The following is a 108,415-nucleotide window of genomic DNA, read 5'->3' on the forward strand; positions in this document are numbered from 1 at the left end:
TACAACCGGCATCGGTATTATGATCCGGTGTCGGGACGGTTCGTTAGCAAGGATCCGATTGGGTTGGCTGGTGGGATTAACGTCCACCAATATGCACCCAATCCGACCGAGTGGGTTGATCCATTAGGATTGTGGCCAGGGCAGCCCAGAAGCTCGAATGGCCGGTTTGGCTCGGGCCAGAACCCGAACAAGCCCCCACTACCGCCAAAGGGATGCGACCTTCACGGTAATGATCTGGACAGCAAGGTGCCGGCGATCGGCTACATATTGCGAGACCGGACAACAGGGGAAATCCTCAAGTATGGGGAAACCACTCGCGGCAAAGCAAGATATACGGATCAGTATCTCAATAGTGAGAACGCCCAAATGATCCCTGTGGCAGCAGGTACCAAGCGAGAGATGCACTGTTGGCAGCATAAGAAAATTCTGGAGTACAAGGCCGCGCATGGCGGCGAACGGCCACGTCTGAACAAAAATGACTATTGAGGAGCGGAAATGAAATTGTGGATATCAGGAGAAACGGAGGATGACATTGCGGAGGATTACAGAAAACGGTTTAATATAATTGAGCCGGAAGTTAACCGGATGCTGGGTGATCTGTCGTTTTCCGATGATATGGAAAGGTGGTCGTTTATCGCCATCATTCTTTCTGAAAAATTCTTGGACGCATATCCAGAGATAGTACGAAGGTCGTTGAAGCGACGGACGCTGGAATTTCGCCTGCACATTCTTCACGCTGAGTTCAAGCAGGCTAGCCCTGGAAAGCAGATGACGATGATCTTCGACGCGTTGAACCGGTCTGTTGATTTGATGCCGAAGCTCAAAGTCTCACCAGAAAGTCAGCAGAAGCTCCGGGCAGCGCTGGCGCAAGCTCGTCGTAGTTTGTTGGCAGAATGATGGCCTCCGGGAGTAACGCATGATGGACGGCATTGCTTGCGTCGGCGATATGACCGACCACGGTGGCGTGGTGCTGGAGGGATTTGCTGGCACCAATCTGAACGGCAGGCAGATCGCCGGACGTGGCCACATGGTTTCGTGTCCCAAATGCAAAGGCGTGTTTCCGATCAGTGAAGGCAATCGTGCCTACACCATTGATGGCACGCCGGTCGCGTTACATGGAATGAAAACGGCGTGCGGGGCCACTCTGATCGCCGGCAATCCACTTGCCCAGGTGCAGCGCTAGCGTTGAGGTATGTCAGCGGGGCGTTTCAAGAAATCTGCCGAAACCCACTACCGCTGGGACGAGCGCGGCAACCTTACCCATCGCATGACCAACGGCACGGGCGCGGGCTTTATCTGGGACAGCTTCAACCGACTGGTGGGCTACTACAATCCGGAGCTGCAAGTGCGCTACCGGTACGATGGCTGGGGCGGCGGCTCAGCAAGTCGTCGTCGGCCGTCTACTTCGACAACCCCCATGACGGCAAGGGCTACCGGATCAACGAGCGGGCGCGGCTGAACAAGGCACACGGCTGCGCCTTCACGCTCCATGGGTGGGATGGCGACCAGCTGGCGTGGGACGAGAACATCCGCCTGACCTACATCACCGATGCGCTGGGCAATGAGACCCGGTGCTACAACGACATCCTCGACCACACCTATCGCATCAAGTACGCAAGTAGCCGGGGCGCTTCCAGGCACAGGGAGAGGCCGGCCACTTGAAAGAGGAGGCGCCACCCACGCTATACTAGGCATGTCGCTGCAACCACAGCGACCCGGGGTGAGAGCCGGAGCAAGAGGGCCCGAGACCATCACGCAGAGGAGAACGCCCCGTGGCTAAGCACACCCGCTTCCGTATCACCGCCGAACAAACCGGCTCCGCCCTCTTCCTCACCACGCATTTCCCCTGCCAAAGCCCCTTGAGCGCTGCCGCCGAAAAGGCCGCGCAACTCCACAGCCTGCTGTTCATGCTCAGCGACTATGCCGCTTGCAGCGACACCTTTGGCGCATTGAATCCGGAGTTCCAGAGCGACGTGCTGTCGCTGGCAGCCGGGATCGCACGGGAAGCGCAGGTCATGAGCGAGCTAGCGGCGGGCCATAGGGACGAGGCAGGCTGAAGCAGGGGCCACCGGCAAGAAGACCGCAACCTGCTCCATAACCCGACCACGCGCATCTTCGCCACAGACTTGCTGGCGGCTATCGCCCAGGCGCTGCCTTAACGCGCCCAGGGCGCATCCACCTCCGTCCTCACGCCATAGCGCTCCAGCCCCTTGGCATGCAGCGCCGGAGAAATCGACCGCAGCGCGGCAATCGCCACGTGGTAGCGGTCGATCTCGAAGAAGCGGCGCAGCGCGGCGCGCGTGTCGCTGCGACCGAAGCCGTCTGTGCCAAGCGCGGTGAACGGCGCGCGCAGGTACGAGGCGATGAGCTGCGCATAGGCCCGCACGTAGTCGGTGGCGGCAATGACCGGGGTAGCGCCCGGCAGCGAGCGCTGCAAATGGCTTTGCGTTTCGCCGCCGCTGGCGAACAGGCTGGCGCGCTCGCATTCGCGGGCGTCCCTGGCGAGCTCGGAGAAGCTGGTCACGCTCCAGATCTCTGACTTGATATCCCAGTCGCTTGCCAGCAGGTCCGCGGCGGCGATGACTTCGCGCAGGATGGCGCCCGAGCCGAGCAGCCTCACGCTGGTGGCAGCGCCTTCGGGGCCGCGCGTGCCGAAAAGGTACATGCCCTTGATCACGTCGTCGTGCGCGTCCTCGCGCAGCGGCGCCTGCACGTAGTTCTCGTTGTTGACGGTCAGGTAGTAGAACTCGTCGCGCTGCGCTTCCAGCATGCTGCGCGCGCCGTGGTGGATGATGACCGCGGCTTCGCTGGCGAAGGCCGGATCGTAGGCGCGGCAGTTCGGCACCGTGGCGGCGATCAGCTGGCTGGTGCCATCCTGGTGCTGCAGGCCTTCGCCGGCAAGCGTGGTGCGCCCGGCTGTGGCGCCGATCAGGAAGCCGCGCGCGCGCTGGTCCGCCGCCGCCCAGATCAGGTCGCCGACGCGCTGGAAGCCGAACATCGAGTAATAGATATAGAACGGCAGCATGGCAACGCCGCTCACGCTGTATGACGTTGCCGCGGCCGTCCACGACGCCAGCGCGCCGGCTTCGGTGATGCCTTCTTCCAGCAGTTGCCCTTGCTGGCTTTCCTTGTAGTACAGCATCGAGCCGGCATCTTCCGGCTCGTAGAGCTGGCCTACCGGCGAGTAGATGCCGATCTGCCGGAACAGGTTGGCCATGCCGAAGGTGCGCGCCTCGTCGGCCACGATGGGCACCACGCGCGGGCCGATGTCCTTGTCCTTGATCAGGTTGGTGAACAGGCGCACCACGCCCGTGGTGGTGGAGACGGCGCGCTCGTCCGGCTCCATGGCAAAGCGGCCGTACTGCATCAGGTCGGGCATGCGCAGCGCGGGCGCGGTGCGCGCGCGGGCTGGCAGGTAGCCGCCCAGCGCTTGCCGGCGCGCATGGAGGTAGGTCATCTCCGGGCTGTCGTCGGCCGGCTTGTAGAAGCGCAGTTCCGCCACGGCATCGTCGTCCAGCGGCAGCGCAAAGCGGTCGCGGAAGGCACGCAGCGCGTCGATATCAAGCTTCTTCTGCTGGTGGGCCGTCATGCGGGACTCGCCCGCTTCGCCCATGCCGTAGCCCTTCTTGGTCTTGGCGAGGATCACGGTGGGCTTGCCCTTGTGCGCCTGCGCATCCTGGAACGCGGCGTACAGCTTGCGAAAGTCATGGCCGCCCCGGCGCAGCGCATCGATATCCGCGCTGCTCATGCTGGCGACCAGGGCCTTGAGCTCGGGGTCCGTGTTGAAGAAGTGGGCCAGGTTGTAGTCGCCATCCTTGGCCCCGAGGTTCTGGTACTCGCCGTCCACCATCGCAGCAAAGCGCCGCAGCAGCGCGTGATTGGTGTCGCGCGCAAACAGCGCATCCCACTCGGAACCCCAGACCACCTTGACGACGTGCCAGCCGGCGCCGCCAAACAGCGCCTCCAGCTCGTGGATCACCTGGCCGTTGCCGCGCACCGGGCCATCGAGCCGCTGCAGGTTGCAGTTGATGACGAAGGTGAGGTTGTCGAGCTTCTCGCGCGCCGCCAGCGAGAGCGCGGCAAGCGACTCCGGCTCGTCCATCTCGCCATCCCCGAACACGCCCCACACGCGCCGCGCAGCGGTATCGGCAATGCCGCGATGCCCGAGATACCGCAGGAAGCGGGCCTGGTAGATGGCGCTGATCGGGCCGATGCCCATGGAGCCGGTCGGGAATTGCCAGAAATCCGGCATCAGCCAGGGATGCGGATAGGAGGAGAGGCCACCGCCGCCGGTTTCCTGCCGGTAGCTCGCCAGTTGGGACTCGGACAGCCGTCCCTCCAGGAAGGCGCGTGCATAGACGCCCGGCGCGGAATGCGGCTGGAAGTAGACCAGGTCGCCCTTGTGGTCCCCATCGTCGGCGCGGAAGAAGTGATTGAAACCCACCTCGAAGATCTCGGCGGCGGAGGCATAGCTGGCAAGGTGGCCGCCTAGTTCGCCGTAGGCCTTGTTGGCGCGCACCACCATGGCCAGCGCGTTCCAGCGGATGATCGAGGTCAGCCGCTGCTCCATGGCAAGGTCGCCGGGATAGCGCGGCTGCTCGCCTACGCCGATGCTGTTCTGGTAGGCCGAGTACGGATGCGCCCGTTCGCCAAGGCCGAGATGGCTGGCATGCTCGGCAAGGCGCTCCAGCAGAAAGCGCGCACGCGGCGCGCCGCCGGTGCGAAAGACGCCGGCCAGGGCGTCGAGCCATTCGCCGGTTTCCTCAACGTCGGGGTCGTGCCCTTCGCCAGGGGCAATCTGGATGGCGTCTGTCTTTGGCAGGGCACGCATTGCGGTCTCCGTGGGCTTTGTTCTTCTCTATTGGATTGTAGGGAGGAGACCGCGGCAGAAGCTGCCGAATTGGCAGGCGAAGCCGGCCGCCGGCAGCGTAGCGTGCTGCGGCTGGGCGGCTGGCAGCGCAATGTGCTGTGGGGACGGGCACGCCGGCTGCAAGTGGTGGCAGATGGGCTTGGCGTATCGCCGGCGCGCCTATCGATTGCCCGGACGCGGCAAAAACCGGCGGGGACGATGATCATGCCGGGTGCTTCCAGCGTGGCTCAACGCAAAGCGCGCCTGATGAGGCGGGTACTCAGCACCCTCAAACTGCAATCAGTGGGGCTGACCGGACCTGATGCATCCGGTGTAGTTACCCGAAAATTACTTCGCCGTCGGCATGGCGAACTCGGCGCCCTTGCCGATGCTGTCGGGCCAGCGCTGCATGACCGACTTCTGCTTGGTGTAGAAGCGCACGCCTTCCTCGCCATACGCGTGGGTGTCGCCAAACAGGCTGCGCTTCCATCCGCCAAAGCCGTGCCAGGCCATCGGCACCGGGATAGGCACATTGATGCCGACCATGCCGACCTGGATGCGCCGCGCAAACTCACGCGCCACGCCGCCGTCGCTGGTGTAGCAGGCCACGCCGTTGCCGAACTCATGGTCGTTGACCAGTTGCACGGCCTGGGAAAAATCCTTCACGCGCACGCAGCCCAGCACCGGGCCGAAGATTTCTTCCTTGTAGATGCGCATGGCGGGGGTCACGTTGTCGAACAAGGTGCCGCCCGTGAAGAAGCCCGCTTCATGGCCGGGCACGCGGCAATCGCGTCCGTCCACCACCAGCGTGGCGCCTTCCTCCACGCCGATGCCGACGTAGCCTTCGATCCGCTCCAGGGCCTGGCGCGTGACGATGGGACCCATCTCGGCCTCGGCGTTCATGCCATTGCCGATCACCAGTGCCTTCACGCGCTCGGCCAGTAGCGGGAGGATCTTGTCCGCGACATCGCCCACCAGCACGGCGATCGAGATCGCCATGCAGCGCTCGCCGGCCGAGCCGTAGCCGGCGCCGATCAAGGCGTCCACGGCTTGTTCGATGTCCGCGTCGGGCATGACCACCAGGTGGTTCTTGGCGCCGCCGAGCGCCTGCACGCGCTTGCCGAAATGCGCCGAGCGCTCACTGATGTACTGGGCGATCGGGGTAGAGCCGACAAAGCTCACTGCCTTGACGTCAGGATGTTCGATCAGTGCGTCGACCACGACCTTGTCGCCCTGCACCACGTTGAACACGCCGGCCGGCAAGCCGGCTTCGGTCAGCAGATCCGCCATGAAAAGGCTGGCGCTGGGATCGCGCTCGCTGGGCTTGAGCACGAAGGTGTTGCCGGCCGCCAGCGCGATCGGGAACATCCAGCACGGGACCATGCAGGGGAAGTTGAACGGCGTGATGCCAACCACCACGCCCAGCGGCTGGCGCAGCGTCCAGTTGTCCATGCCGGTGCTGACCTGGTCCGTGTAGTCGCCCTTGAGCAGTTGGGGGATGCCGCAGGCAAACTCGATGATGTCGATGCCCCGGGAGACTTCGCCCTGCGCGTCGGAAAAGACCTTGCCGTGTTCCGCCGTGATCATCGCCGCGAGCGTGTCGCGATTCTGGTTCATCAGTTGCAAGAAGCGTTGCATGACCCGCGCGCGGCGGATCGGGGGCGTGTCCGCCCAGGCCGGAAAGGCCGCGGCCGCAGCGGCAATCGCGGTGCCGGCTTCGTCGACCGAGCCCAGCGCCACGGTGCGCGCGGCGGCGCCGGTGGCGGGATTGAAGACATCCTGCGCGCGTCCGCTGGCGCTGGCAACCCGGCTGCCGTTGATGTAGTGGCCGAGCTGGCCGCCTTCGGTGTATGCGATGGGAGTCTTCACGTTGCTGCCTTCAAGGAAAGAGAGGGATTAGCCAATGCGACGAGTGTAGTCACGGTCCCTTCCCCCATCAATGCCGCGCGGCTTGACTCATTGTTTAGCAAAGTAAACAATGCCGCGATGGAAGACGAAAATAAAGAACCCAACTGGGCGCACCTTTACTCGCTGGTCGTGCTGGGTGAGCTTGGCAGCTACACGGCCGCGGCCGTGCGCCTGGGCCTGAGCAAGGGGGCCATGAGCCAGCGCATCGCGGAGCTGGAGCGCAGCGCCGGGGTGCCGCTGGTGCAGCGGACTACCCGCAGCGTCCGGCTCACCGAAGCGGGCCAGCAACTCGCGGACACCACGCGCAACGCCTTCGCGGACATCGAGCGCAGCTTTGCAGGCGTGCGCGATCTTGCCGGCGAGCCGCGCGGCTTGCTGCGGGTCACGGCGCCAGTGGCGCTGGGCCGGCAGCAGATCGTCCCGCGCATCCCAGCCTTTCTGAAGGCCTATCCGGAGGTGCGGATCGAGATGGAGTTTTCCGACAAGTTCACCGCGCTGGCGCAGGAAGGCTTCGACCTGGCAATCCGGCATGCCTCGGTAGCGCCGGATACGCATATCGCCTGGACGCTATGCCGCACGAACACGGTGCTGGTGGCAACGCGCAGCTACCTGAAGCGCCATGGCTCGCCCGAATCCCCGGAGGAACTGGCCGCGCACGCCTGTCTGCATTACTTCCGGCGGGGCGAATCGCCCACCTGGAGCTTCGAGCCGCTGCGCGGAGCCGCCCCCCGGCGCAGCGTGGCCATCCACGGCAGCTTTGCCGCCAACAACAGCGAGGCCCTGCGCGAGGCGGCGCTGGGCGGTCTGGGCATCGCCCTGCTGCCGGACTTCACCGCCCAGGCGGACGTGGCCGCCGGCAGGCTGGTCAAGGTCCTGCCCAACTGGCGCCCGGCGGGGGCCTTTGGCGACCACCTGTTCGCCATCCGCCCTTACAGCCCCTACCTGCCGCGCGCCGTGCGCGTGTTTGTGGACTACCTGCGCGAGACGCTGAAGGATGGCTTCACGATGGGCTGAAGCCCTGCCTTACTGCAGGTTGCCCCAGCGCGGCACCGCCGGCTCCGCCGCCGCCCATTTCCAGCCGGTGGGCTGCCGGCAGGCGGTGGTCAGGAACCAGGCGCGCTGTTGCCTGGCGTCGTCGTCCACCGAGAACAGCGCCTCCCGGCATTCCGCCAGCGGCGTGCGGATGACGCGCACCACCCGCACCCAGCCATGCTCGTTGGCATAGGGCAAGGGGTGGCGGATTTCCCAGCGCTGCTGCGCATCGACCGGCATGGCGCCGATGGTGGCGGCGATGCTGTCCTGCTCCGCCTGCTGCCAGTTGCGCAAGACGTATTTGGCGCCGGCATCCGTGGCGGCGCTGACGCCGATGGCCACGCCGGCGGCCAGGGCCGGGTTGCCGGTGACCGCGCCGGTCGCCACGCCGGCCACCGCGCCGGTCAGGTCGCCGACCGACGAGCAGCCGGTGGCCAGGGCGGCCGCAAGCACGGGCACGATGACCCGCAACCGGTGCGGGCCGCTCATTGCAGCGCCCCCCACCGCTCGGTGGCCGGCTCCGCCGACGCCCACTTCCACGTCTGGCCGTCCCGGCAGATCGCCGCGATATAGAACGCGCTGGATTTCGCTTCGTCGTCCACCGAGAACACGATCTCCTTGCACTGCAGGGACTTGCCGCCGATCTCCCGGCTGACCGTGACCCGGCCATGCTCCGCAGGCTCGAGCGGCACGGCGTGATCGGTCCTCCAGTCCGCCACCGCATCCACCGCCAGCGGGCCGGCGGCCATGGCGATGCGGTCTTGCGCCGCCGCGTGGATTTTGCGTTGGCTGTACTGCAAGGCGGCCCTGGCGCCCGCTTGCACACCTAGGCCAATGCCGGTCGCCACCGCCGCGTTGTCGGTCAGCGCACCGGCAATGCTGGCGCTGGCAATGCCCGCACCGGCCGCCGTGCCCTCGCTCAGCAAGGAACTGCAGCCCGTGGCGGATAAGCAAAGGGCAATCGCGGCGGCAAGCGCGGCCGGGCCGCGCAGGCCGGTCCCGGGCCGCGCGCGGAGGGAATCAGGAGTCATCGTTGGGGGATGGAAAATCGGGGAAGGCTATGCCCGGCATGCCCGGCGCATTCGCAAATGCGGGCCAGCATACGCGCGCGCACTTGCGTCGCAAAGCGCAGAAATGTCAAAGATTGTAAGAACGACAGCGTGCGCTGGATGCATCCGGTGAGCGGCGCATCCACCCGGCGCGTCGCCAGCACCGAATCGTCTGCCTTTATACTGCGGCATGGCCTACGATCTCACAGACAAACTCGTCATCGGCATCTCGTCCCGGGCGTTGTTCGACCTCGAGCACGAGAACGGCATCTATCAATCCGAGGGGGTGGCGTCCTACTCCGCCTACCAGCGTCAGCATGAGGACGAACCCCTGCTGCCGGGCACGGCCTTTCCGCTGGTGCAGGCGCTGCTCGGACTCAATCACCTGATCCCGGACCGAAGGCTGGTCGAGGTCGTGGTGATCTCGCGCAATTCGCCGGACACCGGGCTGCGCGCGTTCAATGCCATCGAGACCCACCGGCTCGACATCACCCGCGCGGCATTCACCGGCGGCGAATCGATCTCGCGCTACCTGCAAGCCTTCAAGGTGGACCTGTTCCTCTCACGCGAGGCCACCGACGTGCAGGCCGCCATCGACGGCGGCGTGGCCGCGGCCCAGCTGTACGCCGCGCCCGCCGACTATCACGCCCCCGCCGGCCAGATCCGCATTGCCTTCGACGGCGATGCCGTGCTGTTCTCGCCGGAGTCCGAGCAGATCTTCAAGCAAAAAGGGCTGGAAGCCTTCGTCCGGCATGAGCAAAAACACCGCCACAAGGCCATGGCCGAAGGGCCGTTTGCCAAGCTGCTGCTCCGGCTGGCGGAGATCCAGTCGCACTTCCCGCCCGGGAAATGCCCGGTGCGCATCGCCATCGTGACGGCGCGCAACAGCCCGGCGCACACACGGGTGGTGCATACCCTGCGCGCGTGGAACGTCAGCATCGATGAAGCCTTTTTCCTCGGCGGCTTGCCTAAGGATCAAGTGCTGCAGGCGTTCGGCGCGCATATGTTCTTCGACGACCAGGAAGGGCATGTGGAACTGGCGTCGGCGGTGGTGCCGTCGGGGCGGGTGCCATACAAAGGTGGTGAGCTGGGCGGCGGCAAACGCAGGCCCGCGCGCAAGCGCGCCAGGAACGACGACACCGATGCCGCCGGCCAGGCCGGCAACGCACCCATCTGCGCCGCATGAAGACCTTCGCCCTTTACCTCATCACGGCCTGCGCGGAAATCCTGGGCTGCTATTTCCCCTACCTGTGGCTGCGCCAGGGGGCCAGCGTGTGGCTGCTGGTGCCAGGCGCGCTGTCGCTGGCGCTGTTCGCCTGGCTGCTGTCGCTGCACCCGGATGCTTCCGGGCGGGTTTATGCGGCCTATGGCGGCATTTATATTGCGGTGGCTATTCTGTGGCTCTGGCTGGTGGATGGGGTGAAGCCTAGCCACTGGGATCTGGCGGGGGTGGCGGTGGCGATTGCCGGGATGGCGATGATTGTTTTTCAGCCGCGTTGAAGCGGCGCGGAGCGTGATGGAGCGCTTGCGCTACGGCTAGCGCCCGCCCTCCCGATCCGCGCCCAGCCAGCCATTGCGCCCGCGCCGCTCAGGCCGCGACCCGCGCCGCCGCCCCGCGATACTGCGCCAGCAGCGCCACCCGCCGCGCCGCCGCCTTCTCCATATTGGCTTGCTTGACATGCCCGAAGCCGCGGATGTCGTCGGGCAAGCTCGCCAGCGCCACCGCCGTATCCAGCCGGTCCGCATTCAGCGTCGCGCCGAACTCCGCCGCCATCGCGATGTAGTCCTCGATCAGCTTGCGTTCCGCGCGTCGCTCGGCGGTCTTGCCGAACACGTCGAAGGCGGTGCCGCGCAAGCCCTTGGCGCGTGCCAGCAGACGGAAGGCGGTCAGCATGGCCGGGCCGAAGCGGCGCTTGACCAGGTGGCCATGCGAGTCCCGCTTTGCCAGCAGCGGGGGAGCCAGGTGGAAACTGAGCTGGTAGTCGCGGCCAGGTTCGCCTTCGAACTGCGCGCGCAGCTTGTCCAGGAAGGCGGGGTCGGCGTACAGGCGGGCGACTTCGTACTCGTCCTTGTAGGCCATCAGCTTGGCGAGGTTGCGCGCCACGGCTTCGGCGAGCGGCAAGCGCGGGTTGGCGCCCACGCGCTTCTCCGCAGCGCGCACGCTTTCGACTGCGGCGCGGTACCGGGCCGCGTACGCCGGGTTCTGGTAGGCCGTGAGCAGGGCTTCGCGCTGGCGGATGACGCTGTCGAGCGTCTCCGGCATGGCCACTACCTGGGCACGCGGCGTGGTCTGCAATTGCGCTGCGAGCGCAGCCTCGCCGTGATGCGCCAGATAGCGGCCCCAGTCGAAGGCCAGCAGGTTCTTCTCCACCGATACGCCGTTCAGCTCGATGGCGCGCACGAGGCTATCGCGCCGCAACGGGACCCAGCCCTTTTGCCAGGCAAAGCCCAGCAGCAGCGGGTTGGAGTAGATCGAATCGGCCAGCAGCTTCACGGCCCACGCATTGGCATCGATAAAGGCGCAGGCGTCGCCGACGCTGGCGCGCAGGTCCTGCTCGGCCGAGGCGCCCGGGAATTTCCAGTTCGGGTTCTTGATGAAGTCTGCGGTAGGCGTATTGGCACTGTTGATGGCGGCTGCCGTCACGTCGACCCGGGTCTTGGACAAGACCTCGGGCGAGGCGGAGACGATCGCGTCGCAGCCGATCACCAGCCGTGCCTCGCCGGTGGCGATGCGGGTGGCGTGCAGCGCGGCCGGGGTCGGGGCGATCTGCACATGGCTGATCACCGCGCCGCCCTTCTGCGCCAGGCCGGCCATGTCGAGCACGGTCACGCCCTTTTGCTCCAGGTGGGCAGCCATGCCAAGCAGGCCGCCGATGGTGACCACGCCGGTGCCGCCGACGCCCGTTACCAGCACGCCGTAGGGCCGCTCCAGCGTGGGGAGCGCCGGCTGCGGCAGCGCGCTGAAATCGGCGAGCGCGCCCTTGCCGCCCGCCGCGGCCGGCTTGCGCACTTGTGCGCCCTCAGCCGTGACAAAGCTCGGGCAGAAGCCGTTGACGCAGGAAAAGTCCTTGTTGCAGGAGGACTGGTTGATCTTGCGCTTGGTGCCCAGCGGCGTCTCCAGCGGCTCCACGGACAGGCAATTGGACTTGACCGAGCAATCGCCACAACCTTCGCAGACCGCGTCGTTGATGAACGCGCGCTTGGCAGGGTCGGCCATGGTGCCGCGCTTGCGGCGGCGGCGCTTTTCGGTGGCGCAGGTCTGGTCGTAGATCAGGATGGTGACGCCGGCGGTATCGCGCAGCTGGACCTGGATCTCATCGAGCTTGTCGCGGTGGTGCACGGTCACGCTGGCGGGCAGCATGCCGCCGTCGCCGTATTTCTCGGGCTCGTCGGTGACCACCACGATCTTGCTGGCGCCTTCGGCCAGCACCTGGTGAGCGATCTGCGGCACCGTCAGCACGCCGTCCACCGGCTGGCCGCCGGTCATCGCCACGGCGTCGTTGAACAGGATCTTGTAGGTGATATTGGCCTTGGCCGCGATGGACGCGCGGACCGCCAGCAGGCCCGAGTGGAAATAGGTGCCGTCGCCCAGGTTGACGAATACATGCTTCTCGCCAGTGAAATGCATCTGCCCGGTCCATGCCACGCCTTCGCCGCCCATCTGGCTGAAGGTGTCGGTATTGCGGTCCATCCACATCGCCATATAGTGGCAGCCGATGCCGGCCAGCGCGCGCGAGCCTTCGGGCACGCGGGTGGAGGTGTTATGCGGGCAGCCCGAGCAGAACCAGGGCTTGCGTTCCACCGAGATGCGCGGGCGCGCGGCTTCGCGCTCCTTGGCCTCGATCAGCGCCACGCGCGCGGCGATGCGCTCGCGCACGTCGGTGGGCAGGTCGCTCTTTTCCAGCCGGGTGGCGATGGCCTTGGCGATCAGCGCGGGCGATAGCTCGTAGTGCGCGGGCAGCAGCCAGTTGCCGCGCGGCAGCGACCATTCGCCGCCGTGGTTGCCACGCTCGTCGAACTTGCCGTAGACCTTGGGGCGCACGTCGTCGCGCCAGTTGTAGAGTTCTTCCTTGAGCGCGTATTCGAGGATCTGGCGCTTTTCTTCCACCACCAGGATCTCTTCCAGGCCGGTGGCGAACTCGCGCGCGTCGTGTGCGTCCAGGGGCCACACGCAGCCCACCTTGAACACGCGGATGCCGATACGGCGGCAGGTATCGTCGTCAAGGCCCAGGTCAGACAGCGCCTGGCGCACGTCGAGGTAGGCCTTGCCGGCGGTCATGATGCCAAAGCGCGCGTTGGGCGAATCCAGCACCACGCGGTTGAGCTTGTTGGCGCGGATATAGGCCAGCGCCGCATACCATTTATGGTCGAGCAGGCGGGCTTCCTGCGCCAGCGGCGGATCTGGCCAGCGGATATTGAGACCGCCCTCGGGCATGGCGAAGTCCTCCGGCAGCACGATCTGCACGCGATCCGGATCGACCTCCACCGAGGCGGTGGATTCCACCACGTCGGTCACGCATTTCATCGACACCCACAGGCCGGAGTAACGGCTCATGGCCCAGCCATGCAGGCCGTAGTCGAGGTATTCCTGCACATTGGACGGGTACAGCACCGGAATCCCGGAGGCCAGCAGCACGTGCTCGGACTGGTGCGCCACCGAGGACGACTTGGCGGCGTGGTCGTCGCCCGCCAGCAGCAGCACGCCGCCGTGCTTGGCGGAGCCGGCCGAGTTGGCGTGCTTGAGCACGTCGATGGAGCGGTCCACCCCCGGGCCCTTGCCGTACCACATCGAGAACACACCGTCGCGGGTCGCGTCCGGGAACAGGTTGACCTGCTGGGTGCCCCACACGGCGGTGGCGGCCAGGTCTTCGTTCACGCCGGGCTGGAACACCACGTCGCTGGCGGCCAGGTGTTTCTTGGCCTTCCACAGCGCCTGGTCCACGCCGCCCAGCGGGGAGCCGCGGTAGCCGGAGATAAAGCCCGCCGTATTCAGTCCGGCGGCAAGGTCGCGCGCCTTTTGCAGCATGGGCAGGCGCACCAGCGCCTGGGTGCCGCTAAGATACACGCGGCCTTTTTCCAGGGTGTATTTATCGTCAAGGGAAACCGACGCTAGCGCATCTTGCTGGGCTGAGGATAGGGGGGCATTCATCGATGCTGTCTCCGTGTGCTCTTGTGGGCTGTCACTGAGTGTAGGAAGGCTGGCCGATATCGTAAAATCATGAATTCAGAGAGCTGGTATCCGAAAATCGCATAGCGGAGTGGCATATGGCGAAAGAGCGGCATGGGAAGGAAGACGGCGGGCAGCGTATCGCCAAGGAAATCACCCTGCGGCAGTTCCGTTATTTCGCCGCGGCGGCGGAGACCGGCCAGTTCTCCATGGCCGCCACCGCCGAGCATGTGTCGCAATCGGCCATTACCAATGCCGTGCTGATGCTGGAGCAGCAGCTTGGCGTGCGCCTCTTTGACCGCCTGCCGCACGGCGTGGCCCTGACGGCGGAGGGCCACCGGCTGCATCAGCGCGCCCGGCAAATCCTGGACGCCGTGCAGGACACCCTGCGCGAGCCGCGCTTCCAGGCGCACAACCTGAGCGGCACGGTGCGCCTGGCGGCGTCCTACACGGTATTGGGCTACCTGCTGCCGGGCCTGCTGGCGCGGTTTCGCACCAACTACCCGGATATCGATTTCGACCTGCACGACATGGACCGTCCCGGCATCGAGCGCGCGGTGCTGGCCGGGGAGATCGAGCTTGGCATCGGGCTGCTGTCCAATATCGAGAGGCTGCAACGCTTTGCCCATCACACGCTGATCCGCTCGCGGCGCCAGCTATGGGCGTCGCCGTCGCATCCCCTGCTGGCGCTGCCCAGGCTGACGCTGAAGGACATCGCGGCGCATCCCTACATCCTGCTGACGGTGGATGAAGGCGAGCGCTCCACGCTGCGCTACTGGCGCAGCAAGCGGCTGGCGCCATCGATCGCGTTTCGCACCAGTTCGATGGAGGGGCTGCGCGGGCTGGTGGCGCACAGCTTTGGCGTGACCGTGCTGTCCGACATGGTGTACCGCCCGTGGTCGCTGGAAGGCAAGCAGATCGAGGCGCGGCCGATCGCCGAAGGCGTGCCGGACATGGAACTGGGGCTGCTGTGGCAACCGGGGCGCAAGCTGGACAAGCCAGCCGATGCGCTGCGGGAGTTCCTGATCCATGCCAGCGGCAGCTAGGCGGCAATCCCCTGTGCCAAGGCGCCACACGCTGCTCCAGATTGGTACACCTTGGCGCACCGCGGCACACTGGCGGCCGCCTGCATAGCCCCCTGCTTGCCAGGTTTTACGTGGTTTCGCCGTTCTCGCTGCGCCGTGTCCGCCAGGCACAGCTTTTGCGGATGGATGCTTGTGCGCGAACAACGCGGCACGACAGACATCACGAGACGGAGACAGACATGAACATGGCGGAAATCGCCCAGCTGGGCGTTGCGTATCCCTACAAGGAACAGTACGAAAACTATATCGGCGGCGCCTGGGTGGCCCCGGCCGATGGCCAGTACTTTGAAGCGATCTCGCCGGTCACCGGCAAGCCCTTCACGCGCGTGCCGCGCTCCAACCAGAAGGACGTGGACGCCGCGCTGGACGCCGCGCACCGCGCCAAGGGCGCCTGGGGCCGTACCTCCACCACCGAGCGCGCCAACATCCTGAACCGCATCGCCGATCGCATCGAGGCCAACCTGGTCACGCTGGCGGTGGCCGAGACCATCGACAACGGCAAGCCCATCCGCGAAACCACGGCGGCCGACCTGCCGCTGGCAGTGGACCATTTCCGCTACTTCGCCGGCTGCATCCGCGCGCAGGAAGGCGGCATTTCCGAAATCGACCACGACACCGTGGCCTATCACTTCCATGAGCCGCTGGGCGTGGTCGGCCAGATCATCCCGTGGAATTTCCCGCTCCTGATGGCCACGTGGAAGCTCGCGCCCGCGCTGGCCGCCGGCAACTGCGTGGTGCTCAAGCCCGCGGAGCAGACTCCGGCCTCGATCCTGGTGCTGATGGAAATCATCGGCGACCTGCTGCCGCCGGGTGTGCTCAATGTGATCAACGGCTTCGGGCTCGAGGCAGGCAAGCCGCTCGCCTCCAGCTCGCGCATCAGCAAGATCGCCTTTACCGGCGAGACCACCACCGGCCGGCTGATCATGCAGTACGCCTCGCAGAACCTGATCCCGGTCACGCTGGAACTAGGTGGCAAGTCGCCCAACATCTTCTTCGAGGACGTGCTGTCCGCCGACGACGCCTACTTCGACAAGGCGCTGGAAGGCTTCGCCATGTTCGCGCTGAACCAGGGCGAGGTCTGCACCTGCCCGTCGCGCGCGCTGATCCAGGAGTCGATCTACGAGCGCTTCATGGAGCGCGCGCTCAAGCGCGTGGCAGCGATCAAGCAAGGCCACCCGCTCGACAAGGCCACCATGATCGGCGCGCAGGCTTCGCAGGAGCAGCTTGAGAAGATCCTGTCGTATATCGACCTGGGCAAGCAGGAAGGCGCGCAATGCCTGATCGGCGGCGAGCGCAACGCGCTGGGTGGCGACCTTGCGAGCGGCTACTACGTCAAGCCCACGGTGTTCTCCGGCCATAACAAGATGCGCATCTTCCAGGAAGAGATCTTTGGCCCGGTGGTGTCGGTGACCACGTTCAAGGACGAGGAGGAAGCGCTGGAAATCGCCAATGACACGCTGTACGGACTAGGCGCCGGCGTATGGACGCGAGACGGCGCGCGCGCGCACCGCATGGGCCGCGGCATCCAGGCCGGCCGCGTGTGGACCAACTGCTATCACGCCTACCCGGCGCATGCGGCATTTGGCGGCTACAAGCAATCCGGCATCGGGCGCGAGAACCATCGCATGATGCTGGACCACTACCAGCAGACCAAGAACCTGCTGGTGAGCTACAGCCCGAACGCGCTCGGCTTCTTTTGATACAGCGCAAGAATGGGCGCTCGCGCCCATGACATGATCGGCATGGCGCCCGCCCCCCCGCCGGCTTACCGCCGCGCGGCGCGGGCGTCCTTGCCAACAGAATCAGGAGTCGAGATGACAGCGATGATGAAAGCCGCCGTGGTGCGCGAGTTCGGCGCCCCGCTCACGATCGATGAAGTGCCCGTGCCGCAGCCCGGGCGCGGCCAGATCCAGGTCAAGATTGAAGCTTCCGGCGTATGCCACACCGACCTGCATGCCGCCGAAGGCGACTGGCCCGTCAAGCCGACCCTGCCCTTTATTCCCGGCCACGAAGGCGTGGGCTATGTCTCGGCGGTAGGCGCGGGCGTGAGCCGCGTGAAGGAAGGCGATCGCGTCGGCGTGCCCTGGCTGTATAGCGCCTGCGGCTACTGCGAGCACTGCCTGCAAGGCTGGGAAACCCTGTGCGAGAAGCAGCAAAACACCGGTTACTCGGTCAACGGCGGCTATGGCGAATACGTGGTAGCCGATCCTAACTACGTGGGCCTGCTGCCGGACAGCGTGGGCTTTGTGGAGATCGCGCCGATCCTTTGCGCCGGCGTGACCGTCTACAAGGGCTTGAAAGTGACCGACACGCGGCCCGGCCAATGGGTCGTGATCTCCGGCATCGGCGGGCTTGGCCATGTGGCGGTGCAATATGCACGCGCCATGGGGCTGCGCGTCGCGGCGGTGGATATCGACGACAAGAAGCTCGAACTCGCCCGCAAGCTCGGCGCCGAGGTCACGGTCAATGCGCGCACCACCGATCCCGTGGCGTTCCTGCAGAAGGAAATCGGCGGCGCGCACGGCGCGCTGGTGACGGCGGTATCGCCCAAGGCATTCGGCCAGGCGATCGGCATGGTCCGGCGGGGCGGCACAGTGGCGCTCAACGGCTTGCCGCCGGGAGACTTCCCCACCCCGATCTTCGACGTGGTGCTCAAGGGCATTACCATCCGCGGCTCCATCGTCGGCACCCGCAGCGACCTGCAGGAGTCGCTCGACTTCGCCGCGCATGGGGCTGTCAAGGCGACCGTGTCCACCGCGCCGCTGGAGAAGATCAACGAGATCTTCACGCGCATGCGCGCCGGCGATATCGAAGGCCGGGTCGTGATGGACTTTGCTGCTTGACGTTTGCTATCTGAAGTTGCCATCTGAAGGCAAGGAGCCGCCCGATGCCCGCCCCCCAGTCACCTGACGCCGTGCAGCGCGTCGTCGCCACGCCTGCCGCGCTGGCACTGATCGAGCGCCTGCGCGCGCGGCACGGTGCGTTGATGTTCCACCAGTCGGGCGGCTGCTGCGACGGCAGCGCGCCGATGTGCTACCCGGACGGCGACCTGATCATTGGCGAGGCCGATGTCTGCCTCGGCGAGATCGGTGGCGCGAAGTTCTACATGACGCGTGCGCAGTTCGAGTACTGGCAGCACACGCGGCTGGTGATCGACGTGGTGCCCGGATCGGGCGGGATGTTTTCGCTGGAAGGGCCGACCGGGTTGCGGTTCCTGACGCGCTCCGAATTGTTCAGCGACGAAGAGGCGGCGCGGCTGGAGCGGGAGCCGGCGCCGTGAAGCGCCGGCATGACGTGAAACCTGCGCATTAGCCGCGCATTGGCCACGCTTTAGCCACGCTTTAATCGCCGGTAAATCGTATTGCGCGACAGGCCAAGCTCGCGCGCGGCCAGGCTGACATTGCCGCCGTGGCGCGCCAGGGCCTGGTGGATCATGGCGGCTTCCCGATCGCGCAAGCGCTCGGGGGTACCGGCGGACGTCACGGGCATCACCGGCGTTGGGGGCATGAAGGCTGGCGCGGCGCCGCTATCCTCAGCGAACACCGGCTCGCGCTCAAAATCCTCCGGCAAATGCTCCAAGCGAATCTCTTCTTCGCCTTCGGCCATGATGGCCGCCGTGCGCAGCACGTTGACCATCTGGCGCAGGTTGCCCGGCCAGGGATGGCGCTGAAAATGCGCCAGCACGTCCGCGGCAACGCGGGTTGGATGCGCGTCACCGTGCTCGCCATGCTCCGCCTGCGCGAGTTGCTGCGTCAGGATGCGCTCCACCAGCACCGGCAAGTCCGTGCGCTCGCGCAGCGCCGGCAGCGTCACCGATAGCGCATTGATGCGGTAGTACAGATCCTCGCGGAAGGTGCCTGCCGCGATCATGGCGCGCAGGTCGCGGTGGGTGGCGCAGATGATGCGCAAATCCACGGGAATCGCGTGGGCGCCGCCCAGCGGGGTCACCGCGCGCTCCTGCAGCACCCGCATCAGCCGCACCTGCTGCGCCAGCGGCATGTCGCCAATCTCGTCAAGGAACAAGGTGCCGCCGTGCGCCTGCACCAGCTTGCCCGGGCTGCCGCGCCGCCGCGCGCCGGTGAAGGCCCCATCCTCGTAACCGAACAGCTCCGCCTCGATCAGGGACTCCGGGATCGACGCGCAATTCACGGCCACGAATGGCGCGGCGCCGCGTGGCGAATCGCGATGGATGGCGCGCGCCAGCCACTCCTTGCCGGTACCGGTGCGGCCCAGCACCAGGATGGGAATATCGCGTCCGCGCACCTTGTCGACCCGCTGCAGCACGGCGGCCATGCGGGCGTCCCCGGTATCGAGAGCGGCCAGCGCCGAGGTGGTTGCCGATTTGGGTGCACGCGCGGCCTGCGCGCGGCGCGGCGGCGCGAGCAGCGACATCCGCGCGAACACCAGCACACGGCTTGGCAGGGTCAGCGTCAGCAACTGGCCCGACGCATCGACGCCCTGCTTGAGCGCGGTGCCCAGCGGCATGCCGAACAAGGCGGCAAAACTCTGGTGGTTCAGCGTATCGGGCGACATGCCGAGCTGGAATAGCCCGCTGCGATTGGCCGCCAGGAAGGTCCCATCGGCCGAGAACGCCGCCATGCCTTCGAACAGCGTGCCGACGAACTCCGGCCGCGCGTGAAAGCGCACCAGCGCGGCATCGGTGAAATGCGTGGCGAACAGATGGTTCTCGATCATCTGCGCCGACATGCGCACCAGCGCCATGGTGTGCTTGTGGAAGCCGCGATGATCGCCGCTGACGTCGAGCGCCCCCAGCACCTGGCCAAACGGCCCGGAGATCGGCACGCAAGAACAAGTCAGCGTGCGGTTGGCACGCAGGAAATGCTCGTCGGCGTGGACCACCGCGGGCTGGGCCTCGGCCAGCGCCGTGCCGATGGCGTTGGTGCCCTTGCTCGACTCCGCCCACGAGACACCCGGCGCCAAGGCCACGCGCCTGGCCCGGTCGGCAAAATCGCCGTCGCCCAGGCTGTGCAGGATCACGCCGCCGCTGTCGGTCAGCAGCACCATGCTCTCGGTATTGGCGATCTGCGCGTGCAGGGTTTCCATGACCGGCAGCGCGTGCTTGTACAGCATCTGGTTGGTGTCGACCAGTTCGTGCAGCGCGCGCGTGCCCAGCGTTTGATAGTCCGCCGCATGGGTGGCTTCGAGGCCGAAACTGGTGGAGCGCGCGTGCGCGCGGGCAATCAGGATGCGGCGCTCCGGATCGGCGTCCGGCGTTGCGGCGCGGCTGGCAAGCGTGCTGCTCATGGCGGCAGGTCTCCTGTTCTGGATCCCGGCGTGGCCGGGTCAGGCCGTCTTTCGTGCCGGCCCGTCTGGCGGCATGGCGACCTTGCCGCCAAACCTTATCACATGCCGGCCGCGCAACGCGCACGCCCCACCCGGAAGTCGGGTGTAAAGTACATGTTTGCCGCACGCGCGCTGCGCGCCCGGCCTCTGCCGTTTCACTCCCTCGGAAGGCGCACGATGAGCATTGTGATAGATCGCTTCGATCATATCGTCCTGAATGTGAAGGACGTGGAGACCAGCGCGGCGTGGTACGAGAGCGTGCTGGGCATGCAGCGCGAGGACTTCGAATCGCGCACCGGCAAGCGGGTCTCGGTGCGCTTTGGCCAGCAGAAGATCAACCTGCGCCCGATCGATACGGACACCGTGGCGTGGTTCACCGGCGTTCACCCGACCACCGGCAGCGACGATCTCTGCTTTATCACCCACAACACGCTGGAGAGCGTGATCGCGCACTGGATTGCGCACCATGTGCCGATCGAGGCAGGACCGGCGGCGCGCACCGGCGCGCTCGGCCCGATGACCTCGGTCTATTGCCGGGACCCGGACGGGAACCTGATCGAAGTGGCGGCCTATCCAGCACACTGAGTGAGCGCCGCAAGCGGCGCCCACCGGAATCAACGCTTGCCGTCGAGCAGGTCGTTCAGCACGTCGTCAAATGCTGCTTGCGCATCTTCCAGCGCCTGCAGCGACGCATCGAAGGTCTGCAGCGCCATCTTTGACGGCTTGCCGCTGCCCTGCGGCGCAAACTGCCCCTGCAGCGCGGTAAAGGCCACCTGCACCTGGCGGGTGGCGTTGACGACACGCTCCATCGCCTGGGCTTCTTCCGCGCGGTTATCTAGGTCGTTTTGCTGGTCTTTCTGGTCGTTTTGTTCGGTCATGCCCTTGGCTCCGTGCGCGGCCGCACCGGCCGCCATTGATGTGAGGCGTATCGTACAAGAATCGGACAAGAACTTGCGCACGGGTTGCCCGGTCGAATGCCGTGCCCCCCCGTAAAATGATCCGGGGGACGCCGGGAAACACCGGGAAACGCCAGGAAACGCCCCCACGCATTGCGCTGTAAAGCCAGGCAGAACAAACCCTCCGAACCCATGCCACCCCATTCACGCAAGGCCCTCGCCGCCGTCCTGCTGACCGCAGGCGGCTTCACCTGCTACTGGACCTACCTCACGCTGAACCAGGACAGGCTGCTGTTCGACGCTCGCCGCCGCCCGCCGCGGGACCTGCCCGAGGGCATTTCCGCTTACTCGCACGAAGTGCCGGGCGGTTTCCTGCGCGGCTATGTCTACGGCGCCCAAGGCGTCCAGGACGCGGAAACCGGGGAAACCGTGCGGAACGCACAAACCGCGCGCGACCTGCTGTTCTACCTGCCAGGGCGCGGCGAGGATGTATTGGACACCATGCAATACCTGGCCTGGCTGCCGCCGGGCGTGGGCTTTGCCACCATGGACTACCGGGGTCTGGGCCACTCGGACGGCCACCCCTCCGAGGCAGCCGCCGTGGCGGACGCCAGCCAGTTCCTGCTGCACCTGCGCCGCAGGTTCCCCGGCACGCGCGTGCATGTGGTCGGCCGCAGCCTTGGCACCGGCGTAGCCATCCAGCTGGCGGACCTGCAGGATTTCGAGAGCCTGCAGCTGATCACGCCTTACGACTCCTTGCTGGAGATCGTGCGCAAGCGCTTCCCGCTGGTGCCGCTGCGGCAACTGATGCGCCATCACTTCGACTCGATCTCCCACTGCAAGAAGGTGGTGCAGAGCACCAAGGTGCTGCTGGCCGAGGTCGACGAGGTAGTGCCCCACGAATGCTCGGAGCGCCTGATCGCGGCCTGGCCCGGCCAGGTAGCGCGGCAGATGATGCCGGGCACCAACCATTTCACCATCATCGAGCAGCCCGAGACCTGGCACACGCTGGCGGAGTTCGCACAGCAGGTGGGCCGGCCCGGCGCCCGGCCGGTTACGCCGGAAGTGCCCCGGGCCGATGGCGTGGAGCCGGCAGCGGCGCAAGGCCCGGATGGCATGCCCGGTTTCCCCATCTTCGCCCCAAGGTAGAATGCGCGCATGAAAAGAGTCGTTGTAAAGGCAGCAAGCGTCACTCTGGCGCTGGCTGCAGCCTCCACCCTGTTAGTTGGGTTCGCCGCCGTGGTGAGCCTTCGTCAACTCCCCGCCGTCGATGCGCTGCGGGACTACCGCCCCGACCTGCCGCTGCGGATCTTTACCAGCGACAACGTGCTGATTGGCGAGTTCGGCAACGAGCACCGCGAATTCGTCCCGCTGGAGCGCATGCCCAAGCAGATGTCCAACGCGCTGCTGGCGGCGGAAGACGATCAGTTCTACCAGCACGCCGGCGTGGATGTCCCCGGGATCTTCCGCGCCGCGCTCGCCAATATCGGCGAGGGCTACGCCCAGGGCGCCTCCACCATCACCATGCAGGTGGCGCGCAACTTCTACCTGTCGCGCGAGAAAACGCTCTCGCGCAAATGGTATGAAATCCTGCTGGCCTGGAAGATCGATCGCTCCCTGCCGAAAGACCGCATCCTCGAGCTGTACATGAACCAGGTCTACCTGGGCGAGCATGCCTATGGCTTTGGCAGCGCGGCGCAGGCGTACTTCGGCAAGCCGCTGGATGCGCTGTCGCTGGCGGAAACCGCGATGCTGGCCGGCCTGCCCAAGGCGCCGTCGACCATGAATCCCGTGGTCAATTTCCCGCGCGCCAAGCTGCGCCAGCAATATGTGCTGGGGCGCATGCAAGCGCTCGGCATGATCTCGCACCAGCAGTACCAGGCGGCCCGCGCGGAAACGCTGAAGGTGGCCGGCTCGCATAACGGCCGCTTTGACGGGCACGCCGAGTACGTGGCGGAGCTGGCCCGCCAGCTCGCCTACGACCGCTTTGGCGAGGCCGCCTATACCCGCGGCCTCAATGTCTACACCACGGTATCGTCGGTGCGGCAAAGCCTGGCCTATGAGGCCGTGCACGCGGGCCTGGACCAGTATGGCAAGCGCCATGGCCAGCAAGCAGCGCCGCAGGCCGCGCTGGTTTCGCTGGACAGCAAATCGGGCGCCATCGAAGCCATGATCGGTGGCGCGGACTTTGCCACCAGCCGCTTCAACCATGCCACGCAGGCGCTGCGCCAGCCGGGCTCAACGTTCAAGCCGTTCATCTATTCCGCCGCGCTCGAGCGCGGCGTGTCGGCCACCACGCTGATCAACGATGCGCCGCTGGATGCCTCGTCGCGCTGGCAGCCGGGCAACGACGATGGCCGCTTCCTTGGCGCCGTGAGCGTGCGCCAGGCGCTGGCGCAGTCACGCAACCTGCCTGCCATCCGGACCTTGCAGGCTATCGGCATTCCCTATGCGGTTGACTATGCGGGCAAGTTCGGCTTCTCCGAGCAGCGCCTGCCGCGCTACCTGCCGATGGCCCTGGGCACCGGCACCACCACGCCGCTGCGGCTGGCCGCCGCCTATGGCGTCTTCGCCAGCGAAGGCTATCGCACCGAGCCCTACCTGATCGAGCGCATCAGCGACGGCGCGGGCAACGTGCTGTTTACCGCCGACAGCGAACCCCAGCCACACCGCGTGATTCCCGAGCGCAATGCCTATGTGATGAACAGCCTGCTGCGCAGCGTGGTGACCAGCGGCACCGGCGCAGGCCTGCAACGCTACCTGCGGCGCGCGGACGTGGCAGGCAAGACCGGCACCACCAACGATTCGGTCGATGGCTGGTTTGCCGGCTACGCGTCTGGCATCGTCACGGTGGCGTGGATGGGGTTCGACGACAACCGCAGCCTGGGCCGGCACGAGTTCGGCGCCACCACGGCCCTGCCGATCTGGGCCAGCTATATGGAAGGCCGCCTGGCGGGCCAGCCCGAGGCGGAATTCGTTGCGCCCAAGAACCTCGTGCGCAACGGCGACGACTGGGTCTACCCGGAATACGCCGACGGCAGCCACGGCATTGCCGCGCTTGGCTTCCCGTCCGCGCCGGCGGACGCCGATCCGGGGGCGGCGACGGCACTGACCGACACTAGCGGCGGTGGTGGCACTAGCAGCACTAGCGGCACTACCGCCGCGACCAGTGCAACCAGTGCGACCGGCGTGACAAGCACCGCGGGCACCACCGGCGGCACCGAGTCCGTCAGAGCGCTGAGCCCTGCCCCGGCCGGGGTGCCGCCCCGCGCGTCGCAGCCCACAACCTGAACCACCACCCGCCACAAGCAAGGCTCCGATGCCATTCTCCCCGTACAGCGGCCCCTTGATCTGGGCAGTGGCAGCCGCCACCACCATTGGCGTCATCACGCGGCCGTTCCGGCTCCCGGAGGCCTTCTGGGCGGTAGCTGGCGCCCTGCTGCTGTGCGTCACCGGCCTGCTTGCCGTGCCCGATGCCATGGCCGCCGTGGCGCGCGGCTATGACGTCTACCTCTTTCTCGGCGGCATGATGCTGGTGTCGGAACTGGCGCGCAAGACCGGGCTGTTCGACCATGTAGCGGGCGTGGCGGTGCGCCAGGCCGGCGGATCGGCACGGCGGCTGTTCCTGCTGGTCTATGGCTTCGGCACCCTGGTCACCATGTTCATGTCCAACGATGCCACCGCCGTGGTGCTCACGCCGGCGGTGCTGGCTGCCACCCGCGCCGCCAAGGTCAAGCATCCGCTGCCCTACCTGTACAGCTGCGCGTTCATCGCCAACGCCGCCAGCTTCGTGCTGCCGATCTCGAACCCCGCCAACCTGGTCATCTTCGGCGAGCACATGCCGTCGCTGATGGGCTGGCTGGCGCGCTTCACGCTGCCATCGCTGGTGGCCATCGTGGCCACCTTCGCCGCGCTCTACTGGACCCAGCGCGACGCGCTGCGCGAGCGCATCGCGACCGACGTGCCGGTGCCGCCGCTGTCGCTGGAGGCCAAGCTGACCGCCGCCGGCATCGTGGTCATGGGCCTGGTGCTGCTGACGGCCTCGCTGCTGGGCGCCGACCTGGGCTGGCCGACCTGCCTGGCCGGCGTGGCGACGCTGCTGCTGGTCTGCGCCTGCCGGCCCGGCTTGTGCCTGCCGGCGCTGCGCGAGATTTCCTGGGGCGTGCTGCCGCTGGTGGCAGGGCTGTTCGTGCTGGTGGCGGGCCTGGAGCAGACCGGCCTGATCGGCAAGCTCGCCCACGTCGTGCAGGCGCTGTCGCAACAGTCGCCCACGGCCGGTGTCTGGGTAACCGGCGGCACGGTGGCGCTGGTGTCCAACGTGGTCAACAACCTGCCGGCCGGGCTGTTCGCATCCTCGGCGCTGGCGGCCAGCCATGCCTCCACGCAGGTCACCGACGCGGTGCTGATCGGCATCGACCTCGGGCCCAACCTGTCGGTGACGGGCTCGCTGGCGACCCTGCTATGGCTGACAGCGCTGCGGCGCGAGGGCCATCACGTCGGCGCGCTGCAGTTCCTGCGCATCGGCGCGCTGGTGATGCCACTGGCGTTGGTACCGGCCCTGGCCACGCTGCTGCTTTAGGCGCCCAGCTTGTCGAGCAGGCTGTACCAGGCCACCCCCGCTGCAATGTAGAAGCGCTGCAGGCCATGCAGCGGTATCCCGGCCACGGGCGTGATGGGATATGGGAAATCCCCGCCCTTGCCCGCCAGCCGTGCCGCGATATGCTGGCCCAGGCTGGTGCACAGCGCGATGCCCCGCCCATTGCAGCCCAGCGCCATGACGACGCCCGGCGCAGGCTCATGCACGTGGGGCATGAAATCGCGCGTGATCGCGATACGCCCAGCCCAGCGGTACTCGTAGGAGAGCGGACCGAGTTGCGGAAACAGCAGCTCCAGCGAGCGCTCCAGGTGTGCGAAGTCCTGCGGCCCGCGCGGATCGGCGAAGAATCCTCGGCCCCCCATCAGCAGGCGCCCCAGCGCATCCTTGCGGAAATACAGCAACAGCCGCTGCGAGGTGGATGCCGTCTCGCCTTGCGTGAGGATGCCGTGCGCCTCGGCATCCCGGAGCGGTTGCGTGGCCACGATGAAGCTGTTGGCCGACAGTACCGTTTGCGCCAGGCCGGGCCACAGCGGGCCGGTGTAGCCGTTGGTGGCGATCACGACTTGCGTGGCCGTCACCGTGGCGCCCAAGGAAGTCGTCGCCACCCAGTGCGTGCCCTGGCGCACCAGCGCCGTCACCGGGGTGCCGCCATGCACCGTGGCGCCCGCCTGCTGCGCGGCGCTGACCAGCCCGCGCGTATAGGCCAGCGGCTGAATGGCGCCAGCGCGCCCATCCAGCCAGCCGCCGGCGAAGGCCTGCGTGCCCACGCGCCGTGCTACCGCCGCGCGGTCCAGCACTTCCACCGGCGCCCCGCGGCGCGCCCATTGCTCGGCGCGCGCGTGCATGGCGGGTACGGCGCCTGGTGAATAGGAAAGCTGCAGCCAGCCGCTGCGCACGGGCTGGCAATCGATGCCGTGACGCGCGATCAGGTCGAACACCAGGTCGGCCGAACGCGACACCGCATCGAGCAACGGCTCGGCCCGGGCGGCGCCGAACAGGCGCACCAGTTCGTCGGGATCATGCTTGAGCGTGGGATTGACCTGGCCGCCGTTGCGCCCGGACGCGCCCCAGCCCGGCTCGTTGGCCTCCAGCACGCACACGCGCGCGCCGCCCTCGGCCAGGTGCAGCGCGGTCGACAGGCCGGTGAAGCCGCCGCCGATGACCAGCACGTCGGTGGCGAGCGATTCGCGCAGCGCGGGCGTGGGCGGCGCAGGCGGGGCCGTAGCCGCCCACAGGGAGGACGGCAAAGGCATCGCGGTGGCCGGGGCCGGCCGGTTTGCCGTGAACTGGCTGGAGGTCATAGCGTCAGGTCCCCCGCGGCTTCCACTGGCTTGTGCAACACGCGCCGCAGGAAATCCTGCGTGCGGGCGTGGCTGGGCGCGCCCAGCACCTGCGCGGCGGCGCCTTCCTCAACGATGGTCCCGCTGTGCAGGAAGCACACACGGTCCGCCACTTCCCGCGCGAACCCCATCTCGTGCGTCACCACGATCATCGTCATGCCCTCGCGCGCCAGGTTGCGCATGACTTCCAGCACGTCGCCCACCAGCTCCGGGTCGAGCGCCGAGGTGGGCTCGTCGAACAGCATGGCTTCGGGCCGCATCGCCAGCGCGCGGGCAATCGCCACGCGCTGCTGCTGTCCACCGGAGAGCTGAGGCGGATAGGCCTGCGCCTTGGCGGCCAGGCCGACCTTTTCCAGCAGTTCCATGGCTTCGCCGCGCGCCTTGTCCCGGCTCTCGCCCTTCACGTACACCGGGCCTTCCATCACGTTTTCCAGCACGCTGCGGTGCGGGAACAGGTTGAAGCGCTGGAACACCATCCCCATGCGGCTGCGCAGCCGGTGGATGTCCTTGCCGCCGCGGTCCACTCGCTCGCCAAAGGCACGGATCTCGCCGCCCTCGTAGGACTCCAGCCCATTGATGCAACGCAGGACGGTGGACTTGCCGGAGCCGGACGGGCCGATCAGGCAGACTACCTCGCCCGCGTCGACATGCAGGCTCACGCCGCGCAGCACGTGGTGGTCGTCGAAGTACTTTTGCAGGTTGTCGATCCGGATCATGGCTTTTTCCTCCCCACGCCAAGGCGACGCTCAAGCCGGCGCAGCCCGAACACCAGCGGCAAGCTCATCAGCAGGTAGAGCAGCGCCACCAGCGTGTACACCGTCATGTTCTGGAATGTGGACGAGGCGATCAGCTGGCCCGCGCGCGTCATCTCCGCCACCGTGATGGTGGACACCAGCGACGAGTCCTTAAGCATCATCACCAGCGTGTTGCCGTACGGCGGCAGCGAGATGCGCAACGCCTGCGGCAAAATCACCCGGCGCATCACCAGCGCCGGGCGCATGCCCATGGCCTGCGCGGCCTCGCGCTGGCCCGGGTCGACGGCCTCGATGCCGGCGCGGAAATTCTCAGCCTGGTAGGCAGAGTAAGCGATGCCCAGGCCGATCACGCCGGCCTGGAAGGCCGTCAGGTGAATGCCCGCATCCGGCAGCACAAAGTAGATGTAGAACAGCTGCACGATGATGGGCAGCCCGCGGATCACGTTGATCACGCCGGACGCGCCCCACGACAGCGTACGCGCAGGCGACAGCTTCATCAGCGCCAGCGCCAGCCCGAGCAAGCTGCTGAGCACAAAGGCGAGGACGGTCACCTCGACGGTGACCACCGCGCCCTGCAGCAGGATCGGCAGGAACTCCCGCGCGTGCTGGAAAAAGTTGGCATCCATGGGAACTCACATGTTCCATTTCTGGATGATGCCGGCCAGCGTGCCATCGGCCTTGATCTTGGCGATGGCCTTGTTGATGCGGGCCAGCGTCTCGGTGTCGCCCTTGCGCACGACCAGGCAAACGTCGCCGACGTTGACCGGCTTGTAGCTGGCGGCCAGCTTCACGCCCGGGAAGGCATTCTGGCGGATCTGGTAGGCGATGATGGGCTGGTCGCCCAGGCCAGCCTTGATGCGGCCCAGCGTCAGGTCGCGCGTCATGTCCGCCACCGAGTCGTAGCTGCGCACTTCCTTGAAGATGCCCTTCTTGTTGAGCATGTCGAGAAAGACCGTGCCCACCTGGGCCCCCACGACCTCGCCCTTGAGTTCGTCCAGCGAGGCATAGGGCTTGTTGTCGTCGCCCTTGACGATCAGGCCTTCGCCGTAGGCATAGACCGGATCGCTGAAGTCCACCACCTGCTGGCGCGCCGGCGTCTTGAGCATGGCAGCCGAGATGATGTCGATCTTGCTGGAGGTGAGCGACGGGATCAGCGCGGAGAAAACGGTCTGCTGCACATTGACGTTGAAGCCCCCCGCCTTGCCAACGGCCGTGACCGTATCGACCATCATGCCCTGGATGGTGTTGGTCTTCACGTCCAGGAAGGTAAACGGCACGCCGGTGGCCGTCGCGCCCACGTTGTAGGTCGGCGCTGCCCCCTGGGCCCAGGTGAGCGAAACGGTGCTGGCGGCGCACAGGATGAGTGCGGCGCGGCGGGACATGGTGAATCGAGACATGCGGACACTCCTAGCGGAAGGGAACAAAAGGCGCCCGGATGGGGCGACCCACCGACTTATGCAATGAGCATGCCAATTTTCAATTACAGATGCTCGAAAATTAATTGTCGTTAACCAGTAATTGCTTTATTAGAATCGATATGCGATTCTACAGACTGAATAAATGCCTTTTGAAGCACAACCATGTCGCAGCCTGAAGCCAACGATTCCGCCAGCCTCCTTTTCAACCAGTCTTTGGAGAAAGGGCTTGCCGTGCTGCGCGCGTTCAGCGCGCAGCGCCGCACCATGACGATCGCGGACGTGGCGGATGCGGCCAGCATCAACAAGAGCTCGGCCCAGCGCATGGTCTTTACGCTGGAGCAGCTCGGCTATCTGCGTAAGCATCCGCAGACGCGGCGCTACCAGCTGACGCCCCGCGTGATGGAAATCGGCTTCAACTACCTGGCCGCCAACCCGCTGATCGAAGTGGCCAACCCTTTCCTTTCCGAGCTGACCAAGGTCACCACCGAGACTTCGTGCCTGACAGAGCCGGACCTGCTCGACATGGTCTATATCGCGCGCTTTGTCAGCGCCCACTTCGTGCCGGTGCATATGCCGATTGGCAGCCGTATCCCGATGTACTGCACCGGCTCGGGGCGCGCCTACCTGAGCGCGCTGCCGGAAGACGAAGCGCGCGCCATGATCGAGCGCTCGGCGCGGACCGCGCATACGGTCCACACCTGCACTGCAGTGCAGGACATCATGGAGAAGCTGCGTGAGACCCGGCAGCGCGGGTACGCGGTCAACAGCGAGGAACTGTTCCTTGGCGACATGACCCTCGCCGCGCCGGTGATCGGGGGCAATGGACGGCCGCTTGGCGCGATCCATCTGGTGGCGCCCACCGGGCGCTGGACCCGCGAGGAAGCGGAGCGCAAGCTCGGGCCGCCGCTGTTGCAGTGTGCACGGGCAGTGAGCAGTTCGGCGCGGGCGATAGGCTAGGCGCGGCTATTGCCGCGCGGACGATGCCGCTGGCGGGGTTGCCAACGGGGTTACCAACGGGGTAGCCGAGGTCAGTGCCTCAGGCCGGATCAGGCGTGGGCTGTCCGGCACCTTGCCCGCTCTCTTGCTGCCGGTGAAATTGCGTGTGGCGGTACAGGCCGTAGATGCTGGTCGCGGTAAAGCCCAGTTGCTGCACGAACAGGCCGTAGGTGCCGGTCACCAGGGCGAACACGCTCCACACGATGTTGGAGCACAGGTAGGCGATCCAGCCCCAGCGCGACGCCTTGTTGTGCAAGGCCACCAGCAAAGAGCCGCTCATCGCCAGCGCGCAGCCGGACCACTCCAGGCCATTGAGCAGATTGGGAATGTACTGTTGCGCCAGATCCATTGCGCTTGTCTCCTGATTGGGTTCAGATTTATTTTGCGTTCATTTTTTGCATACAATGCAGGGCGAAGCTTAGCGTGACAGTTCGGGCGGAGCAAGGGGTTTGCGGGGATAGTTGGCGCTGATGACGCGCTTGGCTTACTTGGTCAGGCAGATGACGATCACCATGACCCCGAGGCCGGCGAGGGTGAGCAGCAGGAAGGCAAGCATTCGACGGCAAATAGCGTTGGCGTATCTCCAGTATGGAGTGGCTGGCACGACACTGCCGTAGGGGGGATTCTGATTAGGGTGGGGTGATGTCCTACAGGGAGAGCCGCGGGATGCACGGGGCCTTGCATCCCGCGGCATGGCTACTGCCGCGACAGGATCTCCGCCAGGGCTTCCAGCGCCAGTGGCTTGGTCAGGTGGGAATCAAAGCCTGCCGCCGCGCCCCGAGCCTTGTCGGTTTCCGAGGCATAGCCGCTCAATGCCACCAGGCGGGTGCACGCGAAGGCGGGCAGCTCGCGCAGGTGTTGCGCCAGCTGGAAGCCGTCGATGCCGGGCAGGCCGATATCGATCAGCGCCACGTCGGGCGTGAACCCTTGCGCGATCTCCAGCGCGTCTTCGCCACTGGCGGCAAGCTTGACTTCGTGCCCGTCCATCTCCAGCAACATGCCTAGCGCCCGCAGGGCTTCGGTGTTGTCGTCCACCAGCAAGATGCGCATCGCCGCAAGCGTGCCTGCCTGCCCGGCGTTGGGCGCTCCCGCATGGGCGCAGACCACGGGCAGGCGCGCCTGCACCGTCGTGCCCAGGCCCTTGCCATCGCTGTGCACCGTCACCGTGCCATTGTGCAGTTCCACCATGCGCTTGACGATGGCCAGGCCCACGCCAAGGCCGCCGCCTTGCGATTCGCTTGCGTACTGGCTGAACATATCCAGCACATTGGGCAGGAACGCCGGATCGATGCCGATGCCATCGTCCTTGACGGTGATCACCAGGGTATCCATGCGATCGGGATCGATCTCCGGCGCCGACGCGCCGCCAGCGTTGCCGGCGTCGTGTTCTGCCGGCGCCTCGCCATGGGGCGATGGCTCTACCCGGACCGACAGGTTCATGGCGCCGCCGCGCGGCGTGTACTTGATCGCGTTGGACAACAGGTTGGTGACCACCTGCGTCAGCCGTGCCGTATCCGCGTTCACCATGACGGGCGTCTCGGGCAGGTCCGTGGTCAGCACGTTGCCGTGCCATTCGATATCCGATGCCACCGAGGAAAGGGCATCGGCCACGATGTCCTGCATATTGCCGTGGGTGCGCACGATCGGCACCTTGCCTTGCTTGATGCGCGAGGCATCGAGCAGGTCGTCGGTGAGGCGCTTGAGCTGGCGCATCTGCCGCTCGGCGATATCCAGCATGTCGGAGCCAGCCTGCTGCACCTGCGCGAGCCGCTTGCTGACCTTGATCGCGCTGTCGATGGCAGCAATCGGGTTGCGCAGTTCATGCCCAAGCATGGCGAGGAATTCGTCCTTGCGCGTATCCGACAATTGCAGCGCTTCCCGCGCGGCCCGGGCCTGCGCGGCTTCGGCGATCGCGGCATCCTTGCTGCGCGACATGCTGAGCACCGCGCCGGCAAAGCTGGCCAGGCTCTCCAGCAGACGGGCATCTTCTTCGTCAAACACGCGCTCGTGCTCATGCGTCATGACCCAGATGGTGCCCCAGGGCTCGCCATCGCCGGGGATCGGGACGACGAGTTCCTCGACCACCTCGGGTGACAGCGGCGGCAGGCAGTTGAAATGCCGTTGCGGGTAGGCCAGCAGTTGCGGGCTGCCAAGTTCCAGCGCAATGCCCGACGGGCTATCGTCATAAGGCACGGCATGCCCGACCAGGTCATTGCACAGGCCGGCCGTGGCGGTCCAGTGCAACGTCTGCGCACCATCGCCGGCGGCCTCAGGCAGGCTGATGCCGGCGCTGCCGGCGCCGCAGAGCTTCAGCGCCGAATTGGCCAGGGATTGCAATAGAGCCAGGTCAGACGACACCAGCGCCCTTGCCAGGCGCCGCAAGGCCACGCATTCCGCCCCATAGTCTGGAGAACGGCCGGCGCGCTGGCCAAGCTCATCGGTCTTCAGGATGCCCGCGCTGCGTGCCCGCAGCAGCGAAGCGGAAGGGGAAGCAGGTGCCGCAGCCATGGAGTGTCGCTTTTGCTTTGCCTTTGGAATGCAGGACCAGTTGCCTGCAAGGCATGGTAGCGGATTTCCGCATCCGACCGTACAGGGGGCAATCGCGCGGCCGCAAGCACGGCGGGCGCGCGACGGTCGCTATCGCACGTCCAAGGTGATAGCGCGCTGGTGAAAACCCGCATCCGCAGGCCCCGGGTGTGGCTTTTCAGGACGGAATCGACGATGCCGGCTGTCCAGTACGCGAATCTACTTAAGAACTATCCCTAGGCACCGTAAAGCCAGTCTGAACTTAAGATACTAATAACAGCCCGAAGGGCAGGAGGGCAACATGCGCCCGCACTATGCAAACGAAAAAGACAGTAAGGAAGTACAGGATCTGCTCCAGGCTTGCGGCTTGCCGGTTGACGGCGTAGCCGAGCAAATCGGCAATTTCCTGGTGGTACGCGACAACGCTGGCCTGCTCGGTTGCGCCGGCGTGGAGAACTATGGGCAAGTGGCCGTGCTGCGCTCGGTCGCCGTGGCCGGGCGCGCGCGCTCGGCGGGCCTGGGCGAATTGCTGGTGGCTGCGATGCTGGCCGAGGCCCGCACGCGCGGCGTGCAGTCCGTAGTACTGCAAACCACCACCGCCGTCGACTATTTTGCCCGGCTGGGCTTTGAGCGCGTGGAGCGCGCCTGCATGCCCCCGGAATTGCTCAATACCGCGCTGTCCCGCGAAGCCTGCCCGCCGTCCGCCACCTTGATGCAGGCCGCGCTGTAGCCATCCCTGCCAAGGGCCTGCGCCCGCGATGCGGCCCAGCCACGTCGTAATCTGGCCGCCCCCCCTCTTCCCATCCCCCGCGCTGTTGCGCGCCATGCACCCATGGCTAGCCGGTGCCGGCGCAGGATATTGTTGTAAAGTAAGCGCAAAGCGCAGACCACAGGCGACCAGAGGCCTTCCGGGCCAGCGGTGGATCGGCACGCCATGCCCGCCTGCTCGCCAGCCCTTCAACGATCCTTCAACGACAGCCACGAACCGCACGATATGGAATCCGACCACCAAGCACCCGACCCCGGCCTCGACGAGGCCTTGGGTAGTGTGTCGACCCGCATACGGTCGCGTTTGCAGGCGGCGCGCGAGCGCTTCCACGCCAACGACAATATCTCCGCGTATGTCGAGCCCGGCGAACTGGACGAGTTGCTCGATGAAGTGCAGTCGCGCATGGAAGAGGTGCTGCGTAGCCTGGTGATCGATATCGATCACGATCACAACACCCGCGAGACCGCGCGCCGCGTGGCCAAGATGTACCTGAAGGAGATCTTCGCGGGCCGCTACGTCAAGCAGCCCAATGTGACCGAATTTCCCAACGCGGAGCGCATCAACGAGCTGATGATCGTGGGCCCGCTGCGCGTGCGCAGCGCCTGCTCGCATCATCTGTGCCCAATCATTGGCAAGCTGTGGGTGGGTGTGATGCCCAACCAGCATTCCAACCTGATCGGCTTGTCCAAGTATGCGCGCCTGGCCGAATGGATCATGTGCCGTCCGCAGATCCAGGAGGAAGCCGTGACCCAGGTGGCCGACCTGCTGCAGGAAAAGATGAGCCCGGACGGGCTGGCCATCGTCATGGAAGCCGAGCATTTCTGCATGCACTGGCGCGGCGTGCGCGACACCGATGCAAAGATGACCAACAGCGTGATGCGCGGCTCGTTCCTCAAGGACGACAGCCTGCGCCGCGAGTTCCTGACCCTGCTGAACCGGACGCGCGACTGAGCCAGCGCGATTCAATGCCTCGCACGCAAACCCAGTGGAGACAACATGCTCGTACGCCTGCTCTACGCCAGCCGCGCATGCCAGCCGGCCGATCCCGCGCTGGTAGACGCCATCGTCGCTACCAGCGTGGCGAATAACCCAAAGCACGGCATCACCGGCGTGCTGTGCTACGGCAATGGCATCTTCATGCAGGCGCTCGAAGGCGGCCGCACGGAAGTCTCGCGCCTGTACCAGCAAATCGGCCGGGACACGCGCCACGAGGACGTGGTGCTGCTGCACTACGAGGAAATCCTCGAGCGCGAGTTTGCCGGCTGGGCAATGGGCCTGGTCAATACCGGCAAGGTCAATATGGCCACCATCCTGAAGTATTCCGCCCACGGTGAGCTCGATCCCTACCGCACCAGCGGCCACGCCTCGCAAGCGCTGCTCAAGGAACTGATCGCGGGTGCGTCGATCGTGGGGCGCAGCTCGGAGCGGCATCGCTTCTGAGCGCTTTCGTGCCGCGGCCCGGCCAGCCCCCGCTATTCAACAACCCATCATCCATCACCGATCACCCAGGAGAATTCGTGAGCGAACCCTTCAACCCCGGCCCCGCGGCGATGCTGCTGACCGATGCCTGCCGGCGCGGCGTGCAATTTGCTGACCTGCCCGCCGACGCCAAGCCGGCGACGCTCGGCGGCGGTTATGACGTGCAGGACCGCTTTATCGCAGCCCTGGGGGACCCGGTGGTGGGCTGGAAGCTGGGTGTCGGCAGTGCCAACGCCATGCGGCGCGCAAAGCTGGCGCGCCCGCTAGTGGGCCAGGTGGGGGCATCGCGCTGTTATGCCTCGGGCGACACCGTGCCGGTCCCCGCGGGTGCGGTGGTGACCATCGAATTCGAGATTGCCGTGCGGCTGGCGCGCGACGTCGCGCCGCTGCAGGCCGAACTCGCGCCGGCAGCGCTGGCCGATCTGATCGAAAGCGCGCAGGTTGCCGTCGAGGTGGTGCTGTCGCGCTATGAAGACCGCATTGCGGTGGGCATGCCGGCTTTTGCCGGCGATAACGTGGGCTTGCACGCGCTGGTGCTGGGCGCGAAGATCGACACCGACAGCATGGAAGACGTGCGCGCAAGCGCCAGCGTGGCGCTTGATGGCGTGGCTTGCGCGCAACCGCTTGCCGGCGACGATGCGGTCTACCCGCTGGAAGCCCTGCAATCGCTGCTCGCGCATGCCGCCGAGCGCGGCGTCACCTTGCGCAAAGGCACCGTGGTAACCACCGGCACGCTGACGCGCCCGTTCGACGTGCCGGCCGGCGCGCATACGATCCAGGCTACCTATGGCGGCGGCGAACTGGTGGTAACGCTCGCGCCGCAAGCCGCGGGCTGAAACCGGGGCCCTTGCGGCCCAATTCCTCGCGTTTCTTTCTCGTCACCCAGGCTGCCGCCCGAGCCGCTTCGCGCGCACTCGCGGCCTTGGCATTTCCAGCGGATAGGCTAAAACTATCACAAGGGCCTGGCCTTCAGGCCGCTGGTGAGAAGGAGCCGTTCATGGAACTCCATTTGCATATGCAGCCGCACCATTTCGCCCGCCGCGCGCCGGACTGGCGCGCCGCTGCGATTGCAGGGCTGATCGCGGGCACGCTGTACGTCGTACTGGAGCTGCTGACGGCACGCTTTGTGCTGTACCAGGGGGCGTGGGGCACGGTAAAGATGGTGGCTGCCCTCATGCTCGGCCGGCAGGCGCTGGCCTCCGCCGACGCGTTCAGCTGGACCATCGTGCTGGCCGCGGGCATCGTGCACTTTGGCCTGTCGATCGTGCTGGCGACGATCCTGGCCATGCTCATTGCCTCGTTCCGCTTTGATTCCAGCATCGGCATGGCCACGCTGGCGGGCGCGGTGTTCGGGGTGCTGGTCTATCTGGTGAACTTCTACGTGATGGGCCGGTACTTCAACTGGTTCGACGAGGCGCGCGGGTGGGAAAGCCTGTTCGCCCACATCATGTTCGGCGTGATCGCGGCGGATGCCTACGCCAACCTGGAACGGCGTGAGCCGGATGCGCCCGACGTGGCACGGGGCGGCTGAGCGCGCACCCCGTCCGTCAAGGCATCGGGGCATCGCGCCCGCTGGCTACAGGTAGCACTCACCACCCAGATAGGCCTTGCGCCAGCGCGTGATGCGCACCTCGGCAAACAGGCCGGCCTGTGTGAACGGGTCGGCATCGATGAATTGCTGCGCCGCGTCGCGGGTGTCGAGGTCGACGATGTAGAAGCCGCCGCCAGCATCGCTGCCGTCATCGTTGAGCTTGGCCCCGCAAGCCAGCAGCAGGGCCTTCTGGGCGTCCAGGAACGCCAGGTGCCCCGCTCGGGCCGCTTGCCGCACTTGCTGGTGCTGTGGCTTGTCCCAGGTTTCGATCAGGAATGGCATGGTGTTGTCCTCGGGTGATGGCGGGTTGGAATAGGGCATGGGGTATCGCGGGATGGGGTATCGCGGCATGGGCATGGCGGCAGCCAGTGCCATGCCCATCACTCCCGGCGACGAGTTTCGCCGATTCCGCGCTGGCAGCACAAGCCGGCAGGACCTGCGCACCGGACGCCGTCGCGCCCACCGCCGCCAGCAAAAACCTGGCCCCGGGGCTTGACAAACCCGCCGGGCCTCACATTTCCCCTGCTGCCGCCCGACAGTGTTATCCACACTTTATGTGGATAACACTGTCAACAAGCTCCGCAAATGGCTCTAGCACGCGGACCCCATCGGACTGCCCACAAAACGGGCAACTGCAAGCCGGCCAGGCAGGCAAGTCCGTCATCCGCGCTGCCTACAACGGAATCACAGCGTCGTCAATGGGGCGCCGGCGCAACGAAGCCGGTGGTCTGGATGCCAAAGTAGTCAAGGATGCCGATCACCAGCGCCACGTTCAGCGTGACCGTGATGATCGTGATGACCGGGCTCAGCCGGCCAGCTTCGCGGCCGCATCGCGCAGCGCGGTGCGCAGGCCCTCTTCCACCACCGGGTGGTAGTACGGCATGGCCAGCATCTGCTCGATGGTGAGTGCTTGCTGGTAAGCCCAGGCCAGCAAGTGCGCGATATTCTCGGCGCGCGGGCCGGTCCATTCCGCACCGAGAAAGCGCCCGCTATCCTTGTCGGCATAGACGTGCATCAGTCCACGGTTCTTGAGCATGACGCGGCTGCGGCCCTGGTCCTCGAAACTCACCTCGCCGGTGACAAAACTGTCCGGCTCGAGGTCGGCATGGCGCTGGCCCACCATGGCGATCTGCGGGTCGGTGAAGACCACGCCGATCGGGGCGCGGCGCGACAACGGGCGCACCTCGGGATAGGCCGCGGCGTTCTCGCCGGCTGCCTTGCCTTCGTCGGCAGCTTCGTGCAGCAGCGGCAGGACATCGTTGGCGTCGCCGGCGATGAAAATCGGCGCCGTGCCGCATTGCAGGGTGGCCGGGTCGAATACCGGCACGCCGCGCCAATCCAGTGCCAGGCCGGTGTGCTCAAGCCCGAGGCCGTGCACATTGGGCTGGCGGCCGGTGGCGGCGAGCACGTAGTCAAAGCGCTCCGTCACGGTGTTGCCCGAGAGATCGGTAAAGCTGATCACCGCCTCGTCGCCATCGCGGTGCATCTCGCCCAGCCTGGCGTCCGGGTCGAGGTAGAACTCCTCGCGGTAGCTAGCCACCGCATTGGCCTTGATGGCCGGATCGGTCAGCGGGCCCACGCCGCCGCGCAAGCCGAACACGCGCACCTGCACGCCCAGGCGGGACAGCGCCTGGCCAAGTTCCAGCCCGATCACGCCAGGGCCGAACACGGCGACGCGGCGCGGCAGGTCGTCCCAGGCGAAGACGTCGTCGTTGACCACCAGGCGATCGCCGAACACCTTGAACGGCGGCGGGATCACCGGGCTGGAGCCGGTGGCGATCACCACACGGCTGGCACGCACGGTGGTGTGCTCGCCAACCTGCAGCACGGTGTTGTCGATGAAGCGGGCATAGCCGCTCACCTTGTCCTCGGCGGGAATGCCGTCCACGCCGCGCACCACGAAGCCGACAAAGCGGTCGCGCTCGCGCTTGACGCGCGCCATGACTTCGCGCCCGTCGATGCGGATCTCGCCATCCACATGCACGCCGAAGGGGGCCGTGTGGCGCAGCTCATGCGCCGCCTCAGCCGCGGCGATCAGCAGCTTGGAGGGCATGCAGCCCACCCGGGCGCAGGTGGTGCCATAGGGGCCGCCTTCGATGATGACGGCGCGCTTGCCGGCGGCGCGGGCCGCGCGGTATGCGGCCAGGCCCGCCGTGCCGGCGCCGATCACGGCGACATCGGTCTGGATGGTTTGCACGGTCTTCACGTTCTGCAAGTTCTGCGCGTTTTGCACGTTCTGCGGGGTGGTCATGTCGGCGTTCCTGGTAAAGGCTGTGTCAATCAACGGACCGGATGGCACCGGGTGGCGTTGCCATCGGGTCCGCCGACTGGGGCACGGCTGCCGGCCTTGCCGGCGGCCGTGCCCTGCGGCGTTCAAGTGTTTTGCGTGTTGCGTGTTGCGTGTTGCGTGGCTGGCTAAGGCTTAGCGAACCAGGTAGGTCTCAAGCGCGTCGGCGCCGCCGATCAGCTTGCCGTTGATGAAGATCTGCGGCGCGGTCATGTCGCCCGACAAGGCGCCCAGCACCTTGCCGCGGATCTTGTGTTCCAGCGGCACGTCGATGTACTCGAAGCCGTGGTCCGACAGCATCTGCTTGGCCTTGGCGCAGAACGAGCAACCCACCTTGGAGAACACCACGACCTGGTCGGGCCTCTTGGCGTTGGGGGCGATGTAGTTGAGCATGGTGTCAGCGTCCGACACCTTGAACGGGTCGCCCGGCTCTTCCGGCTCGATGAACATCTTGTCGACCACGCCGTCCTTGACCAGCATCGAATAGCGCCAGCTGCGCTTGCCAAAGCCCAGGTCAGCCTTGTCGACCAGCATGCCCATGCCTTCGGTGAATTCGCCGTTGCCATCGGGAATCATCACGATGTTTTCCGACTCCTGGTCTTTCGCCCACTCGTTCATCACGAACGTGTCGTTGACCGAGACGCACAGGATCGCGTCCACGCCGTGCTTGGCGAACACCGGCGCCAGCTCGTTGTAGCGCGGCAGGTGGGTGGACGAACAGGTCGGGGTGAATGCGCCCGGCAGCGAGAACAGCGCGATGGTCTTGCCTTCGAACAAGTCAGCCGTGGTCACGGTCTTCCATTCGTTGTTCTCGCGAACACGGAACGTGACATTGGGAACGCGTTGACCTTCACGGGATTGCAGCATGGGTTAGCTCCTGGGTGACTTGGGGGTGGATGGCCGCGTGTTGCAGCGAAGACCCGATTTTGTCCGCGCCCATGTGATTTGTACAATTCATCGCTACAAAGACAACGATTGCTTTTCACTATGGATGGTGCATAGCCGGGCCCTATCTCGATATAAGAAGCCTCCTAAGCTGGCTTGTCACGCCTTAAACATCACTTTCATGTGACAGTGTCACGGGATGTGACCTGCCCGCATCGGATTTTCAGCGCGCCAGCCTCGGAAAGTTCTGCAGGTCTTTTCAGACATTTCTCAAATCTGCGCGCAAGCGCGGCCCGTACATTTGGGCCAAGGCATGCACTTCCTAGCTGGCGCTCGGCGTCGCCTGGAGGCTGCAACCCCATGCGTGCGCAGATCCGGCACGCCTCCCTCCTCGAGAATCCCTTATGTGCATCTGCAGTTCCCCGCATCCGGCGGACGGCTCGCCCACCGCGAGCCGGTGCGTGCCGGCCAACTGGTGGCGCCGACAACTGTTTGTGCTGCTGCTGGCGCTTTGCCAGGGCGCGCCAGCGCTGGCTACCTTGCCTGCCGAGCCCCTGCGCACGTTGCGCCTGAACGCACAGGTGCGCTTGGACCCCGGCGGCCCAAGCGATGCCATCGACCATGCCGCGGCGCCCCAGGGCGACGATACGGCGTTGCATGCATGGCGCCGCGCGCACAAGGCCTTGCGGGTGGGCGTGGTTGGCAACTACCTGCCGCCGTTCGACCTGGTCGACCTGAGTGGGGACTACCGCGGGATTTCCGCCGACTACCTTGCCGTGGTAGTGGCCAGGCTTGGCGTGCCGGCGCAGATCCAGCGCTACCCCTCGCACGAACTGGCACGCAGCCATCTGGCCAGCGGCGCCATCGACCTGATCACCACCTCGCTGGACAACCCGGGCACCGGCGCGCGAACCGCGCCGTACCACGACCAGCGCCTGATCGAGGTCGTGTCGCGGCGAGACGGTGCGCGCAGCCAGACCAACCGGGCCATCGGCTACCTGGCGGGCGAAGTCTCGCCGGCCTCGCTGCAGCGAGCCTACCCTGGCGCGCGGCTGCTGCCGTTCGAGAACCTGCTCGGCGCGCTCGACCAGCTCTCCCGGGATGCGGACTTCGTCATGGTCACCAACGCCACCGCGGCCGGCTACCTCGTCGAGCAATACCGCTACGACGAACTAACGGCGCGCAACTTCGCGCCGCTGGCGCACGAGGGCATCACGTTCGCCGTGAGCGACCCCGCGCTGGGCCGGATCATCGACCAGGCGCTGGCGCAGATGCCCGCGGCGCGCAAGCGCGAGATCGACGCCTTCTGGACGCCCAGCTCGCTCGAATTCGATATCACCGACAAGCTCAATCTCTCCACGGCAGAGCGCGCCTGGACAGCCCTGCATCCGGAGGTGCGCTACCTGGCGGCGCGTGACCAGGTGCCCTTCCTGTTCGTCGACGCCGGGCAACGCCTGGACGGGCTCACCGAGCAAGTGCTGCGAGTGATCGCGCAGCGCACCGGGCTGCGTTTCGTCCCTTACTGGCCGGCCCGCGCCGCAGACGTGACCGCCGCGCTCAAGAACGGCACGCTGGACGTGGTGCCCGTCCTGCCGCTAAACCATGCCGCCACCGGCAACGCCCCGCTCTCGGTCAGCGCGCCCTATTTTTCCGGCAACTGGGTCGTTGTCACGCGCGCCGGCAACGACAGCATCAAGAGCCTGTCCGACCTTGCCAACAAAGTCATCGCGGGGCCGCCGCTCAACGGGATCAACGATCTCGTGCGGGCCTGCTACGCGGTGAGCCAGCGCGAGACCAACTCATACGATGAGGCGTTCCGCATGGTCGCCACGGGACGCGCGGATGCCACCATCTCCAGCGCCTTCATGGCCGACCACATGATCAAGCAAACCTATGCCGGCCGGCTCAAGATCGCCGCGGCCGCGGGCGGCGTGCCGCTGGAAGTCGGCGTGGGTGTCAGCAGCCAGCACCCGGAATTGCTGGGCATCATCAACAAGGCCATCCTCAGCATCTCGCGCGACGAGCTTGGCGCCATGCGCGCGCACTGGACAGAACCCAGGGCGCCGGGCTTCGCCTGGCGCCAGTTCTTGCCATGGCTGATGGCTGGCGCGACCGCACTGCTGCTGGTCAGCCTGCTGTTTCTGGCGTGGGTGACCTCGCTGCGCCGGCAGGTGACCCAGCGCACCGCGGCCGAGCGTGCCTTGCAGGACCAGGTCGCGTTCCAGACGGCGGTGCTCGACGGCATTCCCCAGCCTCTCTACCTTCGCGACAACCAGCTCCGCATGATCACCTGCAACACCGCCTACGAAACGGCGCTGGGCACGACGCGGCGGGCGCTGGCCGGGACCGGGCCGGCCTTCGTGAGCTCCGTCGTCAACCTCGATATCAGCCACGAAGAACTGATGGCCGTATATCAACGCGTGCTGCGCACCGGCCTGCCGTCCAGCGCCGATCGCCAACTGACCATCGGCAACACGCCGCGCAGCGTGATCAGCTGGGTGGTGCCGCTGCGCCGCGCCAATGGCAGCACGGCCGGCATCGTCGGCGGCTGGATCGATGTGACGGAACGCCAGCAGATGCTGGCCGAACTGGCTGCCGCCAAGAACCGCGCCGAGGCGGCCAACCGCGCCAAGTCGACATTCCTGGCATCGATCAGCCATGAGATACGCACGCCGATGAACGCCATCCTCGGCATGCTGGAACTGGTGCTGACGCGCCCGCACGCCCAGCACGAGGATCGCGAGCAACTCGGCACGGCGCATGGCGCGGCCACATCGCTGCTGTCGCTGCTGGACGATATCCTGGACCTCTCCAAGATGGAGGCCGGCCAATTCACGCTGCAACTCCGTGCCGCCAGCCTGCGCCAGGGCCTGCATGAAGTCACGCAGATGTTCGGTCCCGTCGCCGCCCAGAAGGGCGTGGCCTTGAACGTCTGCGTGAGCGATGCCGTGGCGCCGGCGCATCGCGTGGATATCCTTCGCATGAAGCAGGTCATCAGCAACTTTCTCTCCAATGCCATCCGCTTCACCGAGCGCGGCAGCGTGGATATCCGGCTCGACGGCTCTGGCGCGCCGGGAGCCTCGCAAGCGCTGTGCCTCAGCATCACGGACACTGGCATCGGCATTCCCGCGCAGGCGATCGGCAAGCTGTTCCGGCCCTTTTCCCAGGTGGAGTCAACCGAGCGCGCGAACACCGGCGGCACCGGCCTCGGCCTGTCCATCGCACAAAACCTGGTACGCAAGATGGGGGGCGAGATTACCCTGGAGAGCGAGCCGGGACGCGGCACGCAGGTGCTGGTGCACCTCAACCTGGAGGTTTCGGCTTCGCCGCCCCCGGCAGACGCACCGCCTGCCGGCAACGCGGGCATCGCGCTGTTTGCACCAGGCACTCGTGTGCTCATCGTGGACGACCACGCGCCCAACCGGTTGTTGATGGCGCGCCAGCTGGAGCGGCTTGGCCTTAGCGTGGCGACGTCGGAGAACGGCGCCATTGCCTTGCAGGACCTGCAGCGGTGCCCTGCGGACCTGATCATCTGCGACTGCATGATGCCGGTGATGGATGGCTTCAACCTGGCCCGGGCGATACGCGCGCGCAGGGATGCGCTGGGCCGCATCCCCATCATCGGCTGCACCGCGAGCGCGCAGAGCGAGGATCACCAGCTTGCGCTGGCTTCGGGAATGAGCGAAGTGATCGTCAAGCCGGTGGGACTGGCCACGCTGGAACGCGCGTTGCGCGGGCATCTGCGCAGCGGCGCGCGCACAGCCAAGGGCAACGCTCAACCGGGCTAGCTGCCGGGGCAGCGGTTGTGATCGCGCTTAGAGCAGAGATAGCGCTCAGGCCGCCCGGGGGGGCGGGCGCAGCGCTGCCAGCGACGCGTCAAGGTGCGCCAGCGTTGGGGCAAGAATCGGCAGCAAGGCTTGCGCGGTGGCGAGGTCGCCGAACTGGGCGGCGGATTCGAGCCGGCCGCAAAGCGTGACCAGGGCCCCGCACTCCAGGATCCTGGCCGAGCCCTTGATGCGGTGAGCCCCGCTGCCAAACCGCTGCCAGGCGCCGTCCGCCAGCGCCGTGCGCATCATCTCGAGGTCAATGCGATTGGTCTCGACCAGGCTGTCCACCAGGTCCCTGACGATATCCGCATCACCACCCGCGAGCGTATCGAGCAGCGTGCCGACGGCCGCGCATTCGCCGGGCGACACCGCGACAAACCCGTGCTCGGCCAGCGCGTGCGCCAGCGAGCTGACGTTGACCGGCGCGCTGAGCGTGGCATCGAAGGCGGCGCCACGGGCCGCATCAACCACGCTCGCGTCCGCGCCGGCCTGAACCACCGAAAACAACAGACTGTCCGAGGACAGGCCGAAGTCGCTGCGGGCGAGCTCGCCGGCATGGTCATCGGCCAGCCAGACCAGTGCCAGCCTGGGCGGCTCGCGTTGGACGCGCCCCGGATCCGGGCTGGCCAGGCCCACGTGCTCGACGGAAAAGCCCAGGCCCGCAAGCACGGCCGCCAGCCCGCTGATTTGCAACGCTTGCACGCCACTCTCGGTAGTACTGAGTAATAGCGCACGGATCATGTATTTGCCTCTGTGAACAACTGCATATTGTTACCCCGCTGCCAATGAGCGGCAACTGGCTGGCGTCATTGCGAAGGCGTCAGGCGGCAGCGCCGTGCTAAGTCGACCAAGTCCACCAGCGAGGTAGCCCGCAGCTTGCCCATGATGCGGGTCTTATGGCTGCTCACCGTTTTGTTGCTGATAAATAAGAGGTCTCCGATCGCCTTGTTGGACAAGCCCCTGACCAGCATCTGCAGGATGACAATCTCTTTGTCCGAGAGCAAGGCGAGCCGCTCTTCATCCGGCCGCTGGTTGAGCTGCGGCAGCTCGCGCTCATAACGCATTTCGGGAAACACCGTGTAGCCGGCCATCACCCATTCGAAGCAGCGCACGATTTCCTTCATGTCCTGCATCTTGCTGACAAAGCCCTGGGCGCCCGCCCGCCGCACCCGCGGCGCGAAGACGGCCTGGTCCTGACCCGAAATCACCAGGATCCGGATCGGCGGATAAATCCGCTTCAGGCGCGGGATCACGTCCAGCCCGCTGATACGGGGAATATCCAGGTCCAGCACGGCAAGATCGGGCTCGAACTGCCGTGCGACTTCAATGGCAGTCTGGCCGTTGTCGGCTTCCAGAATATGGCTGACCCCGAGCACTTGCGACAACTGGGTCTTGATCACCAGGCGCAGTGCGGGATGATCGTCGACGATCAGGATAATTGCCACTCGCGCTCTCCCCAAGACTGCCAAAAAAACGAACTCACCTGCGTCGGGCGACAGCCGGCAACTAAAAGGTGAAGCGCGGATTATGTGGTGAAGTTGCCCCAAAACTGGCGTGAAACTTCCGAATGAGCCGTCGGAAATTTCGCAAAGCAGAGGAAACTCACCCCTGCATCGTGCGCGGGCACGTCGTTTCGGCACTTGGGAATACCAGGAAAAGTGCTAAAAGGTCACTTTTTACGAGAGACCATACAAGGGATGGCGACGTCCCTGCGCTTTCCGTTGGGAAGTTTCCTAGGCAATCGGGGGAAAAACCTGGGGAGAAAGGCGCTAATGAAGCCCCGCAGACTGCCTGGCAACTCCGCCAGCACGGGGCCTCGGCGCAGCGGTGCCGCAGGAAATGTCTCCCCAGGCAACGACAGCGCTGAATCAAACCCCAGAATTTTCTGCTTTGGACACCATTTCCGCGCAGTTCCCGGCTCGCCCTCGCGCTTGCGGCGAAATGAGGAAATTTCTCAAACCGGCATCGCGTTCCCAGCGATACAGTCAGCAGTCACAAATCAGGAGCGCAAGGAACTCTGCCATGAGCGACGTCACCCCTCTTTGCCCACGCCAGTTGCCGGGGCCAACGGAGCGGTCCCCGCGATGCGTGCGCTGCCGCCGATTGTCGTCGTGGATCCGTGCCCATGCCGGCTAACCGCTCGTACGCCAAATCCCACATCGTCATCGCCGACGACCATCCTGCTGGGCTTGAGAGGCTTGCTGGCGCGGTTCGATGGCATAGAGATCGCCGGCATCGCGAGGAACTCCACCGAAATCCTCGCGGCGCTCAGCCGGAAACCGTGTGACATCCTGCTGACGGACTACGCGATGCCAGGCGGCGCCCATGGCGACGGCCTGCACATGATCGAGTTCGTGCGGCGGCGCTATCCCGCCCTGTCGATTCTGGTGGTCACCATGCTGGACAACCCCGTGCAGATCGGCAGGCTGGTCCGGTTCGAGCGCTTGTCGGTGGTCAGCAAGCTCGACGATGCCTCGCATATCGCGGTTGGCCTGTCGCAGGTGCTCGACGGCGTGCGCTACCTGTCGCCGACGATCCGGCAACTGCTGGACAGCACCGGGCCGGACGTGGACGTGCGCTCCCGGTTCAGCGCCCTCAGCCCGCGCGAGACCGATGTGATCCGGCTCTACCTGTCGGGCATGTCCGTCAGCGAGATCGGCGTGAGTCTCGGGCGCAGCGTCAAGACCATCAGCACCCAGAAGGTGTCCGCCATGCGCAAGCTCGGGCTGCGCGGCGACCTGGATCTCTTCAGCTACGCCATCTCCGTCGGCCTGCTCGGCCGGCCCCGCAAGCGGGCCGCAGGCAAGCTGGTGCCACAGCCAAAGAACAGCGGCCCGCGATAGAGGATAGAGGAGCGCGGGCGCCCAGGCGCTGGGGGGAACAAGGGACACCTGCAAAGCGCTTTCAACGGATTCACTGGACTTTCCCATGGGGGGCGGCGACCATGGACGGGCACGTATCCCCGCTTGACGGCTGCCGTGGCGATCCGTCGAGCCCTGTCACGAACTATTCATCAGCAAGCGCCTGTCATGCCGCGCGGGCAAGGGGGCATCAAATGAACCGTCTTCGATACTCGGTGGACCTGTCGTATGAAGTCCTGGATGCCGAGGCTGACTTCCTGTTCAACATCGAAGCCGCCCGTACCGCCCGCCAGAGCATTGTTTCCGAGCGTCTGACGGTGCCGCCCGTGCTGCGCATGGACCAGTACACCGATGCCATGCTATGCAACCGGCTGATCCGGCTGCGCGCCCCCAAGGGGCATCTGGCGATCCACTATGAAGCCGTGGTCGATATCGACCATCGCCTCGACGATCCTTCGACCTTGCACGAAGTGCCGATCGCGCAACTGCCCTTCGAGGTGCTGCCCTACCTGGCGCCTAGCCGCTACTGCGAATCCGACCGCCTGATGGAGTTTGCCCTGCGGGAGTTCGGCAAGGTGCCATGGGGCTACTCGCGCATCGTGGCAATCCGGGAATGGGCGCGCAACCATGTGCGTTTCCTCTCGACGTCCACCAATGAGCGCACGTCGGCCGTGGATACGATCGTCGAGCGCATCGGCGTGTGCCGGGATTTCGCGCACCTGATGATTGCCATCTGCCGGGCGCTGAGCATTCCCGCACGCATCTCCAGCAGCCTGGACTACGGCGCGGATCCCGCGCTCGGGCCGCCGGATTTCCATGCCTTCGTGGAAGTCTTCCTGTCGGGCAGGTGGTATCTCGTCGACCCCTCCGGCACCTCCATTCCCACGGGCCTGCTGCGCATCGGCACGGGACGGGACGCGGGTGAGATCCCGTTCGCGGCGATCTTCGGCAAAGTGGAGTCCGAGCGGCCCTTCGTGCAGATCCATGCGGTGACAGATACGGCGCTCGGCCTGGAAATGCCGCTGTACACCGACTGGGGCATCTGCACCTGGTAAGGCGTGGCGGCCGGCCTATTCATTCCCGGCTGGCACCTGCGGGGGCATCCGGGGTGGCGTATCCGCCGCCACCTCCGCCAGCAGCCAGGACACGAAGACCCCGACCAACGGGCTATGCCACTTGTCCTCAAGGCAAACAAAGTAATAGGATTTGGGAGAGACATAAGTGGCGTCCAGCAACCGCACCAACCGCCCCGCCTTCAGGTCCTCCCTCACCACGTAATCGGGCAGCAGGGCGATCCCCATGCCGCTGAGCGCCGCTTGCAGCCCCATGGCCAGTGAAGCATAGCGCGGCCCGCGCAGGGCCCTGCGCTCCGCCATGCCGATCACGTCGAAGTAGCCCGCCCACGCCTCCAGCGCCTCCGCCTGGTGCAGCAGCGGCAGGTGCTCCAGCGCAGCCTGGGCGGACTCCGCCTGCGCCAGCAGTTCGGGCACGCACACCGGAAACAAGGCCAGTGGCATCACCTTGACGCCGACATGCCCTTCGGGCAGGCCCGTGCAAACCTGGATCGCGCCGTCCAGACCGGACGCACGCAGATCCACCGTGCCTGCCTTGGCGGTGACGTTGACCTGGATCTGCGGATGGGCCTTGGCAAACCCCGCCAGCCTCGGCAGCAACCAGATATTGCCTAGCGAAACCGGCACGCGCAGATCGAGCCGGCCACCGCTGCCCCTGCTTGTCAGCACCTCCAGCGTGGCTTCCTCCAGTTCGGCAATCACCTTGCGGACCGCGCGCAGATATTGCTCGCCTGCCTGGGTGGGCGAGACCGCGCCCTTGCGGCGGGTCAGCATGGGCACGCCGAGGTATTCTTCGAGCTCGGTCAACTGCTTGCTGACCGCGCTCTGCGTCAGGCATAGCTCGTCGGCCGCGCCGGTCACGCTGGCTAGCCTGACGGTAGCTTCTAGCGCCACCAGGTGGGACAGCGCGGGCAGGTGCCTGCCGTTCGTGCTTCTCATGAGGCCGTTCTGGTCGATAAAGGGTGGAGAAGATGGCGGGCATGCCGCGTGCCCGCACGAACACGCGGGCACGCGGCGGCGCCCATGGCCGCTACGCAGGCAAACGTCGAAGACGGCGGGTCAGCCGATGCGCCAGGCCGGCACCGTGCCATCCTCCGGCGCGCTCGCGCGCAGGTAGTCGCTGGTCTCGGCGCAGCGCTCCCGGTTGCTACGGCGCACCTGCAAGCCATTGAGCACGCCGCCGATCACGTTGGCGTGGGCCCGGTCCAGGTACCTGAGCGCCTCTGCCACCTTCTCCTGCGGCGTGATGTCGGCGCGCACGAACAGCAGCGTGGCGCCGGCAACGCGGCTGACCAGCGCGGCGTCGGCCACCGCGAGGATGGGGGGCGTATCCACGAGGACCAGGTCAAAGCCCGCGGCGCAGGTGAGCAGCACCTCCCGCAGGGCGGGCAGCATCAGCAGCTCGGATGGATTCGCCGGCCGCGTGCCGGCCGAGAGCAGCCACAGCCCGCCGACAGCGGTGGGCTGGATCGCATCATGCAGCGTGAGGGCCCCGCCCAGCAGGTCGGCCAGCCCCAGCGTGCCCTCCAGGCCGAACTGCCCGGCCACGCGGGCACGGCGCAGGTCGGCGTCGACCACCAGCACGCGCATGCCGGCCTCCGCCGCCAGCACGGCCAGGTTGACCGCGCCAAAGGTCTTGCCCGCGCCCACGGAGGCACTGGTGATGGCCACGATGTGGTTGGCAGCGCCGTCCATGGCGAAGTGCAGCGACGCGCGCAAGGTGCGCAGCCCCTCAACGGCCGGGGCATGCGGATACTGCCGCGCGAGCAGGTACCGGTCGTGCAGCACCGTGTCTTCATGCGCCGCGCCGGGGTGCACCGAAGCGGTGGACACGCAGTGCCGCAGGCTCGCCCGCGCCGCGTCGTCCGTGCCGCGTGCGAGCCGCACCGTCTGGCCCGGCTCGCACGCGGACAAGACCGGTGCGCGCAAGGGGCGCGGCTGCGCCAGGCTCTTGCGCTCCAGCTCGAGCTGCTCGGGGCTGAACACGACCTCGCCCACCATCGGCAACGCCAGGCTCCCCTCGATCGCGGCAGCGCTCTCCATGCCCCGGAACGCGCGGCTCTTGCGCGCCGCCAGCCCGGAGCCGGCCAACAGGCCCAGCAGCGCCGCCAGGCCCGTCACCAGCGCCCGATTCGGGCCGGCCGGCAACGCAGGTGCCACCGCAAGATCCACGAGCCGCACGTCGCTGCTCTGGTCGGACTGCGCCAGAGACAGCAACTGTGCCTGCCGGCGCAAGGACATGTACATGTCCTCGGCCACCTTCACGTCGCGGCTGAGCGCCCCCGACTCCCGCTCCGCCTCGGACAGCCCTTGGCGCCGGCTATCCATGCTGCGCCTGTCGCCGCGCAGCTGCTCGATCTGCTCGTCGATCGCCCGCACTTCCTGGCTCTGCGGCATGTAATTGCGCAGCAGGCGCGCGCGCTCGAGCCGCAGCCCGGAGATCTGCCGCTGGTACTCGATGCTGCCGCTGAGGTAGGACTGCGACTCCTGGGAAGGCTGCAATGACCCGGCGCGCGCGCGGTACCGGGCCAAGGCCGCTTCGGCCGCCTCCAGCTCGGCCTTCACGCGCGGCAGCTCGCTGGAGACGAAATCCAGCTGCTGGTTGTCCTGCTCGCGCCGATGGCCAACCTGCGTATCGACAATCGAGCGGGCCACGGCATTGACCACGGCCGCGGCATGCTCCGGGTCGGCGTCGCGCCAGACGATGCGCACCGCGTCGGCGGCTGCACCAGCGGCCGCGCCAGCCGCGCCGCCCGCCGCTCCACCATTCGGCCCGGTTGCCGTGGCCGTGCCGCGCTGCGGCTCCAGCTTGAGTCCGCGCGCCAGCAGCTCGACAGCCGTGATGGCGTCGCGGCGCATCACCACGAACTCGGTTCCCGCGCGCGCGGTGAGCTGCGCCAGCTTGAGCGAAACACCATTGCCCCGCGCGATGTCGCCGACCTTGCCCGTCAGCAGCAACGCGCCGTCCTCGCTCAGCAGGCGAAAGCGCTGGTCGCCCAGCGCCACCAGCGTCAATGGCTGGTTGAGCAGCGCGTCGGGCACGTTGAGGGCGATCAGGTCGATCCGCTCACCCCCCCAGGCGTAGGCGGACAGGCTCTCCAGCGGCGCGGCTAGCGGCGTCGACAGCGGCCTGGAAGGCTGCCCGAACTGCGCGCCACCGGCAAACCGCGCCCATAGCGCGCCGGCCACGGGCACAGTACGCGCAGCCGCGGTGATATCGAGCCGGGTTTCCCGCACCACCGGCGTCAGCACCGCGCGGCTGGTCATCGCATCCGGCCGCAGTTCGTCGGCGGGCTGCCCCGCGCTGGCCGTGCCCTGCGCATTCAGCGCAAGGCGCCTGGCAGACTCCGGGCGCACCAGTACGTCCGCCTCGTACATGGCAGGCAGCGACCACGCATACAGCGCGCCGCACAGCGCGCCAAGCAGCATGGCGGCAAGGATCCAGCCGGCATGGTCAAGCAGTGCCCGGGCCGCGCCCCAGCGCGCGCGGGAACCCGGCTGCCGCGATGCCGGCGACAAGCCCACTTCGGTAAAGGTAATCACGCTCGGCTCCCCCGCTTGCACTCCATGCCCTACATGCCCTACATGCCGCGCAGCCCTTGCTGCGCTCAGTGCGCGTGATGCGCACAGACAGCCAGCGCGCGGGCGTGTCCCACCCGTTCCGTCAAGGCCGGCCCGTCATCCCCGGTGGACAGCAAGCGCCCGTATTCGCGCCTGACGAGGCCGTAGCACTCGCAGACGTGCAGCTCCAGCCGGACCCGGTCGATCACCGTGATGTGGCCGCGGCTGTAGTGGATCAGCCCGAGATCCGCCAGTTTCCTGGCGGCCTCGGTCACGCCCTCCCGGCGCACGCCCAGCTTGGTGGCAATGACCTGCTGGGTGATGGCGATCTCGTTCGAGCAAAGGCGGTCGACGGCGAGCAGCAGCCAGCGGCAAACCTGCTGGTTAAGCGAGTGATAGCGGTTGCACACCGCGGTCTGCGCGATCTGCGTGAGCAATGCCTGCACGTACAGCAGGGTCAGCCGCAGGATTGCCGGCGAGCGCAGCAGTTCTTGCCGCAGCTTGTTCGCCGCCAGCCGGTAGCCGAACCCGGGCGTGTGCACCTCCAGCCGGTAGGGCATGGCATTGCCCCCCGTCACCACCGGGATGCCGACCATGCCCTCGTTGCCGACCGTGGCGATCTCGACGGTAGTGGCGTCCTCCAGGAAGGACAGCATGGAGACGACCGCCGTGGTCGGGAAATACACATGGTTGGTATGCTGCCCGCAATCGGTCAACAGTTGCCCGGGGCGCAGGCGCACCAGTTCGAGGTGGTTGGAGATGGCCTCCCAGTCGTCGCGCGGCAAGCCGCGCAGGAGGTGATTGACGTCCGGAGCGAATCGCTGGCTGTGCATCATGTGTTCCCCCTGCAAGACCCCAACTACCCAACTGCCTGCCCCCCAGCCCTGGTTTATTTGCCCAGTTGCTTGGTGAAGAACAGGGTCTGGATGGTCGGCGTAATCTGCTCGAGCACCCGGTTAAAGCGCACGGCATCCGACGTGCCCACATACACCACGTCGAGCGGCTCCATGCGGAACTGCGTCGACAGCAGCAAAGCATCCACCTGTGTCATGTCAAGCCGGTACACGGCTGGCTGGGTCGGGTTCTCGCGCGCGCCGCGGATCACGAAGACCTGGCGCGGGTCGGCAGCGCGGATGTCGATGCTGTTGACGCCGGCGAGCGCGTCGGCCAGCGTGAGCCGGCCCTTGTTCATCAGCAGCGAGGTCGGCTTGACCACTTCGCCCATCACGAAGATCCGGCTGGAGAGCCGGTCGGGTACGTTGATGATGTCGCCGCCCTGCAAGAGGAAATCACCCACACCATTGCGCCGCTCGGTCAGCGTATCGAGGTCCAGCTCGTAGACCTTGTCGCCGCGCGTCAGCCTGACCTTCTGCACGTCGGCATCGGGCAACGTGCCGCCCGTGCGCGCAATGGCGTTGATCATCGAGAGCGGCACATCGGTGACCTGCAACGATCCCGGGTTCTTCACCAGCCCCGTGACGTCGATCCGGCTGTTGCGGTACGACACCACGCGCACGTCGACCCGCGGGTCCCGGATCTCCTTGGACAACGCCGTGGAGATCATGCTGCGCACCTGCTCCACGGTCTTTCCACCAACCCGCAGCATGCCCACGGGCGGATAGTAGGCCTCGCCATTGGCGCCGACGCGAAACCCGTTCTGCTCCAGCGGCGCCTGCTGTTGCGCGCCGTCGGCGCCGGGCGCGATCGGAATAGGTTGCATGTTCGCCGCGCTGGAGCTCAGTTGCGGGTTGTACAGCACCGTGACGCCCAGCAGGTCCTGCGGGCCGATGCGGTATTCATACTTCGCGATGCTCTGGGCAAGGTTCGCGCCCGTGGCGGGTGTCACCTGGCTGTTGGTCGCAGCAACCGCGTCAATCTGGCGGGAGATCACCGCCGAGTTGATCAGTTGCACCGGGTAAGCTTCCGTACCAGTCTTGGCGCCGATGTCGTCATGCAGGCGACTCGAGTCCAGTGCCGGGCCCGGCGCCCAAGCGCATCCACCAAGAACGGCAACGAATGCAAGAGCGGGAAAGATCCTGGTTGCCATGGCAGCGTCTCCTTGTCGTGAACCGCATTCAAGTCGTTCGAGGGCGCTGCGCCTGCAACGATCCATCTGGGATTCCGCCCCCCCGGATAGCCGCAAGATTCGCGCCAATACCTGGTCTCTATGTACGTTAGGCCACAGTCGCGCAGGCACGCCCGCGCCCAAGCCTGGCCCCCGAAGTCACTCCTCCCGCAAGGGCTCCAGGCCCTGCGCCGCAGCCGCCATGCCCGCGCCCGCCAGCGTCATCGCTTGCTCAGGCTCGCGTGCAGGCGCCCTGCGCTGCGGCATGCCGTCGCTCGTGTAGGTCGCGCACGGCATGCCAAGCTCCCGTGCGATGTGCCCGCCCAGGCGCAATGCCAGCGCAGCAATGGTGATGGTGGGAAAATTCGCGCCGACGGTCGGGAACACCGAACTGCCGGCCACGTAGAGATTCGAGATGCCGTGGACGCGGCTATTACGGTCCACTACTCCCATTGCTGGCGAATCATGCATGCGTGTGGTGCCCATGTGGTGCCAGGTACCTTCGAGCGCGGCCGGCCAGGGCTGGCCCTCCACGGGTGGATCCAGCGTGACTTGCGCCACGCCGCTGCTTTGCAGCTCCTGCGCCAGCAGCGCAAAGGTGCGGTCAAAGGTACGCTGCACCAGGCTGCCCACGCGCCAGTGCACCCGCACTCGCGGCACGCCGAGCCGGTCGCGGTGTTCGGACAGCGTCACCCGGCTGTCCGGATCGGGATCGGCCTCCACGATAGCCTGCATCTTGACGTCGGTGATCAGCGAGCGCGGCTGCATCAGCCGGGTCAGCCCGAAGCCCACGGTGTCGACCGGATGCGCGGCCATGGTCAGCAGGTCCCGGGTGAGGCTGTGGCCTGGCTGGTCCTTCTTCAGCAGTGCCTGCTTGGTGCGGAACAGCGCCTCCGCGCCTTTGCTGCCTTCGCCATAGAACATCGAGAAGAACCACACCCGCGCATTGAGCAGGCCTTCGCGCTCCAGCACGGCGGGCTTGAGCGCGAATTGCGAGGAGACATAGGTGCCGTTGGCACTCACCGCCGCGTTCTGGTAGTGGTACTTGATGTCGTAGAGCTTGTTGCGCGCCCATCCCTTGTTGAAGCGGACACTGCCGGACATCAGCCGCGGATGGTCCATGAAATAGCGGCCCACCAGGTCCGCGCCATTGCCCAGGCCGGCAGGCTGCACCTTGTTCGATGCCAGCAGCAGGCGCGCGTTTTCGATGCCGCCCGTGGCCAGCACGAACAAGCGCGCCGCCACCTTGATGCGCCGCCCGCTGAGCGTGGCGACCGAGACCTGCGTCACCGACGTGGCATCGGCATTGGTGCCGATGTCGACCACGTTGGCGTAGAGATACACCTTGACGCGATGCGACTGTTCCAGCGGCTCGCGGTACAGCTTGCCAAAGCGGGCCGGCGGGCTGAACTGCGAGATCGTGTCGCGGATATGCTCGCCGATCAGCGGCAGGCGCCGCACGTCGGGACGGCGGATGGCTGCCTCCCAGTAAGCGGGATCGAAGTTGTTGGGCCCGAGCTTGAGCAGCGCATGGGTGCGCTCGTAATATGGGGTGAGCTCATCGAGCCCGAACGGCCAGCCGCTGTGCGCCACCCAGCTGCGCTTTTCCAGGTCCCACGGGTCCAGCGGGCGGCACCAGCCGCCCCAGCAATTGCTGCTGCCGCCGAGAAAGCGGCTACGGCTGCCATCGGCGAAGGTATAGGGCAGCCCGATGTTCTCGCCGCGATAGAGGTCGCGCGTGTCGTCGTCGGCCTTGTAGCCGCCACTCTCCAGCAAGCAGGCATCGATGCCAAGCCGCTGCATCTCCAGCGCCAGCGTGATGCCGGCCACCCCGGCGCCGATGATGCAGACGGTAGTGTGCACCACGGCGTCCTCTTCGAGCTTTCTGGTGTCGATAAACATCTACTGCTCCCCCTGTTGGCCGGTTTCAAGACGGATTGCCGCTACCCTTCCCGCTTCCATCTTCGTACGACGCCCTCGCTCGCGTGCGCCAACATTGCGCTAACCGCGGCCAAGCGCGTGCGTTGCCGGACGCATCCCGCATCCCGCATCAGGCATCGCGGCCCAGCCACTCGGGTTCCATCACGGCCTGCGCCGGCTCGCCGGACTGCAGCACGCGCAGCAGGTCGCGAGCCATGCTTTCCACGGTGAAGCGCCGGTTGAACGTTGCCTTGGCGCAGGCGCGCATCTGCACGCGCTGGGCGTCGTCCATGGAGAGCCAGCGCCGCAGCAGCGCCTCGCATCCCTCGACGGTGTCGGGCGCGGCAAGGCCCGCGCCGTCGCGCTCGATCTCGCGCCAGATGTTGACCTTGTCGGAGATCAGCGCGGGCACGGCGCAACCCAGCGCCTCGGCCACCGCGATGCCGAAATTCTCCTGGTGCGAGGGCAGTGCGAACACATCGCTGGCGTAGAACGCGCCCCACTTCATCTCTGCGCGCAGCATGCCGGGCCAGCTCACGCGTGCGCCGATGCCACGCGCTGCGGCCTGCGACTGCAGCCGCGGCACCCATCCCGCGCTATCGGGGCCCGCGATCACGAGGTGCGCCTGCGGGTCCAGCGCCGCCACGCGGGCAAAGGCATCGATCAGCAGGTCGCAGCCTTTCTTCTCGTGCACGCGGCCAAGAAACAAGACGATGCGCTTGCCGCGCAGCTCGGGGTATGCCGCCAGGAAGCGCTCGCGCAACGCCACGCCGTCGGCGTCGTGCTCCGGGGGCGGCGACTGCGTGCCAAGGCTCACGACCGATTCCCTGGCGCGGTACAGCCAGAAGGACTGGCTGGCCAGGCGCCGCTCTTCCTCGGCGGTAAACAACACGGCTCGCGCATCGCGCAATACGCGGTACTCGGCCCACGGCCAGTAGAGCCACTTCTTCAGGTGCTTGCGCGGGTAGGCGCGCTTGAACCAGGGATCGAGCATGCCGTGCGGGTAGACGTAGTACGGCACCTGCAGCTTGCGCAACGCGCGCCATGCGCCAAAGCCATGGTATTGCCACAGGCCGTTGATGATGACCGCGTCGAACTCCTGCGCATGCTCGCGCAGCCAGGGCACCAGCCGCGGCGAGTAGTGGTAGTAGCCGCGCGCGGGCCCCAGCACGTGCAAAGGCAAGGGGAAGTCGGCCAGGTAGGGCGCATCCGGCGGATCGAGCGACAGCACCTCCACGCGATGGCCCTGCGCGACAAGCTGGGCGCTGCCCTGGCGCACGCATTCCACAGGTCCGCCCAGCCTGGGATCGATCGATGAAAGCAGGTGAAGGATGTTCATCGGTCGACTCCTTGCGGGGCAAATCGCAGACGCTTGGGCGCACGCTCGGGCTGGTCGTCGCCGGCCGCGTTGGCAGCCGGCGCGTGGGCTATCGTTGTCAGCATCGGTGGATAGGTCCCGGGCCTGAGCGCGGGCGCCCCCGCCAGCGGGGCTCGCCTGGGCCTTCCCTGTTTTGCCTGTCGTGCCTGCCGCGCGCGTTCGGCCGCCGCGCCCTGCGCGGCGAGCTTCGCGGCCGTCGAGCGGGCCAGCTGCGCATGCGTGGCCACCAGCAGGCCCAGCGCCACGCCGTACACCACGCCGGAAAAGCGCGGGCCCAGCGGATTGCCGCCGATCGACGTGGCCGGCAGCGCCGCCAGCACCAGCAAGGCGCGGCCCATCACGGCCAGGTTGGGCGCGTTCGGCGCCACGCGCCGCCAGTGGCGATAGGCCATGCTGCCGCGATAGAGCGAGAACAGCACGATGGCGGGAAACGCGATGCCAAACAGCAAGCCGCCAGCGAACAACTGGTAGACCCAGAAGTTATGCCCCGCCGTCCACTCGTTGATGGCATAGAACTCTTTCTCGCTCATCTGCCCGGAGAGCGCCTTCAGGTAAGCGGGCGAATAACGATAGAAATGCCCGTAGCCTTTGCCGACCACGAGCGACGTCGTGTTCGAGATGACCTGGTCATACTGGTCCTTGAGCTCGGCGAGCCGGGTGGCGGTCGTCGGGTCGATGCCGGAAGCGGTTGCCTTGCCCGCCGCAATCCGCTGGGTCCAGTGCGCGGCGACGCTCGGAAACAGCGCCGAGCCAATCAACGCGGTGCCGCCTACCAGCACCGTCGTGATGACGACCGCGCGCAGCACCGCCTTGAGCAGATGGCGCAGCGACGCCGCGCTCAGCCACGTGGCAAAGCAGAACAGCAACGCCGTGCCGACCAGCAAGCTGCGCGTGACGCTGAGCATCTCGATGGTCACGGTGCCGATGAACAGCAGCACGGTGAACCTGGTCACGCGCCTGGCAATGACGAACTCGTGCAGCAGCACGCCCTGCGTCGCCAGAAAGACCACCGAGACAATGCGAAAGCGCACCGTCTCCAGCCCGCCCCCCACCGCCATGCCATAGGCAAAGCTGAACAGCAGCGACGTCACCATGGCGGCGAACATCGCCGACTCGATCTGCGTCAGGCGCTCTTGCGGCCACGGATGGCGCGCGGCCAGGTAGCCGATCAGGAACAGCATGAACGGCAACAGCACGCGCAGGTAATTGCCAACATCGTTGCCCTGGATCCACTGCGGGACGATGCTGCCCGGCACGGTCAGCAGCAACGCGGCCATGACCGCCGAGCTCAACCGGGTGCGCGTGACAAAGCGCGGCGCGATCAAGGCCAGGGCAATGCCCGCCGCGATCACCGGCAAGGTCAGCAGGATCTGCGTCAGGCGGCTGCCGTTTTCATCGACGCTTTTGAAATCCACTGCCAGCGGGCATAGCATCAGCCATATCCAGATGGTCGCGAAGCGGTTGCGCATGGCGGGCCCTCCTTCATCCGTTGGAGGCTTGCACCGGCACGGCCGGTGCCTGGGCCGCCGATGCGGGCGGCGGCACAGGCGGCACCACGGACAGCACTGCGGGCAGCACTATGCGCGGGCGCGCCAGCCGGCGCCGCAACTGCCGGCGCATCGGTTCCTCGACATAGCGGTAGATGGCCACGCTCAGCAAGATGGCCAGGGCCATCGCCAGCCAGCCGGCCTGCTGGCGCCAGCCGGCCAGGTAAGCCATGCGCGCCAGCGGTACGTGAATCAGGTAGAGCGCGAAGCTGGCTTCACCAAGCGACACCAGCCAGCGCCGGTGCAGCACGCCTGCCACCGGCCGCTCCAGCAAGGCAAGGCCAAGGATCAGCGCGCCAAAGAACGGCGCCTGCAGGTAGAAGGCGGGACTGAGCGGGCGCAGCACCGCCAGCGCGCCGATCGCGCAAACCGCCACCGCCACCAGGGCCATGCCGAGCGCGTGCCGGCTGCCGCCGGCGCCACGCAGCCGCGCGTAGGCAATGCCCGCGCAGACACCGAGCACGAACTCGAAAAGGTGGGTCAGCGGAAACTGCGCCACCAGAAAGCCATGCCGCGACGGCGGCAGCACCGCCAGCAGCAGCGCGATCCAGGCACCTTGCAACAGCCACAGCGCCAGGCACAGCAGCGCCAGCGCGCCGCTGCCACGCTTTTCCAGCCGGCGTAGCAGCAACGGAAACAAGGCGTAGAAGAAGGCCTCGCAGGAGATGCTCCAGGCCGGTCCGTTCCATGGCTGGTTGAGCGCCGAGAACGGCAGCCACGCGGTCAGCGCCAGCAACTGGGCCACGAGGCTCACCGCCAGCATCGCGACGTACGACCCCTTGAGCCCATACCACTCGCGCAACAGCTCGCTGTCGCCCGTATGCAAGAGCCACACCGTCACCGGCAGCGACAACAGCAGCGACAGCACCAGCACCGGGTAGATCCTGGCGAAGCGCGCGGCGTAGAACGCGGCAGCGCCGCCTGGCAGGCCGATCTTGTCCCGGTAGGTGAAGGTCAGCACAAAGCCGGACAGCACGAAGAACAGCGAGACAGCCGGCCGGCCGCCGTCGGCCAGTTGCAGGAACCACACCGGGCCGTTGAGCACGCCGATCTCGGTGAAGTGGCAGAGCACGACGGTCAGCGCCGCCAGGAAGCGGATGCTGGTGAGCGCGGGCAAAGTCCCCACGGCGTGGCTTGCCGTCGCCGTGCCGTAAGGCCGCGCTGCCGCTCGGCCTTGTGCTGGCGCCGCGCCTGGTTGTGTCGCTGACATGCTTCACCTCCCCTGTCTTTTTTTTGCACTTGGTTCTGCGCCTGCTTTCTTGTTGTTGCGTGCGCGACACCCGGCCTACGCCGCCTACCGCACCTACCGCACCTACCGCACCTACAGCACCTACTCCACCTTCTCCGGCTGCAATACGTTGGCCGGGAGTTCGTCCCCGACGCGGGGCTCCCCCGCCGCGGGCCGGGCCGAGCCTTCTCCACACAACGCGCGCAGCCTGGCGTCGAAGCGGGACAGCACGGCGGCGGCGGACAGCGTGGCCTCGGCGTAGCCGCGCGCCGCGGCCCCTAGCTCCGCACGCAGCGCGGGCGATGCCGCGAGCCGCTTGATGGCGCCCGCCAGGGCCTCGACGTCGTCCGGGGGCACCGCAACCCCGCGCGGCGATACTGCCGCGAACAGCTCGGTCCCCGGCAGCGCCATGGCGACGATGGCGCGCCCGCTGGCAAACATGCCGGTCAGCTTGGAGGGCATGACCAGGTCGGCCGCATCGCCGCGCTGGGGCAGCACGTGGATGTCCGCCAGGTTCAACAGTTCGTTTAGCCGGTCGACGGGCTGCAGCGGCAGGAAGCGGCAGTTGTCCAGCCCGGCGCAGTGGGTTTCCAGCATGGCCCGGGCCGGGCCGTTGCCGCAGAAGACAAAGGTGATGCCGGCATTGCCGGCCAGTGCGGCAACCGCGCACACCAGGATTTCCAGGCCTTGCTTCTCGCCCATGTTGCCCGCATAGAGCACCACCTTCTGGTCCGGCGCAATGCCGAGCTCCTCGCGATAGGTGCTGGGCCGCTCCAGCGGGTAGATGGCGGTGGTGTCCACCCAGTTGGGCAGGCGGAACACGCGCGTGCTGGCCACGCCCTTGCGCACCGCATGCTCGGCCATCTTCTCCGAGATGGTGGACACCACGTCGAAGCGGCGCATCAGGAGACGCTCCGTGGCAAGCGCCGCGCGCCGCAGCCTTGCGCCTTTAAGCATGCCCAGCTCGAAGGCAGCATCGACTTCATAGTCCTGCACGTGGAGCCAGGTCCTGGCGCCGGCCAGGCGCGCCACCATCCATGTGGCGGGCACGCTCATCAAGTTGGGGGCAATCGCCATCACGGCGTCCGGGCGCCATAGCACCTGCCTGAGCAAGGACGGCAGCGCGCCAAGCGCGAAGCTGGCGAGATGCAGCAGGCGCGTAGCGCCGGTCGGGCGCGCGGGCACCCACAACGGCGCGCGATGCACCTGCACGCCGCCGCGCAGCTCGCGGGTGTAGCGCCAGGCGGAATATCCCTCGCCCACGCGCCAGCCGGGGTAGTAAGGGGGCGCGCAGACCACGCGGACCTCATGCCCGCTGGCGGCCAGCGCTTCGGCCATCTCGGCGGTGTATTTGCCGATTCCGGTCAGCTCCGGCGCATAGTTCTGTCCGCAGATCAGGATTCTCACGGGACTCTCCATTCGGTTCTGCGTGTGTCACTCCGGCAACGTGACGCCTTCCTCCCGGCCAGCCGGCCGACCAGGGAGCGCTGCGCATGCAGCGAACACGCGCAACCCTCCCTGCAATGGCCGCAAAGGCCATCGCAAGGTCAAGACACGCGGCAGGAAGAAAAGCGGGCTGGTCCTGGCTGGGTCCTGGCTTAGGTCTGCACGCCCGTTCGCTGATGCACTTCCGGCTCGCTCAGCATCGCGGCGCAGCCGCGCGCGATATTCGACGCGGCGTTCGCCGGATCGAAGCGCCGGATCACGGACAGGCACCGCTCCGCGGTGGCCTGGGTATCCGCGAACGCCGCCACCGCGCGGGTCATGCCGGCCTGCAGCGCGGCGGCGCTGCGCGCCGGCACCGCAAACCCGGTCTCGCCTTCGAGCACCAGTTCCGGCACGCAGCCGCAGTTCTCGCTGACCACCGCCGGGCAGCCATGGGCGAGCGCCTCGTTGACCACCAGGCCCCACGGCTCGCTATGGCTGGGCAAGACCATGCAGGCCGCCCGGTAGTACTCCTTGGACAAGCCTTCGTCCTGCAGGCTGCCGACCTGGCATACCGCGGCCTCAAGGCCGAGCTCCGCCGCCATCTGGCGCAGGGTGCCTGACATCGGCCCGGTGCCGACCAGCCGCAGCGTTGCCGACGGCATCGTCTTGTGCACGCCGGCGAAGGCTTCCAGCAGGGTGTCCAGCCCCTTTTCTTCCGACAGGCGGCCCACATACAGGAACACAGGCGCACCGTCGGCGCGGTGCTTCAGGCGCTGCTGCAGGGCTTGCTCCGGCTTGTAGGTGGCCGGCATGGCGGCCGCCTGGCAGGGCGTGAAGATCCGCTCCGGCTTGGCGCCGAGCGACATCAGGTATTCGCGGCTGCGCTCGCCAAAACCAAAGTAGCCGTGGCACAGCGAGAAGAACACGCGCTTGGGAATGGAGGTCAGCATGCGCCGCGGCCGGTCCCGCCCGGTGGAGTCGCAAAACACCGCGCGCCGCTTGCCGGTGACGATGCAGGCCAGCAGCATCGCCCAGTATTCCGGGCGGTGGTAGCCCGGCAGCACCACCAGCTCACCCTTGGCCTTGAGCACTTCCCAGGTCAGGCGCGCAGTCATCTTCCAGCGCGGCACATCCTCATAGCAGCCGGCGTACAGCTGGTGCATGGGATAGTTGTGAAACGAGTAGTCGACGTCCGAGAAGCCGAGCCGGAAGTGCTCCGTCTCCGCGATCTGCACCATGTCGTAATGGATCGAGCTTGCCGCAGACTGGCTGTGCAACGCCGAGAACACCGCGCCCTTGTGGCGCGACCAGACTACGTTGTGGAATATCGTGACTGAGCCTGACATTGTTATCTCCTGTTTGCGGTCACTCGATAACGGCACCGGAGAGCGCTGTTGCCCCTGCCTGCTCGACCCTGGGCAACCCCTCTTCCATGCGCCGCGAATACTCCTGGTAGATGGCGGAAATCCCTTCATCAAGGCCGATCGCGGGCCGCCAGCCGATCTGCCCCAGTTTCGAAACATCAAGCAGCTTGCAAGGCGTGCCGTCCGGCTTGGAGGTATCGAACACAAGTTCGCCCTCGAAGCCGGCAATGCGGCAGATCCGCTCCGCCAGCTCGCGGATCGGCAAGTCCCGGCCCGTGCCTACGTTGAATACGCCTTGCGGCACCTCGCGCTCCAGCAGGAACAGCGTGGCCGACGCGAGGTCATCCACATGCAGGAACTCGCGGCGCGGCTTGCCGGTGCCCCAGATGGTCATGCTTGGGGCGCCTTGCCGGGTTGCCGTGCAGGCCTTGCTGATCAGCGCCGGCAGCACGTGGCTGGTGGCGAGGTCGTAGTTGTCGTTGGGGCCGTACAGGTTGGTCGGCATGACCGAGAGATAGCGGGTGCCGAACTGCCGGTTGTAGGCCTCGCAGAGTTTCAGCCCGGCGATCTTGGCGATGGCGTAGGCCTCGTTGGTGGGCTCCAGCGCGCCCGTCAGCAGGTACTCCTCGCGGATCGGCTGCGCGCAGTCGCGTGGATAGATGCAGGAAGAGCCAAAGAACACCAGCCGCCCCACACCTGCCTGGTACGCGGCGTGGATCACGTTGGTCTCGATGACCAGGTTCTCGTATAGGAAGCTGGCCGGCCGCGTGGCATTGGCAAGGATGCCGCCGACGCGCGCAGCGGCAAGCAGCACCACCTCGATGCCCTCGTCGGCAAAGAAGCGGTGCACCGCGCCCTGGTCCGTCAGGTCCAGCTCGGCGCGGTCCCGCGTCACCAGGTTGCGGTAGCCATCGGCCCGCAGGCGCCGCACCAGCGCGGAGCCCACCATGCCGTTGTGGCCTGCGATAAAGAAGACGGTGTTCTTGTCCATGGCGCTTACTCGTGGTGTTCCAGCGCCTGGAAGCCGGCCAGCGTCACCAGCGCATCGCGCCGGGCAATCTGGAAGTCGGAGCGGACCATCTCCTTGACCAGCTTGGAGAACGGCGTACGCGGCGCCCAGCCCAGCTTGGCATGGGCCTTGGACGGGTCGCCCAGCAAGGTCTCCACCTCGGTGGGCCGGAAATACGCCGGATCCACACGCACGATCACCTTGCCCGGGGTGAGCTTGGTTTCCTTGCCCCTGACAGACTCCACGATCCCGACCTCATCCACGCCGCTGCCCTCGAATCGCACGGTGACGCCTAGCTCGGCGGCGGCGCACTGGACGAACTCGCGCACGCTGTACTGCTCGCCGCTGGCGATCACGAAGTCCTCCGGCTGGTCCTGCTGCAGCATCAGCCATTGCATCTCCACATAGTCGCGCGCATGGCCCCAGTCACGCAGCGCGGACAGGTTGCCCAGGTAGAACTCGTCCTGCAGCCCGACCGCGATGCGCGAGATCGCCCGCGTGATCTTGCGGGTGACGAAGGTCTCGCCGCGCACCGGAGACTCATGATTGAAGAGGATGCCGTTGCAGGCGTACATGCCGTAGGCCTCGCGATAGTTGACCGTGATCCAGTAGGCATAGAGCTTGGCCACCGCGTAGGGGCTGCGCGGATAGAACGGCGTGGACTCCTTCTGCGGGATCTCCTGCACCAGCCCGTACAGCTCGGAGGTGGAAGCCTGGTAGAAGCGTGTTTTTTTCTGCAGCCCGAGGATGCGGATGGCCTCCAGGATGCGCAGCGTGCCAAGGCCGTCGGCATTGGCCGTGTACTCGGGTTCCTCGAACGAGACGGCCACATGGCTCTGGGCCGCCAGGTTGTAGATCTCGTCGGGCATCACCTGCTGGATGACGCGCAGCATGCTGGTGGCATCCGTCAGGTCACCGTGGTGCAGGAAGAAGTGCCGGTCGGGATCGTGCCGCTCGCGGTAAAGGTGATCGATGCGGTCTGTATTGAACAGGGAGGTGCGGCGCTTGATGCCGTGCACGTCGTATCCCTTTTCGAGCAGCAACTCAGCCAGATAGGAACCGTCCTGCCCGGTAACACCAGTGATCAGAGCAACCTTGCGCGTCATTGTCGTTCTCCCGCCTTGCGTTGGTAATGCTTGGTATGGATGTCGAGTCAGCGGCCCCCCTCGGCCCTACTTCACCCGTCCTTCGTAGCCGTAGTACTCGGTGTAGCCCGTGCGCAGCAGCAGTGGCGGCTTGGGGACATCGGTCAGCAGCACGCCATGCAGCGTCACGCCGCCGTTGGCCAGGCGCCGCGCGGTCTCGGTGACCTCGGCCGCGGAATGCCGGCCGTGGCGTACCACCAGCAAGGTGGTGCCCGCGTGCCGCCCGAGCAGCGTGGCATCCGTGACCGCGAGCACAGGCGGCGTGTCGATGATGACCATGTCGTAGCGTTGCTTGAACAGGTCCAGCATGGCGTGAAAGCGATCGCTCATCAGCAGCTCCGCCGGATCGGGCGGCAAGCTGCCGCGGGTCAGCACATCCAGGCCCGGCAGCACCTCGCGGATCACCACGGAGTCGATGTCCGTGCCCATCAGCGTGTCCGACAGTCCCGGCACCTGCGACAGCCCGAAGTGCACATGAACCTCGCCGCGCCGCATGTCGCCGTCGATCAGCAGCACGCGCTTGCGCCCGGACGCGACCAGCGCGGCCAGGTTCACGGACAGGAACGACTTGCCGGCATCCTGGCGCGAGCCGGTCAGCATCACGACGTTGTTGCGGGCGGTGTGCAGCGCGTACTGCAGCGTGGTGCGCAAGGCGCGCACGCCTTCCACGGCGATATCGTCCGGCGCGCGTGCCGCCAGCACGCCCAGCCCGCTGCTGCCGGAGGCGCGCAGCTCGCGCTGCAGGCGCAGCTGCGTCTGGCTGCGCGGCACCACCGCGCAGACCGGCACGCCCAGCATCCGCTCGATCTCTTCCGGATGCTCCACGCCGCCATACAGGGCCTTGCGCAGGAACGCCAGCAAGGCCCCCAGCACCAGGCCGATGCCGCCGCTGATCAGCACCAGCATGGCGCGTTGCGGGCGGATCGGGTCGTCCGCGGGTTCGGCGAAGTCCACCACGCGCACGTTGCCGACCTGGCCCGCCTTGACGATGCGCAGTTGCTGCGCGTTGTTGAGCAGGTTGGTATAGAGCTCGGTATCCACGCGCACGTCCCGCTCCAGCCGCAGTGCGGTCTGCTCGGTATCCGGCAGCACGGAGACACTGCGGCGCAGCGTGCTTTGCTGCGCGCTCAGCGTTTCGATCTGTGCCATCAGCGCCACCACCGCCGGGTTGGCGTCGGTGTAGTGCGTGCGGATCTCGGCCAGCCGCGTCTGCAAGCGGGCCAGGCTGGTCTTGTTCTCCACGATCTGCTGCAGCAGCAGCCGGCTTTCCTCGCCGAGGTTGACGGTGCCCTGCCGATTGCGAAAGGAGTTGTAGCGCTCCTCCGCCAGGTCTAGCTCCTTGCGCAGCGCCGGCAGTTGCTGGTCCAGGAACGCCAGCGTGTGCTCGGCTTCGGCGGAGCGCCGCCCAATGTCCTGCTGCACGAACTGGCGCGCGACGGTGTTGACGATGTCCGCGGTGAGCTTGGGGTCCGGCCCTTCCAGGCTGGCGCGGATGATGCCGGACTGCAGGGCGGACTCGGCCACCGCGAGCGCGCGCTGGATACGCTCCACCGTGCCGATGGTGGATGCGCGCACCAGTTCGAACTGCGACCCGCTGCGCCCGACCAGCGCATCCACGCGGATGCGCACGGGGCCAAGCGCGGTGGTGCCTTCGGCCTCCTCGCCCACCCGGCCCTGCAGCACCGTATTGCCTTCGGGATCCCGCAGGGTATAGGTGTGCGCGCTGTCGGCGATCAGCTTGAACACCTTGCCGTAGTACTTCTGCGGCGTGTCGAGCCGCGAGATCGTGATGGATTCCGCGCCCCATGCGTACTGCGACAGGCCGAGCAGTTCCGTGGGCGGTGCCAGCCCGCTGTTGTACGCGGCCAGCCACGCGCCGATCACCGGGAAGTAGCGCGGCCTGGCCGCGATATCCAGATGCAGCTTGCGCACCGCCTCCTCCACCACCAGCCGGGACCGGATCAGCTCGATCTCGGCCGCCGTGGAGGAGTTGGGATCGAAGATCGACGACAGCGTCTGCAGCGACGAGCCCTGGTTGGCATTGGCGGCGTTGCCGCCCTTGCTCTCCTCCACCTGGATCATGGCGTCGGCGCGGTAGACCGGTTTCTGCAGCAAGGCATAGACGGTGCCCAGCACCAGCGCCAGCAGGGTGATGGCAGCAATCATGCGCCAGTGGTCGACCAGCGTCACCAGGTAGTCGGACAGCCGAAGCTCGGCCGGGCCGGAGACATCGGTGTATTGGGTTTCGAATGAGGTAGCCATGTCTTGTTGACTTCCATCTAACGATCGCTTCCCGCCGGCAACGCGCTAGCGCCTGCCGCGGCCCTGTCCTTGCGCTCCGTACGGCTCAGTACGGCTCAGTACGCGTTGCGATGCACCAGGCCCTTGACCACCGTGGCGGCGATGATCCGCATATCGAGCGCGAACGACCAGTTGCCCAGGTAGTACAGGTCGCAGGCGATGCGGCCCTCCATCTTCTCGATGCGATCCGTCTCGCCGCGGTAGCCATTTACCTGGGCCCAGCCGGTAATGCCGGGCTTGACGCGGTAGCGGTGGATGTAGCCGCTGACCAGCTTCTGGTACTGGTCGTCATGCTCGATGGCATGCGGGCGCGGCCCCACCACCGACATGTCGCCGCGCAGCACGTTGAAGAACTGCGGCAACTCATCCAGGCTGGTACGCCGCAGGAACGCGCCCACGCGCGTGATGCGCGGATCGTTGCGCTTGGCCTGGGTCACCACGCCGGCCGCCTCGGCATGCGTGCGCATGGAGCGGAACTTGTAGATGGTGAAGATGCGCCCGTCGGTGCTCTTGCGCTTTTGCTTGAACAGCACCGGCCCGCGCGACGACAGCTTGACGGCAATGGCGATCGCGATCAGCAGCGGCGACAGGCCGATCAGCGCGGCTGCGGCGAAAAGGCGGTCGAACACGTCCTTCTGGCGCAGCGCGGAGGCCGATAGCGGCGACGCCACCAGGTTGATCGCGGGCATGCCGATCAGCTCGATGGTGCCGCTGTCGAACAACGCCAGGCTGTGCAGGTCCGGCATGAAGCGGACGTTGACCAGTTCGTCGCGGAACTCCTCCACGAACTCCAGGATGACGCGCTCCTCGGACAGCGGCAGCGCCAGCCACAGTTCATGGATATCCTGCGAGCGGATATAGCGATGGAAGGCGGCGCGATCGTCGAACGTCGGCACCTTCGCATTGAGGCTGCCACCCTGCGGCGCCACGTTGAACGCCGCCACCACGCGAAAGCCGGAGGCAGGCGCGGCCACGCCGCGCCGGATGACCGCGCTGCAGTGCGCACCGCAGCCAACCACGGCGACCTTGTGCAGGTTCATGCCTGCGCTGCGTACCTGGCCCAGCACCGCATGGGTCATCAGGCGCGACACGATCAGCATGGCGCCGGTGGAGCCCGTCCAGTAGACGAACCACAGGCGCGAGACGATGTCGATATGGTGCAACGAGAACAACACCATGACGCCGCTGAACTGCACCAGCAGCCAGGCCAGCGCGATATGTCCGGCCAGCCCGATCTTGGAGCGTCCGCGCCAGGACTCGTAGATGCCGAAGGCAGGAAACAACGCCAGCGTGAACGCGACGCAGAGCGCGATGAACACGTCGTAGAACGTGCGCTGCGACATGTCGTTGAAGCGCATGTGCGAGGCAATCGCGGCACCGGCAAACACCAGCGCGACATCCAGAAGGCGCGCCAGCAACCCTTCAATCTTGAGCATGTTCCTCTCCCCGTTCTTCCCAGCCCTTCACGTTTCTTCACCACTCGTTGCCTGACTTCCTTCTTGACTTCCCTCATGTCGCTTTCCAGCGCGCCACGCCACGTATTCCTGGCGCGCCGCACGCGAGCTCCCCATGGTCGCGTCCGGCGGCGCCCGCGTGGCCCGGCGGTCCTTCGTTCCTCGTCCCTTGGTCCTTACGCTTGTGGTCCCGGGCAACGGCCGTAGGTATCGTCGACGCGCACGATGTCGTCTTCACCCAGGTAGCCGCCGGACTGGATCTCGATGATCTCCAGCGGGAGCTTTCCCGGGTTCTCCAGGCGATGCAGCACGCCGAGCGGAATAAAGGTGGACTGGTTCTCGCTGAGCAGGAATTGCTCCTCGCCACGCGTGACCATCGCGGTGCCGCTGACCACCACCCAATGCTCGGCGCGATGGTGATGCAGCTGCAGCGACAGGCGCGCGCCCGGCTGGACCACGATGCGCTTGACCTGAAAGCGATCGCCATGCTCGATGGAGTCATAGAAGCCCCAGGGCCTGCGTACCTTGCGGTGCGTGTCGGCCTCCGGCGCGTGCAGGATCTTCATGCGCGCGACCACATCCTTGACGTCCTGCACATGCGAACGATCCACGACCAGCACCGCGTCGGCTGTCTCCACCACCACGATGTTGCTGGTCCCGACGCATGCCACCAGGCGCCCGTCGGAATGGACATAGCTGGAGTGCGCGCCTTCGAACACCACACGGCCGCGCCCGGCGTTGCCTTCGGCGTCCTTGTCCATGGCATCCCACACGGCGTCCCACGAGCCCAGGTCCGACCAGCCCGCCTCCAGTGGCACCACCACGCCCCGGCACGGCGAGGCCGGGTTGTCCAGGCGCTCCATCACGGCGTAGTCGATCGAGTCCGACGGGCTCAGGAAGAACTGCCGCGACGCGGGCCGGAAGAACAGGCCCTCTTGCTTGCCTTCGGCCACCGACGCGACGCACATCTCGTGGATCGCGGGATGCAATGCCTCGATCGCCCTCATCCAGACCGTGGCGCGCACGACAAAGATGCCGCTGTTCCACCAGTAGTTGCCACTGGCCACGTACTGCGCGGCAAGCTCGATGGCAGGCTTCTCGACAAAGCGCTCCATGTGGCGCACGCCGTCGGGCAGCATCTCGCCAAGCTTGATGTAGCCATAGCCCGTGTCGGGCCGCGTGGGCGGCACGCCAAGGGTGACGATGGCCCCCTCGCTGGCATGGGCGGCCGCGATCGACAGCGCCCGGTGAAAGGCGCCGGCATCGGCAATCGCGTGGTCGGCCGGCATGACCACCAGGATTGCGTCCTGGCCGTCGGCCAGCGCCAGCGATGCGGCCAGCGTGAGCGCGGGCGCCGTATTGCGCCGGACCGGCTCCACCACCAGCCGGCCTTGCATGCCGCTGGCCTGCAATTGTTCGCTGGTGATAAAGCGATGCTCGTCGCCGCAGACGATGATGGCGCTGGGCTCGATCTCGTGGCCGGCGGAGAAGCCCTGCATGCGCAGCAGCGTGGACTGCAGCAGCGAGTCCTTGCCCACCAGGTCGATCAGCTGCTTGGGGAAATGTTCTCGCGACAGCGGCCACAGCCGCGTGCCCGCACCGCCGGCCAGCACCACGGGCGCAATGCGCAAGCGCACGGGCGCGCCCGGCGCCGCCGCGGCGGTGTCCCCGGGTTGCACGGCAACAGGCTCCAGCACTTTATTCGACATGATCCAGCCCTCCCTGGTCGGGCGCCGCGCTCTTGCGCAAGCGGCCCGTGGCGCCAATCGTCTACGCGGGGCAATGCGCGGACCTGCTGGCCCGCGGATACACCGCCGGTCTGCCTGCTAACCCACTGCGCTGACCTTGCTGCGCTGACGGTATTCCGTTGGGGAAATCGACATGCGCTTGCGGAAAATCTTGGCTAGCCGGTCGCCATTGCCCATGCCGCAGCGCCGCGCCACCTTGTCGACAGGCAGCTCCGTCTCGGCCAGGAAACTGCACGCGGTATCCAGGCGGGCGTGCAGCAGGTAGTCGGACGGTGTCACGCCCATTTCCAGCTTGAAGCGGCGCAGGAAGTTGCGCTCGCTCATGGCCGCCACCTGCGCGGCATCGGATACCGAGATGGATTGCTCGCAGTGCTCATGCAGCCAGCGCGCGGCCGCGCGGATCTTGTCGCCCGCGCTGGTCGCGCCGGTATCCGCGAGCCTGGGCATCAGGCGGGCGGTCCAGGCGGGCATCACCCGGGTACCGACCGCGCGCGCCACGTCCAGGCCAAGATCGCGCTTGATCAGCGTCAGCGCACCCCTGACAAGTTCGTACTGCTCGCCGGACTCGTCCGAGGCGTGCAGCCCGAACACGGGATGGCGATGCTCGTCCTCGTGCGGCTTGAGCACGCCGGCCGCCGCCAGCACGGCACGGCCTTCGGCGATGGGCCGCACCGTGGGCGTGCGGGGGGAGACAACGCGCAGCCAGCGCAGCAGCCGCTCGTCCGCCGCGGCGGCATGAGCGCCCGCGCCACCGGCGATGAAGAGCACATCGAAACCGATGAACTGGCGTGGATCGAGTCCGTCGGTCCAGACCCGTACGGACGCGGAGCAGGCGACGCTGCCTCCGTCGACGGAAAGCAGGCGCACGTCATAAGCGGATTCTTTGGCAGGATCGGACGCCGAGCATTCATTGGCGGTCTGGAATAGTTCAGCCACCAAACCCGCACCCAATAATGAAAAACCATCGAACAGCAGAATTCCGACGCGCCGCACGGCGCACTTTGAACGGTTAGTTGAGGTATGAAGCCAACTAACCGTTGCGGGCTCAAGTTGGGCGTACGGCATGATTTTCCCCCAAAGAATTGTTGATCCGTTCTTGCGCGAATTTATTGGTGCTGCAATGCATCGTAGCGATCCCGAATCCGAGAAATGTGTCCGTGTCGGAAAGTAGCGAGATGTTGGCGGAATGCGTCCGCCCGCTCCAAAATTTCGTGCAAGACGTTGTAAATACAGCCTTTTCGGGTTGCGACCTCGCCTCAAATCGCTTGTCCCAGCGCGCTGTTCTGCAACTAGTTCCTACTTTAAGCAGAATGATGCATCGCAGCAAATCCTGCACCGATCCGTGCGTTGCCTACCGAACACAAGGGTCGCAAAAGGTGCATGAGAGCGGGAATCCGACATTAATTCCACGATTTCTGGCGGATCCGCATCCACACCAGATAACATAAAAATCATTTCTAAACATTAAAAATTATGACAAATTAATTAATGCATCGGATCAGCAACGAGGATATATCGCACGATGGCCATCCCGGATTTTCTCTGTCGCGACTTAGATTAATGAAATAATTGCATCTGCCCGGGGCGCAACATGGCTTCGCCGTCACAACACAGACGGCTTGCTTGACCTGGGGGACTGAAAGATGGAGCGCGCGAGCGCCGGCGCGCCGGGTACCTGGCCCGGCACAGCCGGTGACTTACACCGTTGAAGCAAGCGTGCCGGACTAGTCTGTTGGCGCCGCGGTGCGCAACACCGCACGTAGCGCCCGGCCCCGTGCATGCGCAGATATGGGGCAGCAGGCCAACGTCATCCCGGCCAGCGCGCGCGCATGATGTGCAGCACCTCCGCCAGCGCGAAGCCGGCTTCCGCACCTCGCCACTGCGCCAGCGCCGTGACGCCTTCGATGCTGACCAGGTGCCCGGCACCCTCATGCATTTGCGAGCGGTGCCTGCGCAACGCCTCCACCTTGCGCGACCACGTGGCGCTCACATCGATATAGAGCGAGCCACCCAAGGGATTGACGATGCCGCCACCGCCCCAGCACGTGGCCGGATATTCGTAGGCCGCCACCAGGCGGGAGGCATGCTTGGCGGGGTTCAGGCGCGTGGCGGCAACGCCGGCTTCCCAGCAATAGCGGTGATCCTGGTGCGAAGACGACAGCGGAATCAGCACCTCGTCCGGCTCGAAGCGGTTCTGCAGCGCGTCCAGCATGCCGACCATCTGCGCGCGCGGGAAGCTGTCGAGCACGCCGTCGAGTCCCCTGGTGAGGACCTCGGTTGTCTGTACACCAAGCACGGCCATCGATTCGGAGAATTCGTCCATTCGTTCTTGTTCGGTCACCTCGCGGCCAAGGCAGAGCGACCGGCTCCTTCCTACCGTTGCCAGGGCCACCATCACTTCGCCGCCGGCATCGATGACCCGGGCCAGGTAGGCGCCCACGCCCAGTTCCGCGTCGTCCGCGTGCGGGCTCAGCACCAGTACACGTTTGCGTTCCATATCTCCTCCTGCTCTTATCCCGTGATGCCAGGCGCCCGAGGGCAGCCGTCACGCCATGCTGATCAGCCTGCGCGCCAGCGCGCGGTACTGGTCGGCCGTGTCCTTGAGCGTCAAGCCATCGAGCGAGCGCGCAACCCGTGGCTGCGCCAGCGCCACGGTCAGCGCCGCGCCATAGGCGGCGGCGTCGCCGGTGTCCAGCAGTTGCACGCCGGCGAAGTCGCGTGCGAATGCAAAAGCGGGGATGCCGCTCGCCACGACCGGCATGCCCGTGGCCAATGCTTCGAGAAAGGCAATGCTGTGCGCCTCCGACGCGGACGGCATGGCAAACACGGCTGCGCCCGCCAGCAGCTCCGGGATATTGGTCTGCGGCCCGTTGACCCGCACCTTGCCGGCCAGGCCCAGTTCTTCCACCAGGGCGCAGACCTTGACGTAGTAATCGGGATCCTCGATCACGCCATACATCTCCAGCCGCGCGTTCGGCACGCTCTTGAGCGCCTCGCGAAACGCCAGCACGGTATGCAGCTGGTTCTTGATCGCCGCATAGCGGCCCACCTGGATGACGAGCCGCGACGCCGCCTCGCGCTGGCCCGCGGGCCGCACAAAGAAGCGCCGGGTGTCCACGCCATTGGGAATCACCGCCATCAACGGGTGCGTGCCCACCGAGTTGATGTAATCGCGCAGATTCCCCTGCGACACCCCGATCACCGCGCGGGCGCGCGCGGACAGCATCCGCTCGACGTAGCGGAACATGGTGCTCTCGAAATCGTTGGCGGCGGAGTGCATCACGTAGACCACCGGCACCCGCGACGGCAAGGCCCGCGCGTAGAAGGCCGGGATGGTGGCATGCGCGAAGATGATGTCCGGCTGGTAGTCGCGCAGCACGCCGCGCAGGTGCCAGAGCCGGCCCGGCAGGCGCTGGGGCTGGTCCGGAAACAGGCACAGCACGCCAGCCGCATCGAGCTGCGCGCGCAGCGCCGCGAAGTCATCCTGCTGCGGCATCAGGGCCGACACGCAGACCGTGTCGCCGTGGGCCTGCTGGTAGATGGCCAGGTCTTTCGCCAGCATCTCCGCGCCTGAAAGGCGCGGTGCCAGCACAAGATGGAGAATCCGCATCACACCCTCCTCATTTTCAGGATCTGGTAGAGCATCCATGCCGCCGCGACCGCCAGGCCCGCCGTCATCGACCAGGCAATGCCCTGCGCACCCCAGTAACGGGTGGCAGGCGGCACCGTGGCCAGCAATACGCAGACCTGGAGCACCGAGGCATGCGTGGCAGCCTTGGGAATGCCCACGGCGCGCAGGTAGGCGACCAGCACGGCAATCAGCCCGCCAATTGCCATGTTGATGGTGAAGATGCGGAACAACGGCACCGCGCCGAGCCAGGCCGGCCCCAGCACCAGCAGGAACAGCGGCTGCGCCACCAGCCGCAGCACCACCACCACGATCGCCAGCCCCAGGCCGCCGACCACCACGAAGCGGCGCAGCAGCACCGCATCGGAGCCATCCTGCTTGCGGAAACGAGCGGCAAAGGTGGGAAACAGGTACTGCGAGATCGCGATGCCCGCATCGGCGAGCAGCATCTGCGCGAACTTGGACGACATCTGGTAGGCGCCCAGCTGGGCCGGGCCGAGCAGCTTGCCAACGATGACCTTGTCGAACTGGTTGAGCAGCAGGTTGACCACGCTGCCCGCCCAGATCCAGCGGCTGAAACCCACGTAATGGCCGATGCCGGCCCACTTGAGGCGCAGAGGCGGCCGCGGGCGCATGCTCAGCCAGGTGAGCGCGGTCTTGACGGATTCGCCAGCGAGCAACCCGATCAGGATGGACATGGCGCCCGCGCCCGCGACGGCGCACGCCAGGCTGACGCCGCAGTCAGTGCCGGCGGCCGCCACCTCGATCCCGGCAATGTGCTGGAAGCCCCGGTCGCGCGTCACCACAAAATAGGCCGGCGAGGCCAGGCCGCGGATCAGCGGCAGGGCGGCGGCCAGCTGCAGCAGCAGCAAGGAGCCCGCGAGGTGGAACTGCGCCTCCAGCAGCGGCGCCAGCGCGACCAGCAGCAGTGCCACCCCCGCGCCCCGGCACGTCAGCGCGGTCCAGAGCGCACTGAGCTGGTCGGGGGTGGGCGTTTGCTTGTCCTGCACCACCGCCTGGGGCAAGCCGGTATCGCTGAGCGCCTCGGCAATCGCCACGGCCAGCAGCGCCACGGCGGCAATCCCGACCGCAGACGGGCCGAGGATGCGCCCGACCATGAGGAACTTGATGGCCACCAGCCCCCGCACCAGCACCTGCTGCCCCAGCACCCACGCGGCCGAACTGGCATGCAGGCCCGTCAACGGCAGGAAGAAGGCATTCCTCAGGGACCTGGCCATATTGCCTCACCATGGGTTGAGCGCCGAAGCCAGGCACCGGCGCGGCCAGCACGGGCATCCGTGCCGGCCCGGCCGGCGCCGCGCGCCAGCCATGAAGCACAACTTACCGTAGGCGCGGCAACAGGAATCGCCATCGCCTAGCGTTAATCCGTCACATGCGCGCGACGCCCGGGTGGGCTTGCGCAATCGGGCCCCGCCTTTATCCGCCAAGCCGGCCCGCAAATTGGCGGCCGGCGCAAAGACGGCGGTGTTAGTGTGGCAACATCCGCAACCCGCCGCACACCGGGCTCGCCCCACCGTGCCTGGAGACGCGATGTCCGAGCCGACCGCACTGATCATCGAGCACGATTTCACCGGCCACCGGTGGCGCTACGTCGAATGGGCGGTGCAGGCCTACACGGAAGCCGGCTACCACTGCCTGGTGGTCACCGACCCCGGCAACCAGGCGCATCCGCTCGCCCAGCGCATGCTGGCCGCGCAGGATCCCGCCGCCGGCATCGTCGCCAGTATCGTCTTTACGCAGCCACCGCCCGCGGTAGGCAGCGGCCTCGGCAAGCTCAGCTATGTGCGTTTCTGGCGCACTTTCCGCCATGCCTTCCAGGTCGCCGCCGGCCTGCGCGACATCTCGCTGGTGCTGGTGCCCTATGCCGACTACTTCCTCTACGTGCTCCCGCTGCTTGGCTCGCCATTCGCCAAGGTGCCATGGGTCGGCATTACGATGCGCGCAAACTTCCATCACAGCAAGGTGGGCGTGAAGTCCCCGCACCAGCCGCTGGTGAACGCGATCAAGACGTGGTTGTTCCGGCGCGCCGTCGAGTCCGGCGGCATGAAGACGCTGCTGTCGATCGACCCGACGTTGCCGCAGTGGTACCCACGCGGCAACGGCCGCACCGCCCTCGCCTACCTGGCCGATCCCTGCCCCGACGCGCTCCCGGCCGATCCCGCTGCCGCCAGGCTGCGGCTGGGGCTGGGCCAAGGCCCGGAAAGCCTGGGACGCGGCGCCGGCACCTGCCTGCTGGTGTACGGCGCGGTCACGGAACGCAAGGGCATTTGCGAGCTGGTCACGGCGCTGGCCGGCCACCCACGCGCGCCCACACTGGTGGTGGCCGGCCAGCAAGACCCGCAGACGCGCGCGTTCCTGCAGGCGGCCGCGCCCACGCTGTCGCCGCCGCCCGTGATCTTCGACCGCTTCATCACCAACGAGGAAGAGGCCGACCTGTTCTCCGCCTGCGACGCCGTCTGGCTCGGCTACAAGGGCCACTACGGCATGAGCGGCGTACTGGTGCAGGCCTACCGCTTTGGCAAGCCCGTGATCGCCACCACCGACGGCCTGATCGGCTGGTTCTGCCAGGGGCAGGAACTCGGGCCGGTGCTGGAAGACCTGTCCGGCCCCGCCATCCAGCGCGCGCTGGACCAGCTCTCCTGGCCCGTGGCGGCAGCCGCGCCGCCGGCCGCAGCCGCCAGGGCCCACCTGCTGGCCCGGCATACCTTGAGCGAATTCAAGCAGACCCTGCGCCGCGCGGCTGCCTGACGCTCGCTTCCGATACAAGCCGCACCCGTACGGGGTGCCGCTGCCCGCGCAGCCATGGCAACGCCATGGCCACGAATCCATATCACCCAGGGTCGACAGCACGCCGTGCGCAAACGCACCGGCAGGAGGCCCTTTGCATGCATCGCACCGCAGACGCGCGTTCCCACAGCCGCTTCGTCGAACTGGATTTCGTCAGGGGCCTTGCCATCATCGCCGTCATGGGCATTCACTTCCATACCGTCGACACCGGCAGCCGCCTGATCTGGCTGCTTGAATATCCCCTGAAGAATTTTGGGCGGGAAGCCGTCACGCTGTTCTTCACGCTCAGCGGATTCCTGGTAGGCGGGTTGCTGCTGCGGCAGTACGCGCAGACCGGCACCGTGGACACGTGGCGCTTCTTCATTCGCAGGATCTTCAAGATCTGGCCGGCCTACTACCTGCTGATCCTGGTCCACGCCCTGGCCGGCCATCATGCGCGCGGCACCTTCTTGCTGCAGAACGCGACGCATCTGCAAAACTATCTCGGCAGCTCCATCGCGCAGACCTGGAGCCTGGCGGTGGAAGAACACTTCTACCTGCTGCTGCCGATTGCACTGCTGCTGTGCGCGCGCTGGCGGCTGACGCCGGGACGGTTGCTATGGCTGCTGGCGACGGCGTGCGTGCTGGTCTTGCTGGCCCGCAGCGCGGCCGTCGCCGGCGGCGACCTCCGGGGCGCCTATGTGTACACGCAGTATCGCGTCGACAGCATGCTGTTTGGCGTGATGCTGGCAGTCCTGTACTGGCTGAAGCCCGGCCTCTACCACAAGCTGGCGGCACGGCGCGGCTGGCTGGCCGCCGCCGTGGCGGGACTGCTGGTATGGCTGTTGTTCTGCCAGGCCGATATCGTGGTCGAGGAGAGCATCGGCTTCACCATCCAGTCCATCGGCTTCATCGCCCTGATCGTGCTGGTGCTGGAGCATTCAGGCCGCCTGCGCGACAGCGTCGCGTACCGGGCCATCGCCTGGATAGGCGTGTATTCCTATGGCATCTATCTGTGGCATACGGTGGCGCGCACGCCCGGCGCCCTGATCATTCATGAGGCTTTGGCACACGGGCTGCCCCCGGCGATGGTCTGGGTGCTGGCGCTCGTCATGCAGTTCGCCATTGCGATCGCGGTGGGCTACCTGACCACCCGTGCCGTTGAACTGCCTTTCCTGCGGTTGCGCGACGCGCTCTTTCCGGCGGGCACGCGCGGCAACGCCGACATGCTTGGCAAGGGCAAGATCGGCGCCTGACCTCGCGGCCATGCCGCGTTGCGCGCCCAGCGTAGTGCGGAGCCGCCAAAACGCCCCTTGCGAAAGGCCAATCGCGCCAAATTGCCGGCCAGCCGCGTTTTCACGTTCGATAATTTTCCCGACAGGAACGTAATGAATGAATTCGCGTTCCTGCGAATGCAGGATGCAGGATGCAGCGCGCAATACGATGGATTCTTCCGCGCGGCGATGCCCAGCATTGCCGAGAGCGCCGCGGGGCCACCCAGTGAGAGGCGGAACATGGATACCGAAGCTTATGCCGATTGTCTCGATGTGGTCGGCGATCCACGCGGGGCTGGCCGTGACAGTAGCCGCGAGGCCAATCGTGAAAGCAGCCGCGAAGGCAACCGCGATGCAAGCCTCGCCAGCACACCGGGACATCGCGTCATCGACCTCACCCGCGCCGGCAAGGGCAACTACGTGCGCCGGCGCAGCCTGCTGGTCGAGGCGGCGTGGTTCCTGGTCGAAGCCGGCATCATCAACAATAAGCTGAATCCGTTCTCCGGGCTGCGCGTCGCCCTGCTGCGCCTGTTCGGTGCGCGTATCGGCCAGCACTGCCGGCTGGTTCACCCGCTGCGCGTCAAGTCGCCCTGGAACCTGGAAGTGGGCGATGGCTGCTGGTTCGGCGTGGATGTATGGATCTACAACCAGGCCAGCGTCCGCATCGGCTCCAACGTCTGCATCTCGCAAGGCAGCTTCCTGACGGCGGGCTCGCACGACCTGGACAGCAACATGGACTTGCATGTCGCGCCGATCGTGATCGAGGACGGTGTGTGGATCACGTCCAAGTGCGTCATCCAGAAAGGCATCACCATCGGCCGCTCGGCGGTGGTCACGCCGCTCTCGGTGGTGCATCACTCGCTCGAGGCCGAAGGCATCTACGGCGGCAATCCGTGCCGGTTCATCCGCAAGCGATTCGACCCGGCTGGCCACGCCGCCATCACAACCCCGTCCGGCACCCTATAAGGAGAACAGCATGGACTACCAGGCAAGCCGCGACGTCAATCCGACCAGCCGGTCCATCGAACTCGATTTCGTTCGCGGGCTGGCGATCATTGCCGTGATGGGAATGCACTTCCACACGGTCAGCACCGGCAGCCAGTGGGTCGCCCTGATCGAGTATCCGCTCAAGAACTTTGGACGCGAAGGGGTCAACCTGTTCTTTACCCTGAGTGGCTTCCTGGTCGGGGGGCTGTTGCTGCGCCAGTACGCGCAGAGCGGCAGCGTGGATGCGCGGCGCTTTATCATCCGCCGCATCTTCAAGATCTGGCCCGCCTACTACGCCCTGATCCTGTTCCATGTGCTGGCCGGCCGCCACCCGACCAGCACCTTCCTGTACCAGAATCTCACGCACATGCAGAACTACCTCGGCTCCTCCATTGCGCAGACCTGGAGCCTTGCCGTGGAAGAACACTTTTACCTGTTCCTGCCGGCGCTGGTGCTGCTGTTCGCCCGCCTGCGCGTGCGCGCCAACACCATCCTGTGGACCCTGGGCACCTTGTGCGTGGTGGTGCTGGCCGCGCGCTGCGCCGCGCTCGCCAGTGGCGAGCTGGAAGCAGCCTCCGCCTACACGCAATATCGCATCGACAGCCTGCTCGTCGGCGTCATGCTGGCCACGGTCTATTGGATGAAACCGGAACTGTACCGCCGCATCGCCGGGCAAAAGCTGCTGCTGCTGGCCGTGGTGGCAGGCACGGTCGTCTGGCTGGTATTCCTGCAGCGCAACCTGGTGCTCGAGGAGAGCATCGGCTACACCATCCAGGCCATCGGCTTTGCCGCGCTGATCGTGCTGGTGCTCGAATACTCCGGGGCGATACGCGGCGCCAGGCTATACCGCGCGGTGGCGTGGATCGGCGTGTATTCCTACGGCATCTATCTGTGGCACTCCGTGGCGCTGGCCCCGGGCGACGTGTTTATTCGCAAGGCAAGCACGTTCGGCATCCCCGTCATGGTGGCCTGGGGACTCGCCCTTGCGCTGCAGTTTGCCGTTGCGATCATCGCCGGCTATGCCGCCACGCGCGCGATCGAGTTCCCCTTCCTGCGCATTCGCGATGCGCTGTTCCCGGCGCGCCGCCGCGGCACGCCTGCCGCACAGCCGGCCGAGCAGCACGCCGCGTGAGCTGACCCGACGCCGTCCCCGCGGGCGTAAGCCACGTGCCGCGCGGGACTCGAGTTACCGACTGCCAACACCCCAGGCCATGGCCTTGCCCCGGGGGAGGAAGGACAGCAACCGAGCGGCAACTGAGGAATCAAGGTGAATCACAGTGGCTAGATATACACAGTCCTTCAAGGAACGCGCCGTTGCGCGGATGCTGCCTCCCGAGAACGCCAGTGTTGCGCAGGTGTCCGCCGAGATGGGGATATCGCCGGCGGCGCTGGAGCGCTGGCGCGCGGTGGCCCTCGCCCCACCCCTGGCTAACCCGCCCGGCGCCGGCGAAGCGCGCCTGGATGCCGTGCTTGCCACCGGCGCCATGGGCGAGTTGCAGAAGACCGCCTGGTGCCGCGAGAATGCGATCGACCCGACCGAGCTGGAATGCTGGCGGCAAAGCGCCGCGGCGGCGCTGGCGGACAACCGCGGGATTGGCGCGGTGCGCAGGCGGCATGAGCAGGATCAGAAGCGGATTCGGGAGTTGGAGAGGGAGTTGAGGCGCAAGGAGCAGGCGTTGGCCGAAACCGCGACGTTGCTGGTGCTGACCAAGAATGTGACTTCGCTGTTTGCCGCGCCTGAGGATAAGTGATTGCGGTGAATGCGGGCCGCTGGCGCGGGTCCGCGACAGCAGCTAGCTCCCCCAAGCCCCCCAGCCACGATCACCTGCGCCGACGGCCGGATGCCCTGGCAAGAGCGGCCTCCCATGCCTCCTACCTCCCCACATACCCCTCCGGCGCCGTCACATTCCCCTGCGCCACGGAAGCATTGGTGGATATCACATAAACCGGCGTCTCCGTCAGAGCCAGTGCAACCTGTCCATTCGCGTAGGCCACGGACGCCGCATTCCCCATCATGTCGACCACCGTCACCTGCCCGCTGGACCCGGGCGCATCCACCTGCAGGCTATAGGCAACGTTATACGTCGCGCTGAACCCCGTAGCCGCGCTCCAGTTGGCATTGTTGTGCGCCCACAATGCCGTCACCACGCTGCCATTGTTGAGCCGCTGGAATGCATAGCCATAGACGCCGAACGGCAGCCCATTGAGCGGCCCCAGCGTATTGGTGCCGTCGATGAGCCGGGTCATCGCCGCGACTGCCAGCGCGGCGGGCTTCGGGCTGATCTTGGCGGGGCCGTAGGTGCCTTGCGGATTGACCAGGTCGAAGAACAAGCCGTAGCCGGCAGCGTCGGTGGGGATGTCCGTGGCGTAGAACATATAAGTCACGTCCGCGCCCTCTCCTAGCAGGATCAGGTGCGTGCGGGCGACCACTGCGCCATGTGCGTACAGGACGTTCTGCGTCGGGTAGTTCGGGCCATAAGCGGTGCCAAGGTCGTAGCTGATGCCAGTCTCGGTGACGAACAGCCGCGCGCCGCGCTTGAGCAGGGTCGCGACGGCATGGCGCAATTCGCGCATGGCGGCCGGCAGCGCGTTGGCGGCGTTGGAGGGATCGCTGTTGCCGACCAGGCGCTCTGGCGGATGCGAGGGCGAAGTGCCTACGTCGTAGTAGCCGTGCGCCGTCACGCCGTCGAGATACTGGGCAAAACCCAGCGGCGCCAGCCGGTTCAGCCAGACGGTGTTCTCGCGCACCATGGCGTTGGTGGTGCCCATGATCACCGCGCTCGGGTCGGTGCTGTGGACGCCCTGGAAGGTGGCCTTGTACATCGCGGTGAAGTTGGCATCGGTATCCAGCCACGGCAGGCCGCCGTTATAGTCGGGTTCCCAGGTGACCTGATAGTAGTTGGCCGATTGCGCGGGGAAATACCGGGTCCGCACCGTGTTCGACTCTTGCCCCACCCGGGTCATGTAGTCCTGGTAAGCGGGCAAGGATTGCGGCGCGTAGCTGTGGGTGGCCACGCCGGTGGGACTCGCCCAGGCGGGAATGCCGTCGAGCTGGATCAGCCGCATCAGGTCGCCGGGCTTGAAGTACGAGGCGAGGTGGTCCACCGCGGGATTGAACGTATTGGGGCCGTTGGGTTCTTCCACGTACCAGTTGCGGTTGTCATTGGCCCACGACAGGCCCAGCGCGGGATAGAGCGGACGATAGCCGTCGCCATCGCAGCAGCCTTGCCCGGGCAGCAGGTAGGCCGCGCCTTGCCCGCCGAAGCGGTGCAGGTCCTGGCTGGCGTAGCTGACCGCTGGGAGCACCGAAGAAACGTCGGGGAGTACACCGAAGGTCGCAATACCGCTGGGCCGGGTGCCGCGTGCGAGCAGCGAGCCTGCGCCGGAGGCCAGGCTTGCCGACCCGGCGAAGTAGCCTGACAGCGTGGACGTGCAGTTCAGCGTCGACACGATCGCACCGGCGGCGACCGGAAACTGGCCGCTGGCGCGCACCTTGTTCCAGGTGTCGGAGATCTGCCAGTTCACCGTATCCGCGCTGCCGGCGCGGGTGGTCACGCTCACCTGGAAGGTACTGCCCGAGGCGAACATCCGCGTGCCGTCGCCGCCCGGGGTATCCATCTCGATAGCATCGCCGCCGCCCGCCGCGGCGACGCTGCCGGCAGGCGCGGTGCAACTGAGCGTGCCGCTGCCCGTCGGCGTCACTGGCGTGGTCGGGGTGGTGGGTGTCGTGGGCGTGGTGGGCGTGGTGGGCGTGGTGGTACCGGTGTCCTCGTACGAACACGTCTTGCCGAAGCCGGGTGCGGGATCGCCGAACACGCCGTTGTTGCAGGCCACGCCATTGGTGAAGGTCAGGGTGACGTATTGCGTAGCGGTCCCGTAGCGGACCTGGCGTGTGCCGGTAAAGCTGCAGAAGCCGTTTTCCGAGCTGCAGGCAACCCAGGTGCTGGTGGCGGGGGGCGTCGTCGAGCCGCTCGTGCCGGAGTCGTACCAGCAACTCTTGGCAAACCCGGATGCGGGGTCGCCGAACACGCCGTTGTCGCAACTGGTGCCGCCGGTGAAGGTCTTGATGACGTACTGCGTATCGGTGCCGTACTTGACCTGGTGGGTGCCGGTGAAGGCGCAGGTCTGGTATTCCGAGGCGCACAGCGTCCAGGTGACGTCCGCTGGCTGCAGGGTTGCCGCGGGGGTTGCGCTGGTAGCGTCGCCGCTGCGGTCGCCGCCGCAACCCGCGATGGCAAACAACAGCAGCAACAGGATGCCGGCGCGCTGCAAGGCAACACGTATCCAAGGGCTCCCCGCAGCCGGGGCCGGGTTCGGGCTGGTAAGCGTCGACATGGCTTCCCCATCGTTTGGCCTGCGTCGGGTCAACGCGGGCGCAACAGTAACGCAGTAACGCAGTAACGCAGGGACCCCGTAGGCCCCCGAATGAATGGAAAACTGGCGGGCGCTGGACGCGCCTTGCTCGTGCAGCCTCTGGCCGAGGCGTTTTCTTCGCGATGCCCCTGGCGCGGCCAGCCAGAGCAAGGCCGCAACGCAAGGCATGTGAGACGCGCGGCCTGCAAGACCTGCCGCGGCGGGGTTGAGTGAGCCCTCCGGCGTAGCTGGCAGGGTCCGGGCCGAACGAAGCCTGGCGCACCACGGTGGTGAGCACGCCGGATAGAAGTTTACCCACACGCCCCTGGCTCTGGCCGCCAGGATTTAGTGTTTATCGGACGAAGCCCGTGGCCAGTGCGCGCCGGGAACAGGCGGCGCACCGGCGGCACTAGTAGCAAATCACCGGGGCGTAATACGGCGAGTAGTGCCAGATGATCTGCTGGAATGGCGCATGGCGTCCGTAAGCCACCGTACAGAGCCCGAGCAGGGCAACGCCAGCGATCAGGCATTTGCCCAGCCGCTTCGGCGCGCCCTGGCAGGCGCGCAGCACCCAGAACGCGACGGCGCCGCCCAGAAGCCACCCGGCGATGACCTCGGCCGGTGTATGGGCGCCCAGGCGCACGCGGCTAAAGCAGATCAAGGCCGCCAGCATCAGGCCGAGCACGAAGCCGGCCTGGCGCCACGAGGCCCGGAAGCTGCGCAACAGCGAGCCAAGGAACACGGACCACACCGCCGACGAGAGCATCGCGTGGCCGCTGATCACGCGCATGTCGAAGCGCTCCAGCACCGTGCCGCAGCCGGTGTGCAGCAGCTTGCTGGCCAGCACCAGCGCCGCGGCCGCTGCCAGGCACAGGGCCCAGCGCAGCGCCACCCGCCACCCGGTGCTTTGCAGCAGCCACAGGCCGGTGGTCAGCGCCAGCGGCAGCGTCACCGCGGCATCGCCGAGGTCTGTGATCCGGTACCAGTTCATCGTGTTTCCATCTGCTTGCGTTGGCGTGCGGGCGAGCGCGCCGCTGAGCTCGCCTTCGATCACCTTCATCGATCACCCTCATCGATCACCTTCTATGGCGCTGCCGGCTTCCCTGTTGGCGCCTTCCTGTTGGCGCCTCCCATTGGCCACAATGTATGCCCCTCGCGCGAGGCCAGGGCGGCGCGATGCATGCGCTGTCGGAATACAGCGAACTGTTGGCAGATAGCGCGCGCTGCGCAGCGATACGCTGGCTTCGCCACGGCTGGCTCCGGGACCATGCCATGCGGCAGGAGCCGCGCGCGCCAAGGCAACCGACCGGCAAGACGCCAAGCCTTTCAAACCAGACGACGGGGGTAGTTTCATGCTCAAGATCAGGAAAGCCGTATTCCCGGTGGCCGGCCTCGGCACGCGATTTCTGCCGGCCACCAAGGCCAGCCCGAAAGAGATGTTGCCGGTGGTCGACAAGCCACTGATCCAGTACGCCGTGGAAGAAGCGATGGCCGCGGGCATTACCGAGCTGATCTTTGTGACGGGGCGCAGCAAGCGCGCCATCGAGGATCACTTCGACAAGTCCTACGAGGTCGAGGCCGAACTGATGGCGCGCGGCAAGCAGCAATTGCTGGACCTGGTGCGCAGCATCAAGCCGGCCCACGTCGATTGCTTCTATGTGCGGCAGGCAGAGCCCCTGGGACTGGGCCACGCGGTGCGCTGCGCCAGCAAGCTGATCGGGGACGAGCCCTTCGCCGTGATACTGGCCGACGACCTGCTCGACGCGCGCACGCCTGTGCTCAAGCAGATGATCGAGGTGTTCGACCACTATCACAGCTCCGTCATCGGCGTGGAGAAGATCCAGCCGCAGGATTCACGCTCCTATGGCGTGATCGACGGCAAGCCTTGGGACGACCGCCTCTTCAAGATGTCCGGCATCGTGGAGAAGCCCGCGCCGGAAGTGGCACCGTCCAATCTTGGGGTGGTGGGGCGTTACGTGCTGATGCCCAGCATCTTTGAATTCCTCAACGCGCTCAAGCCGGGCGCCGGCGGCGAGTTGCAGCTCACGGACGCCATCCAGGCGCTGCTGGCGCGCGAACAGGCGCTTGCCTACCGCTATGAGGGACGCCGCTTCGATTGCGGCAGCAAGCTGGGCTACCTGAAGGCCACCGTGGAGTTCGCGCTGCGCCATGCTGAAGTCAGCGCACCGTTCGCGGAGTACCTGCGCACCGAATGCGCCATCGTCGCGCAAGCCCTGGCCCAGGGCAACGACCGGCTGGCGCAAGCGGCAATCTCGACGCCCGGGCTCCAAACCGATGTGCAAACCGATGTGCAAACCGAAGCACAGCACGAAGCGGAAACCGAGAGCGATGCGCGCTTGATTCCGCTGGCCGCCTGACCCTGGCCGACGCCATCCCGGCGCGAAGCACCGGGGCCGTCTTGCAGCCGGCCCCGGTCAGCGGAAATATGCCCTTGTGTTCTCGTGCACCTCGCCATGCGCCAGCAGCTCTGCCGGCGTCATCCAGCAATACTCGCTGTGCTGGTCAGGTTGCCCGAGCGGCGCGGCGCCGGGCATGGTCCACGCATAGGCAAGCACCACGTAGTGCGTGGAGATGCCGGGCTCTGCGGCGAAGTTGTCCGGATAGTGATGTTCGAACACACCGCGCGGCGCGGCATCGCCGCGCTCGACCCCGGTGAGGCCAAGTTCGTCCGCCACGATGCGCCGGAACGCGGCATCCAGGCTCTCGTCCTTGCGGATGCGCCCGCCCGGCACGAACCACGACCCTTGGGCCGGCCGGTTACGGCGCCGGCCAAGCAACACCCGGCCTTGCACATCGGTGACAAGCAGGTCGATCGAGACCAGCGGGGTGTTGGCAACCACGGAGAGAAAATCCGATCTGGCAAGCATTGCGCGCGCGACTCCAAAATCGAAAGACTACCATCTGCTTGAACCTGCCTGAGCCTGCTTGAGCTAGCTACGGTCCGCTTCATTCCGCAGCAAGCGTGCTGCCCCGAAAAAAGAACAGCGCCGGCATGCATGCCGCGCAGGGGGGCCCGGGAACACATCGTTCCGCCTTGGGGCTGGACCGAAACCCGTCGACACGACCCTGCCGGCGCAGAAAGACGCCTCGCCCACCGGGGGATAGGCGAGGCGCAAAGCACGGGCAAGTGGGTCAGACCTGTCCGCGACGTATGGAGCCTACCCGCGGCGAGGTGATTCGAAGGTGGGCTAGCGCACCAGGCGTTGCGCCCGGCGAACGAATGGCGGATGGCGACTGCCTGGCGCACCCAGTGCAGGCTATGCCTTAAAATTCTCCCGCCGCTGCCGTTATTTCACTGGCGGCCGACTGTCACTGGCCGCGCGCCAGATTGCGCCACCGCGCGCGACGATGCCCAGGAATTCCTATGCAATACGACCCGATACAGCTCGCCCAGCTCGGCTGCATCCTTATGGCAGTGCTGTGCACGGCACTTGCCATCCGGCGCAACCGCAAGCGGACCCGTGTCGACCATCGCATCTCCGAACTGGAGCGCCAGCTCCGCGAACGCGCGCCAACGCGCCACGACACGGCGGGCGAAGCGCGCATCTTCGGGTAAAGCCATGGGCTGGGCGCGCGCCCGGCGTGATACATGCCCCACGAAGCACACCGCGGCGCAAATGAGCGCGAGAACAGCGAGGGAAAATAGGGGCTTTTCCCCATACGATGCCCCAACGCTAGTACGTATCATCCGTCGCGTGACAAGTTGCAGCGCATAAGTTATTAAATCCGAAAGCTGGGCCACAAGCGGCTTTGCCGCCTGGAACGACTTGCTTGCCGGTCTTCGCAGCGTGACTCCAGCATTGCCCACACAGGCCATAGAGCCAATGGGGCAGGAGCAACGTGGTGTGGATGTCGCGGGGTGTAAAAGGCCATTCTTCGGAATGGCTTTTTTTATGGGCCGGCGCGTCGATGTGCCGCCCCCCCGCACGGCGTCGTACCGGTCCTTATATACTCGGCCACATCATCAAGTGCCCGCACGGGCCGGGAGAGCGGGCGTGGATCGACTGCAGGCCATGAAGACCTTCGTCACCGTGGTGGAGGCAGGCGGCTTCACCGCCGCCGCGCGCAAGCTGGATATCTCGCTATCGGTGGTCAGCCGCATCGTCAACGAGCTGGAAACGCACCTGGGCGTGCGCCTGCTGACCCGTACCACGCGGCTGGTCCGCATGACCGACACCGGCGCGGCTTACTTCGAGAACTGCCGCCGCCTGCTGAGCGAGATCGACGAAGCCGAACTGGCGGCGACGGGCGCGCACGCGGCGCCGCGCGGCCAGCTTGCCATCACGGCTTCGGTGCTGTTTGGCGCCGCCTACGTGATGCCGATCGTCACCGAATACCTGAACCGCTACCCGGAAGTCGACGCGACCTGCCTGTTCCTGGACCGGATCGTGAACCTGGTCGACGAAGGCATCGACGTGGGCATCCGCATCGGGTCGCTGCCGGATTCGTCGCTGCAAGCCGTGCGCGTGGGCCAGGTGCGGCGCGTGGTGTGCGCGGCGCCGTCTTACCTGGCCAGGCACGGCGAGCCGCAAACCCCGGGCGACCTCGCCGGCCATGCGACCATCCTGCCCAATGGCGCCAGCAACACGGCGGAGTGGCGCTTCAACCGCGACGGCACGCCCGTGGTCACCCGGCTGCAGCCGCGCCTGACCACCACCACCAGTGACTCCGCAATTGCCGCCGCCGTGTCCGGCTTTGGCGTCGTGCGGTTGCTGTCGTACCAGGTGGCCAGGCAGCTGCGCGACGGCTCGCTGCGCATCGTGCTGGCCGACTTGGAGCCGCCGCCCCTGCCCATCAACGTGATCCACCGGGAAGGCCGCCATGCCACGCGCAAGGTCCGCGCCTTCCTGGACCTCGCCATCGAAACGCTGCGCGCGGACAGTACGCTGAACGCACCGGCAAGCTGACGGGGGCGCCAGGCGCCCGGATTCTTCTCGCAACGAGAATAGTGCCTTCTCGCCGGGGCCGTTTTTCGTGCTTCGGGACGCACCTATGATCCATCCACGCACACGGACCGGACACGGCGCAGGCAGGCCTTCTCCCAAGACCCCTTCAAGAACCCTTCGGTCCCTGTGCCAGCTGCCACCGGGCGGCGCCATTCACCCAACACGCCGAGGACCACCGCCATGCAAGTCTACTGCCACCCCCTCTCCGGACACTCGCACCGCGTCCGCCTGTTCCTGTCGCTGATCGGCGCCCATGCCGAAGCAATCGAGGTCGATCTGGCCAACGGCGCGCACAAGGCCCCCGAATTCCTCAAGCTCAACCCGTTCGGCCAGGTGCCCGTGCTGGTGGACAACGACACCGTGATCACCGACTCCAACGCCATCCTGGTGTACCTGGCCAAGAGGTTCGGCAAGACGGACTGGCTACCCGAATCGCCCGCCGGTGCCGCCGCGGTACAGAAATGGCTGTCGGTCGCCGCCGGCGAGATCGCCTACGGCCCGGCCGCCGCGCGCCTCGTCACCGTGTTCGGCGCCCCCTACAACGCCAAGGAAGTGATTGCCCGCGCGCACGTCATCCTCAAGCGTGTTGACGACGCGCTGGCCAAGGGCAAGTGGCTGGCCGCGGGCCACCCCACGCTGGCCGATGTGGCGCTGTACAGCTACATCGCCCGGGCGCCCGAGGGCTTTGTCGATCTGTCGGACTACGCCAACGTCAAGGCCTGGCTGCAGCGCATCGAAGCCCTGCCGGGCTTTGTGGCGTTCAAGCAGACGCCGGCCGGCCTCGCCGCCGCCTGATCGGCACGCCGGTCCGTTAGCCTGGCCATCGATCGCCGCACAGCAAGGAGCATCCGCCATGTCCAGCCAAGCCCATCCATCCGCGCAACCCTGGCACGCCGGCGAGCGTAGCCTGCAGGCTCGCGCAGGCGTTGCCGGGCGCATGGAGGACATCGGGCTGCGCGTGGTGCGCGACTACATGCCCGACCAGCACCGCGAGTTCTTCGCGCAACTGCCAATGGTGGTGCTGGGCGCGGTCGCGCCGGATGGCCGGGTGTGGGCAACGCTGCGTGCTGGGAAGCCGGGCTTCCTGCACTCGCCGGACGCCACCACGCTAAACATCGCCATGGCCCGCGAGCCCGCCGACCCGGCGGACGCCGGCATGGAAGACGGCAGCGCCATCGGCCTGCTGGGCATCGACCTGCTGAGCCGCCGGCGCAACCGCATGAACGGCACGGCCCGACGTGCCACTGGTGCCGCCACTGGTGCCGCCAGTGGCAGCGACGGCGGGCTGCGGATCGACGTGGGGCAGAGCTTCGGCAACTGCCCGCAGTACATCCAGAAGCGTGTGTTCGAATTCACGCGCGCGCCAGGCACGCCCGCCCCGGCGGCGGCGCAGCACTTCAGCGCGCTGGATGCGCGCGCGCGCGCGCTGATTGGCTCCGCTGACACGTTCTTTGTCGCGTCCTACGTGGACCTCGAAAAGGGGGAGCGCCAGGTGGATGTGTCGCATCGCGGCGGCAAGCCCGGCTTTGTCCGGATCGATGCGGACGGCGGCCTGACCATTCCCGACTTTGCCGGCAACCTGTTTTTCAACACGCTTGGCAACTTCGTGGTCAACCCCATCGCCGGCCTCGTCTTCGCCGACTTCAGCACCGGCGAGCTGCTCCAGCTCTCCGGCAAGGCCGAGGTCATCCTGGACTCGCCCGAGATCGCCGCCTTCCAGGGCGCGGAACGCCTGTGGCGCTTCCTGCCCGAACAGATCGTGCGACGCGACGAAGCACTGCCGCTGCGCTGGCAGCCGCAAGCCGATGGCGCATCGCCGAACTCGCTGATGACCGGCAGCTGGGACGAAGCGGCCAGCCGCCAGCGCGCCGCGGCACTGGCCAACGCGTGGCGGCCCTTGCGCGTCGCGCGCATCGTCGACGAAAGCAGCGTGATCCGGTCCTTCCACCTGGAACCCACTGACGGCGCCGGCCGCGTGGCGCATCTGGCAGGCCAGTTCCTGCCGATTCGCGTCACGCTGGCGGGCCATGCGCAGCCGGTGATGCGCACCTACACGCTGTCGGTGTCGCCGGCGGACGATGTGTACCGCATCAGCGTGAAGCGCGAAGGCAGTGTGTCGCGCCACCTGCACGACAACGTCAAGGTCGGCGACCTGATCGACGCCCGCGCACCGTCCGGCCACTTCACCATCGACACCGCCGAGCGCAGGCCGGCCGTGCTGCTGGCCGCAGGCATCGGCGTCACGCCGATGCTGGCCATGCTCCGCCAGATCGTCTATGAAGGCCTGCGCAAGCGCCGGGTCCGCCCGACGTGGTTCTTCCACTCGGCGCGCACGGTGGCTGAGCGCGCATTCAGCAAGGAGCTTGCGACGCTCGCCGAGAGCGCCGGCGGCGCGGTGGAACTGGTGCGCCTGCTGAGCGACCCGAAGGACGCCACGCGGGTCAAGGACTACGACGTGTCCGGGCGCATCGACATCGACCTGCTGCGCGCGCGCCTGCCCCTCGACGACTACGACTTCTACCTGTGCGGGCCAACCGCGTTCATGCAATCGCTCTACGATGGCCTGCGCGCGCTCAGCATCGCCGATTCACGCATCCATGCGGAAGCCTTTGGCGCATCGTCGCTGGTACGCAACCGCGACGCCGGCCGCCCGGCCGCGCCCACGGCCAGGCCCGCGCTGCAGCCCGTGCCAGTCACCTTCGTGCAATCGGCCAAGGAAGCCCGCTGGACGCCCGCCGGCGGCTCGCTGCTGGAGCTGGCCGAGCAGCGCGGCCTGGCGCCGGCCTTCGGTTGCCGCGGCGGCAGCTGCGGCTCGTGCAGCACGCGTGTGCTGCAGGGCGCGGTGGCCTACGCCACAGCGCCGGAGTTCGACGTGGCGCAAGGCGAGGCGCTGATCTGCTGCGCGGTGCCAGCGGCGGTGGATGCCGACGGGAACCAAGCCGTCGTGCCGCTGCAGCTGGATCTTTGAGCCGGTTTGCCAGAAGAACGCGAACGCCGGCGCTAGAACCTTCCCGCAACCCTTGCCAGCACCGACAACGGGCCATGTGCGCAACAGCCAACAAAGAGCCCACAAAGTGGGGCGCCTCCACCAAAACAATCTACAAAAGTTGTTTTTGTATATATTTTAGCTTAGCATAGACCAACGATCGCGCGACAGCGATTGCCCATTCCAACCCTAGAGAGACAGGAAATCCGATGCGTTACGTCCGCTTTATCCTCGATGGCAAGAAACACCTGGGCGCCCGCGAAGGTGACAAGATCCGTATCCTGGGCGAGGCATCGCTCGAATCGCTGCTGGCCGCCGGCGTGGACCTTGAGACGTACGCGTCGCTGCAGACGGGTGGCCGCCTGGTGTCGGAGGCCGACATCACCTTCCTGCCGGTGCTCGAGCATCCCGCCAAGATCTTCTGCATTGGCCTGAACTACGCCGACCACACCAAGGAAAGCAAGTACGAGCAGCCGACCTACCCGACCATCTTCCCGCGCTACGACACCAGCCTGGTGGGTCACGGCCAGCCCATCATCCGCCCGCGCGTGTCCGACACGCTGGACTATGAAGGCGAACTGGCCGTGGTGCTGAAGAAGGGCGGCCGCCACATCGCCAAGGAAGACGCGCTCGACTGCATCGCCGGCTATGCGCTGTTCAACGACGGCTCGGTGCGCGAGTACCAGTTCCTCTCGCCGCAATGGACGGTGGGCAAGAACTTCGACGCCACCGGCGCCTTCGGCCCCGAACTGGTAACCGCCAGCGAAGTGCCGGCCGGCGCCAGGGGCCTGCTGCTGGAAACGCGCCTGAACGGCAAGGTGGTGCAATCCGCCAGCACGGATACCATGGTCTTCGACATCGCCACGCTGATCTCGGTGATCAGCCAAGCCATCACGCTGGAGGCGAGCGACGTGATCGTGACCGGCACGCCCAGCGGCATCGGCTGGGCGCGCGAGCCCAAGCTGCTGATGCGCCCGGGCGACGTGTGCGAAGTGTCGGTGACCGGTTTCGCGCCGCTGCGCAATACCATTGCCGATGAAGCCGAAGCCGGCGGTACCGTCAAGGCAGCCCGGGCCGCCTGACGCCACGCGACCAGCGGAGGAGACAAATGGAAGAAAACAATGAGGCCCGCGAGCGCGAGCCCGCCGTGCATTCGCTCGACCACTACGCACTGACGGTGCCGGACCTGAGCGTCGCGGAGCACTTCCTCGGCGCATTCGGGCTGACAGTCGTCAGGCAAGACGACACGCTGGAAGTGCTCGCTCAGGACGAACGCGTCTGGGCCCGGTTCTTCCCCGGCGAGCGCAAGGCCCTGGCCTACCTGAGCTTCAACTGTTTCGCGGGGGATTTCGAAGGCATCTGCCGGAAGCTGCTCGCCGCCAACGTTACGTTTGCCAGCGACGCCGCCCATGCCACGGCCGAAGGACTGTGGTTCCTTGATGCCGACGGCAACCTGATCCAGGTCAAGGCCGGGCCCAAGACCTCGCCCAGCGCAAAAAGCCCGCTGAAGAACATCCACGGCCCAGCGGACATGCGCGGCGCGACCTTCCGCAACCGGGTCGGCAAGATCCGCCCGCGGCGCCTGTCGCACGTGCTGCTGTTCACGCCGGACGTATCCCGCGCCGTCGCGTTCTACCACGACACGCTAGGCCTGCGCCTGTCCGACCGCTCGGGCGACGGCATTGCCTTCACCCACGCGCCGCACGGCTGCGACCATCACCTGCTGGCCTTCGCCAAGAGCTCGGCGCGCGGCTGGCACCATGCCGCATGGGATGTCGCCAGCGTGGACGAAGTCGGCCAGGGTGCGGGGCAGATGGCGGTCGCCGGCTACAAGGAAGGCTGGGGCACCGGGCGCCATGTGCTGGGCTCGAACTTCTTCCACTACGTGCGCGATCCCTGGGGCTCGTTCTGCGAGTACTCGGCGGACATCGACTACATCTCCGCCGGCCATGCGTGGCCGGCCGGCGATTACGCGCCGGAAGACTCGCTGTACCAGTGGGGGCCGGATGTGCCGCCGTATTTCATTCATAACACCGAGGCGGAGTAGAAGCCGCGCTAGCCATACCGCGAACACCATCACGGGCGGATAGGCCCGCCCGTGATGGTGTTCGTCCGTTCGTCTGATCGTCCTCTTGTCGGCCACCGCCTCCGCTACACCGCAGCCGCCTTCTTCACCCTCGCCTTCCCCGCCCCCGCCGCCTTCTGCGCGGCCAGATGCGCCATGACGAGATCCGTCGTCACCTGGAAGTGTTCATGGAGCAGCCGGCATGCCCTGTCGGCATCACCCTGCACCGCCGCGTCCACAATGGCTTCGTGCTCTGCCATGACATCGCGCTTGCGGCCTGACTGCGGGATGTTCATCGACAGCAGCCGGTACCTCGCGGTCTGGTCGCGGAGCAAGGCGGAGAAACGGCGCAGCCAAGGCGACTCGCATCCCGCAACCAGCGCCGCATGAAAGTCCGAATGGGCGTCTTCCCAGTCCGGGTTCATCTGGCGGCCTTCGCCGGGCATGTGCATCGGAATCCGTTTGAGGCGGTGATGCGCGGCGATGAGCTGCCCCTCCCACTCCACGTTGGCGCAGGCGATGGCGTCGCGCAGCGCTTGCGTCTCGATCTGCTGGCGCACGCGGGTGATGTCGAGCAGTTCGCTCTCGGACAACTCGGCAACGCGAAAGCCCTTCTGGTCGATGGCAACGACGAAGCCCGTGGCGCACAGGCGCGACAGCGCCTCGCGCAGGGGGATCACGCCCGCCTGGTAACGCTCGGAGAGTTCCTTGAGCCGCAGCTTGCTGCCGGCGGGCAGCTTGCCCTGGATGATCTCTTCCCGGACCGTGAGCTCGAGAATGGACGCCCAAGTGCGTCCGCCCATGTCCGTGGCGCCGGGTTCGGCGACGTCCGGCGTTGCGGTGGTGTGCCCTTTGGTTGAGGTAGCCAAGTCATCCCCGTTTCATAGATATTCTGCATTTTATCTATTTTTAAGGGCCACCCGTACCAGCGGGGCCCCGATGATGCACGGGAATGGCGGCTTCAGTCAGAAGATGTGCTTTATCCCCAGCATGGCGCCGAGCTGGTTGCCGCCCGGTGCGACATTGCTGCCTGGCGAGCCGGAACTGACGGACAGGCCGAGGTTGCCCCGGTTGTCGATAAAGCCGGCGGTGCCGTAGACGGAGGTCCGCCTGGAGAAGGCGTAGGTGGCGCGTGCGGCGTACAGCCAGGCCTTGTTGGCGCTGTTGTGATAGCGCAGGTAGAAAACTTCGCCGTCCACGCTGAACGCGGACGTGATCGCGTATGACGCACCGGCGTACCACAGGTCGCTGCGCGGCGTCGGGCTGCCATTGTTGTCGCGCCGGATCAGGCCGGCGCCGATCTTGCCCTGGCCCACGTTGGCGTAGCCGTTGACGGACAAGCGGTCGTCCTTCAGGCCGCTGCTGGCCAGGCCGCCGAACGCGCCCGGGCCGCCACGGATGGAATCGTAGGCCGCGCCCACGCCCCAGGTGCCGGTGTCGTACTTCAGCAGCGCGGACCATTCGCGGCAGGCGCGCTGGTCAGCGGGATTCTCGCCGCCGCAGTTGGTGCCCGACGGGCTGGGGCCGGCATTGACTGCATCGCGCCCGAAGCTGTAGGTGCCGCCGATGGTCACACCGCCGAAGGTGCCTTTGTACGACACGGCATTGTCGGCCCGCGCATTCGGCAGGTAGCTGTCGAGCGACGACGTGCCAAAGGTGTTCGGGCCTAGCATGTCAGCTTCCAGCGTGGACCAGAACAGCATCGTGTACTGCCTCCCGAACGCGACCTGGCCCCAGTTGCCCGAGAGGCCGACCCATGCCTGCCTGCCAAACAGCCGGTTGCCCTGGTTCGATGTACCCGAGTCCGGAGCAAAGCCGGACTCCAGCGCGAACTGCGCCTTGAGCCCGTTGCCAAGGTCCTCGGTGCCGCGCAGGCCCCAGCGCGACGGCACCGTGCCCGCCAGGCTGTTCATGCGGGTCACGCTGTCCTTGCTGGCGCCGATATTGTTGACGTACTCGACGCCGGTATCGATAACGCCATAGAGCGTCACCGACTGCGCCTGCGCGAGCGCAGGAACCGCGGCAATGCACGCGGCCGCTAGCCATCTGGTTTTCATCAGTCTCCTCCTGTGGTTGATTTTTTATTTGGTGCTTCGGACTTTCGTGTGGGTACCGCATGCGGGTGCGAGTTGCCGGAAGCAAAACGCTGGTTTGCTCCCCTCTCCCATGAAATGGGAGAGGGGAGCTACGGCAGCGCTGGATTTAGCCCAGCGATGAATCGACCCACATGAAAGTCTGAAGCACCTTTTATTTGTTGATGCTGCGGCGATGCTGGCTAGACTTCGGCGCTATGCGCAGCGACTACCGTCGCCGCCGCCTCGCTACGGCCGGTAGCCAGCGCGAGCACGGGCCCGGCACCCGCCGAGGCCGCACCGCGCCATGCCACGTGGTGATCCGGGCGGATCAGCACAAGTTCCGCGCCATAGAGCGCGCGCACCGCGTCGTCATCCACGCGGACGACATCGAGTTGCATGCCGTTGCGACGCGCGGCCTGGGTCCACGCGTGGGGATCGACATCCGTGAATGCCAGAAGCGTGAAGTCCCGGCCGAACAGATCGAACAGCACCTTGGCGCCGACCACCGCGTGCGGCGCGCGAGCGCCTGGGTAAGCACTGGGCACGTAGCGGTTGGGATCGTCGGGCGGCGGGGCGGTGGATTCGCTCGCCACAATTGGGCTGCCAGCGTAGCGCACGCCGAGTTGCAAACCCGGGATATTGAATTCCTTGCGCGCATGGCTGGCCAGCGCCTGGCCCAGCGCGGCGCGGGCGCGCTCGCCCGCAGAGCCTGCCTCGCCGACGTCCGTGCCAACGCGGATGTTGCCGATGCTGTCCGCCATGCGCCGTGCGAACGCGGTGTTGCGCAGCGCGATGGGCCGCCGCTCAGTGTCATAGGTGTCGAGCAACGCGGCGGGCGCTGCCCCTTGCGTCACCGCGGCGAGCTTCCAGCCAAGGTTGACGGCGTCATCGATGGACGTGTTGTAGCCCATGCCGCCGGTTGGCGTGAACAGGTGCGCGGCGTCGCCGGCCAGGAACATCCGGCCGGACGACATGCGGTCCGCCACCAGCGTGTAGCCGGCCACCCAGGGCATCATCGCAATCAGGTTGAAGTCAAAGCTGGTGCCGACCACCGCGCGCGCTACCGCCGCCGGGTCGATGTCCCGTGCGTCGCAGCCAGCTTCGAGCTGGATGGCCAGCAGGAACGTCTCGACGCCATCGATCGCGATCAGCAGGCCGCGCTGCTGCGCGTTCACGGCCCAGTATTGCCATGCGCGGTCCTTGCCCAGCGCCGCATAGAGATCCTTGGCGCGCAAGTAGATCGACAGCATCTGCCCGCCAAAGAAGTCGCGCTGCTCGCCGCCCTGCCCGGAGTACGCAATGCCCAGCGACTTGCGCACCAGGCTGCGCGGCCCGTCGCAGCCCACCAGGTAGCGCGCCCTGACCTGCCAGCGCGCGCCGCCGTCGGCCGGCATCACGTCGACGGTGACACCATCGTCCGTTTGCGCAACCGCCATGGCCTGCTGGCCGAGATGCAGCTGCACGCTCTGGTAGCTTGCCGCCTGCTGGCGCAGCACCGGCTCGATATACATCTGCTGCGCGCGGTGCGGGAGTTCGGGCGTCGGCCACGCGCCGTCGCCATAGTCGCCAACCGAGGCACGGGAGCTGGCCTGCTCGCGTGAAGGGATCTTGAACCGGGCCAGCTCGACGCCGGCAATCTGCGTGCAATAGACCACGTCCTGCGGATGCCCGGGAGGCAAGCCCAGCGCCCGGATGGCATCGGCAAAGCCACGACGGCGGTAGTGCTCCATCGTGCGCGAAGATGTTGCATTGGCCTTGGGAAAGGCGGGTGGATCCAGGTCATCTTCCAGCAGGACGCAGCTAACATTGCGGCATCCTAGTTCGATGGCCAGCATGAGCCCGGCCGGGCCACCGCCGATGATGGCAACCTCGGTTTGCACTGTCTTCACGATGGTGTTTCCAATCAGTTGATGGTGGCGCCAGTGCGCTTGACCATGTCCGCGTAGCGCGGCGTGTCCTTGCGCATCCATTCAGAAACCTGTTCGCTGGTGCTGCCTGCCGGGACAAAGCCGAAGGTGGCCATCTTGGCCTTGACCTCGGGCGTATCCAGCGCCTCGCGCACCGCCTTGCCGATGGCGGAGATGCGCTCCGGCGGCGTGCCAGCGGGCGCCAGCAGCGCGACCCAGGTCGAGGCCTCGATGCCGCGTGGGCCGCCGGCTTCCTCGATTGTCGGGACGTCCGGCAACGCGACGGAGCGCTTGTGATCCGCTACCGCCAGCACGCGCAGCTTGCCCGCCTGGATCAGCGGCCCAGCCGTGGCGTATGAGCCCAGCGCCCAGGTGACCTCGCCATTGGCTACTGCGGTGTAGAGCTGTGCGGTGTCCTTGAATGGCGCGTGCAGCATCTGCGTGCCGGTGGCGGCCTCAAGCTGGGCGGCGCCCAGGTGGCCGGGGCTGCCGACCGCCCACGAGCCATACGACACCGCGTTAGGGCCGGCCTTGGCGGCGGTCACGAGCGCGGAGATGGACTTGATGGGGCTGTGTGACGAGACCACGAGGAAAAAGGCGGTCCGGTACAGCCCGGTGACCGGCACGTAGTCCTTCACGGGGTCGTACGGCAGCTTCTTGAACAAGCTGGGATTGATGGCCAGATGGCCAACGTCCGCGATGCCCAGCTCGTACCCGGTGGCCGGCGAGCGGCGAGTGGCCTCCATGGCGATGAAGCCGTTGCCGCCCGGGCGGGCATCGACAATCACCGGCTGGTTCCAGTCCCGGCCAAGCCGGTCGCCAATCATGCGGGAGACGGCATCCGGGCCACTGCCGGCCGGGAACGGGCTAAGCAGGCGGACTGGCTTGGCAGGGAATGTCTCGGCGTGTGCAGGCAGCGCGCCGAATAGGCATGCGGCCGCGGCTGCCGCCGCGAGGGGGCCTCGAATCATCTGTGTCTCCGTCCGGTTTTATCTGGTTTTGATTTTTGTTTTTTCAATGCTTGCTTGACCGGATACTAGACGCGCCATGTAGATGCTGAAAGATGGCAAAATCGCTCCGTCGATGCCTATCGGTTATCACTATGAAACTGCATCACCTGCGCGATTTCATCGCCATCGCCGAAACGCGAAGCGTCAGAGGCGCCGCCCGCAAGCTCGGCCTGTCCCAGCCCGCGCTGACACGCAGCCTGCAAGAACTGGAAGGCGAACTCGGCACACCCCTGCTGGAGCGGCACGCCCGGGGCGTCAGCCTTACCGCTATCGGGCAGGCGTTTTTTAGTCGCGCGCACTCGGCGATGGAGGACATCAGGCGGGCGCAGGATGAGGTGGCGCAGATGCTCGGCACGCAAACGGGCGCGGTCTGCGTTGGCCTGTCGAGTGCGGTGTGGCTGGGCATGGCGGCCGAAGTCCATACGGCCTTCCGCAAGCAATACCCTGGCATTCGCTTGCGCATGGTCGAAGGCTTCTTCTCCACGCTGGAAGCAAGGCTGCAGGATGGCACGCTGGATTTCTGTATCGGCCCGCGGCCGGTGCGTGCCATCGGCGATGCGTACCAGATCCAGTTGCTCTTCCAGAACGAGCGCCTCGTGGTTTGCCGCAAAGGCCACCCCATGCGCGCAGCGAAGCGGCTCAAGGAACTGGTGGACGAAGAGTGGATCCTGACCGGCGTGCGCGAACGCGTCGAAGCCGAGTTCGAGGAACTGTTCAGCAGCCATGGCCTGAGGACACCCGTGGCCATGACGCAGGCGGAATCCATGGTCGGCGTGGCAGTGCTGCTCGGCTCGACCGACGCGCTGGCGGTGCTGCCCAGGCAATGGGTCAACTCGCCGCTGCTATCCCAGGTGATCGAGGCGATCCCCATCAGGGAACGCATCGACGGCCCTGATATCGTCCAGATTTCGCGGGCCGGGGTCCCGCTCACGCCGGCTGCGCAGCAATTGGCCACGCTGTTCGAGCGGGCAGCGGGATACTACACTGCCCGCTCCAAGTAGCGGGTCTTTTGACCTCTGTCGATCAATACGTATTGAACATGCGCTGGAGCTCGCGCGATTCGGTGGTCTTCGTCAGGCCCAGCATCAAGAGGATGCGTGCCTTCTGCGGATTGAGCGTGTCCGAGACGACGAAGCCCTGCTTGTCGTCATCCACCTCGCCGTTGCGGGCCACAATGCCCTGGCCCACGCGGGACGAGCGCACGATGGTGACGCCCTTGCCGTGTGCGGCAACCAGCGCCGGCAACATCCTGGTCGACACGCTGCCATCGCCGACGCCGGCATAAACCACGCCCTTGCTGCCAGCCCCGACGAATGCGTTGAGCGCCGAAGGCGTGACCTCCGCGTAGCTGTAGGCAATATCGACCCTCGGCAAAGCGGTGAGGTTCGTCACATCGAACTCCGTGTCAGCCGTGTTCTTGCGGGTGGACACATGATAGAACTCCGTCCTGCCCCCCTGAATATAGCCAAGCGAGCCCAGTTCCGGCGCCTTGAAGGTGTCCACCGTGAACGTATTCGTCTTGGTGACGTCCCTCGCCCCGAGGATGTGATCGTTCATCACGACCAGCACGCCCTTGCCGACGGCGTTCGGACTCGCCGCCACGGAGACGGCGTTGTAGAGGTTCAAGGGACCGTCCGCGCTATGGGCGGTGGAAGGCCGCATCGAGCCGGTCAGCACAACCGGCTTGCGGCTCTTTACCGTCAGGTTGAGGAAGTACGCCGTCTCCTCCATCGTGTCGGTGCCGTGCGTGACCACCACACCGGCCACATCGGGCTGCGCCAGTGCCGCATTCACTTTCTTGGCCAGGTTGAGCCAGTGATCGACATCCATGTCCGAGCTGTCGATCTGGTAGACCTGCTCGCCGCTGATATTGGCCACCTTCCGCATTTCCGGCACCGCATCGACCAGCCTCTCGATTGCCACCTTGTTGGTCGAGTAGCCGACAACCGTGGTTTTTTCCGCCCCTGTTTCCGCGATGGTGCCTCCTGTTGCGAGGATCACGACGTGCGGCAACGACTTCGTTGCCGCGGGCATGGGTTGGGCCTGGGCTTGCGCCTGAGCACAGTGCATTGTCGAAAACGCGGCAATGACAACAAGCGACCGAATATAGAAAGCGGCTTTCATTTCTGTTCCCTGAATACGTGAATGTCTGAGCGGCTGGCCGGCCTCGCATCGAGTCGATGCGAGGCCGGCCAGCCATGGTGTTCTCCGCCACCATGCCTTGGGGCACCCGCAGAACACCGGTGAAGATCGACTGACAGCAGCCACGCTGATCCGGGCCAGGGGAATGCGCCAAGCGGGTGCCAGCAGTCTTGAGCGGATAGTAGGAGGCACAAAAAAGGACGTGATGCTGGTACCGCATGCCGTCATGCGGATGAGGCATAAATAGGGTAAACGCTAGCCACCGCGCCGGATCGGAGCGGATAGTCTTCCGTGCAGTCGCATCACCGCCGGAGGTATGGACATGGAAGTCAAATGGATCGAGGACTTCATTGCCCTCACGCAGTACCAGAGCTTTTCACGCGCGGCGGAGATCCGCAACGTCACCCAGTCGGGCTTCAGCAGACGCATCCAGGCGCTCGAGCAGTGGGTGGGCGCCGACCTTGTCGACTGGAGCACTTACCCCCCCACTCTCACGCCCGCCGGGCGTCTGTTCGAGGAAGCGGCGGACGACGTCCTGAGCAAACTGGTCGATACGCGCGCCATTATCCGGTCCGAACATCGCATGCCAGGACCCGGCCTTCAGATCGCGGCCGGACACACGATATCCCTGAACTTCCTGCCGGGCTGGTTCAACGCTGTGCGCAGGCATGTCGGCGACCTGCGCGCGCGCGTGATTCCCACCAATGTGCATGACTCCGTGCTCACCCTGGTCAATGGCAATTGCGACCTGATGTTCGCTTACGACCACCCGGGCCTGCCCTTGCACCTGGACCCGGTCAAGTACCCATATCTGAGCGTGGGACAGGATACGTTCATGCCCGTGAGCAAGCCCAACCAGCGACTGGGGCCCTTGCATCGGCTGCCGGGCACGCACGGCCATCCCCTGCCATTGATCTCCTACACCAGCACGAGCTATTTCGGCCGTTGCCTCGCCCTGCTGTTGAGCCGTGCCGACACGCAGCCTATGCTCCGACTCGACTATGAGTCGGATATGGCGGAGGTGCTCAAGAAGATGCTGGTGGCGGGAGAAGGCATTGCCTGGCTACCGAAAAGCGCGATCGAGGCAGAGCTGGCCTCCGGGGCACTGGTCCCCGCCGGCGGCTCGTCCTGGTCCATCGACCTGGATCTTCGCGTGTACCGGAACCAATACAACCGCAACGAACACCTCGATACGCTCTGGCGCTATCTCAGCACGCTCTGAGCGCGCAGGCAAGGGGCGCACGCTCGTTTACCCGAACTATGCGCCGCAGGCATAAGGGCTTGCGGGACTCGCATCACGGGGCCCGCTCCCTTTCGTAGTATCCGTCCATGCACTGACCGCACCGGCCTTCCAAGCCAGGCCCCGGATTCACCGGAGGGGCCGGCGCCGTGCAACAGGCCACGGATTCAGCTCCGGCTGATTCCGGCATGAGACCTCACTGGACGGAGCAAAATGAAAAATCGCCTCACCGCAACCATTCTCGCCGGCATGGTGCTCGGCATCGCCGTCGGCTACGCGTGCCACAACATGGCGCCGGACGCCGACTCGGCCAAAGCCATTGCCGGCTATTTCTCGATCATCACCGACATCTTTCTCCGCCTGATCAAGATGATCATCGCGCCGCTCGTGTTCGCGACGCTGGTCTCGGGCCTGTCCGGCATGGAAGGGACCAGCGATGTGCGCCGTATCGGCATGCGCTCGGTGGGCTGGTTTGTCTGCGCATCCCTGATGTCGCTCACCCTGGGACTGATGCTCGCCAACCTGCTGCAACCCGGCGCGGGGCTGAACCTGACGCCGAGCAGTGCCGATGTCGCCACGGGCCTGAATACGGCTGGCCTCAACTTCAGGGACTTTATAACCCACGCCTTCCCGACCAGCCTTCTCGACGCGATGGCGCGCAACGACATCCTGCAGATCCTGGTCTTCTCGGTGCTCTTCGGTGTTGTGCTCGGCGTGCTCAAGAACGACCCGCGAGTGACGCCGCTTGCGCGCACCGTCGATGCACTGGTGCCCGCGATGCTCAAGCTCACCGACTATGTCATGGCGCTCGCGCCGATTGGTGTATTCGGCGCCATCGCATCGGCCATCACCCTGCACGGGCTCGATGTGCTGACGACCTACGGTAAGCTCATCGGCAGCTTCTATATTGGACTCGCCGTGCTCTGGGCCCTGCTGATCGGCGTCGGCTATGCCTTCCTGGGCCGCCCGATCTGGACGCTCCTGAAGGCCGTGCGCGAACCGGCCATGCTCGCGTTCTCCACCGCCAGCAGCGAGGCGGCATATCCGCGGCTGACCGAGAAGCTCGAGGCGTTCGGCGTCGACAAGAAGGTGGTTGGTTTCACCCTGCCCCTGGGCTATGCATTCAATCTCGACGGCTCGATGATGTACCAGGCGTTCGCGGCGATCTTTATCGCGCAGGCGTTCGGCATCGACATGCCGCTGTCGCAACAGATCCTGATGCTGCTGGTGCTGATGGTGAGCAGCAAGGGCATGGCTGGCGTTGCACGGGGTTCGGTGGTGGTGGTTGCCGCCGTCGCGCCGATGTTCCACTTGCCGCCGTCCGGTGTCGTGCTGATCCTTGCGATCGACCAGGTGCTGGATATGGGGCGTACCGCAACCAACGTCATCGGCAACAGCATCGCCACCGCGGCCATTGCGAAATGGGAAACGCGCCGGGCCACGCGCAACGAGGAACAAAGCTTCGACAGCTTGCAGGGGGAAGTGAAATGACTACGACACCTGATGCGCAAGGCCGCCGCTCCTTTGGCGTGATCGGTGGTCTTGGCGCACTGGCTAGCGCCGACGTGTTCTTCAAGCTGATCAAGTCGACGCCTGCACGCAACGATTCGGAGCACTTCGACATCGTCCTGGAGCAGCATCCGTTTCGAAACGCGAGCCTCACCACGGCCGCGACCACGGAGCGCAAACTGTACATCTTCGACATGATTCGCGCCTTCGAGCGGCGCGGCATCGATGCGGTGGTGCTGCCCTGCTTTCTCAGCCACACCTTCATCGACGAGCTGGCGGCGAACTCTCCGCTCCCCATCATCAACATGATGGAGGCGCTGCACAATCATGTGCGGCGCAAGTTCCCGACGCTCCGGCGCATAGGGGTGCTCGGTTCGGACTACACGCGCAGCAAGCATCTGTTCGAGCGCTACTTCGCCAGTCCGGAGTTCGAGGTATTGCACCCACGGATTGAAGGCGGCGTGGATCGCGTGACGCGCGCGGTGTATGACGCCGACGGCATCAAGAGCGGAAACCTGCGTGGCCGCCCTATCGAACTGTTGCGCGATGCCTGTGGCGACCTGATCGGCCAGGGCGCGCAACTGATCCTGCCCGGCATGACCGAGATATCCCTTGTGCTCGACGAAATCGGGCCCCTGCCGGTGCCGGTTGTCGACTCGAATCTCGCCTATGCGCAGTACGTGGTTTCAGGTCGGTATGCGGCGCCCGGGAAACAGTTCAAGGTCGGCGTGGTGGGCGGCGTCGGTCCTGCTGCTACCGTTGACTTCATCCAGAAGATCGTACGCCATACGCCCGCGACGCGCGACCAGGACCATATCAAGCTGCTGGTCGAGCAGAATCCGCAAATTCCGGATCGCACCGAGAACCTCGTCGGCGAGGGACCCGACCCGACGATTTCCCTGTATGCCACGTGCAAGAAGCTGGAGGCGGGAGATGCCGACATCGTTGCCATTCCGTGTAACACGGCGCATGCCTTTGTCGAGCGCGTGCAGCCCTATCTCAATATCCCGATCGTCAATATGCTGACGGTCACCGCGGAGTCCTTGCGCAAGGCGTTTCCAGGCCTGCACAAGGTCGGCGTACTGGCCACGTCCGGCACGGTGGCCAGCGGCGTGTACAGGAAAGCCCTTGAAACCCATGGTTTCGAGCAGGTCGTGCCAGGCCCCGGCCTCCAGGCTCGCGTGATGCATGCCATCTACGGTCCTCATGGTGTCAAGGCCGGCTTTACGACTGGCGAATGCGTCGACGACCTTGTCGCGGCGGTCGAGGAAATGGCGGCCCGCGATGTCGAAGTCGTCATCCTGGCCTGCACCGAATTGCCCTTGCTCCTGCCGCAGGCGCAAATGCGCTGTGCCAACGGCCGCGTCATCACGCTGATCGACCCGACGGATGTGCTGGCAAGACACTGCGTCGCCTGCGCGATGGGTGACGCCAAGCCCAATCCGTGAGATTGCACGCCGGTGCCCCCCTTCCGGCATCTCCACCCCAACGAGCATGTCAACCTGGGGCAGGGCACAAACGATGTCTACCCCGCCACGCTGAGGGTGGCCGCCTTAATCCACCTTGTTGAACAAGCTGCTCCCATGGTCGTGCAGCAGGGCAATCAGCCGGCCGGCCGCCGGCGATAGCGCCACATCCTTGCGATAGGTCACGCCAAAATTGCGCACCAGCGTGGTCGCCGCCAGCGGCACCTCCTCCAGTTGCCCGCCGCTTGCGCGCAAGGTGCGCCGCGAGACAAAGGTCAGTAGTTCGGTGTTGGCGACCACGCGCGGGATCAGCGGGATGGAGTTGGTCTCGATCTGCGCCACGGGCCGGGGCAGGTCGCGCGATTCGAAGGCATGGTCCAGCCAGGTCCGGCTGGCCACTGCGCGGTTGGGCAGCGCCCACTGATAGCCGGCGAGCTTGTCCAGCGTGACGCGCCGGGTCTTGAGGATCGGATGGCCCGCCACCGCGGCCACCACCACGGTGTCCTTGAGCAGCGTCTCGCAGTGAAACTCCTCTTCCTCCTCGGGCACGAAGCCCAGCACCAGGTCCAGCCGCCCCTCCCGCAGCTCGTCGCGCAGCTCGTAGTTGTTGCGGATGGTGAGCTGCAGCATCACGTTGGCGGCTTGCCCGAGCAGCATGCTGCAGATCCGCGGCAGCAGGTATTCCGCACCGAGCGGCCCGCTGCCAAGGCGCACGGTGCCGGCCACGCCGCGCGCGATGGCGCCCACCTCGTCGCGCAGCAGGTCGGCCTCCTGCAGCAGCGACGTGGCGCGCGCGCGCAGGGCGATGCCGGCCGTGCTGAGCTTTTGCCCTCTGCCCTCGCGCTCGAACAACTCGGCGCCAAGCGACGCCTCCAGCCTGTCGATGGCCTTGGTGAGCGTGGGCTGGCTGCGGTGCACCAGCTCGGCCGCGCGGCGGAAGTTGCCCGCGCTGGCCACGGCAAGGAAGTACTTGAGATCGCGAAGGTCCATGGGAGCGTGCTGCCGGGGCAGTCCTGACTGATTACTTTTTTTGAACAGATGCCAAAAATTATAAGCTGGACGGAAACTATTGAGCGAGCAAGAATTCGGCATCGCACTGGGCCTTTGCCCAACGCCTTGATCAGCCTGAGCGCCATGCCAACTACCGTACTCGTCACCGCCCCCCGCCTGGCTCCGGCCGGCGTCCGCCTGCTGGAAGCAGCGGGCGCGCGGATTCTCTACCTTACCGATGCGAACGGCGCCAACGAGGCTGGCGAGGTGGCCCGCACCCTCGCTGCCGAGCCCGTGGACGCCGTCATCTCGCGCACGGTCGCACTGAGCGGCGCCGCCATCGCGGCATGCCCCACGCTGAAAGTCATTTCCAAGCACGGCGTGGGCGTCAGCAATATCGATGTGCAAGCCGCCACCGCGCGCGGCATTCCCGTCTATGTCACGCCCGGCGCCAACGCCCAGTCGGTCGCCGAGCTCACGCTTGGCCTGATGTTCGCGGCGGCGCGGCGCGTGACGTGGATGGACCGGGAGCTCCATGCCGGCCGGTGGTCGCGCGCGCAGGATGGCATCGAGCTGCACGGCCGCACGCTGGGGCTGGTTGGTTTCGGGCAGGTCGCCCAGCGCGTGGCCACCGTCTGCCTGGCGCTCGGCATGCCGGTGGTGGCGTTCGACCCGGCGCTGGCCGGGCGCGCCAGCCCTGTTGCAGGCGTGGCGCTCGCCGATTCCCTCGACGCGCTGCTTGCCGCCAGCGACGTGCTGAGCCTGCACGTGCCCCTGAACCAGCACACCCGCAACATGCTGGCCGCGCCGCAGTTCGCGCGGATGCGGCGCGGCGCCATCCTGATCAACACCGCGCGCGGCGAGGTGGTGGACGAGGCCGCGCTGGTAGCCGCGCTGCAAAGCGGGCAGCTCTACGCGGCCGGGTTGGACACCATGGCCATCGAGCCCCTGCCCGCGCACAGCCCGCTGGCCGCGCTGGACAACGTGGTGCTCACGCCCCATGTGGGTGGCTCCACGCCTGCGGCGCTGGCCACGATGGCAAGCGATGCCGCGCGCAATGTGCTCGGCTTCCTGCAAGGCAAGCCGCCCGCCGCCACCGCCTGCGTCAACCCGCAGGTGCTGGCCGTCCTCGGCGCGTAACACCACACCCCACACAACAGCAAGACACCAGGAACGCTGACATGAGCAACGAAGCCACCCAGGCATGGCCCGCGGGCTACCGGATCAACCCTTGCGCCGCCGGCCCCGCGCCAGACATCGTCGCGGCCTTCCGGGAGATGCCGGTGGCCGCCATTGGCGATGCCATGAGCCGCAACATCGGCACCATCGGCCTGCGCCCGTATCACAGCCGCCCCGACACCGTGCTGTGCGGGCCGGCCGTGACCGTGCGCGTGCGCCCGGGCGACAACCTGATGATTCACAAGGCGCTGATGATGGTCCGCCCCGGCGATGTGCTGGTGATCGACGGCGGTGGCGACATCACGCAGGCACTGGTTGGCGGCCTGATGCGCACCACGTGCGTGGCCAAGCAGCTCGGCGGGCTGGTGATCGATGGCGCCGTGCGCGACGTGCTGGAGTGGGCCGACGACGGCATGCCCATCTTCGCGCGCGGCCACACCCACCGCGGCCCGAGCAAGGACGGCCCCGGCGAGGTCAACGTGCCGGTGTCATGCGCCAGCATGGCCGTGATGCCAGGCGACCTGATCGTGGGCGACGCGGACGGCGTGATCGCGGTGCCGGCAGCCGAAGCCGCTGACGTCCTGCAGCGCACCCGCGCCCACCTGCTGAAGGAAGCAAAGATCCGCGCCGACAACGCCGCCGGCACCTCGGACCCCGAGCGCTTCGATGCCGCGCTGCGTGCCAAGGGACTGCCGGTCTGAATCCGGCAGGGCACGCCCGCAGGGATACCTAGAAAAACAGGAGACAAGACATGCAACGACGCCATTTCCTCCAGGCCAGCGCCGCCATGACGCTAGTCGCCACGGGCCTTGCCCAAGCGCAAGGCCCGTGGCCACAAAAGCCGATCCGCCTCGTCGTGCCCTTCCCGCCGGGCGGAGGCACCGACACCACCTCGCGCCTGATCGCCGAGAAGCTGACCCTGAGCGACCAGTGGACGCTGGTAATCGACAACAAGCCGGGCGCGGGCGGCAACATCGGCCTGGACGCGGTAGCCAAGTCCGCGCCGGACGGCTACACCATCGGCATGGGCCAGGCCGCCAACCTGGCGATCAACCCCGCGCTGTACCCGAAGATGCCGTTCGATCCGTTGAAGGATTTCACGCCCGTTGCCGGCGTGGCGGAGCAGCCCGTGGTGCTGGTGGTGCGCCAGGATTCCCCGCTGCGCACGCTGGCCGACTTCATCAAGGCAGCCAAGGCGCGCGACGGCGACATGGGCATCGCGCAGGCCGGCAACGGCACCGTGGGCCACCTGGCCGGCGAGATGCTGGCGCGGCGCGCGCTTGTGCGGGTGCTGCAGGTGCCGTACAAGGGCGCCGGCCCGGCCATGACCGACCTGCTCGGCGGGCAGGTGGACGCCTACTTTGGCAACGCCGTCTCCGTCATGCCGCAGCTATCCGCCGGCAAGATCCGCGCGCTGGCGGTGACCTCGGCCAAGCGCCTTTCCTCGCTGCCATCCGTGCCAACGGTGGCCGAGCAAGGATTCGCCGGTTTCGAAGCCGCCACCTGGCTGGGCCTGGTCGGCCCCGCCGGCCTGCCGGCCGACATCACCGCACGCCTCAGCGCGGCGACCATCAAGGTGCTGGCGCGCCCGGACGTGCAGCAAAAGCTGGCGCAGGAAGGCAGCGTGCCCACGCCCCAGACCTCGCCGCAATTTGCCGCCCACATCCGCGCCGAACACGCCAAATGGGGCGCGCTGATCCGCGAGACGCAGATCAAGCTGAGCTGACAGCCCCAACCTGCAGGTATGTGAACCGCCGAGTTCTTGCGAGCGCCCGCCCTCTCCCCCGGCCCCTCTCCCACAAGTGGGAGAGGGGAGCCAACCAGCGGGACCAGAAACGACACGGTCAGACAAACGATTCGGTTCGGCCGTGTTTCCCGCCCCAAGGGGCGGGAAACACCCACGGCGATGCGAAGCGAGCCGTGGAGGTTCACCAAGGCCGTATGGGGCGCCTCGGGATTCGGCGAAAAGAGCGGAAAAGAGGGACCCATGTCTGAGTATCGCCTTAAG

89 protein-coding genes and 1 pseudogene are annotated in these 108,415 nt (G+C 66.4%); 43 read left to right on the plus strand and 47 right to left on the minus strand.

The window, feature by feature from the left end; all coding sequences use genetic code 11:
- From AC1RQK_RS25360 to AC1RQK_RS25375, 4 genes are all read left to right on the plus strand, one after another.
- The coding region (locus AC1RQK_RS25360; protein WP_492811756.1) for an RHS repeat-associated core domain-containing protein at positions 1 to 486 on the plus strand (486 nt) is incomplete at its 5' end.
- 9 nt (positions 487 to 495) lie between these two features.
- Entirely contained in the window at positions 496 to 897 is a 402-nt protein-coding gene (locus AC1RQK_RS25365; protein WP_492811758.1) for an Imm44 family immunity protein, read from the plus strand.
- A gap of 19 nt (positions 898 to 916) precedes the next feature.
- Positions 917 to 1,183, plus strand: a complete 267-nt coding sequence (locus tag AC1RQK_RS25370; RefSeq protein WP_492811760.1) for a PAAR domain-containing protein — start codon at positions 917 to 919, stop codon at positions 1,181 to 1,183.
- 589 nt (positions 1,184 to 1,772) lie between these two features.
- Positions 1,773 to 2,057 (plus strand): hypothetical protein, encoded by a 285-nt coding sequence (locus AC1RQK_RS25375; protein ID WP_309404538.1) that lies wholly within the window; start codon positions 1,773 to 1,775, stop codon positions 2,055 to 2,057.
- Between the two features lie 98 nt (positions 2,058 to 2,155).
- Here the strand turns inward: AC1RQK_RS25375 and mdeB are convergent, their stop codons facing one another.
- Together mdeB and AC1RQK_RS25385 are read right to left on the minus strand one after the other, a co-directional pair.
- Entirely contained in the window at positions 2,156 to 4,831 is a 2,676-nt protein-coding gene (mdeB, locus tag AC1RQK_RS25380; RefSeq protein WP_492811762.1) for an alpha-ketoglutarate dehydrogenase, read from the minus strand.
- Between the two features lie 366 nt (positions 4,832 to 5,197).
- Complete coding sequence (locus AC1RQK_RS25385) at positions 5,198 to 6,718, minus strand: CoA-acylating methylmalonate-semialdehyde dehydrogenase (RefSeq protein ID WP_492811764.1); 1,521 nt, start codon at positions 6,716 to 6,718, stop codon at positions 5,198 to 5,200.
- A 117-nt stretch (positions 6,719 to 6,835) separates the two neighbouring features.
- Here AC1RQK_RS25385 and AC1RQK_RS25390 point away from each other — a divergent pair, with 117 nt between their 5' ends.
- The gene (locus tag AC1RQK_RS25390; RefSeq protein WP_492371777.1) at positions 6,836 to 7,771 is read left to right on the plus strand and encodes a LysR family transcriptional regulator; all 936 of its coding nucleotides are present in this window, start codon (positions 6,836 to 6,838) and stop codon (positions 7,769 to 7,771) included.
- A 9-nt stretch (positions 7,772 to 7,780) separates the two neighbouring features.
- On the opposite strand, the gene AC1RQK_RS25395 is transcribed toward AC1RQK_RS25390, so the two are convergent.
- Both AC1RQK_RS25395 and AC1RQK_RS25400 read right to left on the minus strand, forming a co-directional pair.
- Positions 7,781 to 8,278, minus strand: coding sequence for a flagellin family protein (locus tag AC1RQK_RS25395; protein ID WP_183036963.1), 498 nt, complete (start codon positions 8,276 to 8,278; stop codon positions 7,781 to 7,783).
- Positions 8,275 to 8,820 (minus strand): hypothetical protein, encoded by a 546-nt coding sequence (locus AC1RQK_RS25400; protein ID WP_492811766.1) that lies wholly within the window; start codon positions 8,818 to 8,820, stop codon positions 8,275 to 8,277. Before AC1RQK_RS25400 ends, AC1RQK_RS25395 begins: the two co-directional genes overlap by 4 nt.
- A gap of 208 nt (positions 8,821 to 9,028) precedes the next feature.
- Here AC1RQK_RS25400 and AC1RQK_RS25405 point away from each other — a divergent pair, with 208 nt between their 5' ends.
- On the plus strand, positions 9,029 to 10,024 hold the full coding sequence (locus tag AC1RQK_RS25405; protein ID WP_492811768.1) for a 5'-nucleotidase: 996 nt from the start codon (positions 9,029 to 9,031) through the stop codon (positions 10,022 to 10,024).
- Complete coding sequence (locus AC1RQK_RS25410; RefSeq protein WP_492811770.1) at positions 10,021 to 10,338, plus strand: YnfA family protein; 318 nt, start codon at positions 10,021 to 10,023, stop codon at positions 10,336 to 10,338. The genes AC1RQK_RS25405 and AC1RQK_RS25410 overlap by 4 nt, the downstream gene beginning before the upstream one ends.
- Positions 10,339 to 10,426: 88 nt before the next feature.
- On the opposite strand, the gene AC1RQK_RS25415 is transcribed toward AC1RQK_RS25410, so the two are convergent.
- Positions 10,427 to 13,987 (minus strand): indolepyruvate ferredoxin oxidoreductase family protein, encoded by a 3,561-nt coding sequence (locus tag AC1RQK_RS25415; protein WP_492811772.1) that lies wholly within the window; start codon positions 13,985 to 13,987, stop codon positions 10,427 to 10,429.
- A 116-nt stretch (positions 13,988 to 14,103) separates the two neighbouring features.
- Between AC1RQK_RS25415 and AC1RQK_RS25420 the strand changes: the two genes are divergently transcribed.
- From AC1RQK_RS25420 to AC1RQK_RS25435, 4 genes are all read left to right on the plus strand, one after another.
- Positions 14,104 to 15,051 (plus strand): LysR family transcriptional regulator, encoded by a 948-nt coding sequence (locus AC1RQK_RS25420; RefSeq protein ID WP_416050785.1) that lies wholly within the window; start codon positions 14,104 to 14,106, stop codon positions 15,049 to 15,051.
- A 218-nt stretch (positions 15,052 to 15,269) separates the two neighbouring features.
- On the plus strand, positions 15,270 to 16,790 hold the full coding sequence (gene adh / locus AC1RQK_RS25425; RefSeq protein ID WP_416050786.1) for an aldehyde dehydrogenase: 1,521 nt from the start codon (positions 15,270 to 15,272) through the stop codon (positions 16,788 to 16,790).
- Between the two features lie 114 nt (positions 16,791 to 16,904).
- Positions 16,905 to 17,933 (plus strand): alcohol dehydrogenase AdhP, encoded by a 1,029-nt coding sequence (adhP, locus tag AC1RQK_RS25430; RefSeq protein WP_174424598.1) that lies wholly within the window; start codon positions 16,905 to 16,907, stop codon positions 17,931 to 17,933.
- Positions 17,934 to 17,977: 44 nt separating this feature from the next.
- Positions 17,978 to 18,370 (plus strand): DUF779 domain-containing protein, encoded by a 393-nt coding sequence (locus AC1RQK_RS25435; protein ID WP_492811775.1) that lies wholly within the window; start codon positions 17,978 to 17,980, stop codon positions 18,368 to 18,370.
- A 50-nt stretch (positions 18,371 to 18,420) separates the two neighbouring features.
- Here AC1RQK_RS25435 and AC1RQK_RS25440 read toward each other — a convergent pair whose 3' ends face one another.
- The gene (locus AC1RQK_RS25440; protein ID WP_492811777.1) at positions 18,421 to 20,355 is read right to left on the minus strand and encodes a sigma-54-dependent Fis family transcriptional regulator; all 1,935 of its coding nucleotides are present in this window, start codon (positions 20,353 to 20,355) and stop codon (positions 18,421 to 18,423) included.
- A 216-nt stretch (positions 20,356 to 20,571) separates the two neighbouring features.
- On the opposite strand from AC1RQK_RS25440, the gene AC1RQK_RS25445 reads away from it, so the two are divergent.
- Positions 20,572 to 20,979 carry a VOC family protein gene (locus AC1RQK_RS25445; protein WP_150985022.1) on the plus strand — a complete coding sequence of 136 codons (408 nt, stop codon included), beginning with the start codon at positions 20,572 to 20,574 and terminating at the stop codon, positions 20,977 to 20,979.
- 29 nt (positions 20,980 to 21,008) lie between these two features.
- Here the strand turns inward: AC1RQK_RS25445 and AC1RQK_RS25450 are convergent, their stop codons facing one another.
- Entirely contained in the window at positions 21,009 to 21,272 is a 264-nt protein-coding gene (locus AC1RQK_RS25450; RefSeq protein ID WP_492371785.1) for a hypothetical protein, read from the minus strand.
- A gap of 210 nt (positions 21,273 to 21,482) precedes the next feature.
- Between AC1RQK_RS25450 and AC1RQK_RS25455 the strand changes: the two genes are divergently transcribed.
- The 3 genes from AC1RQK_RS25455 to AC1RQK_RS25465 are packed head-to-tail and all read left to right on the plus strand — an operon-like array spanning position 21,483 to position 25,869.
- Complete coding sequence (locus AC1RQK_RS25455; RefSeq protein WP_492811779.1) at positions 21,483 to 22,439, plus strand: alpha/beta hydrolase; 957 nt, start codon at positions 21,483 to 21,485, stop codon at positions 22,437 to 22,439.
- 9 nt (positions 22,440 to 22,448) lie between these two features.
- Positions 22,449 to 24,581 (plus strand): penicillin-binding protein 1A, encoded by a 2,133-nt coding sequence (locus AC1RQK_RS25460; RefSeq protein WP_492811781.1) that lies wholly within the window; start codon positions 22,449 to 22,451, stop codon positions 24,579 to 24,581.
- Between the two features lie 28 nt (positions 24,582 to 24,609).
- Positions 24,610 to 25,869, plus strand: coding sequence for an arsenic transporter (locus tag AC1RQK_RS25465; protein ID WP_492811783.1), 1,260 nt, complete (start codon positions 24,610 to 24,612; stop codon positions 25,867 to 25,869).
- Here AC1RQK_RS25465 and AC1RQK_RS25470 read toward each other — a convergent pair.
- The 4 genes from AC1RQK_RS25470 to AC1RQK_RS25485 are packed head-to-tail and all read right to left on the minus strand — an operon-like array spanning position 25,866 to position 29,379.
- Complete coding sequence (locus tag AC1RQK_RS25470; protein ID WP_492811785.1) at positions 25,866 to 27,188, minus strand: NAD(P)/FAD-dependent oxidoreductase; 1,323 nt, start codon at positions 27,186 to 27,188, stop codon at positions 25,866 to 25,868. The genes AC1RQK_RS25465 and AC1RQK_RS25470 overlap by 4 nt on opposite strands.
- Entirely contained in the window at positions 27,185 to 27,943 is a 759-nt protein-coding gene (locus tag AC1RQK_RS25475) for an amino acid ABC transporter ATP-binding protein (protein ID WP_492811787.1), read from the minus strand. The genes AC1RQK_RS25470 and AC1RQK_RS25475 overlap by 4 nt, the downstream gene beginning before the upstream one ends.
- A complete protein-coding gene (gene ehuD, locus AC1RQK_RS25480; RefSeq protein WP_253929039.1) occupies positions 27,940 to 28,608 on the minus strand; it encodes an ectoine/hydroxyectoine ABC transporter permease subunit EhuD in 669 nt (222 codons plus the stop codon). Before ehuD ends, AC1RQK_RS25475 begins: the two co-directional genes overlap by 4 nt.
- A 6-nt stretch (positions 28,609 to 28,614) precedes the next feature.
- Positions 28,615 to 29,379 (minus strand): ABC transporter substrate-binding protein, encoded by a 765-nt coding sequence (locus tag AC1RQK_RS25485; protein ID WP_492371791.1) that lies wholly within the window; start codon positions 29,377 to 29,379, stop codon positions 28,615 to 28,617.
- Positions 29,380 to 29,562: 183 nt separating this feature from the next.
- Between AC1RQK_RS25485 and AC1RQK_RS25490 the strand changes: the two genes are divergently transcribed.
- Positions 29,563 to 30,357, plus strand: a complete 795-nt coding sequence (locus AC1RQK_RS25490; RefSeq protein WP_492371792.1) for an IclR family transcriptional regulator — start codon at positions 29,563 to 29,565, stop codon at positions 30,355 to 30,357.
- A 79-nt stretch (positions 30,358 to 30,436) separates the two neighbouring features.
- On the opposite strand, the gene AC1RQK_RS25495 is transcribed toward AC1RQK_RS25490, so the two are convergent.
- Entirely contained in the window at positions 30,437 to 30,745 is a 309-nt protein-coding gene (locus AC1RQK_RS25495) for a nicotinamide mononucleotide transporter (RefSeq protein WP_150985017.1), read from the minus strand.
- Between the two features lie 347 nt (positions 30,746 to 31,092).
- Positions 31,093 to 32,904: a hybrid sensor histidine kinase/response regulator gene (locus AC1RQK_RS25500; RefSeq protein WP_492371793.1), complete on the minus strand. Its 1,812-nt coding sequence runs from the start codon at positions 32,902 to 32,904 to the stop codon at positions 31,093 to 31,095.
- 319 nt (positions 32,905 to 33,223) lie between these two features.
- Here AC1RQK_RS25500 and arsN2 point away from each other — a divergent pair, with 319 nt between their 5' ends.
- The 5 genes from arsN2 (at position 33,224) to AC1RQK_RS25525 (ending at position 36,701) form a co-directional block, all read left to right on the plus strand.
- Positions 33,224 to 33,652, plus strand: coding sequence for an arsenic resistance N-acetyltransferase ArsN2 (gene arsN2 / locus AC1RQK_RS25505; protein ID WP_492371794.1), 429 nt, complete (start codon positions 33,224 to 33,226; stop codon positions 33,650 to 33,652).
- A 264-nt stretch (positions 33,653 to 33,916) separates the two neighbouring features.
- On the plus strand, positions 33,917 to 34,642 hold the full coding sequence (gene folE / locus AC1RQK_RS25510; protein ID WP_492371795.1) for a GTP cyclohydrolase I: 726 nt from the start codon (positions 33,917 to 33,919) through the stop codon (positions 34,640 to 34,642).
- A gap of 45 nt (positions 34,643 to 34,687) precedes the next feature.
- Entirely contained in the window at positions 34,688 to 35,131 is a 444-nt protein-coding gene (locus AC1RQK_RS25515; RefSeq protein WP_492371796.1) for a BLUF domain-containing protein, read from the plus strand.
- Between the two features lie 77 nt (positions 35,132 to 35,208).
- Entirely contained in the window at positions 35,209 to 36,006 is a 798-nt protein-coding gene (locus AC1RQK_RS25520; protein WP_492371797.1) for a fumarylacetoacetate hydrolase family protein, read from the plus strand.
- Between the two features lie 161 nt (positions 36,007 to 36,167).
- Entirely contained in the window at positions 36,168 to 36,701 is a 534-nt protein-coding gene (locus AC1RQK_RS25525; RefSeq protein ID WP_492371798.1) for a hypothetical protein, read from the plus strand.
- A 45-nt stretch (positions 36,702 to 36,746) separates the two neighbouring features.
- On the opposite strand, the gene AC1RQK_RS25530 is transcribed toward AC1RQK_RS25525, so the two are convergent.
- The 4 genes and pseudogenes from AC1RQK_RS25530 to AC1RQK_RS25545 all read right to left on the minus strand — a co-directional run bounded on the left by AC1RQK_RS25530 (position 36,747) and on the right by AC1RQK_RS25545 (position 39,915).
- Positions 36,747 to 37,043, minus strand: coding sequence for a YciI family protein (locus AC1RQK_RS25530; RefSeq protein ID WP_416053306.1), 297 nt, complete (start codon positions 37,041 to 37,043; stop codon positions 36,747 to 36,749).
- A gap of 428 nt (positions 37,044 to 37,471) precedes the next feature.
- Positions 37,472 to 37,555 (minus strand): annotated as a pseudogene (locus AC1RQK_RS25535) (mechanosensitive ion channel family protein); the annotation flags it as partial.
- An 11-nt stretch (positions 37,556 to 37,566) separates the two neighbouring features.
- Positions 37,567 to 38,958, minus strand: coding sequence for a dihydrolipoyl dehydrogenase (locus AC1RQK_RS25540; RefSeq protein ID WP_492811839.1), 1,392 nt, complete (start codon positions 38,956 to 38,958; stop codon positions 37,567 to 37,569).
- 225 nt (positions 38,959 to 39,183) lie between these two features.
- Complete coding sequence (locus tag AC1RQK_RS25545) at positions 39,184 to 39,915, minus strand: glutathione peroxidase (RefSeq protein ID WP_043356588.1); 732 nt, start codon at positions 39,913 to 39,915, stop codon at positions 39,184 to 39,186.
- Positions 39,916 to 40,337: 422 nt separating this feature from the next.
- Here AC1RQK_RS25545 and AC1RQK_RS25550 point away from each other — a divergent pair, with 422 nt between their 5' ends.
- On the plus strand, positions 40,338 to 43,721 hold the full coding sequence (locus AC1RQK_RS25550; RefSeq protein ID WP_492811791.1) for an ATP-binding protein: 3,384 nt from the start codon (positions 40,338 to 40,340) through the stop codon (positions 43,719 to 43,721).
- Positions 43,722 to 43,766: 45 nt separating this feature from the next.
- On the opposite strand, the gene AC1RQK_RS25555 is transcribed toward AC1RQK_RS25550, so the two are convergent.
- Both AC1RQK_RS25555 and AC1RQK_RS25560 read right to left on the minus strand, forming a co-directional pair.
- A complete protein-coding gene (locus tag AC1RQK_RS25555; RefSeq protein ID WP_492811792.1) occupies positions 43,767 to 44,462 on the minus strand; it encodes an Hpt domain-containing protein in 696 nt (231 codons plus the stop codon).
- 104 nt (positions 44,463 to 44,566) lie between these two features.
- Entirely contained in the window at positions 44,567 to 45,205 is a 639-nt protein-coding gene (locus AC1RQK_RS25560) for a response regulator (RefSeq protein WP_492371801.1), read from the minus strand.
- A 744-nt stretch (positions 45,206 to 45,949) separates the two neighbouring features.
- Between AC1RQK_RS25560 and AC1RQK_RS25565 the strand changes: the two genes are divergently transcribed.
- The gene (locus AC1RQK_RS25565) at positions 45,950 to 46,603 is read left to right on the plus strand and encodes a LuxR C-terminal-related transcriptional regulator (protein ID WP_492811793.1); all 654 of its coding nucleotides are present in this window, start codon (positions 45,950 to 45,952) and stop codon (positions 46,601 to 46,603) included.
- Between the two features lie 212 nt (positions 46,604 to 46,815).
- Positions 46,816 to 47,676, plus strand: a complete 861-nt coding sequence (locus AC1RQK_RS25570) for a transglutaminase-like domain-containing protein (protein WP_492371803.1) — start codon at positions 46,816 to 46,818, stop codon at positions 47,674 to 47,676.
- Between the two features lie 15 nt (positions 47,677 to 47,691).
- Here AC1RQK_RS25570 and AC1RQK_RS25575 read toward each other — a convergent pair whose 3' ends face one another.
- From AC1RQK_RS25575 to AC1RQK_RS25665, 19 genes are all read right to left on the minus strand, one after another.
- Positions 47,692 to 48,633 carry a LysR substrate-binding domain-containing protein gene (locus AC1RQK_RS25575; protein ID WP_492371804.1) on the minus strand — a complete coding sequence of 314 codons (942 nt, stop codon included), beginning with the start codon at positions 48,631 to 48,633 and terminating at the stop codon, positions 47,692 to 47,694.
- Positions 48,634 to 48,753: 120 nt separating this feature from the next.
- A complete protein-coding gene (locus tag AC1RQK_RS25580; RefSeq protein ID WP_492811794.1) occupies positions 48,754 to 51,237 on the minus strand; it encodes a polysaccharide biosynthesis tyrosine autokinase in 2,484 nt (827 codons plus the stop codon).
- Between the two features lie 65 nt (positions 51,238 to 51,302).
- Positions 51,303 to 52,088 (minus strand): Crp/Fnr family transcriptional regulator, encoded by a 786-nt coding sequence (locus AC1RQK_RS25585; protein ID WP_492371848.1) that lies wholly within the window; start codon positions 52,086 to 52,088, stop codon positions 51,303 to 51,305.
- 56 nt (positions 52,089 to 52,144) lie between these two features.
- Entirely contained in the window at positions 52,145 to 53,302 is a 1,158-nt protein-coding gene (locus AC1RQK_RS25590) for a polysaccharide biosynthesis/export family protein (RefSeq protein ID WP_492811795.1), read from the minus strand.
- Between the two features lie 177 nt (positions 53,303 to 53,479).
- A complete protein-coding gene (locus AC1RQK_RS25595; protein ID WP_492811796.1) occupies positions 53,480 to 55,222 on the minus strand; it encodes an FAD-dependent oxidoreductase in 1,743 nt (580 codons plus the stop codon).
- A gap of 148 nt (positions 55,223 to 55,370) precedes the next feature.
- Positions 55,371 to 56,579 (minus strand): glycosyltransferase, encoded by a 1,209-nt coding sequence (locus AC1RQK_RS25600; RefSeq protein WP_174424572.1) that lies wholly within the window; start codon positions 56,577 to 56,579, stop codon positions 55,371 to 55,373.
- Positions 56,576 to 58,087 carry a hypothetical protein gene (locus AC1RQK_RS25605; protein ID WP_492811797.1) on the minus strand — a complete coding sequence of 504 codons (1,512 nt, stop codon included), beginning with the start codon at positions 58,085 to 58,087 and terminating at the stop codon, positions 56,576 to 56,578. Before AC1RQK_RS25605 ends, AC1RQK_RS25600 begins: the two co-directional genes overlap by 4 nt.
- Before the next feature lie 13 nt (positions 58,088 to 58,100).
- Positions 58,101 to 59,375, minus strand: a complete 1,275-nt coding sequence (locus AC1RQK_RS25610) for an acyltransferase family protein (protein ID WP_492811798.1) — start codon at positions 59,373 to 59,375, stop codon at positions 58,101 to 58,103.
- 120 nt (positions 59,376 to 59,495) lie between these two features.
- On the minus strand, positions 59,496 to 60,800 hold the full coding sequence (locus AC1RQK_RS25615; protein ID WP_492811799.1) for a glycosyltransferase WbuB: 1,305 nt from the start codon (positions 60,798 to 60,800) through the stop codon (positions 59,496 to 59,498).
- Positions 60,801 to 60,991: 191 nt separating this feature from the next.
- Entirely contained in the window at positions 60,992 to 62,167 is a 1,176-nt protein-coding gene (locus AC1RQK_RS25620) for a glycosyltransferase family 4 protein (RefSeq protein ID WP_492371811.1), read from the minus strand.
- A gap of 19 nt (positions 62,168 to 62,186) precedes the next feature.
- Positions 62,187 to 63,176 (minus strand): GDP-L-fucose synthase family protein, encoded by a 990-nt coding sequence (locus AC1RQK_RS25625; RefSeq protein ID WP_492371812.1) that lies wholly within the window; start codon positions 63,174 to 63,176, stop codon positions 62,187 to 62,189.
- 5 nt (positions 63,177 to 63,181) lie between these two features.
- Positions 63,182 to 64,300 (minus strand): GDP-mannose 4,6-dehydratase, encoded by a 1,119-nt coding sequence (gene gmd, locus AC1RQK_RS25630; RefSeq protein WP_492811800.1) that lies wholly within the window; start codon positions 64,298 to 64,300, stop codon positions 63,182 to 63,184.
- 66 nt (positions 64,301 to 64,366) lie between these two features.
- Complete coding sequence (locus AC1RQK_RS25635; RefSeq protein ID WP_492371814.1) at positions 64,367 to 66,601, minus strand: polysaccharide biosynthesis tyrosine autokinase; 2,235 nt, start codon at positions 66,599 to 66,601, stop codon at positions 64,367 to 64,369.
- A gap of 95 nt (positions 66,602 to 66,696) precedes the next feature.
- Positions 66,697 to 68,076, minus strand: a complete 1,380-nt coding sequence (locus AC1RQK_RS25640) for an undecaprenyl-phosphate glucose phosphotransferase (RefSeq protein WP_492811801.1) — start codon at positions 68,074 to 68,076, stop codon at positions 66,697 to 66,699.
- A 194-nt stretch (positions 68,077 to 68,270) separates the two neighbouring features.
- Positions 68,271 to 69,803, minus strand: a complete 1,533-nt coding sequence (locus AC1RQK_RS25645; RefSeq protein ID WP_492371815.1) for a mannose-1-phosphate guanylyltransferase/mannose-6-phosphate isomerase — start codon at positions 69,801 to 69,803, stop codon at positions 68,271 to 68,273.
- A gap of 117 nt (positions 69,804 to 69,920) precedes the next feature.
- Positions 69,921 to 70,907, minus strand: a complete 987-nt coding sequence (locus AC1RQK_RS25650) for a GlxA family transcriptional regulator (RefSeq protein ID WP_416050815.1) — start codon at positions 70,905 to 70,907, stop codon at positions 69,921 to 69,923.
- Positions 70,908 to 71,649: 742 nt separating this feature from the next.
- A complete protein-coding gene (locus AC1RQK_RS25655) occupies positions 71,650 to 72,339 on the minus strand; it encodes a PIG-L deacetylase family protein (protein WP_492371816.1) in 690 nt (229 codons plus the stop codon).
- A 48-nt stretch (positions 72,340 to 72,387) separates the two neighbouring features.
- Positions 72,388 to 73,452 carry a glycosyltransferase family 4 protein gene (locus AC1RQK_RS25660; protein WP_492387219.1) on the minus strand — a complete coding sequence of 355 codons (1,065 nt, stop codon included), beginning with the start codon at positions 73,450 to 73,452 and terminating at the stop codon, positions 72,388 to 72,390.
- Positions 73,452 to 74,708: an oligosaccharide flippase family protein gene (locus AC1RQK_RS25665; RefSeq protein WP_492371818.1), complete on the minus strand. Its 1,257-nt coding sequence runs from the start codon at positions 74,706 to 74,708 to the stop codon at positions 73,452 to 73,454. Before AC1RQK_RS25665 ends, AC1RQK_RS25660 begins: the two co-directional genes overlap by 1 nt.
- Positions 74,709 to 75,021: 313 nt before the next feature.
- Here AC1RQK_RS25665 and AC1RQK_RS25670 point away from each other — a divergent pair, with 313 nt between their 5' ends.
- The 5 genes from AC1RQK_RS25670 (at position 75,022) to AC1RQK_RS25690 (ending at position 80,269) form a co-directional block, all read left to right on the plus strand.
- A complete protein-coding gene (locus AC1RQK_RS25670) occupies positions 75,022 to 76,239 on the plus strand; it encodes a glycosyltransferase (protein WP_492811802.1) in 1,218 nt (405 codons plus the stop codon).
- A gap of 137 nt (positions 76,240 to 76,376) precedes the next feature.
- The gene (locus AC1RQK_RS25675; protein ID WP_492811803.1) at positions 76,377 to 77,513 is read left to right on the plus strand and encodes an acyltransferase family protein; all 1,137 of its coding nucleotides are present in this window, start codon (positions 76,377 to 76,379) and stop codon (positions 77,511 to 77,513) included.
- 258 nt (positions 77,514 to 77,771) lie between these two features.
- Positions 77,772 to 78,497 (plus strand): DapH/DapD/GlmU-related protein, encoded by a 726-nt coding sequence (locus tag AC1RQK_RS25680; RefSeq protein ID WP_492371821.1) that lies wholly within the window; start codon positions 77,772 to 77,774, stop codon positions 78,495 to 78,497.
- Between the two features lie 10 nt (positions 78,498 to 78,507).
- The gene (locus tag AC1RQK_RS25685; protein ID WP_492811804.1) at positions 78,508 to 79,650 is read left to right on the plus strand and encodes an acyltransferase family protein; all 1,143 of its coding nucleotides are present in this window, start codon (positions 78,508 to 78,510) and stop codon (positions 79,648 to 79,650) included.
- A gap of 145 nt (positions 79,651 to 79,795) precedes the next feature.
- On the plus strand, positions 79,796 to 80,269 hold the full coding sequence (locus AC1RQK_RS25690; protein WP_492371823.1) for a transposase: 474 nt from the start codon (positions 79,796 to 79,798) through the stop codon (positions 80,267 to 80,269).
- A 121-nt stretch (positions 80,270 to 80,390) separates the two neighbouring features.
- On the opposite strand, the gene AC1RQK_RS25695 is transcribed toward AC1RQK_RS25690, so the two are convergent.
- Together AC1RQK_RS25695 and AC1RQK_RS25700 are read right to left on the minus strand one after the other, a co-directional pair.
- Positions 80,391 to 82,853 (minus strand): hypothetical protein, encoded by a 2,463-nt coding sequence (locus tag AC1RQK_RS25695; protein ID WP_492811805.1) that lies wholly within the window; start codon positions 82,851 to 82,853, stop codon positions 80,391 to 80,393.
- A gap of 427 nt (positions 82,854 to 83,280) precedes the next feature.
- Positions 83,281 to 83,931, minus strand: a complete 651-nt coding sequence (locus AC1RQK_RS25700) for a phosphatase PAP2 family protein (RefSeq protein WP_492811807.1) — start codon at positions 83,929 to 83,931, stop codon at positions 83,281 to 83,283.
- 292 nt (positions 83,932 to 84,223) lie between these two features.
- Between AC1RQK_RS25700 and galU the strand changes: the two genes are divergently transcribed.
- Complete coding sequence (galU, locus tag AC1RQK_RS25705; protein ID WP_492811809.1) at positions 84,224 to 85,249, plus strand: UTP--glucose-1-phosphate uridylyltransferase GalU; 1,026 nt, start codon at positions 84,224 to 84,226, stop codon at positions 85,247 to 85,249.
- 57 nt (positions 85,250 to 85,306) lie between these two features.
- On the opposite strand, the gene AC1RQK_RS25710 is transcribed toward galU, so the two are convergent.
- Positions 85,307 to 85,759, minus strand: a complete 453-nt coding sequence (locus tag AC1RQK_RS25710) for a GDP-mannose mannosyl hydrolase (RefSeq protein WP_492811811.1) — start codon at positions 85,757 to 85,759, stop codon at positions 85,307 to 85,309.
- Between the two features lie 497 nt (positions 85,760 to 86,256).
- On the opposite strand from AC1RQK_RS25710, the gene AC1RQK_RS25715 reads away from it, so the two are divergent.
- The 6 genes from AC1RQK_RS25715 (at position 86,257) to AC1RQK_RS25740 (ending at position 92,871) form a co-directional block, all read left to right on the plus strand.
- Positions 86,257 to 86,448, plus strand: a complete 192-nt coding sequence (locus tag AC1RQK_RS25715) for a hypothetical protein (protein ID WP_492371828.1) — start codon at positions 86,257 to 86,259, stop codon at positions 86,446 to 86,448.
- Between the two features lie 439 nt (positions 86,449 to 86,887).
- Positions 86,888 to 87,799, plus strand: a complete 912-nt coding sequence (locus AC1RQK_RS25720) for a LysR family transcriptional regulator (RefSeq protein WP_492811813.1) — start codon at positions 86,888 to 86,890, stop codon at positions 87,797 to 87,799.
- Between the two features lie 219 nt (positions 87,800 to 88,018).
- A complete protein-coding gene (locus AC1RQK_RS25725) occupies positions 88,019 to 88,633 on the plus strand; it encodes a glutathione S-transferase family protein (RefSeq protein WP_492811815.1) in 615 nt (204 codons plus the stop codon).
- A 58-nt stretch (positions 88,634 to 88,691) separates the two neighbouring features.
- A complete protein-coding gene (locus AC1RQK_RS25730; RefSeq protein WP_492811817.1) occupies positions 88,692 to 90,806 on the plus strand; it encodes a 2Fe-2S iron-sulfur cluster-binding protein in 2,115 nt (704 codons plus the stop codon).
- Positions 90,807 to 91,033: 227 nt separating this feature from the next.
- Positions 91,034 to 91,906, plus strand: coding sequence for a fumarylacetoacetate hydrolase family protein (locus AC1RQK_RS25735; RefSeq protein WP_492811819.1), 873 nt, complete (start codon positions 91,034 to 91,036; stop codon positions 91,904 to 91,906).
- 26 nt (positions 91,907 to 91,932) lie between these two features.
- On the plus strand, positions 91,933 to 92,871 hold the full coding sequence (locus AC1RQK_RS25740) for a VOC family protein (protein WP_492811821.1): 939 nt from the start codon (positions 91,933 to 91,935) through the stop codon (positions 92,869 to 92,871).
- A gap of 104 nt (positions 92,872 to 92,975) precedes the next feature.
- On the opposite strand, the gene AC1RQK_RS25745 is transcribed toward AC1RQK_RS25740, so the two are convergent.
- The 4 genes from AC1RQK_RS25745 to AC1RQK_RS25760 all read right to left on the minus strand — a co-directional run bounded on the left by AC1RQK_RS25745 (position 92,976) and on the right by AC1RQK_RS25760 (position 97,842).
- A complete protein-coding gene (locus tag AC1RQK_RS25745) occupies positions 92,976 to 93,758 on the minus strand; it encodes a GntR family transcriptional regulator (RefSeq protein WP_492371834.1) in 783 nt (260 codons plus the stop codon).
- Between the two features lie 96 nt (positions 93,759 to 93,854).
- The gene (locus tag AC1RQK_RS25750; protein WP_492371835.1) at positions 93,855 to 94,946 is read right to left on the minus strand and encodes a porin; all 1,092 of its coding nucleotides are present in this window, start codon (positions 94,944 to 94,946) and stop codon (positions 93,855 to 93,857) included.
- A gap of 218 nt (positions 94,947 to 95,164) precedes the next feature.
- Positions 95,165 to 96,853: an FAD-dependent monooxygenase gene (locus tag AC1RQK_RS25755; RefSeq protein WP_492811824.1), complete on the minus strand. Its 1,689-nt coding sequence runs from the start codon at positions 96,851 to 96,853 to the stop codon at positions 95,165 to 95,167.
- A 14-nt stretch (positions 96,854 to 96,867) separates the two neighbouring features.
- Positions 96,868 to 97,842, minus strand: coding sequence for a Bug family tripartite tricarboxylate transporter substrate binding protein (locus tag AC1RQK_RS25760; RefSeq protein ID WP_492811826.1), 975 nt, complete (start codon positions 97,840 to 97,842; stop codon positions 96,868 to 96,870).
- A gap of 131 nt (positions 97,843 to 97,973) precedes the next feature.
- Here AC1RQK_RS25760 and AC1RQK_RS25765 point away from each other — a divergent pair, with 131 nt between their 5' ends.
- Positions 97,974 to 98,882, plus strand: coding sequence for a LysR substrate-binding domain-containing protein (locus AC1RQK_RS25765; RefSeq protein ID WP_492371838.1), 909 nt, complete (start codon positions 97,974 to 97,976; stop codon positions 98,880 to 98,882).
- Between the two features lie 22 nt (positions 98,883 to 98,904).
- On the opposite strand, the gene AC1RQK_RS25770 is transcribed toward AC1RQK_RS25765, so the two are convergent.
- On the minus strand, positions 98,905 to 99,951 hold the full coding sequence (locus tag AC1RQK_RS25770) for a type II asparaginase (protein ID WP_492811842.1): 1,047 nt from the start codon (positions 99,949 to 99,951) through the stop codon (positions 98,905 to 98,907).
- A 394-nt stretch (positions 99,952 to 100,345) separates the two neighbouring features.
- Here AC1RQK_RS25770 and AC1RQK_RS25775 point away from each other — a divergent pair, with 394 nt between their 5' ends.
- From AC1RQK_RS25775 to cuyB, 3 genes are all read left to right on the plus strand, one after another.
- On the plus strand, positions 100,346 to 101,245 hold the full coding sequence (locus AC1RQK_RS25775; RefSeq protein ID WP_492811828.1) for a LysR substrate-binding domain-containing protein: 900 nt from the start codon (positions 100,346 to 100,348) through the stop codon (positions 101,243 to 101,245).
- Between the two features lie 231 nt (positions 101,246 to 101,476).
- Positions 101,477 to 102,754: a dicarboxylate/amino acid:cation symporter gene (locus AC1RQK_RS25780; RefSeq protein WP_492371840.1), complete on the plus strand. Its 1,278-nt coding sequence runs from the start codon at positions 101,477 to 101,479 to the stop codon at positions 102,752 to 102,754.
- Positions 102,751 to 104,220 (plus strand): cysteate racemase, encoded by a 1,470-nt coding sequence (cuyB, locus tag AC1RQK_RS25785; RefSeq protein ID WP_492811831.1) that lies wholly within the window; start codon positions 102,751 to 102,753, stop codon positions 104,218 to 104,220. Before AC1RQK_RS25780 ends, cuyB begins: the two co-directional genes overlap by 4 nt.
- Before the next feature lie 105 nt (positions 104,221 to 104,325).
- Here cuyB and AC1RQK_RS25790 read toward each other — a convergent pair whose 3' ends face one another.
- The gene (locus AC1RQK_RS25790; protein ID WP_492371841.1) at positions 104,326 to 105,330 is read right to left on the minus strand and encodes a LysR family transcriptional regulator; all 1,005 of its coding nucleotides are present in this window, start codon (positions 105,328 to 105,330) and stop codon (positions 104,326 to 104,328) included.
- Between the two features lie 42 nt (positions 105,331 to 105,372).
- On the opposite strand from AC1RQK_RS25790, the gene AC1RQK_RS25795 reads away from it, so the two are divergent.
- The 3 genes from AC1RQK_RS25795 to AC1RQK_RS25805 are packed head-to-tail and all read left to right on the plus strand — an operon-like array spanning position 105,373 to position 108,133.
- On the plus strand, positions 105,373 to 106,368 hold the full coding sequence (locus AC1RQK_RS25795; protein ID WP_492371842.1) for a hydroxyacid dehydrogenase: 996 nt from the start codon (positions 105,373 to 105,375) through the stop codon (positions 106,366 to 106,368).
- Between the two features lie 41 nt (positions 106,369 to 106,409).
- Entirely contained in the window at positions 106,410 to 107,108 is a 699-nt protein-coding gene (locus tag AC1RQK_RS25800) for an RraA family protein (protein WP_492811833.1), read from the plus strand.
- Positions 107,109 to 107,158: 50 nt separating this feature from the next.
- The gene (locus AC1RQK_RS25805) at positions 107,159 to 108,133 is read left to right on the plus strand and encodes a Bug family tripartite tricarboxylate transporter substrate binding protein (RefSeq protein ID WP_492371844.1); all 975 of its coding nucleotides are present in this window, start codon (positions 107,159 to 107,161) and stop codon (positions 108,131 to 108,133) included.
- Positions 108,134 to 108,415: the final 282 nt, after the last annotated feature.

The sequence above is a fragment of the Cupriavidus sp. GW822-FHT02D05 genome, from assembly GCF_058802485.1.

Coding starts and splice junctions, on each gene's coding strand:
- AC1RQK_RS25365 (WP_492811758.1), top strand. CDS start 496: ATGAAATTGTGGATATCAGGAGAAACGGAGGATGACATTGCGGAGGAT.
- AC1RQK_RS25370 (WP_492811760.1), top strand. CDS start 917: ATGATGGACGGCATTGCTTGCGTCGGCGATATGACCGACCACGGTGGC.
- mdeB (WP_492811762.1), bottom strand. CDS start 4,831: ATGCGTGCCCTGCCAAAGACAGACGCCATCCAGATTGCCCCTGGCGAA.
- AC1RQK_RS25390 (WP_492371777.1), top strand. CDS start 6,836: ATGGAAGACGAAAATAAAGAACCCAACTGGGCGCACCTTTACTCGCTG.
- AC1RQK_RS25395 (WP_183036963.1), bottom strand. CDS start 8,278: ATGAGCGGCCCGCACCGGTTGCGGGTCATCGTGCCCGTGCTTGCGGCC.
- AC1RQK_RS25400 (WP_492811766.1), bottom strand. CDS start 8,820: ATGACTCCTGATTCCCTCCGCGCGCGGCCCGGGACCGGCCTGCGCGGC.
- AC1RQK_RS25405 (WP_492811768.1), top strand. CDS start 9,029: ATGGCCTACGATCTCACAGACAAACTCGTCATCGGCATCTCGTCCCGG.
- AC1RQK_RS25410 (WP_492811770.1), top strand. CDS start 10,021: ATGAAGACCTTCGCCCTTTACCTCATCACGGCCTGCGCGGAAATCCTG.
- AC1RQK_RS25415 (WP_492811772.1), bottom strand. CDS start 13,987: ATGAATGCCCCCCTATCCTCAGCCCAGCAAGATGCGCTAGCGTCGGTT.
- AC1RQK_RS25420 (WP_416050785.1), top strand. CDS start 14,104: ATGGCGAAAGAGCGGCATGGGAAGGAAGACGGCGGGCAGCGTATCGCC.
- adh (WP_416050786.1), top strand. CDS start 15,270: ATGAACATGGCGGAAATCGCCCAGCTGGGCGTTGCGTATCCCTACAAG.
- adhP (WP_174424598.1), top strand. CDS start 16,905: ATGACAGCGATGATGAAAGCCGCCGTGGTGCGCGAGTTCGGCGCCCCG.
- AC1RQK_RS25435 (WP_492811775.1), top strand. CDS start 17,978: ATGCCCGCCCCCCAGTCACCTGACGCCGTGCAGCGCGTCGTCGCCACG.
- AC1RQK_RS25440 (WP_492811777.1), bottom strand. CDS start 20,355: ATGAGCAGCACGCTTGCCAGCCGCGCCGCAACGCCGGACGCCGATCCG.
- AC1RQK_RS25445 (WP_150985022.1), top strand. CDS start 20,572: ATGAGCATTGTGATAGATCGCTTCGATCATATCGTCCTGAATGTGAAG.
- AC1RQK_RS25450 (WP_492371785.1), bottom strand. CDS start 21,272: ATGACCGAACAAAACGACCAGAAAGACCAGCAAAACGACCTAGATAAC.
- AC1RQK_RS25455 (WP_492811779.1), top strand. CDS start 21,483: ATGCCACCCCATTCACGCAAGGCCCTCGCCGCCGTCCTGCTGACCGCA.
- AC1RQK_RS25460 (WP_492811781.1), top strand. CDS start 22,449: ATGAAAAGAGTCGTTGTAAAGGCAGCAAGCGTCACTCTGGCGCTGGCT.
- AC1RQK_RS25465 (WP_492811783.1), top strand. CDS start 24,610: ATGCCATTCTCCCCGTACAGCGGCCCCTTGATCTGGGCAGTGGCAGCC.
- AC1RQK_RS25470 (WP_492811785.1), bottom strand. CDS start 27,188: ATGACCTCCAGCCAGTTCACGGCAAACCGGCCGGCCCCGGCCACCGCG.
- AC1RQK_RS25475 (WP_492811787.1), bottom strand. CDS start 27,943: ATGATCCGGATCGACAACCTGCAAAAGTACTTCGACGACCACCACGTG.
- ehuD (WP_253929039.1), bottom strand. CDS start 28,608: ATGGATGCCAACTTTTTCCAGCACGCGCGGGAGTTCCTGCCGATCCTG.
- AC1RQK_RS25485 (WP_492371791.1), bottom strand. CDS start 29,379: ATGTCTCGATTCACCATGTCCCGCCGCGCCGCACTCATCCTGTGCGCC.
- AC1RQK_RS25490 (WP_492371792.1), top strand. CDS start 29,563: ATGTCGCAGCCTGAAGCCAACGATTCCGCCAGCCTCCTTTTCAACCAG.
- AC1RQK_RS25495 (WP_150985017.1), bottom strand. CDS start 30,745: ATGGATCTGGCGCAACAGTACATTCCCAATCTGCTCAATGGCCTGGAG.
- AC1RQK_RS25500 (WP_492371793.1), bottom strand. CDS start 32,904: ATGGCTGCGGCACCTGCTTCCCCTTCCGCTTCGCTGCTGCGGGCACGC.
- arsN2 (WP_492371794.1), top strand. CDS start 33,224: ATGCGCCCGCACTATGCAAACGAAAAAGACAGTAAGGAAGTACAGGAT.
- folE (WP_492371795.1), top strand. CDS start 33,917: ATGGAATCCGACCACCAAGCACCCGACCCCGGCCTCGACGAGGCCTTG.
- AC1RQK_RS25515 (WP_492371796.1), top strand. CDS start 34,688: ATGCTCGTACGCCTGCTCTACGCCAGCCGCGCATGCCAGCCGGCCGAT.
- AC1RQK_RS25525 (WP_492371798.1), top strand. CDS start 36,168: ATGGAACTCCATTTGCATATGCAGCCGCACCATTTCGCCCGCCGCGCG.
- AC1RQK_RS25530 (WP_416053306.1), bottom strand. CDS start 37,043: ATGCCATTCCTGATCGAAACCTGGGACAAGCCACAGCACCAGCAAGTG.
- AC1RQK_RS25545 (WP_043356588.1), bottom strand. CDS start 39,915: ATGCTGCAATCCCGTGAAGGTCAACGCGTTCCCAATGTCACGTTCCGT.
- AC1RQK_RS25550 (WP_492811791.1), top strand. CDS start 40,338: ATGTGCATCTGCAGTTCCCCGCATCCGGCGGACGGCTCGCCCACCGCG.
- AC1RQK_RS25570 (WP_492371803.1), top strand. CDS start 46,816: ATGAACCGTCTTCGATACTCGGTGGACCTGTCGTATGAAGTCCTGGAT.
- AC1RQK_RS25575 (WP_492371804.1), bottom strand. CDS start 48,633: ATGAGAAGCACGAACGGCAGGCACCTGCCCGCGCTGTCCCACCTGGTG.
- AC1RQK_RS25585 (WP_492371848.1), bottom strand. CDS start 52,088: ATGCACAGCCAGCGATTCGCTCCGGACGTCAATCACCTCCTGCGCGGC.
- AC1RQK_RS25590 (WP_492811795.1), bottom strand. CDS start 53,302: ATGGCAACCAGGATCTTTCCCGCTCTTGCATTCGTTGCCGTTCTTGGT.
- AC1RQK_RS25595 (WP_492811796.1), bottom strand. CDS start 55,222: ATGTTTATCGACACCAGAAAGCTCGAAGAGGACGCCGTGGTGCACACT.
- AC1RQK_RS25600 (WP_174424572.1), bottom strand. CDS start 56,579: ATGAACATCCTTCACCTGCTTTCATCGATCGATCCCAGGCTGGGCGGA.
- AC1RQK_RS25605 (WP_492811797.1), bottom strand. CDS start 58,087: ATGCGCAACCGCTTCGCGACCATCTGGATATGGCTGATGCTATGCCCG.
- AC1RQK_RS25610 (WP_492811798.1), bottom strand. CDS start 59,375: ATGTCAGCGACACAACCAGGCGCGGCGCCAGCACAAGGCCGAGCGGCA.
- AC1RQK_RS25620 (WP_492371811.1), bottom strand. CDS start 62,167: ATGTCAGGCTCAGTCACGATATTCCACAACGTAGTCTGGTCGCGCCAC.
- AC1RQK_RS25625 (WP_492371812.1), bottom strand. CDS start 63,176: ATGGACAAGAACACCGTCTTCTTTATCGCAGGCCACAACGGCATGGTG.
- gmd (WP_492811800.1), bottom strand. CDS start 64,300: ATGACGCGCAAGGTTGCTCTGATCACTGGTGTTACCGGGCAGGACGGT.
- AC1RQK_RS25635 (WP_492371814.1), bottom strand. CDS start 66,601: ATGGCTACCTCATTCGAAACCCAATACACCGATGTCTCCGGCCCGGCC.
- AC1RQK_RS25640 (WP_492811801.1), bottom strand. CDS start 68,076: ATGCTCAAGATTGAAGGGTTGCTGGCGCGCCTTCTGGATGTCGCGCTG.
- AC1RQK_RS25645 (WP_492371815.1), bottom strand. CDS start 69,803: ATGTCGAATAAAGTGCTGGAGCCTGTTGCCGTGCAACCCGGGGACACC.
- AC1RQK_RS25650 (WP_416050815.1), bottom strand. CDS start 70,907: ATGCCGTACGCCCAACTTGAGCCCGCAACGGTTAGTTGGCTTCATACC.
- AC1RQK_RS25655 (WP_492371816.1), bottom strand. CDS start 72,339: ATGGAACGCAAACGTGTACTGGTGCTGAGCCCGCACGCGGACGACGCG.
- AC1RQK_RS25660 (WP_492387219.1), bottom strand. CDS start 73,452: ATGCGGATTCTCCATCTTGTGCTGGCACCGCGCCTTTCAGGCGCGGAG.
- AC1RQK_RS25665 (WP_492371818.1), bottom strand. CDS start 74,708: ATGGCCAGGTCCCTGAGGAATGCCTTCTTCCTGCCGTTGACGGGCCTG.
- AC1RQK_RS25670 (WP_492811802.1), top strand. CDS start 75,022: ATGTCCGAGCCGACCGCACTGATCATCGAGCACGATTTCACCGGCCAC.
- AC1RQK_RS25675 (WP_492811803.1), top strand. CDS start 76,377: ATGCATCGCACCGCAGACGCGCGTTCCCACAGCCGCTTCGTCGAACTG.
- AC1RQK_RS25680 (WP_492371821.1), top strand. CDS start 77,772: ATGGATACCGAAGCTTATGCCGATTGTCTCGATGTGGTCGGCGATCCA.
- AC1RQK_RS25685 (WP_492811804.1), top strand. CDS start 78,508: ATGGACTACCAGGCAAGCCGCGACGTCAATCCGACCAGCCGGTCCATC.
- AC1RQK_RS25695 (WP_492811805.1), bottom strand. CDS start 82,853: ATGTCGACGCTTACCAGCCCGAACCCGGCCCCGGCTGCGGGGAGCCCT.
- AC1RQK_RS25700 (WP_492811807.1), bottom strand. CDS start 83,931: ATGAAGGTGATCGAAGGCGAGCTCAGCGGCGCGCTCGCCCGCACGCCA.
- galU (WP_492811809.1), top strand. CDS start 84,224: ATGCTCAAGATCAGGAAAGCCGTATTCCCGGTGGCCGGCCTCGGCACG.
- AC1RQK_RS25710 (WP_492811811.1), bottom strand. CDS start 85,759: ATGCTTGCCAGATCGGATTTTCTCTCCGTGGTTGCCAACACCCCGCTG.
- AC1RQK_RS25715 (WP_492371828.1), top strand. CDS start 86,257: ATGCAATACGACCCGATACAGCTCGCCCAGCTCGGCTGCATCCTTATG.
- AC1RQK_RS25725 (WP_492811815.1), top strand. CDS start 88,019: ATGCAAGTCTACTGCCACCCCCTCTCCGGACACTCGCACCGCGTCCGC.
- AC1RQK_RS25730 (WP_492811817.1), top strand. CDS start 88,692: ATGTCCAGCCAAGCCCATCCATCCGCGCAACCCTGGCACGCCGGCGAG.
- AC1RQK_RS25735 (WP_492811819.1), top strand. CDS start 91,034: ATGCGTTACGTCCGCTTTATCCTCGATGGCAAGAAACACCTGGGCGCC.
- AC1RQK_RS25740 (WP_492811821.1), top strand. CDS start 91,933: ATGGAAGAAAACAATGAGGCCCGCGAGCGCGAGCCCGCCGTGCATTCG.
- AC1RQK_RS25750 (WP_492371835.1), bottom strand. CDS start 94,946: ATGAAAACCAGATGGCTAGCGGCCGCGTGCATTGCCGCGGTTCCTGCG.
- AC1RQK_RS25760 (WP_492811826.1), bottom strand. CDS start 97,842: ATGATTCGAGGCCCCCTCGCGGCGGCAGCCGCGGCCGCATGCCTATTC.
- AC1RQK_RS25765 (WP_492371838.1), top strand. CDS start 97,974: ATGAAACTGCATCACCTGCGCGATTTCATCGCCATCGCCGAAACGCGA.
- AC1RQK_RS25770 (WP_492811842.1), bottom strand. CDS start 99,951: ATGCACTGTGCTCAGGCGCAAGCCCAGGCCCAACCCATGCCCGCGGCA.
- AC1RQK_RS25775 (WP_492811828.1), top strand. CDS start 100,346: ATGGAAGTCAAATGGATCGAGGACTTCATTGCCCTCACGCAGTACCAG.
- AC1RQK_RS25780 (WP_492371840.1), top strand. CDS start 101,477: ATGAAAAATCGCCTCACCGCAACCATTCTCGCCGGCATGGTGCTCGGC.
- cuyB (WP_492811831.1), top strand. CDS start 102,751: ATGACTACGACACCTGATGCGCAAGGCCGCCGCTCCTTTGGCGTGATC.
- AC1RQK_RS25790 (WP_492371841.1), bottom strand. CDS start 105,330: ATGCCGAATTCTTGCTCGCTCAATAGTTTCCGTCCAGCTTATAATTTT.
- AC1RQK_RS25795 (WP_492371842.1), top strand. CDS start 105,373: ATGCCAACTACCGTACTCGTCACCGCCCCCCGCCTGGCTCCGGCCGGC.
- AC1RQK_RS25800 (WP_492811833.1), top strand. CDS start 106,410: ATGAGCAACGAAGCCACCCAGGCATGGCCCGCGGGCTACCGGATCAAC.
- AC1RQK_RS25805 (WP_492371844.1), top strand. CDS start 107,159: ATGCAACGACGCCATTTCCTCCAGGCCAGCGCCGCCATGACGCTAGTC.